This is a genomic window from Citrobacter sp. Ct235 (assembly GCF_030332305.1).
GTDB classification, from domain to species: domain Bacteria; phylum Pseudomonadota; class Gammaproteobacteria; order Enterobacterales; family Enterobacteriaceae; genus Citrobacter_A; species Citrobacter_A telavivensis.
Genome location: NZ_JAOWIC010000049.1, coordinates 1,141,976 through 1,257,318, shown reverse-complemented (window position 1 = coordinate 1,257,318; position 115,343 = coordinate 1,141,976). Strand labels below are relative to the sequence as shown.

Below are 115,343 nucleotides of genomic sequence, written 5' to 3'. Positions count from 1 at the left end.
TCACCATATTGAAACTGTCGGCCAGACCGACGCCCGCCATCGCCTCCTTCCCCAACCAACTGACCAGAAACGTACTGAGTACGCCCATCAGCAAAACACAGGTATTTTCCAGAAATATAGGCACGGCAAGCGGGGTAATTTCGCGCCAGAAAAGGACCTTATAACTCTTGCGTTTGGCATACCAGGGCGTGCGGGCGACGGCCTGGCGTAGGGCTGCGGAGACGTTCAAAATGGACCTTAGAGAAGAAAGTTGAAACCTCATTTCAAATGATGAGGGAGAAACGGAAAAGCTGCAAAGTTTTTTCCCGATAAAATCACTGCAATTGCAACAAATTGTTGAGAGAAGCGCCAATTAATCGCCAATGTCGGAAATGGGGTTTGACAAAAGATTTTTCGCCGCTAAGATAAGCCTCCACAACGATTCCTCTGTAGTTCAGTCGGTAGAACGGCGGACTGTTAATCCGTATGTCACTGGTTCGAGTCCAGTCAGAGGAGCCAAATTCTTGTTTTCATGCCACTTTGCTAATCACTATGTGATTCAGATTCAATAAGTTAGCGTGAAAAATCTGGACGGCATAATCTCCCCTCTCGTTAAACGCCACTACCCTGCGCTTTCACTCGAACGACTACCCGAATTGTTGACCCGTATTCAGGACGACCAGCAAGGACGAGACTTAACCCGCCTGGCAGTCTCACTCACCCTGCACCTGTTTATCCGTTCCAGCGAACTACGTTTCGCCCGTTGGTCTGAGATCGATTCCAGAAACAAACTCTGGGCGATTCCTGCTACCCGAGAAGCCATACCCGATGTCCGCTATTCAGAGCGTGGTGCGAAAATGCGCCTCATGGCTTCATAACGATGCGGCCAAGCGGTTTCGCTGTCTCAGCGAATTCGTGGGCCGCGGCAGCGTTAGCCAGGGGGAAGATGCGGTCAATGACAACCCTGATGCGCCCTGCTGCTACAGCCTGCAACATGTTGTCCACACTTGTCCGAACGCCGGGCCTTTCAAAAAGGGGGCCCATGAAAACCCCCATGAGCGTCTGGTTAGACTGCATTGGCGGCCACAAATCGACAGTCAGACTGCCACCGCCCGCATTACCGACGAAGACGAGACGTCCTTGCGGAGCGAGTGCAGAAAGCGAAGCAGGCAACGTCGTCCCCACCGGATCGATGACGAGGTCAACACCGGTGCCATGGGTGTACTGTCGGACACTGTCCACGACGTTATTCTCTGCGCGATCCACGACATGAGCAGCACCAAGTTCAAGCAGCCGGTTTCTTCGCTGCGTTCCGCTTGTCACAGCGATGACTGTTGCGCCTGCTTGTGAGGCAAGCTGAACGGCCGCGACCCCTAGGCCACCAGCAGCGGCCTGAATAAGGACGGTTTCTCCGTGCCGGAGCATGCCTCGTGTGAAAAGGCAATGATGCGCGGTTCCAAAAGAAATCGGCAACACCGCCGCTTCTGTCATATCCACCCCATCTGGTATAAGCCAGGTTCGTTCCGCGGGTACAGCCCAACGTTCCGCATGCGATCCCTGCATGTGAAAAGCAGCGACTCTGTCCCCAACCGCACGGCTACGGACTTTCGAGCCGACGGCAACAACGGTGCCCGCGGCCGCGTAGCCGACAATCCATGAAGGAAGAGGCGGCGGAGTTGAACGGCGATTGATCAGATCTCCACCTTCAATCGAGATAGCCTCGACAGAAATCAGGATGTCATCAGGCCCTGTGACTGGTTCCGGAATATCGACATATTTCAGGACGCCTGGAGCGCCTTCCACGTCATAAACCGCTGCTTTCATAAATTTTCCTCTGTCTCATCAGTAAATCCAGACCAATCTGGCAAACTATCCCGATCCGGCATATACCTCGCCAGGCAGCGCGGGCTGCCTTCTTGAATTTTCGATTGGCGGAAAGACCTGTAACGGTTAGGGCAGCCTGGCAATCACCTTAATCTCAAACTTGAAGCCGTAAAGCCACGTCACGCCGATCCCAGTCAACGTAGGGTAAGGCGCTTCCCCCCAATATTCTGGCAGGATACTCCAGATAGCGTCGAGGTTTGACTCGGGATCAACGACAAAGAGGGTAACGTCAACCACATCACCGAACGTGCAGCCCGCAGCTGCGAGAACAGCATTAAGATTATTGAATGCCAGCCTGACCTGCGCTTTTAGATCGTGCTCAGGCGAACCATCCTCGCGGCTACCAACCTGCCCCGAAACGAACAAGAAACCGTTGGATTTGATGGCTGGTGAATAGCGATTACGCTCATAGAGCGCCTGCCGACCGAAGGGAAAAACTGCTTCACGTGCTGTCATGTTTATACCTTTGCAATGGGGCGAAATCAGCCCGGTGAACATAAAGACACTTTACAGGTGCTGGATCGGGTGGATAAACAAGCGACTTTGTCCATCATTGTTTGTAAAATCCAAACAATCGGTGAAAAGAGAGGATAAGGAATGGATCGTTTCGATGCGATGCGCGCCTTTGCTCGCGTGGTGGAGGCAGGTAGCTTCACAAAGGCTGCCCAAACGCTTCATATGAGCAAAACCACGGTGACGCAACTCATTCAGCAACTGGAAGCGCGCCTGCGCGTCAAGTTGCTCCATCGCACCACCCGCAAGCTCGGCGTGACTCCCGATGGCGCGATCTACTACGAACGCGTCATCCGCCTGCTGGCAGACATGGAGGATGCTGAAAACAGCCTGTCCAGTGCGGCGATTACGCCCAGGGGTCGGCTACGGGTGGATGTGCCCAGTCCACTGGCCCGCTTCATTCTGATACCGGCACTACCGGCTTTTCACGCACGCTACCCAGATATCCAGTTCGACATGGGCGTGAGCGACAGGATAGTGGATCTGATCGGCGACAACGTGGATTGCGTCCTGCGCGGTGGTGAAATCAACGACCAGTCCCTAATCGCACGCCATGTCGGAGATTTGCAAATCGGCGTCTACGTCGCCCCCGGTTATGTGGAACGCCTTGGCGCCCCTGCGCACCCGCGAGAGCTGGAAAATACTGACCATCGCATCGTGGGATTCTTGTCCTCACGCACGGGTAAGATTGATCCTCTGATACTGCGCAATGAGAATGAACATATTGAAATCACGGGCAGCTATGTACTTGCCGTGGATGATGGCAATGCTTACCTGGAAGCTGGGTTAGCCGGGTTAGGAGTGATTGTGCTGCCAGTCTATATGGCGGCACCACATCAGGCTGTTGGCTCTTTGATTCCGTTATTTGCGCAGTGGCGTATCAGTCCAATGCCCCTGCACCTGGCGTTTCCGCCGAACCGCCATGTCAACGCTAAACTACGCGTTTTTATTGATTGGATCGTTGAATTGATGCAGCAGCATGTCCCCAATTCCAACAATAAGTAACGACATCCCAGCCCCCTGATTCGCTCATCAGCGTCGATTGGTCGTCATCCTGGTGGTCTTGCAGGATGAGAATTGAGAGTTAGTCAGCTTTCTTATTAGCCAGTTACTGGCTAAGGCGATCCCTGTCAGAGGCGTCAAATTTTGAAAAGCCCGCTTTTTAGCGGGCTTTTTGCTTTTCCGAACACCATACTCGCTTAATTTCCCTGTTCTGCTCTCGTCGGATTAAAAATCGTTTTCTCTTCCTGTCTGTCGCGGTAGTCTCATAGCAGCCGCTTATAGGTTGGCCGCAATGTGTGTGACTCTCATTCCCATACTAATAATAAAATCAGTACAGACAGGATTACTATGGATTCCACCCTCATCTCCACGCCCTCCTCAGAGGAAACCCCATCGCTTAATCGCGCTCGACGCGCCGCGCTGGGCAGCTTTGCCGGAGCCGTCGTCGACTGGTACGATTTTCTGCTTTATGGCATTACCGCAGCCCTGGTATTCAACCGCGAGTTTTTCCCACAGGTTAGTCCGGCAATGGGCACGCTTGCCGCATTTGCAACCTTTGGTGTGGGTTTCTTGTTCCGTCCGCTGGGCGGCGTGATCTTCGGCCACTTCGGCGATCGCTTAGGCCGTAAGCGGATGCTGATGCTCACCGTCTGGATGATGGGGATTGCCACAGCATTGATCGGCATTCTTCCTTCATTCGCCGCTATCGGCTGGTGGGCACCGGTGTTGTTGGTACTGCTGCGCGCCATTCAGGGATTTGCCGTCGGCGGTGAGTGGGGCGGTGCCGCGTTACTCTCCGTAGAAAGTGCGCCAGAAAACAAAAAAGCGTTCTATAGCAGCGGAGTACAGGTGGGTTACGGCGTCGGTTTGCTTCTTTCCACAGGCCTTGTGTCAGTGATCAGTTATTTGACCACCGACGAACAGTTTCTGAGCTGGGGCTGGCGCATTCCGTTCCTGTTCAGCATCGTCCTGGTGCTCGGCGCGCTGTGGGTGAGAAACGGGATGGAAGAGTCCGCTGAATTTGAACAGCAAAAGCAGCAACCCTCTGAAGAGAAAAAACGCCTGCCGGTGATGGAAGCGCTCGCCCGCCATCCGGGAGCATTTTTAAAGATTATTGCGCTTCGCCTGTGCGAACTGCTGACCATGTATATCGTTACCGCTTTCGCCCTGAACTACTCGACGCAAAATCTCGGTCTGCCGCGTGAGCTCTTTTTGAATATCGGCCTGCTGGTTGGTGGGCTGAGCTGTCTGACTATCCCCTGCTTTGCCTGGTTAGCAGATCGTTTTGGCCGCCGCCGCGTTTATATTACCGGCGCGTTGATTGGCACGCTGAGCGCATTTCCGTTCTTTATGGCGCTCGAATCACAGTCGATCTTCTGGATTGTCTTCTTCTCGATAATGCTCGCCAATATAGCCCATGACATGGTGGTCTGCGTACAGCAACCCATGTTCACCGGCATGTTTGGCGCGGGATATCGCTACAGCGGGGCTGGCGTGGGTTATCAGGTCGCCAGCGTGGTGGGCGGCGGATTTACCCCCTTCATCGCTGCGGCGTTGGTCACCTTCTCTGGCGGCGACTGGCACAGTGTGGCTATCTATCTACTGGCCGGCTGCCTGATCTCGGCCGCTACCGCATTGTTGATGAAAGATAAGCAACACGCCTGAGTACTCTGCGAGGGCCATTCGGCTCTCGCTTCTTCTCTAAAACTCTGCCTTTTGTTTCACATTCTGGTGACATACTATCAGGTGAGCAGTACACCTGTAGAACAAGGAGACACAGATGAAGAGTAAGGGCTCCAGCCTGACACCTGCACAAGCGCTGGAAAAACTTGACGCACTCTACGAGCAGTCAGTTCAGGCGCTACGCAGTGCCATTGGCAAGTACATTGAAACGGGGGAACTTCCCGATATCATCGCCCGGAGTAAAGGTCTTTTTGTTTACCCATCGCTTTCTGTTACCTGGGATGGCAATGCCACCAATCCCCCCAAAACCCGCGCGTATGGACGCTTTACCCATGCGGGTTGCTATACCACCACCATCACCCGGCCAGGACTGTTTCGTCCCTATCTGGAAGAGCAACTCACGCTGCTGTATCAGGATTACGACGCCCAGATAACCGTGGAGCCTTCGCAGCATGAAATCCCCTATCCCTACGTGATTGATGGTTCCGAACTCACACTTGATCGCTCCATGAGTGCCGGGTTAACCCGCCATTTCCCAACCACCGAGCTGGCGCAAATTGGCGATGAAACCGCAGATGGCATCTATCATCCGGTCGAGTATTCTCCCCTGTCGCACTTTGACGCGCGCCGGGTCGATTTCTCTCTTGCACGTTTGCGCCACTATACCGGGACGCCAGTGGAACATTTTCAGCCGTTCGTGTTGTTCACCAACTACACCCGCTATGTGGATGAGTTTGTACGCTGGGGATGCAGCCAGATTCTGGATCCGGACAGCCCGTATATTGCCCTCTCCTGCGCCGGAGGGATCTGGATCACGGCTGAAACGGAAGCACCCGAAGAAGCGATTTCCGATCTGGCATGGAAGAAACATCAGATGCCAGCATGGCATCTGATCACTTCCGACGGTCAGGGGATCACGCTGGTGAATATTGGTGTAGGCCCGTCCAACGCCAAAACGATCTGCGACCACCTGGCGGTACTGCGCCCGGATGTCTGGTTGATGATTGGTCACTGCGGCGGTCTACGTGAAAGCCAGGCAATTGGCGACTACGTGCTTGCTCATGCCTACCTGCGTGACGATCAGGTGCTCGATGCGGTACTGCCGCCAGATATCCCGATTCCAAGTATCGCTGAGGTACAGCGCGCCCTGTATGACGCAACGAAGATGGTCAGCGGCATGCCCGGTGAAGAGGTTAAACAGCGTCTGCGTACCGGAACCGTGGTGACCACTTCCGATCGCAACTGGGAACTGCGCTACTCCGCCTCGGCGCTACGCTTTAACCTGAGCCGTGCCGTGGCGATTGACATGGAAAGCGCCACTATTGCCGCGCAGGGTTACCGTTTCCGTGTGCCATATGGCACCTTGCTGTGCGTCTCTGATAAGCCACTGCATGGCGAGATCAAACTGCCCGGTCAGGCAAACCGTTTCTACGAGGGGGCAATTTCCGAACACCTGCAGATTGGTATTCGCGCTATTGACCTGCTGCGTGCTGAAGGCGACCGTCTACACTCCCGTAAACTGCGTACCTTCAACGAGCCGCCGTTCCGTTAAGCTGATCTGAAGACGGAAAAGCAAAAAGCCCGCTAAAAAGCGGGCTTCTTAAATTTGGCTCCTCTGACTGGACTCGAACCAGTGACATACGGATTAACAGTCCGCCGTTCTACCGACTGAACTACAGAGGAATCGTGTGAACGAGGCGCATATTAACGACGACAATTGGGGTTGTCAAAGGGGGAAATGCGATTGTGCGTCTGTTTGCTGACAAAACCAGCAAAGCGGCGAACTTTCGATCTCCAGCCGGTTTTGCCCCATTCTGGTGCGAGCCTACCCCGGATGGGGCAGATCGGAAAACGTTGACTGAAATCGATATTACCGATAACAATCATAAATGCTTATTTTACGGGTGGTTAACGCGAATTTTTGATCTTATCCGAAACTGGCAAGCATCTTGCAATTCTCTCCTGACATCACTGCCAGCACAGGTTCTGGCATTCCGGACAGGAGGCAAAATGAACTTCAGACGATTGAAATATTTCGTGAAAATTGTCGATATTGGTAGCCTGACGCAGGCCGCTGAAGTATTGCACATCGCACAACCCGCGCTGAGTCAGCAGGTTGCCACACTGGAAGGTGAGCTCAATCAGCAACTGTTAATTCGCACCAAACGAGGTGTGACGCCCACTGAAGCAGGAAAAATTCTCTACACGCATGCGCGGACGATCCTTCGTCAGTGCGAACAGGCACAGTTAGCCGTCTATAACGTTGGACAGACCTTAACGGGGCAGGTGTCGATTGGTCTTGCGCCGGGGACGGCTGCGTCGTCGGTTACCATGCCGCTCTTGCAGGCGGTGCGAGCAGAATTGCCCGAAGTGCTGGTGTATCTGCATGAAAACAGCGGTGCCGTACTGAACGATAAACTGCTGAATGGTCAACTGGATATGGCGGTGCTCTATGAGCGTTCCCCGCTGGCAGGTATTACCAGTCAACCTCTGTTAAAAGAAGACCTCTTCCTTGTCGGTACCCGTGACTGCCCTGGACAGAGCGTGGATCTTACCGCTGTCGCACAGATGAATCTTTTTCTCCCTCGCGACTACAGCGCAGTCCGTTTGCGGGTCGATGAAGCCTTCTCGCTGCGTCGTTTAACGGCGAAAGTCATTGGCGAAATTGAGTCGATAGCCACGCTGACCGCGGCGATTGCCAGCGGCATGGGCGTGACGGTGTTGCCGGAATCCGCCGCGCGTTCCCTGTGTGGCGCGGCGAATGGCTGGATGGCGCGCATTACCTCGCCGTCGATGAGTCTGTCGCTGTCGCTGAATATGTCGGCTAGGGGGAGTTTGTCGCCACAGGCACAGGCGGTGAAAGAGATCCTGATGTCGCTGGTCAGCAGCCCAGCGTTGGATAACCGCGAGTTGCAGTTGGTCAGCTAAGCGTTATTCCATGATGGAATAAGATACGGGTTTTTATTATTTGTTATGCCGGACATCAGACTCTAACAATAGCAGCATGTCTGATGTATCCGGAGCAACGAGTGAATTTCCAGCAGCTTAAAATTATCCGTGAGGCAGCACGTCAGGATTACAACCTGACGGAAGTCGCCAATATGCTCTTTACCTCGCAGTCAGGGGTAAGTCGGCATATTCGTGAGTTAGAAGATGAGCTTGGGATCGAGATATTTATCCGTCGGGGTAAGCGTCTGCTTGGAATGACTGAACCAGGTAAGGCGTTGCTGGTCATTGCCGAGCGCATTCTCAATGAAGCCAGCAACGTACGGCGACTGGCGGATTTGTTCACCAATGACACCTCTGGCGTGTTAACCATCGCCACGACGCACACGCAGGCACGCTACAGCCTGCCGGGTGTGATTAAAGCCTTCCGCGAATTGTTCCCGGAAGTCCGTCTGGAATTAATCCAGGGGACGCCGCAGGAAATAGAGACGCTATTGCAAAATGGCGGGGCGGATATTGGTATCGCCAGTGAACGCCTGAGCAACGATCCTCTGTTGGTCGCATTCCCCTGGTTCCGCTGGCATCATAGCCTGTTAGTGCCGCACAATCATCCGTTGAGCCAGGTTTCGCCGGTGACGCTGGAGTCGATAGCCCACTGGCCGTTGATCACCTATCGACAAGGGATCACAGGACGTTCCCGCATTGATGAAGCCTTTGCCCGCAAGGGGCTGCTGCCTGATATTGTTCTCAGCGCGCAGGATTCTGATGTGATTAAAACCTATGTCGCGTTAGGACTGGGGATTGGTCTGGTGGCGGAGCAATCCAGCGGTGAACAGGAAGAGGGGACGCTGATGCGTCTGGATACCCGGCATCTGTTTGACGCTAACACCGTCTGGCTGGGACTGAAACGTGGGCAACTCCAGCGCAACTATGTCTGGCGGTTTATCGAACTCTGCAATGCGGGACTGTCCGTGGAGGATATAAAGCGACAGGTGATGGAGCCTGATGACGTCGCGATTGATTATCAGATATAAGCAAAAAGCCCGCTAAAAAGCGGGCTTCTTTAAATTTGGCTCCTCTGACTGGACTCGAACCAGTGACATACGGATTAACAGTCCGCCGTTCTACCGACTGAACTACAGAGGAATCGTGTGAACGAGGCGCATGATACTGACCTCACTACGGCGTGTCAACAGTAAAATTAGCACGCCTTTTCAAGTGGTTAATTAATCCTCAATGCGAGGGATCAGTGAACCTGCGCGGGGTTATACGAGTCATCGTCTTCGCTATCACGAAGGCGTTGCAGGGGATCCTGCTGATAAAACTGGCAGAAGCGTTGCCACAGCGCGGGGAACCGTGGCGCAAAGAGCTCCGGGGCGCTGAAGAAATACTCCGACAGGACGGCAAAACATTCCGCCGGATCGCTTGCCGCATAGGCGTCAATACTCGACGCGGTTTCACCGACCAGATCAATTTCATCCTGAATATTGTTCATAGCAGCGTGTAGGTCATGTTCCCAACTGGCCACTTCCCGCAGAGGAATCAGCGGGATGCCGCTGGCGCGATCGCCATTGCGCATGTCCAGTTTATGGGCAACTTCATGAATAATCAGGTTAAATCCTGAGGCGTCAAAAGAGTCCTGAATATCCAGCCAGTTCAGGATGATCGGCCCTTGCTGCCAGCTTTGTCCGGACTGAACGACGCGCTGGTTATGGACCAGGCCAATATCATCTTCCCATTCGTCATCGACAACAAAGGGAGCAGGGTAGATCAGCACTTCATGAAAACCATCCAGCCATTCGATACCCAGTTCCAGAACCGGTAGACAGAAAAGCAGAGCGATGCGCGCGCTTTTCAGCGAGTCGAGTTCGAAACCCTGAAGGGCGACCAGCCTTTTTTGTTGCAGGAATCGCTCTGCCAGCGCAATGAGTCTGGCTTGTTCTTGCGCAGTCAAGGTCACAAGCAGGGGGATCGCAAGGGCTTCCTCCCACTGGGCAGATTCATTTTGCGCGGAGTCTTGTGCTTTCCAGGGCCACTTAATCATCGTTTTGCTCGCAAACTCGTCACTTGAACAAAATTGAAGGGACAGGGTCTGTTAAAATGCCAAATTACCTGGCATGATGGCAACCATCAAAACGGAGAGATGCCGGAGCGGCTGAACGGACCGGTCTCGAAAACCGGAGTAGGGGCAACTCTACCGGGGGTTCAAATCCCCCTCTCTCCGCCAATCATTCAACAAAATCAATCACTTACAAAGCGTTTTTGATTTTGTCATGCATAAATCCCTGCATTAAAATTCCTTTCTCTCGCTCAATTTTTCTTACTACTGATGCTGTTTTTTACCATTTTGCCGCGCGTCGGGCATCCACTTTTATGCTCTCGAGTTCACACTCTTAACAACAACTTAGCCATTCCCCCGTCTCTGATGACAAAACAGTTGAACTTCAATTGTTCCAAACGGATCCTGTGAAGATATATCAAAGGAAATGGATTGTTGGAGGATGGATGAAAAGAAGTGAAATCAGGAAAGCACTGGAAGCATGGTTTGATGTTGAACGCTATGAGGCGATAGAGAAACTCACCTTACAGCAGTTTTATGTTGAGGTTGAGCGGCGCATCTTGGCTTACAGAATGTTGTTGAGCCGGAACACCATACCTACCTTTAACCGATTAATGCTGGATGATTACCGCAACAAGATCCTCAGCGGTGAAATCTTTTTCAGTGGTGATACTGCCATCATTGGACATGAGCTTGCCAGAACCTATGCGGTAAACCCTACGACACGAAGCCATGCGCAATTTTATGCGAAAACGCTGGCATTAACCGAAGCCACATCTGAACTCTCTGGGTTAAGCCAGTCTGAATTTCTGTCCGAGTATCTAAAAGAGACATCCCTTAATAATCTTTCACGTATTACTGTCGATATTCATCTGGAAGAAGCATCAACCGAAGAGATCATTGAACATCTGAAAGTGTTGATCCCCCAATGGAAGAGACAGCTTAAGATGACGTCTCCAGTTCCAAGAGAGTATCGTTTCGGCAAAAGCACGTTCAGAAAAATTATTGAATATCGTCTTATCCCGATGATGGACCTGATCTTCTGGGGAGAAGATAACGGCATTAAAATCCCGCTTTCACTGATTTCCTCGTTGCTTCATGAGGACAGCGACAACGATCGTGATGAAGGAATGCTCAAGGCTACAGATTACCCGTTAGCAATGGCTTTTCTGACGGATACGAGCTATCTGAAATCGCTTGAAGATTACATGATGGAAAACAACCACTTGAAAGACTCCCCTGTTGAAAAGCATGTGGAGGACGACAGGAATAAGAAAAAATAAGCCAAGTAAAAAGGGTTACGTTCGCTTAGTGCGAACGTGATCGCATTCAGCATTAACCGTTATCTTTCCATCCGTGCCCCTTCGAATTTTTCAAAAAAAACTTCTTTGAACGTCCCTAAATTGTCATAAGCAAAATCGCTATCATTGTTCACGTCGAAACAACATAGAGAAAAGCGAAATCTCATAGAGATTACTTACAATAATAGAGGACAGACAATGAAAGAAAATATTGAAACCAGCGTTAAACGATTTATCCGCGTTCCTGATGTTTTAAATCGGGTGGGATTTAGTCGCACGACTTTATATGAACGTATTAAGGAAGGAAACTTTCCAGACAGAGTAAAAATAGGTCCGAGGTGTGTCGCTTTTGTTGAAAGTGAGATTGATGAATGGATTGACGCGACTATTCGAAACTCACGCCAGAACACTGCATAAAAAAGAAACAAGATCTCGTGTCGAACAGATAACTGTTCACACAGGGAATCTTATTATCCTAAACAATAATGGAGAATATTATGAAGATAGAACTTATTACGACAAAACAGTTTATTGAACAAGCCGAATATTATTTCAGGAGCTATATGGACGGATTGCATAGGAATGCACCAGATGATTTTTATTATTTTATCAACAATAAATATAATATGAATGACATTATGGAAAGTATCATTAAAAAAACGAGATATCATTTTTATGATGACACCGAAGAAGGCAAAAGGAATCGGATCTATGGAGAGGTAAGCCACAGTAAGGTAAAGCAACACCTTCGTCAGCTTTGGATTGTCTATAAATGTGTATACCGCTAATACTACAGCATTTCATTTTTAATATTAACCAAAAGGAAAAATCAATGAATACATTTAAAAATAAAACTACTGAAATCTTTTATGTTGTGTCCTTGCATATCTATGCGGAGCTTTTTAACTCAAAGGATAAAACGACCAGCAATATGATTATAACGCATGTAATGGATCATGAGTTTGTCTGTAGGCTAATCGATTTGGCGATGAGAAATGCTGAGAAGCATCTTCTGAAAAAAGCATGGAAAAAGAACGCTGCTGAAAAACTGTCTGAGGTGGATTTTAAAGGGGTTAAGCAGGCATTAGCCAAAATGCATTACACTGTTCTGGCAGAATCAATATGTTGATATGTTCTGAGGTCTATCGGCCCCTTCTTGGGGCTGATAACAAACCTGATTCGAGAACTAAAAATGATAGTAAAAAAACTCTATCCAAGGAGTCAAAAATGATTGATGAATTTCATGTGATGTATATGTATAAAAAAATCCAAGCTGAAGCCGCAACTACCGACATCAAAACATTGGAACAGCTTTTGAAGAAGTTCAGGAGAGTGGTCAACGAACGTCGTGAAGAATACTATCAGGAAATTGGTGAGAAAAAGGCACATAAGATCAAAATGAAAAGAGTACGAAGATTGCTTGATAAAATGGCATGTGATCGGGTTTCACCAGAAGATCTCATTGACTGATAAGAGTTCTGTATAATAATGTATCTACATCAAAAACATGGAGGTGGTTATGGGCTGGGAGCTTCACATAGTAAGAACAGAATGTTGGTTTGACAGCGCAAGTGATCCAATAAGCCGTGAAGAATGGCTCCAGCTTGTTAATGACGACGAAGAACTAACAGTAGATAACGTTAACGGTGATTCTTATGCTATATGGAGCGCTCAGAGTGAACATGATGAGCCTTGGCTTGGCTGGGATGATGGAAGGATTTCAACAAAGCATCCTGACGAAGCCCTTTACTGTAAAATGTTGCAAGTAGCTGAGAAGCTAAATGCTGTTGTCGTTGATGATGATGATCATAAATATTTATTACCAAGTGATCTTATGAATCCATCATGGGCGAAATCATCACTGACGAATAAAAACAATCTTTATGGGAAAAATTAATTTCAAAAGTAAAGAAATAGTGTTGCTTTTAAATAGTTATAGTCACAAGCTAATGCGTAGCTATGTAAAATGGTTCTTGCGGTTGGGTGTATGCAAGAAGCCGATCTTCTTACATGGCTTTATGATAAATGTGCATATCTATAAAAACGTATAATACGTAATACACTATATGGTTATATCTATTAAGGGGGGAGGATGTTAGTAAAATACTATGGTTTAGTTTTTAATAAAGAAACCAATGGTTTTTCACCAAGAACCGAGTTTATATCCAACGGCTTATTTAGAATGACTCAGCCTAAATATCTCAACGATAAAGGTAGTGAAGCCAGACTATGGCCATATTTCAATCGCTTCTCTCCCGCAGATTATTCTTGGGCAAAGAGAGAACATGATAAAATACAACTAAATCCGTCATATACTCCCTCAAATGAAGAGTTAGAAAACTTCTTTTTAAAACCCTGCGGTTCTAGATATGGTGACAGTTTTCCGCATATGGTACATCGAGAAGGTTTTAAATCAATGGATGAATATGACCTGACTCAATTAACTAAAGTCGCAGAGAAAGTTAATGCATTTTTGGTTGAAGCATTAAGCTGTCACTTAGGGATTCTATCTCTTTCAAAATCTGACACAAACGAACTTATGTGGACACATTATGCTAGTGAAGGTCAGGGGTTGGCTATAACATTCAATGAAAACCATCCTTTTTTTAATCAGTTACCACCTAAAGATGTCAGTTACACTGCAGACAAAAGGGCTTCTCTCACATACTATAAAGGTATGATGAGAATAAATGGCACCCCTTTAAAAAAATTTGATAATATTGATTCTGATAATCCGCTAAATATTATGCAATCACTCTATGGAAGTGATATTGATGTATTTGATTTATCAGACCGATTACTATATTCGAAAGCCGAAAAATGGTCTTCCGAAGATGAAAGTAGAATCGTATGCCCTTTGACATTCTGTGAAAAGAAAATAGGACCATTAGTTCAACCAGACTTTGGAGATGATTTTCCATTTGAACAATCTAGCATTTTCAAGGAATACTCTGAGATTAACCTAAAAAAAATACCATTTGATGCTTTTGAATCTATCGTTTTTGGTTACAGTATGAGTGAATCAGATATGGCAACCATTATTAGATTAGTTAACGAAAATGATGAGCTTTCTCATTTAAAATTACGTGTGGCTAAACATAATATTTATGGAAACGTTGAGGTCTCTGATTTAGTTGAAAAATGAAATCCTACGGCAATTTATAACTAGCAACTTACTACTTATGCGTAAAATTTTCTTGCAACTACATTACGAAATTAAGGGGGATATCCGCTTTCGCCCTCGATTGCTGCTTGTTAATTACTGATAGTGGTTCAATACCACGAAAAATCATATTAATGATTGGCAAGGGGTATCAATAAAGCTTATGCTCGCTATTGTTTCTGGCAAGTAATCAGGGAATAGCAATGGCACGTCGAATTGAACTTCATGGAATAGTTAACGCTATCAATGGGAGCTTTGTTAGTCGAAACAACGACTTCAGAGGATACTGGGCTATTGGGCAGTTAAAAGCATTGGCTATCGATACCGGCGTTACTTCGATGAGGTTTTCTCTCATACCTAAGACCGACACCATCTCTAGTTTGCAACGTTATATTGTGTATCATTACACTGGTATGCTCGAAGATCTGCTAAGAAAACAGCAAATTCCTGACTTCTGGGTTAATGAAGCCAGCATCATGCTCGATTTCGGCGCTAATGTGGAAAATACTTGGCTGCATGAATGTTCAACATCCGGTGAACCTTTCCAATGCTGTTGCCAGATAACTGATGATACTGGTCGCAGCTACTCTTCTATTATTGGTGGTCGATGTCTACCACACTCTGCTATGAAAGAGCTAAAATCAACCCGAAAGTCCACTCTGTAAACCATCTGCCATGGTGTATGCAGTGTGGATGCTTCTTGTCTTGAAGTAGCCCGTAGTATTTTCTTTGAGAAAGAGCAAAACCGCCAAATTAGGTTGACGGTTTTATTGTGATCAGAGCGCGAAGTCTTCCAGCGTTTTACCAGCTTCGATAGCAGCAGCGATCGCTTTAGGAGTGCGGCCTTGACCTGTCCAAGTCTGCTCGTTGCCGTTTTCATCTGTATATTTGTATTTAGCAGGGCGAGGAGCGCGTGTCGATTTGGCTTTAGGCTGAGATGAGCTAACAACAGCAAGGAGTTCTGATGGATCAATACCATCTTCTAACAGTTTCTGGCGGAAAGCTTCAAGCTTAGCCTGACGTTCTTCTTGTTCTATACGGACGGCACTTTCTTCCTCACGACGATCTTCAACGATTGCAGAGAGTTTTTCCAGCATCTCTTCCAGAGTTGCCAGATCTGTTTCACGAGCATGTGCGCGAAGTGTACGAATATTGTTCAGTGCCTTGAGAGCTTCACTCATAGTATGTTGTCCGGTGTTTTAAAAAGGGCGATTAAATAAGGTTAATGTATATAATGCTGTTGAACAGTCAAAAGCATACCTGTCAGTAAATAATATAGTAAATATTGTCGGTTAAGCAATCTTAAAACATCCTATTTGACATGGATAACATAAGATAGTTCTTTAAAGAGACATTTTTCTGCGCTTTTGGCTTGATGGTTCGAACTCTGATGAGATGTGAGAAAGTTGCTCAAGACTTTGTTCTATGGAACGCTGGAACTCAATAGCGGCTTCTGTACGCTGTTTTATGACTAAGGCAATTATTTCTTCATCACTCTTTTCTGAAAAGGCCTTACGGTATAATACACGTTCGTTAAATAAATCAAGATTACCCGATGATTTCGCTGATGTGTTAGCTTTTGAACTGCTGATGGGATTTAATTTATCAATAAAGCATTCAATAAGAGATTCTCTCTGTTTATCCAGCCTGCGAAGTTCGGTATGGGCAGATTTGAATTTTTGAGCCTTAACCAATGGAACATCATCAGAACGTAGTATTCGATATTCTTTTCGGTATTCTTCAATCGGAATATATTTTTTTAGTTCTTTGATTGTATCTAAATATTCGATTAAATCACTGTTGTCTGTTTTTACTTTTCTCATATAAAACCTCGTCAATAAAATAGTGGATGTATTTATATTACGAGGTGTAGTGTAAGTGTCAAATTATAGCGAAATATTCAATATAATATTTTTGATAAAATAGCGATTATTCTGTCTTTTCAAATAGACATTCAGGTATCTTCTCCGGGAACTGTAGTTTCAAATCATCATTGTCGGTGGACGGTTTACTATTATTGTCCATCTTATTACTTTCATCAGTCTCTGTTCGAAAAGTATAAACGTTTTCAAATCGCTCTTTTCATCAACAACAAATCCCTGCGCCTTTTTGACATTAGGGCGTTGTTTGGCATTGATAGAGTGCGCTTGTCCCTTAAGAAATATGTTGGAGTTCATAAAGAGATCACCATCTTTATCAATAATGATCCCTTTCTTTTTGAGCTTTTTAAAAACAAGAGACATATTTGATTTCTTAATGTCTAAATCGCGGCATAACTTTGCTTGTGAGATATGAAAGCAGTTTCCAAACTCCATGATATTTAAGATCCTTGCGATAACTTTCAGTTCATTCTTTGAAATATCAAGTTCTGCGAGTTGCTGAAAGTTTTTTGTAAACATATGGACATAATCAACATCCTTTTTGATAGATTTAATGTTTTCTTTTCTTGAATAGATGTTGGTAATATCTTTATGTGTGCTGTAATAATGTTCGAATATCTTTACTTGCTGTTCAGAGGTGAAATGGTGATCATCAATATACTGCTTTAGCTCAAAAGGTGATAAGTTGTTAAGAGATTTGAAATCTATCTGTGTCATTGTATTTTTTTCCTTTTATTGTTGTTTTTATTAATACATAACAGATTAAACACTATCGTCAATAACAAAGTCAAAAATAAGTGGAAAAAGTTTTAAAATAGTGGAGGGCTATCCATTGAGTATGATGGATAAAAATTTTATTACTTTCTGGTTGGAATAAGTTTACTGAGCGTGGAATGTCCGCCAGTTATTAAATAATAGTTTCAGTACGGAACTATAGTTATAGATTTTGCTAACCATGGTTATAGAAAACCATAACCCGAGTTATAGATATCGATAACCACAGTTATAGGAATCTATAACCTTTTTTCTGTAATTTATTGTTTTATATAAAAAATAACGGCTGTAATATAGTAATAAGTTTAATATAGTAAAAGGGAATGTGTGCCTGTTGAATGGCACCTGCTGTTTTATGAATGGCGTTGGAAGTTTTCAGTAATGAAAATGAGTGGCATTAAAACTTTTCTTAATTGTTATGTTCAGAAACATTTTGCGATGGAGTTTATTTATGCCTTATGAAAATAGCACCAGTGGTGTAATCTGTTTATTTTTCTTATTATGTTATTACAGCGGAGTGATTGTTTTCTACAATCACGAATCACTGCTTTTATTGTGAGAGATTAATTAATTTGCCTTTTACTTTGTGTGCGTCTTCGACGCGATCTTTTTTGGATAAATCCAATATTAACAGGGGCAAGCCCTGTTCAGCAGTGTGATTGTTGCGAACAATCACGAAGTGCTGCTACCAAGGATATAGTTTTCCTATACGTTTAAGAGTAAATGCTATATGTCTAAAGGGAAAAACTATGTTTAAACATAGGATCTTAATTCTAACCTAATAGTGAAAGTAGATTCAATAATGATCAGATAGATTATTTTAAAATACTACAATCTCGAAGTTAATGAATAAATGCCAGTATCAGGGCGTAGCCGTGCGTCAGCACAGAGATAAAGATTTTTTCAAAAAGTAGTTTAAAAATAAGAAGAAAAATCATGGTTAAAACATAAATATATTTGATTTTCACGATCGTGATGTAGTATTAAGTAATAATAAATAAAAAAGGAAAAAACAAATGAACAATATTAAAATGATAACACTCTTTCATCCCCATGAGAAAACACCATTTATGATCTGTATTGTAAACAAAGTAGAAGATACTGGACATAGAATAAAACTCACTCTTGAAAACGGTAATGATATTTGTGTCAATAATTATAGCTATTATCTATTATCAGAGTCTGTAAGTCTCTGTGATAAAGACAGGTTGAAGAATGTTTATATTCGCTTGATTTCAGAACTCACACAGATGAGTGAAGAAACTATAAAATCACAGATGTTATAACATGAGTTATTAGTTCCAATATCTTACAGGCATTATATATGTTTCTCAAACCTGCTGTATGGTATTAAATAGTCAATGATGTTAGATATTGGTATGTTATTGATGGGGCAATATCTCCCCTGAATCTATATCCAGAGTTATCAATGAACATGCATCAGGTTAAAGTCGAATGCGGTAAGTGGCAGTGTTCTGGTAAAATGCTTTGTCTGATAAAGTCAGGAGGCGGTGAGCGATGGAAGGTAAATTAATTTTTTGTTCCGATGCAATACTGCGGTTTCAGTCCGATTACGATGAAACCTCGGCGGTTCCATTGCTATCCATCCAGAACACGATAGCCAATACCGATCCCTTTTTTCTTCTTCGCTTCTTCCATCATACGACTCTGATTGAAGAAGGAACAACACTGGCAAGTATCTTCTTGGCAATAGAACCGTGGAAAGCACTGTTAGCGGCTTATCTGAACAGAGATGTTGGGGCCTACATAGATGAGGTAAGAAAACCGTCCGGGCCAACGACATGGGATATTGAATGGATCGGAATTGACCATCGAAGCTCGGTTTATCGCGCTTACAAGCGTCAGGATATGGAAGAAGGGGAGGATTTTTCGACCTATTTTAATCGCGAGCGGTTCCCGACTGATGAGTTTGACATAGAAAGTAGCTGTGATGCTTCCGGCTTTATCAAAGGAGATAAAGAACGCTGGAGTATCAGTGGTGATGTTCATGAGATAAAGAATCTGCCTGTAATCCTCTATAGCAAACAGACATTGATGACTTCGTCGAAGGACGGATTGTTGAAGAAGAACGTATCAGGGGTGAAGAGTTCCAAGCATGGCTGCTTTGTTTATGGCGATACCTCGTTTTCTTTCAGTGAGGTAATGGAAGCTATCTTCATCAGTGGGCTGTTCTTCAATGCGCCAAGAGATGCCGCCAGTAGTCTTGATGAACTGAAAGACAGTTTGGCTGGGTTGGAAGAAGAACTGGCTGAAAAACCAAATGCGGACTCGACTGACAATGAAACAGATAAAGAACCTAGCATAGTCGTAGCTGAAGGTGCTTTTGATTCGCTCGCTGATCACATGGAGTCAGAAGCTAAGGAGTGGCAATCCATTAAGAAGCTGTGCCAGCGAGAAGGCAAGCTACCCATACGTATTGGTAACATTAAAACTGCTACGCCTCCAGTGTTGTAGTTTTTTAAGAAAACAAATGTTGTAAATATGTATCTGTATTTTTTTGTAATGTAAAATTGCTGGACGAAATATCACCCCTATGAATGTGATGAGGTGAATAATTTCTATATGTAATTTTATCTATGCCATTTGGAATTGTTTTAGTTGTCGACAGCTGTTTTTATATCCAGTATAATTTTATACGTATTCAGCAAAATGTTTTTAGATGCTGTTTCATGAACTCCGGTTGAAAGGTTTATTCTCTGCTTTTGGGAATAATAGATAAAATGGAGATAAGTGTAATGACGTTTAGTAATGAAATTGAAGTTTTCATAAAAGATTTTGTTAAAGATCTTGAAAATGATTGTGCTGCCATTTTTTCTGGCGCAGGGATGTCTAAAAGTCAAGGTTATGTCGATTGGAAAGAATTACTTAGCGATATAGCAGAAGAGCTTAGTTTAGACATTAATAAAGAAGACGATCTAATATCGCTTGCTCAATTTCATGTTAATGAAAAGAAAGGGGCTACAAAACTCACGAGGAAGATAATTGAAGAGTTTTCTGAGCAAGCCGAACCATCAGAAGTTCATAATATAATTGCTCGTTTACCAATTAAGACATTTTGGACAACAAACTATGACACTTTAATTGAAGATAGTCTACGGAAAGTTTACAAGATTGCAGATATAAAAAGAAATATAGATGATTTAAATACAACCCGACCTAAGCGAGATGCGATAGTATATAAAATGCATGGTGATATTTCGTCTCCTTCCAAGGCTATTTTATATAAAGAGCAGTATGAAAAATACTACAGAACACACGCCTCATTTATTACCGCACTTAGCGGGGATTTAATATCAAAAACTTTTCTATTTATAGGGTTTAGTTTTACCGATCCAAATCTGGATTATATTTTGAGTCGTTTGTATACTCATTCTGGGGATAAGAGAACACATTATTGTTTTATGAAGAATGAGGCTAATAATTCGCTAGATGATGAAGAAACAGTAACGTACAAGATCAGAAAACAAAAGCTGCGAATTGATGATCTCAAGAGATTTGGCATACAAGTATTATTAATAGATGAATATTCTGACATCCCTATAATTCTAGCTAAAATAGAACAATCATTTAAAAAGAAAACGATATTTATTTCAGGTAGTGCAGAAAAATATGGGGATCTTGAAAGGTCGAAAGCATTAGACTTTATTCATACATTATCATATGAGATTATAAAGAATAATTATAGGATAGTGAATGGATTTGGATGGGGCGTCGGAAGTTCTGTGATTAATGGTGCGTTGGATGCCATTTATAGTAGGCCAGATAAATTATCAGAAGAACAGCTTATAGTTAGACCATTTCCTCAAACTGTTAGTAAGGGGAAAGATATTCAAGAACTTTGGGAGGAGTATAGACAGAGAATGATTCCTCTTGGTGGTATTGCATTGTTTATTTTTGGAAATAAACAAGAGAATAATAATGATATAGTAAATGCTAGGGGAGTATTTAGAGAGTTTGAGATTGCTGTTCAACATGGTCTTGTACCAATTCCTTTACCCAATACCGGGTATATGTCTGAATATATATTTGAACAAATATCACAAGATCCTAAGAAATATTATGGAAGTAATGAATGGATATATAATGATTTGTCTGAGCTTACTGAAAAAGATTTTTCGGTAAAAAAAACAATAGAAGCTGTAATAAAAATCATAAACAAACTGAACAAATAATATATTAGGTGAAGCTATGGCTCATGAAACATTCATATCATATAAATATAGTGAAGCACAGGATTTAAGAGACAAAATTGTCAAGGCATTAGGTGATGACGCTGTTTACTATAAAGGGGAGACATCGGAGTCTCCTGATATTAGTAATACAACAGTAGATAATATAAAGAACAATCTTAAAAATATGATTTTCGGGACATCTGTTTTGATTGTAATTATTTCTCCGAATATGATTAAAAGTAAATGGATTGACTGGGAAATTGAATATTCATTGAAAGAATACAAGAGAGGTGGAACTACCTCCCGAACTAATGGCATTGTTGGTGTGATAATGAAGGTTAATAATAGTTATGATTGGTTAGTATCTTCTTCAATCAATCCTGATGGATGTTCATCAAGAACTATTGATACAACTAAATTATATGACATTATTAATAATAATAGATTTAATCTGACTTCAGAAGATAAATATTGTTGCCCTGAGTGTAAATCATATGATCAATTGACAGGCTCATATATTTCATTGATAGAAGAAGACCGGTTTTTGGCAGATCTATCTTCATACATTGAAAATGCTTATGACAAATCTAAAAAATTAAGTTCCTACAATTTATCTAAACAAAAATAGATAATAATGAAAAGGGCCACAGATATTTGTGGCCTATATACATATTAATTAATCAAGTAGGCCGTGTGAAGTCTTACTGGCTGTCTGACTAAAATTATAACGCTTTACAACTCCCCCCTTAAACCAGATATCAAGCGATTTAATGTGTGCAGTACTGCTACTGGTCAGTAGAGCAAGTCCGGGAATATAGTTAGATAACTGGCTTTCTCCCGTCATACTGGAGTAGCTCCACATCTCTTGTCCATCATTTGTGGCGCGTGTATGTGGTTCTCCAAACGCGGTAAGGATCTCTTGTTCAGTTGTTTTCCCCTTGACGATCTTTAGCTTTACCGTCTGATGATTTTCATCTGTGAGGGATTTATTGCCATGTACTGTGCAGCCGGTAAGTGGAAGAATAATCAATACAGCAATAAGCATTTTTTTCATTTTAGTCCCATAGGTAGATAATAAATAAAGAAAACGGATTAAAAAACATATCGTTTAAAAACAAGAAGCCAGCGTTCGCAAAGTTCTTGGTTTGAAGTGGTTTTATTCTTCAAGGGAACATTAACTTTCCACATGGGATTTTTAATATCATCGGTTAAAATATTTATGCCAGACCGTTTATTCGCTGAAAGTTGTTCTCTCCAGTTAGCAATAGCCGCATTATTCATACCTCGTAATGTTCCATTGCCGTAAAACTTACCCCCCTCTGAAAGCGTATAATTTATTTCTCGAATTTGATCAAAAGTATATGTGCTGTCTTTATCTTTATTGTAAATACGGACAGTATGTTTTTGAGTATCAATTACAATACCTGTCTGCTGGCATTCATACGAAAGAATGTCGCCGTCCAGAACTTCCGTAAAGCTGTTGTAGTGCTTTTTCTTCTGTATATCTGCTGCGGTCATGATAATGACGAAGAGCACCACTAAAAACATGATACCTACTGCTTCCACTCTTACTTCCTCCATGTAAATGAGTTAAAGAGACTGAACCCGCTCACAGAGCTTTGCTTCGTTTTATACGTCCTACAGCACCAAACTCATGGCGTCGGTCTCGGCGTTGCAAGGCTATCAGAACTTGAAATTATGATCGATATAAAAGATCGATAATGAGTTATTGATAGATTATAGCGATTTAAAGTGCGATATCGATCGGTTATTAATTGTTATTGACGATCGAAAATCTATTTATGATAGTTGAAATCTATCATATGGTTGTTTTTGATCGTTTTAAACGATATGACGAGACGCTAAAAGAATTGAATCCTATCAATTGGTTAAGCGGTGGTTTTGCCATGTGATATCAGCCGGATCCCGCAACAACTCTAGCCCTGACCGGATTAGGTCAAAAATTTAGGCACTTTGATTATCAGGATGGATAAGCAGATGAAGAAGATTTTACTCGTTGCTGGCGCGGCTCTGGCGCTGGCGGGATGTGGTGAGAAAGGTGATTTTGAGAAAGCGATCAATGCCAAGATTGGGCAGACCAGATACGGCTTCTCGCTGGATAACAATAACACCAGCTTCCCCATCCGTCTTGCCAAGCCACTACTTGATTCGACTGGCACAGGGACGAATTCAGTGATCCTCGATGGCTTTGTTGAGCAGGGCCTGATGGTTTTTGAACAGGGTTATGACTCGAACGTATTAGGGATAACAGAGGAAGGCAAAAAAGCCAAAGTCTGGAGCACAGCAGACGGTGCCTGTGTTGGTCGTCGTGCTGTTGACGAGATTAAGGAATGGACTGAGCCGGGAAATGGTAATCAGAAAGTAGTTCGCGTGTCTTATACGTGGAAACTGGTTAATGTCCCGGGATGGATTGACAAAAAAGCCTTCGCCAGCGTTAAAGGAATGAATGAACCTGCTGATGGTGCAATGAATTTAGTTAAGACCAGTAATGGTTGGAAAGCCAACTAAAGGAATGACGGATCGTTAGATGCCCCTGTTGCTCTGCGGAAGGTAGATCAGGGGCATATTTGACAGGCTGCTTAGCTACAGTTTTATACTACGCCAAGGCTATATTGATTAATGTTATAGATCATCATTGATCTGTGAAGAGTAGAAAATTTTACTTATCAATTCGTTGTTGACCTTGAGACCGTTCTTATCAAGATTTTTAATAAATGAACTTAATTGGCTTTTGTCTTTTAGTATTATATATTTGATATCGTTTATCCCAAAGTCAAGATGAATATTTCTTATTTTATCATTATATTTATTCTTTTCTTCAGTACTGTTTATTTTACTGAGCAATGCTATTGGTATTATCCCCTCTTGGTGGGTAGGAACAAATCGCCACTCCATTTCATCTGCAAAACAATAGTCAATTTCTTTTTTACCTTCTCTCGTTAGTGGTCCTGTATGATTCTTCATATAACGGAGTATATTTATCAAAGACTGATAATCATTATTTTTGGAATATTCATTCGCAATATCTTTATCATTCTTGAATTTTCTAATCTGCTGATCAAGTAATGTGAACACATCCGAATATCTACTCATGTATAATACAGGGTTTAAATTGTTTTTTGAGGCCCAGTCGTCATTAAGACCAATTCCATAATGTCCATACTTCTTTGTATGTTCGGATAACAGAGATAGCCTGATATTACAAAAGGAAACCATCGGTATTCCAAAGCGTCGGGCCATACCATCTTTATTATATATAGTCTCTCTGGCATATGAGGGTCTAAAATATCCATTAGTTAAAATTGATTCCAACTTGGATTTTTTATCCGTAAAATGTAAAAATGTTTTTGGATATAGACTTTTAGTCAATTTCATGAGCCTCGTCAATTAGTAATATGAATTATTATATATCAAAACAGTTGCTAAAGGAACTTATGACTTTGTTAATGATAATACATCACTTTCCCACAGGGCATTATGGTATCCTTGTGTTCCCATAGTTATTTAAATCTTGAATTTGGCTGTTTTGATTTTAGTGATTGTTCACAACTATGTTCAAACGGCATTAATGGTGTCACTTCTATATTGCTATCGGTAGAATTCTCTCCCTTACGAGGACGACTTGGGAAACGAACGGTCTTGTCGTTATCCGATTCGTTTCCACAGAACTCTGCTTTTGGTGATGTCTGGTCATTGTTAAACTTAGCGCGTCTTTCAAACTCCGAGCGTGGAACATTGACACCCAGCACTTCATCATAGACATAGTTCTCTGCGATACGCTTATCATGGTCAGCATCAGTGGTATCTGCTTTCCTTTTGGCCCAGATAAATTTCTCTCTTATATATCCTACTATCAGTAGTGTGAAACGCTTGAACAAACCATTCTGGCGGGGCTTGGTCTGTTTCCTACTCCTCACAGGAGCACGGTTCATCGCTCTGGTGTTTTGAAGAGATGGGGTTTTCAATTTAGTGGATGCAGTTGGTTCAGGAACAACCAGAACAGGGGATTTCTTCCCTGAAACATTTACTTTACTGACCTTATTGGGATTACGGTAAGATTTTGCTGCTGGTCTTCTGTATGGTTCTGACTCTGCATGAGTCGGTTGCTGCTTTGTTGTTGCCGGGTAGTCAGGGAGAACGATCTCTTCCGGTTCAGGAAGCTGGTAAACAGAGTAAGAGCGAACATCAACCACGATCTCCAGTGGTAGCTCACTGAATGTGGTGTAGACCTTCTTTGCTTCCTCAATTTGATGATCGCGTTGAGCTTGTTCAGCAGCTCGTTGTTCCTGAGACTCGGTGTTATTCCATTTAGCACGATGAACACGTTGCATTGCTGGACGGTTAGTTTCTGTTGCTTTGGCAAGCCAGAATGCTTTCTCTTCAGCGCTGAATGCTTCTTCTGCCTGAGCAAGGGCATCGGCACATTGCGTCCTGAGAGAACGGTGATCTATACGTTCTTCACTGCCTGCGGCTTCAAGGTAGCTGTTTGACATGGTGGCCCACGACTCACGCCATTGGATCATTATCTTCTTATCATTCCAGCTTCTGTCTTTTTTACCGAAGCCCTCTGGACCAATGGTTTTCAGGGTTAACATGACGTGAGCATGGGGATTCTTACTGTCCAAGTCATGGAATGCGATATCAGCAATCATTCCTTTATCAACAAAGTTCTTCTGGCAGTATTCGGCAACCAATTTTTTCTTGTCATCATTGCTGAGTTCTACGGGGATAGCGACATCAAAATAACGGGCTGTTTGACCATTTTGTTGACGCTCGACTCTTTCAACTTCATTCCAGAGTGCTGAGGAGCTTTCAACAATGTGAGAGGGTGCGGAAACAGGGGCTAATATAATATGACCATGAAGATCTGTTCTGTGGCTGAAATCAAATGTTTCGCCAATGCGATCATCTGTTATACGTGTACGGGCATGGTAGGCAGCTTTCGCAACGGAAGTCATGCCCTCGCTTCGTTTCACAATTTTAAAATCCAGATGAAAAATCGCCATTAAAAACATTACCTCAAATATATAAGTTGCTGTTAGTTTTACGTAAGAAAAACTTCGGGGTTGACGTTGACCTTGGTTTTGCTTTTAGCCTGCGGCAGCAACCGTCGGTAGACCCCACACACTGCGTAGCAGTGTATAGGTGGGCATTGTCTTTAATAAAATAAGCCAATGTAAAATGCCCCTCTTTTTAATTAATACGAAATATATGTATGGTTGTAAAACAATATGCCGGAATAAGCGGCGCAAACTGGATTAAAGGTGTAGGTTTCACGTCCACAGGACAAAAGAGTAAAGAAAAGGCCCGTAAGGGCAAAAGAAGTATTAATTATTCCCGCCGTAAGGCGGGATAGCTAAATTTGATGGAAAAAACGAATAAAACAGACAGTGTTATGTGTTGCACAATTCACAGGTTGAGGTTGGAAAATAGAGTTAAAAATTGGCAGGTGAAAATAAAAGCACGAATGCGCAAAAATAAGTAACGCGGAGAGTGCGGGGTATTTTAAGTTAGTAATTACTATCAAATGTGTTGCACAATTTTATTTTAAATCTTCCTGATTAATAAAAGTCGTCATTTTAGCCACGAGTGTTTTTGATGCAATACTTTTATATCTGCGAAGTTTAACTCAATCTTCCAGAGATACTATTGGTTGTAGATAATATTAAAATGAACAATTCACATAATACTATAACATCTTATAAATTTGACGTCATTTATCTTTGTGATAATTAAAATAAGATATAACAATCGAAGGAGGTAGTATGGATAATGAAAGTAAAAGTTCAAGAACAGAAAAGACATTAAAACAAAAGGTGGCATTTGCTCAGCTTGAACTAAACCGCCTTAAGTCTCTGGAAAAATTAGAACGAAAGAAAGTTGAAACAAGGCTAAAGATTATACTTGGTGCGGAAGTGGCTAAAGCTATGCATTGCGATATCGAACAGGTGGATAAAGAACTCGTTATGGGGATTTTGCTTTCAGCACCTGACCTGAATGACATTGAGAGAATAACGTATATAAAAGCAGGCAGGAAGTTTCTCGCTCAAATGGGTGGAAGACAAAAATAAAAATATTTACGTCATTATTACTTTTTTATCAGATATGATAAATATCCCATGGAGAAGTAATAATGACAGTAGTAGTGATAACAAATGTTGTTTTTAAATCTCCCGGATAATCCATCCGTCTGTCAGATAGAGTTAAATATATCTTGTTATTTAACATACATGCCAAAAATAATGGTAGAAATATGACATGTATGTTAATTTACAAAAGAAGCATGCTAATTACATTCTGGATTTAGTTCTTTTTATTAACAATGTTTCAGTTTGCGTACCTAAAAGTGTTGACTTTATTTTATCGATGTTTTTCGAGCTAATATCATTTGAATTTAACACGCTAGAGATTATTTTAAAAAAGGCAAAGCCAAATGGGATATATGGATTGTCATCGTAAACACCTATTGTTGATGCTATAAGTCCGCATAAGTCTAATGAAGAAAGTTTACTTTCTTTATTTTCTATTTTTTTTATTTCTTTGTTTAGTTCGTAAATTTTTATATCAAGCTCTTCACTTGATAAGTTAGACAACGATCTTGAAAAATCCCTTATCCTCGGAATATCACCTTTAAGTATTGCATCGTCTAATTCTAAGGCTGACATGTCATTATCGATTGATAGTATTCTTGTTGCTATTTCACCGATTTTAGATGTTACAATAGCCTCTTCATTTATTCTAAAACCATTATATCCATATAAACAACATGCAGAAGCATTATATTGTGAATGCTCATTGCTGTGGTATGGATAAAAATCAGCATTTAATGCCATCGCCCACTCCAATGGCATAGCAGAAAATAATAGTTCAAGAAGAAGGTCTCGTCCTTGCCTATTGAATAACTCTGACATGACGGGGGCTATGCCAATGTTTGAAACACCCATGGCTCCACGCTCATGGATATTCATCTCCATTGAGTGCCAATTTTGAGATAGAGTCGTGATAAATAAGTTGAATATTTTGCCATCCAGTGCCCTCAATGTTTTGAGAATATTTAATTTTTCTTCGAAAGAAAATGTTGTAGCAAGAAAACCTGTTTTATTTCTGATGTCAATAATTGAGGATGATGCCAATCGTCTGGACAGAATAATGCATTCAGGATTAGTGTTTAGGCATTCTTCAAGAAATGATAAGTTATATCTTATTATGTTTTGTGGTAATGCAAATTGAATTCTACCTCTCGATATTAACTCTAGTAAATGTTGTTTCGGTATTTTCAAATGGTCTAAGAAGTCATTGTCTTGTCCGATGAGTGGATATGATATCACTACTCGTTCATAAACTGATAAATAGTTTCTTATATTATCTGGTTTAAAAATTTGTGCATCAACGAAACAACAACTATTTTTTTTGTTAAAACTTGTTGGAAGGGCACTACTTTTTTCGAAGTCATATGAAGTGAGAATTAAACTTCTGTTATCAAGCCAGAAATCCTCATCTTCTTCATGCTGGTTTCTTACTCTTGTTGGGACACTTTTAGGTAATGCTTTATTGGGTATTAACGCTAATGCATCAGAGTGTCTTTTTTCAGATAGATCAAAGTTTAATAATGAATCATCTATTAAATAATCAATTACATATTTAATACCGACGCTGTATAATGTTGTTCCTATTTCTGACTTTTCATCATCACTCAATTTTCTTGGGAATGACAAAACCAGATGAAGAGATGGTAATTTAAGTGTGTATTTAAATGGATGAAATTTTTTATTTATATATTGATAAAGTATATTTTCTAACTCTGAATCTGTGTATGGTGCGCCAAAAGAAAGAGCAACTTCGTAGTTTTCTCTTCCTACGATTTTTATTGCATTATTAGGGAGTGTTTGTGTTAGTAATAATTTAGGGCTACCAATAATACGATGCTCTTCTTGTATCTTTTCAAATTCCTTTAAGTCATCCTCAGTGAGTATTCCATCCTTTTCAATCAACACATAATATTTTGAATCACAATGCCATAATCCCTTTATATCTATTTCGGGATGAGCTAATGCAAGCGATTCAAAACCATATCGTGAGTAGTTTATATCATGTTCATCTATATAATTCATATTGTATGTCCTTAAATTATAAATCTTTAATCAAATATGATTAGAAATTTATTGTATATGAATACCTGTCCGTATAGTAAAGGAAGTTGAGCTTTTGTCATCCGCAAGTATGTCTAAGAAATACAATACCCCGCCCAATCATCCATCAGCGCCACCCGCTTAGGCCATAACGTCCCACGTTGATACGCAGCCTCTGCCTTATCTGCCAACTGGTGAGCTAACGCATGTTCAATTACTTCACGCGGGTAGTTGGTCGTTTCACCAGCCCAATCACGGAATGTCGATCTAAAACCATGCTGCGTTAAATCGGTGTATCCCATTCGTTTTAGGACTGCCAGTAAAGCCGTATCCGAGAGTTGTCCCTTCCGAGTGGCAGGGAATACAAAATTTATACCCTTAAAGCGTGGTAAAGCTTTTAAAAGAGCAACAGCAGCATCAGACAGAGGAACTCGATGCTCCTTCGCTGCTTTCATTCGACTGGCGGGTATGGTCCACGTTTTACCTTCAAGATCGATCTCTGGCCACTCGGCACCACGAATTTCATCTGAGCGTGCTGCGGTCAGTATGGCAAACTCAAGCGCACGAGGAGAAACGCCGCTTCGTTCACGCAACTCTTTCATAAAGGTGCCGATCTGGTTATAGGGAAGAGCGGCATGGTGTTTGGTGACCTGAACTTTACTTGGCTGAGGCAGGAGAGGTTTCAGCATACCTTTCCATGCTGCAGGATTATCACCTTCAAAGTATTCTTTGGCCTTGGCATAATCAATTACTGTTTCAATACGTCCACGTAGACGGCTAGCAGTTTCATTCTTGGTTAACCAGATAGGTTCCAGTATTGCCAGAAGATCAACTTTGGTGATTTCACTAACGGCCTTTTTGCCAATGAAAGGGTAGGCATAGGTCTCCAGTGTGGAACGCCATTGAGCGAGATGCTTTTTGTTCTTCATCTCACTGTTTTTGACTTCCAGCACTTCTTCACAACATTCGGCAAAGGTCTTTTTCTTCCGGGCCAGTATTTCCTGCCGGGCTTTTTGCTCGTGTTTTTCCTGAAGGGGATTAATACCATTACGGATTTGTTTACGTAGCTCACGCGCTTTGTCACGCGCTTCTGCTAAGGATACTTCCGGGTAGGGGCCAAGCCCCATATTCAAACGTCTTGGAACTGTTCTACCGAGATTATTGATTCGGGTCCCCATAGCCACGCAAAGAACCCATGCACGGGACTGATTCCGGATGCGAAGGTATAAACCATCCACACCACCTACGGCATACATACCTTCGGATTTTAATCGTGATACGACGAGTCCTGAGAGTTCCTTGGCCTTCTTTGGCATAGCAAAATCCTGTCATACAACCCGCCATACATACGGTACTGCATAAAATAGCTGATTATTTGCACAGTAGCAATACACTACCGAACAAAAAAATAATGACAATATTTTGTTTTTAAAGGAAAAATAGCACTTAGGTGGGCGTTATCGAACACTAAAAATTTAGACCCTCTCTCCGCCACTATTCAAGCAGTTAGCTACGTTCCTTTCAACGACGCCCGTCACACTTGGTATTGTGTTGGTATACCCATCCGGTGTTTTTCGCGCCATCATCATCTTCCGATTTACCCAAAACAGGAAGATACAGGGCTGTGAATATTCTGACTTTGCGATCCTGAACATGAACCTGATGTTTCATTTTGTGGTCTGCGTCCGCTTTCACCCATAATGTGCAAACTGGCGAGACCTGGTCGCAGTTGTGCCCGCCAGGGCGCTTTTAAGCGTGCCTGTGAAACGGTGTTGCATCAACTGCATTGCGGTGGAAGATGCAGAGGTGTTGGCGCACCTTCGCATTCTGTTGATTGTTTTGAAATTGATATATTTCAAATAATGATGACACTTTCTGGCGCTTTTTAGCTCGTGTTAAGGACAATGTTTTATCCACCCATCCCGGCTTCACTACCCGCATCGCGCTTAAAAGCTGAAGCGATATCCGCCGTTGACTTGCTTCTGATCAAAAGCATTTCCCTGCGTGTAATCGGCTTCGAGGTAGAGCGTGTGCTGCTTGTTGAACTGTGCACTCACACCCACGCCGTTGTTCCAGCCATTACCTTTGAAGCTGTGTTTCTCCCGGGAGCGGTTCAGCCGATACTCTGTATCCCCTGAAAACTCGCGGATACCACCGGTCTTCACATACATATTCAACCGGTTGTTACCTGCGGTGACGTCATACCCCAGTACCATGCTGGCACGCCCCAGCATCGAATCGTAGTGGCTCAGATGGATATTGAGGCCATTACTCGCCTTCATATCCATGTCATTCTGGTCGCTGTAAGTGAACTGGGCCTGTGGTTCAATATAGAACCCATGACATGGTTGGTTCAGGCTGAATTTCTGCCCGGCTTCCAGAGAGACGCTGAATCCGTTGGTGCTACCGCTGGCGCTAACGCCGTTGTTCTGGCTGTCCAGTACATGAAAGCTATTTTTCTGGCGTGACGCTTTTACAACCAGATCGCTGTAAAATCCGCTTTGTGCCATGTAGCTGGCGTACATCCCCATGTAGTCTGAACGTGCAGTACCATCGCCTTCGCGATAGTCTGGCGACGCGCGCGTCGAACCAATAAACAGACCCACATACAACGGCGTTGCATCAGAGAGACGTTTATCTCCGCCAAACTGTATACCGCTGTAACCCATGTCAAAGCCGCTCAGTTTGCCACTGGCGAAAGAGTCCAGGCTTCCCCCGTAACCGCGAAGCCAGATATTACCTTCCTTGCTCTGATTTCTCAGGTCGCCCATCCGTTGCATCAGCGTGCGGTTTTCGACATAGTTCATCAGATAACCGACGTTGAGATAATTGCCGCCAGCATCTGCGGTCGTGGTTGGCTTAGGCGCGGGAGAGGGTTTTTCGATGGGAGGCTGAGCCGGATCTGGTGTTGGATCAGGAACCGGCTCCGGAGCTGTCCCGGAAGCGTAAAGTTCCCAGTTGGTCCCATTTTTACGCACATCATACAGATATCCCCCCAGCTCAACCTGAGAAGAGGCGGTGAATGAGGCCGCACCGTCGGGGGTTTGGACAACGGTCAGGACTTCATTTCCCGTTGTCGCCTCGCTGCCCTGGTTGCGGATGGTCAATACGTGATTACCGGCACTGCTTCCGCTGACATTCAGTAAATCTCCTGCGTTATTAACGCCATCCCCCTCGCCAACGACATCGGCACGCATAACAAAAGTGCTGCTACCGCTCAGGTTCGCGACGTTTAACGTGGTAAATGCGCTGGCGGTTGAGGCGTGGCTGGCAAAATCGACGGTTGAATGAGTCAGCGCCAGCGTATCGAGGTTGGAATGACTCGTCACGTTCCAGACGCTATTATCCATTGCGACGTCCAGTGTCCCGCCATTGACATTGTCGCTGAAGGAGGAACCCGTCCAGACAGATCCGGAATGCATGTCCAGATTGATCACCCCACCTCTGGAAAGTACGCTGCCATTGATCAGCATATGTCCCGAGGCGTTGATTCGACTGGCAGCATAGCCATCGTTATGTTGAGTCGCGATGGCCATCTGGTCGGGCGTGCTCATATCAATGACCAAATCGTTTGTCAGATCGATCTGGCTGTTAGTCATGGCGTAAACCCCCCGGGTTCCCGCCGCGCCAGTGATGCTCAGATTATCACCGGTTATTTTACCGCCGCCAAGTGTCCACAAACCCAGCGCCAGGCTGCCATTGCGATCCACCGTAATGTCGGTGTTTTGCAAGTTGATAACGGCCGTTGCGCTCTGGGCAGAGGCACCGTAAGAACCGCCAGAGAGTATGCTGTTCCGTTGCGCTGTCGAACCGGAAAAATTGATCGTTGCGCCTGTGCCGCTGGTCACGAGCCCACCCCCCAGGGCGGAAGAAATGTGGCTGCCTTCACCAATAGTGGTCGTTCCACCACGCACTTCAATTCCATTGGCGTCAGTACCATTCACATCCACTGTGAGTCCACTCGCATTAACCTGCCCAAAGCTCCAGATGCCGTGCGCATAGCTGCCATTGGTTTTAATGATGCTGTTTGTTCCCAGGTCGACAACAGAGTTTCTCTGTACGTTTATGCCTAAGGCGCTGTTACCCTGAACATCGATCGTCAGATCTGTCGCGGTAAAACGTGCAACACCGTTGGCTGAATTACCGTTGAGACCACCGATATAAACCCCTGAGCCACCCTCGGTTTTGATTTGGCTTCCGCTACCAAGATCGGCACTGCTGCCATAGTCGTTGATGCTTAAGCCTGTTCCGTTCGCGTTTTCAATGGAGAGTTGGCTGGCTAATAGCGTAGAGCTATGGCCAACAATGACGCCGTTACCGTTACTTTTAATGGTGCTGCCCGTACCTAAGTCAGCATGCGTATAGTTACCATTTAAGGTAATGCCGACGGCAGCGGTCTGACCGACAACGTTTACTGTCAGTTGGTTAGCTGTCAGGGTGCTGTTGTCACCCTGAAGAATGATCCCCTTTGCATATCCGGAGGGGTCGTTGACATTGACGGTAACATTATTACCCAGGTTGATGTTGCCAGGAGTATTGCCTGTAGGGGTCATTACGCCATAGATGCTCCCGTTAGGATCGACGTTATCTCCTGTAATTCTGTCACCATCATTAACTGTAATATTGGTACCATTTTGACTGCCTAAATCAGCAGCAACCACTAATGGCGAAAAGACAATGGCATTCAAACCAATAGCGCCGATCGTCGCCAGTTGAATTGAGGCAGAACGTATTTTAAATTCAGTGAGGCGATCGGCCCCAGTATTTTCATTGTGTTGTTTGATGCTCATACTACTCCTGTATAGTACCGCAGACTGCGGGTACTATGAACCCTGTCATTTTGCATACGTGGGGCAATAATGTTTTCTCCCATCATCACCGGGTTATTTATATGATGCGGTTAAGACGAGAGGCCGGAGAATAGTTCTCTATTGCCGGGTGTCATCAGAAAGGCTGAAAATTAAGGGGTTTTTAGCTTCCCTCTTGCGAGAGTGCGTTAAGAATAAACTGTTCTCATGCCTGCCGTCGTACTTTATTCCATGCAGTGACTATAAATAGGTCAAAAAATGTTGTCAAAAAGTTCGGCAATATCATTGGATAAATATTTTGGTAAAAGTCTTATTTGTTTGTCGAATTTTCTAATTTATTGTTTTATTTTAAACCGGAGCAATAAAGTGTTGGCTGTTTTTACATTCTTAATAATAAGAAAATGCAAAAATATCAGCAGTCTCTTTTGGTGAGTGAATTTCTACGCGGGAGTTTTACCAAACCATGCTCAGATGCGGTTTCGCGTACGGTCAAAGCGGGAATTCTGCCGTGGAATGAGTATAAGAGGTACAAAAAAGCCCGCCGGAAGCGGGCCTGACATCATTCTGGAAATTAGAACTGATACACTAAGCCCAGCGCAACGATGTCATCAGTCGCGATGCCGTTGTCTGCATAGAAGTGGTCATCATTGTCCAGCAGGTTAATTTTGTAATCAACGTAGGTAGACATGTTTTTGTTGAAGTAGTAGGTCATACCTACATCAACATATTTCACCAGATCTTTGTCGGTGTAACGCGCGTTACCATCACCATCGTGATCCTGACCACCCAGTTCCTTACCTTTAGATACAAGGTAGGCGATGGATGGGCGCAGACCGAAATCGAACTGATATTGCGCGACCGCTTCAAAGTTTTTAGTCTGGTTAGCGATACCGCCAGTTGCTTCACCTTTGCCACCGCCGTAGTAAGTCATGTTGCGGGTTTCAGCATACATCGTGGCCAGATAGATATTGTTCGCGTCGTATTTCGCACCCAGGGTCCAGGCTTCTGCTGTTTCACCGCCAGCATAGTTGTTGGCATGGGAACGATCGCCGTAACCACGCGTAACCTGATTATCGGTACGATCGGAATTGGCGTAAGCCGCGCCCAGGCTCAGACCAAAGTCAAAGTCGTAGGAGGTGGATATACCGAAACCGTCGCCGTTTTCTTGAGCCAGCTTACGGTTGGTGCTGTTACCAGAACCTTCTTGCCCAGCGAATCCGCCTGAACCTTCATTGTTACCCTGATATTGCAGCGCAAAGTTCAGGCCATCAACCTGACCGAAGAAATCTTTGTTACGGTAGGTGGCAACACCGTTAGTACGACCCAGCATATACACATCGGTCTGAGTGTAGCTGTCGCCACCAAATTCTGGCAGCATATCGGTCCAGGCTTCTACGTCGTAAACCACGCCGTAGTTACGACCATAGTCAAAGGTACCATTCTGGCCGAAACCTAAACCGGCAAAGGCCAGACGAGTTGCGGAATCGCCTTTGTCGCCTTCGGTACCATTGGCCTGGATGTTGTATTCCCACTGACCGTAGCCGGTCAGCTGGTCCATGATCTGGGTTTCGCCTTTGAAGCCAAGACGGGCGTAGGACATGTCGCCATCGCTGCCAGCATCTTCAGAGAAGTAATGCAGACCATCCACTTTTCCGTAGAGATCTACTTTATTGCCATCTTTATTATAGACTTCAGCTGCATGTGCCGCGCCAGCAATAAGTAATGCAGGAACAAGCATTGCCAATACTTTTCTTTTCATTATGTTTTCCCTTATGATGATAATTCGCGTGAATATATTCCCCTTTCCAGAAGAACACGTTGGATACTATTCTATAGAGTTCATTTTATTTTAAAAATAACATGTAACAATTGTATTTTAAATATTTCCAAATATTTCATTTTAGTTTATTATAATTAATTTTATATGGTTTATTTAAAAATCATTCACATTTATTATGGTGTTATATCAAATGCTTATGATTCTATTTGATAGCATCAATCATTTGAATAATTACTGAATAAGCGTATATCAATCAGTCTGGGGTAATAATAAAGAAACTGGCATAGGAGCTGGTTATAAAAACAAGTTAATTTAACGATAAAAAGGCTAATGACTCGTTCATAATGATATGGATAATATAAAAAAGAAAACAGGATGATGGGGTGAATGTTTTGCTTGTTTGCCGTATGAGAAAATAAACGGAAAGCTGGGGGATTATTAATATCAGGGGGAGTAGCAGAGGATTTTGGTGACATAACTAAAATTGCCCTGGATCAATACATATGCAAAATCAATGACTGGCGGTGGTGTTGTGGCACACATAACATAAAAATGTGATTATAATCACAAAAATGAGCAATGATCTTTTTTGAGTCACATTACAAAAATGGAGTTTCCTTTGAGCAGTATGGAAGAAAGAGCAACACGGAGTCTGGGCGGAAAACTGGCATTGTGGGTGTTTTACGCTTTCTGCGTTTACTTTGTCTGGGCCATGCTTCGCTACGTGTGGGTGATCAGCCACATCGAGTCGATTCAGGTTGCTGGATTCGAAAGCTCACTTGGCTCAACCAGTGGGAGATGGATGGGCGCTCTGCTGGGTTTTCTGGTCCTCGGGCTGGTGGGATTGATCCTCGGCGGCATCGCCTGGTATACGCGTCCGCGCCGTCAGCCAACGTGAAGACACGGGAGAAACTTGCTACTGTAGCGTTTCTTAACGTACAGGAGGCAATGTGGATCTTCAGCACTGGCAATCACAATTTGAAGCGTGGCTAGGTAACCATCACACCCGGCAGGATACCGCGCATGATATCTTTCATTTTCGCCGCGTCTGGGCAACATCCCGGAAACTGATGGAAGGACAGGACGTAGATGGGCTGGTCGTGCTGACAGCCTGTTATTTCCATGACATTGTCAGTCTTGCCAAAAATCATCCTAATCGCCATCGCTCGTCGGTTCTGGCGGCTGCTGAAACTCGCCGTATCCTCATCCAGGATTTTCCGACCTTCCCCGAACCGCGACTGGCGTCGGTTTGCCATGCGATCGAGGCCCACAGTTTTAGCGCGAACATTGTCCCGCTTACTCTGGAAGCAAAAATCGTTCAGGATGCTGACAGGCTTGAGGCGCTGGGCGCGATAGGGCTGGCACGGGTCTTTGCGGTTTCAGGCGCGTTAGGCGTGGCGCTTTTTGATGGTGAAGATCCCTTTGCAGAGCGGCGTGCGCTTAACGATAAACAGTTTGCCCTCGATCACTTCCAGACCAAACTACTGGCGTTGCCCGGTACCATGCAAACCGAGCGTGGACGTGAACTGGCCCGGCATAATGCGGCGTTCCTGGTAAACTACATGGCAAAACTGAGTGCTGAGCTAAAAGGGGAGTATGAGTCTGTCGATCCTGTGGTGATCCACGCATTTCGCCCCGGCCACTCGTAAAGCCAATTTTATGTTAACCTGACGACACTCTTTTTTGGCCGGTTGACGATATGCAGCAAAATCTTTCAGTAACAGGTTCGCTGGTTCCCGCGACAGACAGCAATGCAGAAACTGTGCAGGCGCTGTTGGCGAAATTGTTGGAAATTTATGATGTTAAAACGCTGGTGGCTCACCTGAATGGAATCGGCGAGAACCACTGGAGTCCGGCTATTTTAAAACGCGTGGTGGCGAATGCCTCGGCATGGCATCGATTAAGCGAACGAGAGTCGGCGTTTTTACGCTCTCTGTTGCCCACGCCGCCTGCGCACCATCCTCACTATGCCTTTCGGTTTATTGATCTCTTTGCTGGCATTGGCGGTATTCGTCGCGGATTTGAAGCGATAGGCGGGCAGTGCGTGTTTACCAGCGAGTGGAACAAACATGCGGTGCGCACCTATAAAGCCAACTATTACTGCGACCCGGCGAGCCACCATTTTAATGAAGACATTCGCGATATCACGCTCAGCCATCACGAAGGCGTTAGCGACAGTCAGGCGGCAGAACATATTCGCCAGCATGTGCCTCAGCACGATGTCCTGTTGGCAGGCTTCCCGTGTCAGCCATTTTCGCTTGCCGGCGTGTCGAAGAAAAATGCGCTGGGACGAGCCCATGGCTTTGCCTGCGATACCCAGGGAACACTATTCTTTGACGTCGTGCGCATCATTGACGCCTGCCGTCCGCCGATTTTCGTTCTGGAAAATGTGAAGAACCTGAAGAGTCACGATCGGGGCAAAACGTTCCGCATCATTATGCAAACGCTGGATGAGCTGGGCTACGACGTCGCTGATGCAGAGGATAACGGCCCGGACGATCCGAAAATTATCGATGGCAAACATTTCTTGCCACAGCACCGGGAACGTATTGTGCTGGTTGGATTTCGTCGCGATCTGAATCTGAAGCGCGATTTTACCCTGCGTGATATCAGGACGCGTTATCCTCAGCGGCGCACTACTCTGGCGGAGCTGTTAGAACCGGTAGTCGAAGCCAAATATGTACTGACGCCCGTGCTGTGGAAATATCTCTACCGCTACGCGAAAAAGCATCAGGCGAAAGGCAACGGTTTTGGCTACGGCATGGTCTATCCCGCGAATCCGAATAGTGTGACGCGCACGCTTTCCGCGCGCTATTACAAAGATGGTGCAGAAATCCTGATCGACCGTGGCTGGGATTTTGCTGCCGGGGAAGTAAACTTCGACGATCCGCAAAACCAGCAGCATCGTCCACGTCGCTTAACCCCGAGAGAGTGCGCGCGGCTGATGGGTTTTGAATCGCCGCAGGGATACCAGTTCCGTATCCCCGTTTCTGACACCCAGGCCTATCGCCAGTTTGGTAACTCCGTCGTGGTGCCCGCATTCGCCGCCGTGGCGACGTTGCTGGAAGAGAAAATTAAAGCGGCTGTCGCGTTACGCCAGCAAGAGAACGTGCATGGCGGACGTTCACGATAAGGCAACGCGCAGTAAAAATATGCGGGCCATCGCGACCCGCGATACTGCCATCGAAAAACGGCTGGCGGGACTGCTGGCGGAGCAGGGACTCGACTATCGCGTTCAGGATGCATCGCTGCCTGGGCGTCCTGATTTTGTACTGGATGAATACCGCTGCGTGATTTTTACCCACGGCTGTTTCTGGCATCACCATCATTGCTACCTGTTTAAAGTGCCGGCTACGCGCACAGACTTCTGGCTGGATAAGATCGGTAAAAACGTGGAGCGCGATCGCCGTGATATCCAGCGTTTGCAGGTACTGGGCTGGCGGGTGCTGATCGTCTGGGAATGTGCATTACGAGGGCGGGAGAAGCTCGCTGACGTTGCGCTGTCTGAACGTCTTGAAGAATGGATCTGCGGCGGAGGCGCGCCCGCGCAGATCGACACTCAGGGGATGCATTTACTGTGACGTTTTTTCGTTTTCCACCGCGTCAAGCGTCGGTTTGGCAGGGAAAAGATATTTCCCCAGCGTCACCAGAACCACCGCAAAAACGATAACCCCCAACGCCAGCCATTCAATCAGTGCCAGACGTTCACCTCCCAGTCCCGTCCCCAGTAACACCGCAACGACCGGGTTCACGTAGGCGTAGCTGGTTGCCAGTGCGGGGCTGACGTTACGGATCAAATACATATAGGCGTTGATGGCGATGATGGATCCAAACACCGCCAGATAGCCGACCGCCAGAAAGCCTGACAGTGACGGTAGCGCGGTCAGTTTTTCACCGCTGATAAGCGAAGCACACATCAGCACGATCCCGGCGGCGAGCATCTCAATGGCGCCCGCCATCATTCCTGTCGGCAGTGTAATGCGGGAACCGTAGACGGAACCAAACGCCCAACTGATTGAACCAATCAGAATCAATATCGCCCCCCACGGATTGCCGCTCAGGTTGCCACCGCTATTGAGCATCACGATCCCCGCCAGGCCAATGGCAATCCCCATCCACTCCAGCTTGCGGGTTTTGATGCCAAAGAAATGGCTGAAGCACAGGGTGAACAGTGGGACTGTTGCCACCACGACCGCCGCGATGCCGGAGGGGACGTCCTGATGCTCTGCCACCGTGACCAGGCCGTTGCCGACGGCCAGCAGTAAAATGCCAATCAGCGCTGCGTTAAGCAGCGGGCGAAGCGGCGGAAGTTTATGACCGCGCAACAGTAAAAAGGCGGTTAACACTCCCCCGGCGGCGAGAAAACGGACGCCAGCCATCATCAGCGGCGGCCAACTCTCCACACCGATACGGATGACGAAATAGGTGGAACCCCAGATGATATACAGCGCGAACAGTGCGCTGAAAAGCGGTAACAACTGCCTGAAACGCATAATCCCTCACGTGAGAAACGCTAACAAGCGACATAGTAAACGCGAAAACTATCGGACTGGCGAGCGATATAATTCACGCATCTTGTTAGAAAAATGTTGACGAATGATGCCAGTTTCAGGCTTATGCGTTTTACTCCATACTTAACGCTTCAAGAAGAAAAAAATGAGGGAATAATTTTGGCAGGAAGTAGCTTACTGACCTTACTCGATGATATCGCCACGCTGTTGGATGACATCTCGATGATGGGCAAACTGGCCGCGAAGAAAACCGCTGGCGTTCTGGGGGATGACCTGTCGCTTAACGCGCAGCAGGTGACGGGGGTTAGAGCGAATCGTGAGCTGCCGGTGGTCTGGAGCGTGGCGAAAGGCTCGCTCGTCAATAAAGTGATCCTTGTGCCGCTGGCGTTGCTCATCAGTGCCTTTATTCCCTGGGCTATTACCCCGTTGTTAATGATTGGCGGCGCCTTCCTCTGTTTTGAAGGGGTGGAGAAAGTTCTGCATACCCTCGAATCGCGAAAACACAAAGAAGATCCGGCTGAACGACAACGGCGGCTGGAAGCGCTGGCGGCGCAGGATCCGCTGGCGTTTGAAAAAGATAAAATCAAAGGCGCGGTGCGAACCGACTTTATTCTCTCTGCGGAGATTGTGGCGATCACGCTGGGGATTGTGGCCGAGGCGCCGTTGCTCAATCAGGTGCTGGTCCTGTCGGGGATCGCGCTGGTGGTGACAATTGGCGTTTATGGCCTGGTCGGACTGATTGTTAAGCTGGATGACATGGGCTACTGGCTGGCGGAAAAAACCAGCGTGCTGGCGCAGGCGTTAGGTAAAGGTTTGCTGGTTGTCGCGCCGTGGCTGATGAAATCATTGTCGGTGGTTGGCACGCTGGCGATGTTCCTGGTGGGCGGCGGGATTGTGGTGCACGGCGTTGCGCCGTTACATCATGTCATTGAACAGTTCGCCCAACAGCAAAGCGCCGTGGTGGCATTGATTTTGCCGACGCTTCTTAATCTGGTGCTGGGCTTTATCATCGGCGCGATCGTCGTGCTGCTGGTAAAAGCCGTGGCCAGAGTGCGCGGGGTGGCGCACTAAAAGTCTTCCCCACAATGAGGCAAAACCAGACATCCTCGTCTAAGGTGAAAACGTTCACTGTATACAGGAGGTAACATGGTTTTTTCGGTCAGTGAGGAAGTGACTGTGAAAGAGGGCGGTCCACGCATGATTGTCACCGGCTATTCCAGCGGTATGGTGGAGTGTCGGTGGTATGATGGGTTTGGCGTCAAGCGAGAAGCATTCCATGAGAATGAGCTCGTTTCCGGTGATGCCAGACAACGGTGTGAATGAGCCTGATGCCTAAACGCCCGGCGACTGTCGGGCGTTTTCTTAAATTCAAAAAATACGTGACGGCCATAATACGTAACGTACTGAGTTATGCCAGGATTAGGAAAGCAATCGCGAGTAGGGAGTGGTCAGAGTGCCGCACGAAACAACGATGGAAAACTGGGGCTGGCTGAAAACGCTGGCGCGGCGACTCGGCCCTGGCCATGTCGTGAATCTCTGTTTTCTGATCGTCATGCTCTTTTCAACCCTGCTGACCTGGCGGGAAGTGGTTGTCCTGGAAGACGCTTATATCTCAAGCCAGCGCAATCATCTGGAAAATGTCGCCAACGCCCTCGACAAGCAACTGCAATTCAATGTGGATAAACTGCTGTTTCTGCGTGACGGGATGCACGAGGCGCTGATCACCCCACTGGGATTTTCCGTCTTAAAAGATGCGGTTACCCATTTTGAACAGTTACGTCATTCGCGCGTCTGGCAGCTAGAACTGGATAAGCGACGAACGCTGCCGCTGAATGGCGTTTCTGATTCGTTTGTGAATCAAACACAGTTGCTCTCGCGTGACAACGAATCGCTGGATAACGAACTGACTGCCGCGCTGGAAGTCGGCTATCTGCTGCGCCTGGCGATCACCCGCGCGTCCCTGTCCCTACAGGCGATGTATGTCTCACGCGCGGGATTTTACGTCTCCACGCTGCCGACATCGCTCTCGAGCGAAATTACCACCCGCTACTACGACTACGTGATTCAACCCTGGTTTACCGAGCAGTCGCAGCGAAAAAACCGGACGCGCGGCGTGCGCTGGTTTACCTCGCCGTCACCCGAACTCAGCTATGAGCAACAGCGTGTAACCGTCAGTGTACCGTTGGATAACAACCATTACTGGCTCGGGGTGTTGGCGATGACGATCCCCGTTTCAGCGGTAGAACGGTTTATGGATGAGGCTATCGACAAGGATGTGGAAGGGGAGTACCAACTCTACGACAGTAAACTGAAACTGCTGGCAGCCTCAACGCCGGAACTGAGAAATGCAAAGACGTTTGACGAGCGCGAACTGGCGATGCTGGCGCATGATATTGAGCAGGATACTGTAGGTGGTTTGCGCATGGGGAGCCGCTATATTAGCTGGGAACGGCTGGACCATTTTGATGGTGTGCTGGTGCGGGTACATACCTTAAGCGAAGGAGTACACGGCGATTTCGGCAGCATCAGTATTGCGCTGGCGTTACTGTGGGCGCTGTTCACCGCGATGCTGATCATCTCCTGGGTGGTTATTCGCCATATGGTCAGCAATATGTTTGTGCTGCAAAGTTCACTTCAGTGGCAGGCATGGCACGATACGCTGACCCGCTTGTATAACCGCGGGGCGCTGTTTGAAAAAGCCAAACAGCTGACCCAGCGTTGTCGAACGCAAAAACAACCGCTGTCGGTTATTCAGATCGACCTGGATCACTTCAAAAGCATCAACGACCGTTTTGGCCACCAGGCCGGGGATCGGGTGTTAACGCATGCCGCAGGTTTAATCAGCGGCACATTGCGTACTTATGATGTTGCCGGCCGCGTGGGCGGGGAGGAGTTCTGTGTGGTTCTGCCAGAAACGTCTCTGGCGCAGGCGGAGCAGATAGCTGAACGTATCCGCCAGCGGCTGAATGAGAAAGAGATTCTGGTGGCGAAAAGCGCAACGCTGCGGATAAGTGCCTCACTCGGGGTGAGTGGCACCCAGGAAACCGGGGACTACGATTTTGAGCAACTCCAGTCGCTGGCGGACCGCAGACTCTACCAGGCAAAACAGGCGGGGCGTAACCGGGTTTGCGCGGCGGATCGGGGCTAAGGCGCGGTGAACAGCCAGGTCATACCCTCCTGCCAGCCCTCGGGCCCTTCATGCTGTGTGTGGTAAACCTGCACCGCGCTGTCGGAGCGTAAAACCACCCCTTCGCGATTCAGTCCTTTGACGATCACCGCGTAATCCATCGCGTCAAGCAGAGGCGCGTCGTTCGGGCCATCGCCGAAGCCAACGGTGACCGGGCGTCTCTTCCACTGGTGCTGATAGAGATCAATCAGCCCGTTCGCCGCAGAGTTTTTTCCTGATGTGATGTCCAGAACATGCCAGAAGCGGGCGCCGTGGACAAACTTCAATCCCAGATCGTTTAGTTGTCGGGCAAACTCGGCCATGCGTTCATCGCTGTCGCGCCAGATCAGGGTGACAGAGGCCTCATGCAGGCGCGTTAAGCTGGCCTGGGCAGGCGACAAGCCGGTCCATTCGGCGATCGTGGACTCATCGACATCATCAAACGTTGTGAATTTAAACGCGGAGCGGGCACGAAGTTTACTCAGTACGGCGCTAATTTCAGCATGTGAGGCGCCGACGATCTGACGCGGAAAGTCAGGATGCGTCTGCCAGCGGCTGTCCAGTTCAACCACGGCACCATTCTCAGCAATCAGCGGTAGTCCTTGTAAGCCGAGTAACTTCTGGATGTGCAGCATCTCTGCGGCGGTTTTACTGCTGCACAGGATCACGGGAATATTTTTCTCACGCAGGCGAGCGAGCCAGTCGGCAGCGGGTTGCCAGTCATAGGTATGACTGTCCAGCAGCGTGCCATCGAGATCGGTAAAAATCAGCAGTGGAGCGTCGAGTGAAAGCATTTTTATTCCCGTCACGTTAGTCGCGGTATTCTGGATAAATCCTAAAAACAGGGTATTTTGCCTGACAGGGAATTGGGATCGATCCCGTCATCATGAGCGCTGACAGCCTGTCCGCCCTAACCATTAGAAGGATTAATCATTTGTCTGAAAAATATTTACTTGTCATGCAAAAAAATTGCGGATAAGGTTTAGCGTACATCAGATTTCCTGGTGTAACGAATTTTCAAGTGCTTCTTGCATAAGCAAGTTTCATCCCGACCCGCCAGGGTCGGGATTTTTTTCGCTGCCGGTTAGCGATTAATTTCCGTGACGCTAAAGTCATGGATATCCAGCTCAAACGCCTCGGCTAATTCATGCCATGTATGATACTCGCGACCATCCACGCTGACCCTGTCCGGGTCGTTTCCGCTACGATGAATCTCGCTCTCGCTGATTTCATTAATCGCCGCCAGCAACGCGTCAACATCGACGCTGACTTCACGTTTTGCGGTATCGCTGTACTCTTTCGCGGTCTTCATTTCAACCTCGTCATTAACCGTGCCACAGACTAAGTATAGACCGTTGAGAAAACCCGCAATTGAACCGGTCAGACGCTGTCAGGCGGCGGTTTTTGTTCTACACTGGCACAAAGCCACAGGAGGATAATGATGAAGGTGAATGATCGGGTTACAGTCAAAACGGACGGCGGTTCTCGTCGCCCTGGCGTGGTACTGGCAGTGGAAGAGTTTAGTGAAGGCACAATGTACCTGGTTTCGCTGGAAGACTACCCGCTCGGCATCTGGTTCTTTAACGAATCAGGGCATCAGGATGGTATCTTTGTGGAGAAGGTTGAGTAGGATTACGACGATCGATGTAAACCCGGCTGGTGGGACATCCACCAGTCGGGACGTCTCATCGCATGTTAACAAATATACCGTTGGTCACGTTATCGGTCAGTCTGACGACATGATAGATAACCTGTTTGTTATGCGTCTTTATCTTTCGTTTTATATTCCCCTTATGGGATGACACCGTTTTCGCCTTGATGTTCATTTGATCTGAAATTTGAATTGTTCCCTGGCCTTCCATCCACATGCGCAGCATGCTGGACTCAGTACGACTTAATGATAACGTCGGTAAATTTATTACCCCGGCGGCGTCCGTCTCTTTTTTCAGAATATCGCCAAGGAGATCGTCCAGTGATTCTGGCTTTATTGATTTTGAACTGATCAATAAGTTTTTTCTGACTAATAGATATTCATCAAAATGGACATTGGCAATTGCCATAAAAACAATAAATAGCGTATTGGGATGCTGATTAATGATTTGCTTTATATGCTGACTGTTGGCTGGATCATGGATAAAACAGTCTTCATTAATAAACACCACAGAAGGTTGGTGTGTGTCACAAGCGATGTCGAGTTCGTCAACGGTTTCGATGTCGTTGATTTCCCTTTTTTTCACCCCTCTGCTTACCAGATACCCGGTCAAACCTAGCCGGGTGTAACTGCATAGATCCATAATAATCGTTGACATGGCTTACCCTCACTCAATGCGTAACGATAATTCCCCTTACCTGAATATCTCATCACAACTTAACGGAATCGAATGCTTCACCTAATGAGACGCTTATGCGGTTTTCAGGCGGACTTACTATCCCGTAAAGTTACGTATAATTTGCCTGGAATTGTCTTAAAGTAAAGTAAATGTTGCGTTATGTGAGAGAGATAAAAACAAATAAAGCGCGTGAGAGTTATCCTGGTAGATGTTTTTACTGAATGACTTTCGGATAATCCTTAGAAAAACACGATAAACATTATGGACTATTATTAACGGGTAATTCACTAACAATATCAGCTAATAAATTGAAAATTTCGCTAAATAGATGTTCGCAAAACGGCGCAATCAACGGCATTAATGCCGCGATTAAGGTGATACCCACGGTCAGGGTGAGCGGAAAGCCAATCACAAATACGGATAATTGCGGTGCCATACGGTTGAGTAATCCCAGCGCCAGGTTCAGCGTTAGCAGCATAGTGATCACCGGCAGCGCCAGCATCATGCCGTTGAGGAAGATCAGACTCCCCGCTCTGGCCAGCGCCAGGAACGCGTTGCTGTTCACCGGATTGCCGCCAATAGGCAGGGTGTGGAACGTGTCAACCAGCAGTGAAATCAGCCACAGATGACCGTCAAAGGTCAGAAACAACAGCATCGCCAGCATATCAATGATTCTGGCAAGCACCGGCATATTCAGGTGGCTGGCCGGATCGACAAAAGTGGCAAAGGAAAGCCCCATCTGCAAACCGATAATCTCACCCGCCGTACGCACCGCCGCAAAGGCAAACTGCATGGTAAAGCCCAGCGCGATGCCGATCAGGATTTGCTGCATTGCCAGCCATAACGCGTTAAACGAAAAAATCGGCACATCGTTAGGCGGCAAAGAAGGGGCAATGACGATGGTGATGATGATCCCCAGTCCCAGTTTCACCCGTTTAGGGACCGCGCGTTCACTGAGGATAGGTGCGGTGGTGATCAGCGCCAGTACGCGCAGCAGCGGCCAGAAATAGAGGCTTAGCCACTGCAGCCATTGATCGCTGGTTACCTGCAACATCCGTCGTCTTATCCGATGATGTACGGCAGATTGGTGAACAGCGTGCGCACGTAATCCAGCAGCAAATTCAGCATCCACGGCCCGGCGACGATGATAGCCGTAAACACCGCCACGATTTTCGGGATAAACGACAGCGTCATTTCGTTAATCTGCGTGGCGGCCTGCAAGATACTGATGATAAGCCCCGTCACCAGCGCGACCAACAGCAGGGGGGCGGCAAGGGCGAGGGCAACTCTCATGGCCTCGGTGCCAATCATCATGACCGATTCGGGTGTCATTTTTTGCCTCTAACTGTAGAAACTTTGTGCAAGCGAACCCACCAGCAGTTGCCAGCCATCAACCAGCACGAACAGCATCAGTTTGAACGGTAGGGCAATGGTTGCCGGAGGAACCATCATCATCCCCAGCGCCATCAGTACGCTGGCTATCACCAGGTCGATAATCAGGAAAGGGATGAATATCGTAAAGCCGATCTGAAAAGCGGTTTTCAGCTCGCTGGTCACATAGGCGGGTAGCAAAATGCGCATCGGTACGGCTTCTGGCCCCTGAAGCGGGCCGCTGTTTGCCAGACGGGCGAACAGGGCCAGATCGGCTTCGCGGGTCTGGCGTAGCATAAATTCACGCAACGGCTGTGCCCCTTTATCCAGCGCTTCCTGCATCGAGATTTTCTCTTCGCTGAATGGCTGATACGCCTCGACGTAAATCTTGTCGATGACCGGCGACATGATAAAAAAGGTCAGAAACAGCGCCAGCCCCAGCAGCACCTGGTTTGGCGGTGCAGACGGCGTACCAAGCGCATTGCGCAGCAGGCCGAAGACGATGATGATGCGGGTAAAGCTGGTCATCATCAGCAAAATGGCCGGAATAAAGGTCAGCGAGGTGATGAAAACCAGCGTCTGTACGGGAAGCGACCAGCTCTGACCGCCGCCAGGCAGGGGCTGGCTCACCAGACCGGGAAGTTGCGCCAGTGCGGCGGGGCTGATAAGCCATAAACCGGTCAGCGTAAGGGATAACAAACGGCGCATCAGGATCTCCCGGAACGCTTAAGCAAACTCTTCATCATGGCCTGAAAATCGGCAGGAGCAGACGGCGTCTCTTCTGGCACAACAGGGGCCGGGGGGAGGGTATGCAGCACACTGATGTTTGATGCCGTGACGCCAAGCACCAGTCGCGCGTCCTCAACCTCGACAATCACCACACGTTCGCGCGGACCCAGCGAGGTACTGGCGGAAACTTTCAGTCCGCGCGCATGGCTGCCTTTCGGCGCAAAGCCCAGACGTCTGATGATCCAGGCGGCCGCCAGGATCAACAGGATGATGCCCAACAGCGCGCCGCTAACCTGCATCAGGGGGGACCCCGGGACGGCGGAAGGCGGTTGAACAGTGGCCTGGGTTTTCATGACTAACGGCTCAGACGACGCATACGCTCGGACGGGGTGATGATGTCGGTAATGCGTACGCCGTATTTATCGGCAACGACCACAACTTCACCCTGGGCGATCAGATAGCCGTTGATCAGGATATCCAGCGGTTCACCCGCCAGACCGTCCAGCGCCACCACGGAGCCCTGCGTCAGGCGCAGCAGCTCTTTAATGGTCATGCGCGTGCGGCCCAATTCGACGGTCAGCTTGACCGGAATATCCATGATCAGGTCGATATCCTGCAGCGTGCCGCTGACATCGCCACCGCCAAGCTGCTGGAAAACGGCATCGGCAGCACTTTTGCTGGTGGTCGTTTTTTGCTCGTTCAACGCGTCAGCCCACAGATCGTCCAATGCACCAGTGTTCTCATCAGACGGATTATTCATGTCACTCATTTGGGCTGTTCCTCATTCAGCGAATTCAAAATCGGGTTAATCAAATGTTCCACGCGTAACGCGTACTGACCGTTAACCGTGCCGTATTGGCTGGTCAGTACAGGCACACCGTCCACATGAGCAATAATGCGGTCTGGTTTTTCAATCGGCAGCACATCGCCGGGTTGCAGTTTTAATATCTGAGAAAGGCGCAGCGGAATATCGGCAAAGTTCGCCACCAGCTCCAGCTCGGAGTGCTGAACCTGACGCACCAGATTGTCGCGCCAGTTCTGATCTTCATTACGGGAGTTTTCCAGCGGCGGGTTCACCAGCAGTTCGCGCAGCGGCTCAATCATGCTGAATGGCAGACAGATGTTGAACTCACCGGTCAGGTTGCCAATCTCGACATGGAAAGGGGTGTTAACCACGATATCGTTCGGCGACGTAGTGATGTTGGTAAATTTCACCTGCATCTCAGAACGCACGTACTCCACTTCCAGCGGATTGATGGCCTTCCACGCGTCGCTATAGCTTTCCAGCGCCAGTTTCAGCATGCGGTTGATAACGCGCTGCTCGGTGTGGGTAAACTCGCGGCCTTCCACTTTCGTCGGAAAGCGTCCGTCACCGCCAAACAGGTTATCGACGGCGATAAACACCAGGCTTGGCGAGAACACCACCAGACCCGTACCGCGCAGCGGCTTCAGGTGGATCAGGTTCAGGTTGGTCGGCACCGGCAGGTTGCGGGCAAACTCGTGATACGGCTGAATGCGGATCGCGCCCACGGTAATATCCGGGCTACGACGCAGCAGGTTAAACAGCCCCATCCGGAACTGACGGGCAAAACGTTCGTTGATGATCTCCAGCGCTTGCAGACGCTCGCGCACCACACGACGTTGGGTATTGGGATCGTACGGGCGAATTTCACTTTCGCCCGCGATACCCGGAGTCGGCTCGTCTTTCGTGTCGCTGTCACCGTTCAACAGCGCATCGATTTCAGCCTGAGAGAGAATACTGTCGCCCATGTCTTTACCGCAGAATGAAAGCTGTGTACAGCACGTCGGTAACGTCCTGTTTGGGTTGTCCGGCAACGAGCGGAGGGGAAAGCGTCTCTTTAATCGCCGCGATCAATTTTTGCTTACCTTCTTCGGTAGACAGCGCGTTGGCGTCCTGACGAGAAAACAGCAGCAGCAGACGGCTACGGACTTCCGGCAAATATTCGTTCAGGCGCGTGCGCGTGGCTTCATCCTTCAGCCGCAACGTCACGCCGATATACAGTACGCGATCCGCATCGCCCAGATTTACGGTAAACGTATCCAGGGCGAAGAACACCGGTGCAGGCGGTGGCGGTGGTTCATTCGCCGCCGGGGTGGGATGCTGCTGCATACGCCAGTAGCTATAGCCTGCGGTTGCGCAGGCGGCAAGGGTAATGATTACCAGCAGCGGGATCCAAATTGAGCGTTTGCTCTTTTTGCTAATCGCGGAATCAGTCATCTGATACGGGCTTCCTGTTTCGGTACAGCTTATCGGCTGATTATCCCGTGTCCTGACCACGGCAAAGCGTGGAAAAGACGCGGATAATCATGCTACCTCTGGCGTTAGGCGAAGATATCGACGGCGCCGTTACCGCGTGCGGCGGACTGGAGCGAAGCGGGAACGGCCAGCTCACTCTCGTCATCGGCCATGTGCAGAGCCTGTCCCTGTGTGCGAGCCGTTTGCTGCTGTTGGGAAGAGGAGTGTTGCTGGCCGGCGAAACTCTCGCTGTTGATGCTGCTTTGCCCCAACTGAATGCCGCTTTCTGCCAGCTGTGTGCGCAGCGTCGGCAGGGCGGCTTCCAGCGCCGCGCGAACGTGGCTATGGGCTGAAACCATCTGTAGCTGTGCCTGGTTATCATCAAGCTTAAGCGAGATCTGTACCTGACCGAGATCTTCCGGATGCAGACGCAGTTCCGCACTCTGCTGACCCTGGCGGGTAAATAGCGTGATGTGCTGACTCAGGGATTGTTGCCATTCATGGCTGCCCAGCGGTGCGCTCAGAACCGGTGCCGCGCTGGTGGGCGGCGGCTGCGATGCGGAATGTGTGGTGGTGGTCATGGCAATGCCCGGCGTCACGGGGGAAGGCGTGCTGTCGATCTCGGCGTTTGCGGTGGCAGCAGCCACCACAGGCGAGGTGACCACCTGGCCTTTAGCGTTTTCCGCAGCGATAACCTGCGGTGTGCTATCCACTTTGCCCTTTTTCGCGTCGTCACGGGTCAATGAACTGCCTGCGCCCTGCGCGAGCGAGCGGGGATCGGCGCTAAGCGAAGCGCTCAGTGCACTCACTTTCTCACCGACGGTTACCGGCGGTGTCGTCATTCCCGGTTGGCCCGGCAACATGGCGAAAAGGGCGCTAAGGTTGGCGAGATCGTCATCGCTCAGTGCTGAGGTGTCTTCATTGTTTTGTGCGGTCTGGCGCAGAGCTGCCAGCGCACTGTGCTTCTGCGTGGGGGTCAGCGCGGACAGCAGGGCCTGTGCGTCGCTCAACCCTTTTTGCACCTCTTCAGACTGTCCCTCTTTGGCGGCTAACAGGTCGGCCAGCTTAACGGCCTGCGAGGAGTCGCCGTCCTGCGTCAACAGGCCCTTTTGCAGCTTGCCGCCGGCGGCCTGCAAATCGGCTAACGTCAGCGGCGCGTCTTTACCCTGTGCGTCACCTGCGCCTAACGCGCCGGCCAACAGGGCCAGAAAATCCTGGGCGGAGTCCGCCGTTTTCCCGGACGACAGGCCGGTGATAAGGTCTGTGTCAGTTGTGGCCATTTGGGGCAAAGTGATCATTCTGGTTTCCTCATTGCTGCACGCTGCGCAAATTCATCCATTTTTTTCTGATCCAGGCGGTTTTCAGCCAGTAAGGCTGCCGCGTTCTGTCTGTCTTGTAAGGTCTGCCAGGCCTGAAGTCGCTGTTTTTTTTCACGCCAGCTGTTCAGCGCCACATCCACTTTTTGCGTCCACTGCGTTAACTGCTGGCGATGCTGTTCCACCGCTTTTTCCAGGGTTTGAATAAACTGCTGGTAGTTAATCCAGCGATTACTGGCAATCCCCTGACTCATATCGTTGTTGAGGTTGCTACGGTATTCATTCTGGTAGTCGAGCAGCATCGTGAGCTGCTCTTCCGCTTGCTGAAAACCGCGGCGCATTTCACCTAACAGCAACGCAGCATCGTCTACCTCTTTTTCGGCGAGATCTTTGAGCGTTGCCAGTGCACCATGTTCAGCCATGACCCTTACCCTCCTGCTTTATCACACCGTCGGGAAAATCAGATCGAGCGCCGACAGGGAATCCTCCCAGTCAGCGCGTTCGAAAATACCTTGCTGTAAAAACGCCTCCAGCTGTGGCCACAACGCGATGGCTTTATCGAGCATTGGATCGCTGCCTTTGGCATAAGCGCCGACGCTGACGAGATCGCGGTTGCGCTGGAAGCTCGACAACAGCTGCTTGAAGTGACGCACTTTGGCGTAGTGTTGTTCCGTAATCAGCGCCGTCATCGCGCGACTGATCGACGCTTCGATGTCGATTGCGGGGTAGTGCCCGGCTTCCGCCAGACGACGCGACAGCACAATGTGACCGTCAAGGATAGCGCGCGCCGAGTCGGCAATCGGGTCCTGCTGATCGTCACCTTCGGTCAGCACCGTATAAAATGCGGTGATTGAGCCGCCGCCGTGGATCCCATTCCCCGCGCGTTCAACCAGCGCCGGGAGTTTGGCGAACACCGAAGGCGGATAGCCTTTGGTGGCTGGCGGTTCACCGATCGCCAGGGCGATTTCACGCTGGGCCATGGCATAACGGGTCAGGGAATCCATGATCAGCAGTACGTGCTGACCGCGATCGCGAAAATCTTCCGCAATACGGGTGGCATAAGCGGCACCCTGCATGCGCAGTAATGGCGAAACGTCCGCCGGGGCAGCGATCACCACCGAACGCGCGCGACCGTCGGCACCGAGAATGTTCTCGATAAAATCTTTCACTTCGCGACCACGTTCGCCAATCAGTCCGACGACGATGACGTCAGCGCGGGTATAGCGCGCCATCATGCCGAGCAGTACGCTTTTCCCGACGCCGGAACCGGCGAACAGCCCCATACGCTGGCCGCGACCAACGGTTAACAGGGCGTTGATCGGGCGCACGCCGGTATCCAGCACATGCTCAATCGGCGTACGTTGCAACGGGTTAAACGGCTGGGTAATCAGCGCCCCGGTTTCCGTGGTATCAGGGGAGGGCAGACCGTCGAGCGGTTTGCCGCTGCCGTCGAGCACACGACCTAACAGCGCCGGACCCAGCGGCAGTTGTTTGCTGCTTTGCAGCCCTTCGCTGGCGATATTTTTGGCGTAGACGCGCGCGCCGGGCAGAATGCCTTCGACCTCTTCGAGCGGCATCAGAAACAGCCGCTGACCGTTAAAGCCCACCACTTCACTTTCCACTTCGCGGGTTTCGGTTCCCTCCTGGCGTTCAATCACGCAGGTCGCACCAAGCGGCAGCTGTAACCCTGTGGCCTCCAGAACCAGACCGGTGGCGCGGGTCAGTCGCCCATAGCGACGAACGGCCGGAAGCTGCACCATTTTGGCTTCGAAGTTGTCCAGCGTCGTCAACCAGCGGGTCAGGCGTGAAGTCATCAGATCACTCCCGGCGCGGCCAGACGACACAGTTCTTGCCAGCGGGTCGCGACGCTGGCGTCAAGATCGCCTTCATCTGCAGAGACTTTACAGCCGCCGTGGTGCAGGGTCGGATCGCCACGCAAACGCCAGCCGTGCAGGCTGAGGGTGGCGCCGAGCATGTCTTCTACGCGCTGCAAATCATCCGGGTGGACGCGAAGTTGCGGTTTGCCGCTGAACAAGGGCTCCTGCTGTAAGAGCTGCTGGATCTGCTTGATTAAAGCGGAATTATCCACCGCGGGCGTCTGACCAATCACCTGACGCGCGGCTTCCAGCGCCATCTGCATCAGACGCGAGGCGATCACGCTGTCCAGTGCGTCCAGCGTGTGCTGAAATTCGCTGACCAGTTGCTGCATCCGCGCATGAAGCGGTGCCTGTTGGGAGCGCGCCTGCGCCTGGCCCTGTTCCAGTCCTTGCGCCAGCCCTTCCTGATAGCCTTGTTCATGACCGGACTTCCGACCTTCCACAAGGCCCGCGTTGTAACCTTGCTCGTGGGCCTGAATTTTCAGCTGCGCTAACTGCTGCTCGAGCTGCTGTTCCGCACTGATCTCTGGCTCATCCTCTGCTGGCACGGGGTCATCGTTGTGCTCCATGGGCACAAATTCAGCCAGCGGCGGCGCGAGATCGTCCGGGGTCCAGATTTTCCACGGCAGCTCGTTAGACATAGGTATCCTCGCCGCTGCCAATCATCATCTCGCCGGTCTCCGCCAGACGACGCACAATCAACAGAATGGCCTTCTGCTCGTTTTCCACCTGCGACAAACGCACCGGACCACGGTTGGCGAGGTCGTCTCGCAGGATGTCTGCCGCACGTTGCGACATGTTGCGCAGGAACTTCTCGCGCAGCGGCTGTTCCGCGCCTTTCAGGGCGATCAGCAGCGACTCGGAATCCACTTCCTGCAGCAAACGCTGGATGCTGCGGTCGTCCACATCCACCAGGTTTTCGAACAGGAACATCTCGTCGATAATTTTTTGCGCCAGCTCGCCGTCGAATTCGCGCACCGCGGTGATAACCGCTTCTTCCTGCTGCGTTTTCATCAGGTTGATAATTTCTGCCGCCGTTCTTACGCCGCCCATTTTGCTGCGTTTGAGGTTCTGGCCGTCGAGCAGGCCGTTGAGCACTTCGGTCAGTTCCGCCAGCGCGGCGGGCTGTACGCCGCCAAAGGTGGCGATACGCAGCATGACATCGTGACGCAGACGTTCGTCGAACAGTGCCAGAATATCCGCCGCCTGACCGCGTTTGAGGTGCACGAGAATGGTGGCGATAATCTGCGGGTGTTCGTCGCGGATAAGGTCGGCGGCGCTTTGCGGTTCCATAAAGTTGAGCGTTTCAATGCCGCTGGCGGTATCGCGGGTTTCGAGAATATCTTCCAGCAGGCTGGACGCTCGCTCTTCGCCCAGCGCTTTCACCAGCACCGAACGCAGATATTCGTTGGCGTTGATGTTCAGGGCGGCAAACTGCTCGGCTTCCTGCTCAAACTCCGCCAGCACGTCGGTCAGTTGTTTGTTGGAGATCTGGCGGACGTTTGCCATTGCCGCACTCAGCGTTTGTACTTCGCGCTGGGAGAGGTGTTTGAACACCTCCGCCGCGCGATCTTCGCCAATGGTCATCAGCAGGATGACGCTTTTATCGGTACCGGAAAGAGCATTACTCATGATCGTTATTCATCCACTGGCGAATGACCAGCGCCACGACGCGCGGATCGTTATCTGACATTTCGCGAATGCGCTGGCTCATCACTTCTGCGCCCAGACGCTGATTTGCCCGGCGCTGCTGAGTCTGCTCATCTTTACTGAGGCGAACTTCAACGGCTTCTTCGGTCTCCTGACGGATCTGCTCGCGTTCCTGCAGGGCCTTCGCCTCTTCAGCACGACGTGTCAGCTGCGGACGAATCGCTTTACGCCACAGGATCCACGCCACCAACAGCACCAGCAGCCAGCGACCGGCAGAGATCAATTGTTCGATAAACAGCTGCTGTTTCCAGAACGGCAGTTCGCCCGCGTCGTCATCCGTGGCGCTGAACGGTGAGTTGACCACGTTCAGGGTGTCGCCGCGCTTGTCTGAGAAGCCCATTGCCTCGCGAGTCAAATCTTCAATCTGTTTCATTTGATCGGCGGTAAGCGGCAGCGGTTTGCCATCCGGCAACGTTTTGTAGTTCACAACCACCGCGACGGACAAACGCTGTACGTCGCCGACGTTCATTTTTGTATGGCGGATAGTGCGATCAACTTCATAGTTGCTGGTTTCGTTGCGCTGAGTATTACGCGGACCCGTACTGGCGCTGGTGGCCGTCTGCTGCTGTGCGTTCTGTCCGTTTTGTGCATTCTGCGCATTTTGTGCATTTTGCTGATTCGCTGGCGGCGTGGTGATCGGTGCCGTATTCGCCGGCGCAGGCTGGTTGGACAGCGCCCCCGGCACGCCACCCGGCAGACCTGAGCCAATTTGCTCGCTTTCGTTCAGTTGACGCGAACGCAGCACGGCCTGAGAGGCATCGCCGTTGGGGCGATACTGCTCTTCCGTCTGCTCTTTATTGGCGAAATCCAACTGCGCGGTCACCTGCGCATGGACATTCCCGTTACCGACAATCGGTGACAGGATCGATTCGATACGGCGCTGGACGCGGCCTTCCACGTCGCTGGCGTATTTCAACTGAGCATCGTTCAGATCGCGACTGCTGGTGTTTGACTGGGTGAGCAGATGACCTGCCTGATCGACCAGCGTCACGTTACCCGGTGGCAGACCCGCCACCGCGCTGGAAACCAGATGCACGACCGCGCTGATTTGCCCTTCATCCAGGGCGCGTCCCGGCTCCAGATTGACGGTAACCGAGGCTGAAGGGGATTTCTGTTCACGTACGAACAGGGACGGCTTAGGCATTGCCAGATGCACGCGCGCGCGTTTAACCGGGCCAAGCGTTTCGATAGTACGCGCCAGTTCGCCTTCCAGCGCCCGCTGGTAGTTCACCTGCTCGCTAAACTGGCTGATGCCGAACTTTTCCTGATCCAACAGTTCAAAGCCCACCGCACCGCCTTTTGGCAGTCCTTGTTGCGCCAGGCGCAGGCGCAGTTCATGGACTTTTTCTGCCGGAACTTCAATCGCACCGCTGCCTTCCGAGAAGCGGTACGGGATATTCATCTGGGTCAGTTGGGTGACGATAGCCCCGCCATCCTGATCGGATAAATTGCTGAACAACGTGCGGTAGTCAGGCGCTTTGGCCCACAGCACCATCGCCACAATAATGGCGACGGCAGCAGAGCCCGCAACAATCAGAGGAATTTTGGGATTCGCACGCAGGCGATTAAGCCACTCGAGAGGTTTAGGTTGGGTTGCAGCCGATGCAGTCGCGTTCATCTCGCACCTCGTGACTGTTCGTGGACGGCTTTATTTGCAAAGTGGAACAAGACTCACTCCCGGGTCAGCAAAATCGAAAAATTGACGGTCTCATTATTTGCGGTTTCGTTTTTTTCTATGCGGTAAAAACCGGGGTTTTATAGCGTTATTTAGCGCCTTTATCTTATTGACAAACTGGTAATCTCTGCTGCGTAGAAAACCATCCAGGGGATTATCATGTCAGCAATACAGGGGATTGAAGGGGTCATCAGCCAGCTCCAGGCCACGGCGATGAGTGCCCGGGCGCAGGAGACACTGCCGCAGCCGACCGTGAGTTTTGCCGGTCAACTGCACGCGGCGCTGGACCGCATCAGCGATACGCAAACCGCCGCCCGCACACAGGCGGAAAAATTCACGCTGGGTGAGCCGGGAATTGCGCTTAACGATGTGATGACCGATATGCAAAAAGCCTCAGTCTCTATGCAGATGGGGATCCAGGTGCGAAATAAACTGGTATCGGCCTACCAGGAAGTCATGAGTATGCAGGTGTAGGTGCTGAACTGGCCCGGTATCCAATTGACTACCGGGCAGATCTAACGTATTAAGCCTGCCATTTCACTTTGCGAGCTTTAATCTCGTCGAGAAGAGCGAGTGTTCTTGCCTCATCTTTTGTAAAGTCTTGCAGGAAATATGGGTTAATGCTTTTAAGCCAATTTGCCAGGTCGGGTTGATCCCACCACGCTAACTCAAGCAGAGACTCAATAATCTTGTCGGAAAAGCGAAAACGAATTAAACGCGCAGGATTGCCCGCATAAATACCGTAGGGCTCCGAGCGAAAATTTGGTGGAAGGACTGCTCGCGCGCCAATAATGCAGCCATTATTAATTTCGCCACCGCCCAGCATCAGCATTTCATCGCCAATCCAGACGTCATTTTTAATGACCGTATCACCGTATTGCGGCGGTGGTGGATTACTCAGTTCGGGATGAAAATATGAAAACATGGAGGTCGACATGGTTTTCATTTCATGTTGACCATTGAGGAGAAACTTTAAGCGTAAGCCTCCGGACACAAAACGGCCAACCCGTAAACTTTGCCTTCCTGCATCATATTTAACGATAGAACCGACACCAAAACCTGAACATTTACCAATATACAGAGTTCCGATATCCGAAGGCATTCCGAGCCAGTCCTGAAAGAAACCTTTAGGTAGGGTGCTAAATAGCCCGTCCTGATAGGTCAGTACGTCAAAATGTTTTGCCATTGCATGGTTTGGGTCGGCCCCCAGACAGTCTTTTTCTGTTTCAATATTCACCCGTTCACCTAATCATTTTTGTTGACGCCTTGATTCAGCGTCGTTGAGCAAAAGTGTTTCACTTTCAAGCAGTGTTTTTCGGCGTGTTTTCAACCGTTTTGCCGGTGATCCAAAATAAATACTCCACTCTTCAGTATTTTTTGTAATTAATGAATTGGCCCCGATAGCGCAACCATCGGCAATGGTTACGCCGGGCATGACGACGGATAGGGAACCTATGATGGCATGTCTACCGACAGTGACAGGCGCCTTTTTAACTCCGGTATAAATAGCTGGCACAGTCGGATTGGTCATGACCGAACCATCGTAGTTGTCGCTGGTACTGTAAATTTTTACGCCTTGCGACAAACCACTAAAATCACTTAACGCAACCCCAGCGCCAGCGAACAAAGCGCAATAACCACCAATATGCACATAGCTTCCGATATGCAAGAAACCTTGGCCAGCAGCAATCAGCGTACTGAAACCATCAATACGGACATGGTCACCGATAGTGATATTTTCCAGCCCGATAATAGTGCAGTTTTTGGCAATCAGGACGTTCGTGCCAACCGATTTAAAGCCGAACTGTTGGAGTTCATTCTCATTGTAATAACCGGGATCAAACGGATTCTGGCGCATGGTAACCCCTTATTTGAGCGATGAGAGGGTGATTACGCGAAAGTTCGCATGAATAGCATATAAGGTGGCGAGCCAGACAAACGGGGGAATAAACGACGGGGAACCGCTTTGTTCCCCGTTTTATTACTTCTGAATTAAATAACGAATCGTCGGTCCGTCCTGTTGAATATCCAGCACGGTGTAGCCGTGGTTACGGGCATCCAGCGGAATGTTGTTGATGGACTGCGGGCAGTCGCTGACCACTTCCAGTATTTCCCCTTTTTGCAGTTGTGGCATCGCTTCCAGTGTTGCCACAGCAGGGTAAGGGCAGGGTTCACCGACCATATCAAGGCGATAATCAGGAACAATTTTTTTCATGCGGATTCCTTAGCAGGGGTCAGCCCGGCGCGACGGAAGAAGCGTTTTTCCCAGCCGATGATGAACATCAAGGCTGCAAACAGCAGCAGATAGGTTACCAGCAGGCCGCCGAGCGGACCGAAGGTGTTGAGCAGATTGATTTTATCCCAGTTGGTGGCAAGCGCAGGGGCGAAGTCATCCCAGTAGTAAGCCAGAATCGTTGAGCCGATGACGTTACCAAGACCCACCCACCAGTAGTGTACCTGGCCTTCCACCGCGCGATACATCCAGCCGGTTTCACACCCGCCAGCGAGCACGATACCAAAACCAAACAGCAGTCCGCCGATCACCGCATTCGGGCCCGCCCACATGATTTTGGCTTCTACGCCCAGTTGTACGTAGCTGAAAATACCGATCGCACTGACGCCCATCCCGAAGATGATCGCCTTTGCCATATGGGTTCGTCCGGTTATCCACAGGTCACGGAAGGCGGAGGTGAAGCAAATCTGCGCACGTTCGATTAACAGACCAAAGCCAACGCCGAACAGCATCGCCAGACCCAGTTTCGGCTGGTTCATGGCGGTCAGCAGCGCCCAGCCTACCATACCGATAAACACCAGCATGCCGAGACGGAAACGACGGCGCGCCTGCTCCGGCTTTTGCGTCAGCGGCGACGCGGCGGAGACTTTCTGTATTTTAACCGGGATGCGGAACATCGGCAGCAGGGTGAATCGTGCGCCGAACCAGGAACCGATGGCCGTTGCCACGGCAAAGAACCAGGCGTGCAGGGAGAACTGAGGAATACCGGTAAAGAACGCTGCCAGGTTGCAACCCATCGCCAGACGCGCGCCGAACCCGGCGATGATCCCGCCCAACACCGCCTGCATGATGCGGATGCGGCTGCGTGGAATTCGGAGTTTGACATTGTTGGCCCACAACGCTGCCGCGAAGCAACCGCCGAACATACCGAGGATCATCATCCCGTCGATGCGGGTGAGCGGAGTGCCTTCCAGATGGATCAGCTTGTAGTAGCCCCATTCTTCCGCATGGACGCCAAACAGTTGCAGGATTTGTCCGCCCCAGCGGGTAAATTCACCCGTGACGGCCCAGAAGGTACCGGTGATGCCGAAATAGTAAGTAGAGAGAATACCTGCCGCGATGACCGCAGGGACAGGTGCCCAGAATTTAATTAACCAGGCGTGTTTGAATTGTTGCCATGACATGGGTTTTGCCTCTGAACTCAGAAGGTGTGATACAAGAATGCGGATAGTACACCACTGTGGTGATTTTGCCTGGTACTATTAAGCGGTAATTCCGAATGGATCAAAGTTCGGCGGGCACCGCGAAAGGCTGGCGACAGCAGGGCTTTAATGCCACAATCCTCTTTTCTTCGCATGCAGGATGAATGATGAAAAAATGTGCAGTCGTTGGGGCATTACTGATGCTAGCAGGATGCGCCGAGGTGGAAAATTACAATAATGTTGTCAAAACGCCAGCGCCCGCAGGGCTGGAAGGGTACTGGCAAACTGACGGACCGCAACGCAAACTGGTGAGCCCGGAAGCCATTGCCAGCCTGGTGGTAACCAAAGAGGGGGATACGCTCGACTGTCGCCAGTGGAAGAGGGTGATTGCGCTGCCGGGTAAGCTGACGATGCTGTCCGACGACGTCACCAATGTAACGGTCAAACGTGAACTTTACGAGATCGAGCGGGAAGGGAATACCCTGGAATATGACGGGATGACCTTGCGACGCGTGGATCGCCCAACGTTGGAATGTGCCGCCGCACTGGAGAAAGCGCCGCTGCCGACGCCGCTACCGTAATGTGTTGTCCCCGACAGACATCCCTGTCGGGGCGCTTCACGAGATCACCTCTTCAATTACCCATACGCTGACGCTGCCAGCGTTGCAGTAAAACGTGGCGTCACCGTTCTCATCCGTGACCACGCTTTCGCTCCGGTTGCCGAGAAAATCTCGCCACGTTTTATTGCCGTAGTTTGCGCCCAGCGCGAGCGTCTTTTCGCCGTCGTCGCCATTGGATAACACCACCACGCAACCGGGATCGTCATCCGTCCCGCTGCGGCTAAACGCAATGCAGTTGGGATGATCAAACCAGAGCGTCTGAATGCCGTGGGCGAAACGCTGGCGGGCAAGAATGAGTTCGTCGAGTTGCTCAATGACTGGCATGTCGATGGTATAGGTTTCCCCGTCGCCCCCGGTATCTTCATAATGTGCGCCATAGAGATCGGGATAGAAAACCGACGGTACGCCATTTTCCCGCAGCAGGATGAGCGCATAGGCCAGGGGTTTAAACCACGCTTCAACCGGCGCCTCCAGCGCCTGTAACGGTTGGGTGTCGTGATTGGCGACCAGCGTGACGGCGTGAAACGGATCGACTTCCACCAGCGTACCGCTGAAGATCTGGCTCATGTCGTAATCACGGCCCTGGCGCGACGCTTCATGAAAATTAAGCTGTAACGGGGCGTCGAACAGCATCGTTTTGCCTTCCACCTGTTCGATATAGGTTTGCAGCTTATCCACTTCGTGCGACCAGTATTCGGCGACGATAAACAGCGGCTTCGGCGCCACCTCCTGAACATGCTCAATCCACTCTTTATAGAACCAGGCCGGAATGTGTTTGACCGCATCGAGGCGAAAACCGTCACACTGGGTTTGTTCCATCACCCAGCGCGCCCAGTATTTAATCTCCTCAGTGACGGCGTGATTACGAAAATCGATATTTTCGCCCATCAGGTAATCGAAATTGCCCAGTTCGTCATCGACCTGGTCGTTCCAGCCCTCGCCGGTGTAGTCGTTGACTATCTTAAAGATGCCGTCTTCGTGAGGGTTTTCGATGTGGTCGATACCGCTAAAGCATTTGAAATCCCAGATGAACTGAGAGTACTGACCGCCCCGCGCCGGGAAGGTGTAACGCGTCCAGCCTTCGCATTCGATGATCTCATCAGCTATCTGCGTGCGATCCTCTTCGTTGACCCGCTGTACGCGGATGGCCTCTTTCTCGTCCGCCCCCATTTTGTGATTCACCACGACGTCGAGCAGCACCGCGATGTCGTTTTTCTTCAGCGCGTCGATAGCCGCAAGCAGCTGCGCCTTATCACCATATTTGGTCGCGAGGGTGCCTTTTTGATCGAATTCGCCGAGATCAAACAGATCGTAAGAGTCATAACCGACGGAGTAACCGCCTGACGCGCCTTTATAGGCGGGGGGCAGCCAGACCATATTGATACCGATATCATTGAGGCTATCTGCGCGCTCTGCGACTTCCTGCCAGAGTTTGCCTCCGTCAGGGTAATACCAGTGGAAGAACTGCAATAAGGTGGGGTTTTTCATCTTCCGTGCTCCAGAAGTCTTTTAGACGACCTCTGGAGTATGGAAGATTTTTGCCAACGTAGCGGGAATTATTGCGGGGCAGTGGGGGCATCGGGCACCAGCAGCATGCCAGAAAGCCGACCATAAGCATTATTGAGCGACTGCTGACGCGTTGACTGACCGATCAGACCACTGAGCTCATCGAGCCGTTGGCGCAGTAAAACTTTCAGGTGCTCTTCGTTATCCAGCGTCTGTTTGATATGGCTGGCAACGATATCCTGGATACTGCGTGTCATGCCCGGTGGAGTTTGTGTTTCAACGACCGCTTCAATACTTTGCAGATAGGAGACTTCCTGCTCCAGTAAAAGGTCCCATTCACCCCGCTGCGCAAATTCGAGCAGCGACTGACTGAGCAGCGCAATGCGCTGCCAACGGTTGATAAACTCCACGGCTGAGGTCATTAACGAGACTCCTGGGAAGATGCTTTCGGTGAGATCTGTTTCCAGGCTTCCGCAATGTTGCCGAGTAACCCTTCCACTTCTTCAATGGCTTGACTGTCATTGCGTAAATTAGCGAGTAACAAACGACGGATCATATAGTCATACAGCGAAGAGAGATGGTCAGCGATTTCGCCGCCATTCTCCTGATCCAGTCCCGCTTTCAGACCGTTATCAATGATGTTGATAGCCTTACTGAGTGCTTCCCCTTTGGCGACAATATCACCTTGCGCTAAAAACAGGCGAGCGCGCACCAGGGCACTGTTTGCGCCATCAAACAACATTTCGATCAACTGGTGTGGACTCGCACTCATCACGCCGCTTTCCACGCTGACTTGCGCATAAGCTTTGGTACCGCTCGCGGTATACATGTTTACCTCTGGTTATCAGGAACTGGTCATCGCAGTAAATTGCTGGCTTAAATAGCTACTGGTGTTATTCAACTTGCTCATCATGGTATCCAGTTGGGTGAACTGAGCCTGATACCGTGCGATTGTATCGTCAATACTGCTACTGACAGCCAAATACTGTTTGGTCAGCTTTTTCAGCGTGGCATTAATATTGTCTTGTGCACTATCTATAATGCCGTCATCAGCAAGATAGCTTTTTACCTGCTCAGCAATTTTGGTGGTGATTCCGGTTTCTTTACCATCGCCAACCAACAGCTCACGAGTGGCAGCCGTGTTTTCATCCAGTGCTTTTTTCAGCTTAGTATCATCAATTTTCAATTTACCGGTTGCGCCATCTTGGGTAATGCCGATCTCATTCAGCGTTTTGAATGTCGATGAACTGTTACCGTTCGCAAACTGTGCGCGGATGCCTGTCTGAATCGTACGTACTACGCTGTCGCCTAGCAGTGCGCCATTTGATGAATCCTGTTCTTCCGCGCCCTGATCGACCGCCGTGTATTTGGTCAGTGTGCCGAAGGTATCAATGAGGGCGTTGTAAGCATCAACCCACGCTTTAATAGCTTCAGTAGATTTATCATTGGTCTTGGTTACCGTGACTTTGGCATCGGTCACTTCTTTAGTCAGGGTTAATGTGACCCCTTGCGGCGCGTCAGTGATGGTGTTGCTCTGACGTTCAATATCAATGCCGTTGACCGTTAAATTGGCATTTTGAGCGGCAACCAGTTGCTTCATATTGCCCGTGCCAGTGGTGCTGTCATATGCCAACAGATCGCTCAACTTGCTGTCGCCGTCGACGGAAATCGTCATTTGGCTGTCCGTACCGGTTTCCGCCGTTAACACTAACTGGTAGTCACCCTCTTTGACTTTTACAATACTTGCCGAAATGCCACTGTCTGCATCATTAATGGCATCACGAATCCCTTCCAGGGACGTCTGATCGTTCGTCAGCGTAATCTCTAATGGCTTTTCGCGACCCTTTTGCTCAATTGTCAGCGTACGGGTACCGGCGGTCAGATCGCCTAATTTATCTTTTTGCGAGCTAACATCCAGATCGGTTGTCAATGACTGCGCCTGCGCCAGCTTCGTGACGCTAACGGTGTACAGACCCGGCGATGCCCCTGCGGTCGTGGCAACCCCCAGATCCGTTGAGCTACTGGTGATTTTTGTGCTTTTAAATAAGTCTGCGTTATTCAGTGCAGTATTGGCTGTTTGAAATTTTTCTAATGCACTTTTTAGCGTTCCATATGCCGTCAGGCGCGCTGTATTTGCACTTTGCTGCTGTGTAATTGGTGTTAAACGTTTTTTTTCAGCAGTGGTCAGGTTCGTCAGCAATGTATCCAGCGGTAAGTTTGAACCTACGCCTAATGATGTAAATGAAGCCATGCCTTATTCCTTGTGATTGCAAACAGTAGTTAACCGCGTTATCGGCAATCTGGAGGCAAAGTTTAATGATATTTAGAGGAAAATAATAAGTGGAATAATGACGTATAAAGAGGGTATTTCGTGGACTAAAAAAAAGATCCCGAAAACTAAAAATTTTCTAAAGATTGAATTTGAGGTGCCGATACATGGGTTACGGTGAGAAACCGTGGGCAACAGCCCAATAACATCAAGATGTAAATTGATAAGGAAAAGATCATGGCACAAGTCATCAATACAAACAGCCTGTCGCTGTTGACCCAAAACAATCTGAACAAATCTCAGGGCACCCTGAGCTCTGCTATCGAACGTCTGTCTTCCGGTCTGCGTATCAACAGCGCGAAAGATGATGCTGCTGGCCAGGCGATTGCTAACCGCTTTACGTCTAACATCAAAGGTCTGACTCAGGCTTCTCGTAACGCTAACGACGGTATCTCTGTTGCTCAGACAACGGAAGGTTCTCTGAACGAAATCAACAACAACCTGCAGCGTATCCGTGAACTGTCAGTTCAGGCTGCTAACGGTTCTAACTCTGGTTCCGACCTTTCTTCTATCCAGGACGAAATCAAACAGCGTCTGAGCGAAATCGACCGCGTATCCGGCCAGACTCAATTTAACGGCACCAAAATCCTGAGCAAAGATCAGACTCTGACCATCCAGGTGGGTGCTAACGATGGCGAAACCATCGATATCAACCTGCAGGAAATCACCTCTAAAACGCTGGGGCTGGATAGCTTCAACGTTAACGGTCCTAAAGGTGACATTGAAGCGGCAACTGCTGCAGATTTCAAAAGCTTCTACGGTGACACGACGCAGGTTGCTAACGCCTCTGTTGCAGAGAAAACGACTAATGCTCTGGCTACTCGCCTGGGTGTTGCGACCACAAGCGTTGCATTTGATGATGCTGCTGTTTACAAAGATGAAAAAGGCAACCTGTTCGCGAAAGTGACCGTGTCTGCAGGCAGTGCTGCTGAGTCCAACAACTTGAAAGCGAATGGTTTCGAAATCGCTGACGGTTCTAGCGCCAGCTTCTACGTGGCTCTGGATCCGCAGGCTGCTGATACCACTACTCCGACTAATGCTTCGTTCACCATCGATACCGATGCACTGAGCTTCAAGAGTATGACCACGGGTGCAACGTCTGGTGCGCTGGACAAAATTGACCAGGCTCTGGCTAAAGTTGACGAATTCCGTAGCTCTCTGGGCGCGATTCAGAACCGTTTCGAATCAGCCATCACCAACCTGGGTAACACCGTAAACAACCTGTCTTCTGCTCGTAGCCGTATTGAAGACGCTGATTACGCGACCGAAGTTTCTAACATGTCTCGTGCGCAGATCCTGCAGCAGGCTGGTACTTCTGTACTGGCTCAGGCTAACCAGGTTCCGCAGAACGTACTGTCTCTGCTGCGTTAATACCGCTTTGCAGTTCAAAGCCAACCTTCGGGTTGGCTTTTTTGTTTTATGCAATGATGGAAATAGCCCCTTCAGAGCCTTGTGCTTATCGTATTGATTAGGGCGTTACCTTTATATAGTTAAGCAAATTGTTCGACATAACAGGAACGGCGTATGACGACCCTCGAAGTCATTGAGACCTCACGCTCTTTGGTTACTCCTCTGAGTTTGCATCCAGATCCCCTGACAAATCCTGAACATATTGGTGCAATGGCCTCGTTATATGGATTTGAATGCGTGCCAGCCTACAAGGCGCGCGTGTTGGTTTTAGGCTGCGGGCGTGGTGATGAGCTGCTGCCGTTTGCCCTTGCCAATCCTGCCGCCCAGGTCATTGGCATTGATATCAATGATGAGAGTATTGAGCAGGGGGAAATGCTGTGTCAGATAGCCGGTGCGGACAATGCTCAGCTCGTCGCGTTGTCATTAAATCAGCTCATTGAACGGGATGTCGGGCCCCAGGATTATATTTTTGTGCAGGGAGATTTGACCTATCTGGATCAGGATAGTCGTCAGGTCATTGTGGCCTGGTGTCGCCAAAACCTTTCAGCACAAGGCGTGATTGCGATTCGCTGGCCGTGCCATCCTGGCGCGCGCCATGATGAAACGCTAAGAGACGCGATGTTGCTGCACAGTAGCCTTGCAACGACAATTGAAGAACAGGTGAGCAGCGCCCGGGCGATGGCCACATTTCTGTCTCTTGGTTCGACAGGCCCCGATAATAGCCCACTGAAATCCGCGCTGAATGCGGTAGAGACGCTCAGTGATACTCGTCTGGCGTTGCGCTATTTAAGCGGTATGAACGAGGCCAGTTACTTGGTTGATTTTAATCAGATGGTCGAGCAGAACGCACTTTGCTATCTCGGCGATGCCCAGCCCTGGACTGAGATGGCTGAATATTACGGCGATAATGTGCCGGTTATGCTCAACACTATCTGCCCGCAGGAAAACAAGGTGTTGCGTCAGCAGTATCTTGATTTTGCCACCAATCGCAGCGAACGTTTTAGCCTGCTGGTTGCCGCAGCGCACAAGACGCATGTGAAATCAGCGCCAGACCTTGATGCGCTTGAGTATTTGAACTGGGCGGGAAATTTCCGTCGCTTCTTTTCGCATGAAGAGGGCACTACCGGTCACATTACCAATGACGGTAAGCTTCTGCAAATTAGTCATCCGCTGACATTAATGGTGTTGGATCTCTTAGGCGAAGCGTGGCCCTACAGCCTCTCATTTGACGATATTGTGGCGCAGACCGCCATACCTGGAGAGGAGATTGCCCCGCATCGCCGGGCGATTATGCGCGTGATGCGTACATTGTTCATAAAGGGCATTCCAGCGCTGCACGGTTGTCAAGGTGCTGACGCCTGGCAACGCAACCGTGCTAGCACTGTGAGCGTTCATAAGAGCATTCTGGCGCTGGCGGGCTCTGAACAGTTGGCTGATACGTTATTCAATTTCTGGTATGAGACAGTGCAAATTACGCCGGAGGAGACGGCATTGCTCAGACAGCCTGTGCTTAAGGTTGATGCAGAAAACTATCGACATGTAGAGAATCTGCGTCAGAAAGGGTTGTTAATGGGATCGCCACAGGCGTGGCAAAAATACTATCAACAAACGTTACTGGTTCAGGATATTGAGGAAAGTATTGGCGTTATTGGCCCACTTCTTCTCTTCAGTGGTTCGCTTTTTGATCCGATGGGTTCCCGTCGTAATGCGTTTTCCCCGCAAGCGGGGCGTGAATACCTCGACAGCAAGCAAATGAAGAAAGTGAACGCTTTCTTTGGCCGTCATGAATATCAGCAGGCGTTGCGCTATATGCAGGAACTGCAACAGACGGATCCCGAAAATCCGGGTATCTGGTATCAACTCTCGCAGACCTATCTGGGCATGCAGGATCATGCTAAAGCGCTGGATGCGTTTATGCATGTATTTACTCTCGAGGCACGCGCGTTACCGTACTATCAGCAGTTTGTCATGCTGCTAATTAAGCTTGAGAACAACTGGCACGCTGAAAAACTGGCGTGGCGTTGCTTACGACTCGATGACAATAACTACAAACTCTGGACATTTATTGCCCGAATTACGATGGAAAAGGGCCAACTTGAACAGGCGCGCGGCTACCTTGAAAAGGCGATGACTATTGAGCCGGGTTACGTGATGGCATCCTCCTTGATGGGGAATGTATGCGCCGATCAGTCAAACCAGGATGAGGCACTGGTGTGGTTACGTAAAACCAGTGAACTTGCACCGTCCGATTTAAATTACATGACTAACTACCTGTTCGCGTTACTGCATCATCATACCAGCAGTGCCGATTATGTATTTAAAGAACATTGCCGGTACGGTCAGCGGGTGACGCAATGGGTGAAGCAACAAAATGTCACTTTTCAGTATCCGCAAACTCGCGATCCTGAGCGCAAATTACGCATTGGTTTTGTTTCCGGGGATTTGCGTAATCATCCGGTAAGTAATTTTATTTTGCCAATCTGGCTGACGTTTGATACCGGGACCTATGAATTAATTGCATATCATACCTATAGCAAAGAAGACGGTATTTCTGAACGTCTCAAAGAAAAAACGATTGTCTGGCGTTCGGTTGCTCATTTAAGCCAGGTCGAGCTTGCAAGGCAGATTAATGACGACCAAATTGATGTGCTTATCGATCTTTCTGGACACACGAATTTCAACCGTTTACAGGCATTCGGATTGCGCCCTGCACCGGTATCGATGTCATTCCTGGGCTATCCCGGAACAACGGGGCTCTCGCAGATGGATTACTATCTTGCACACAATAAGATGTCACAACCGGGTGAACTGGATAACCAGTTCACCGAAGCGCTTATTCATCTCCCCTTTAATGAACAATTTACGTTGTTCCAGAATGCCCCGGATGTCACGCCAACGCCTGCACTGATAAATGGACGGTTTACATTTGGCAGTTTTAACCGACCGAATAAGATCAATGATGACGTACTGGCCTGTTGGGCTGAAGTTTTACTGCAACACGGAAGCGCGCAGATGCTCATCGGTAATATGGTCGATGAGGCCATGATTGCTCGCTATAAACAGCGTTTCGCTGATCTGGGCGTGGAGAGCGATAAACTGATTTTCAGGAAAAGAACAGGAGTGTCTGAATACCTGCATATGCATGCTGAGGTTGATATGTTGTTGGATGCATTCCCGTATCCAGGCGGAACGACCACCAACTTTGCGCTACAAATGGGCGTGCCGAGCCTGACGATGGTGGGAGAAACCTTTGTCTCCCGGCAGGGGGCTTCTAACTTGCGTCAATTCGATCTCGATCAATTTGTTGTAACCTCGACCCACGAGTACATTACCCGTGCGTTGGAGATTGCCCACAATATTGATGGTCTCAATATGCTTCGACTGGGTATGCGTGATCGTATCCGACGCAAAAGTTTACGTGGCGGCTCTCCGGCGGTGTATTTACAACGCGCCGTCAGGGAGGCCTGGGGACGTTACTGTCGGGGTGAAACGCCTTCGTCATTCAGCGTATCAGAAGAGGTTGAACCGAATAACACCCGGAGTTTTTCAATAAATAGCGCCTAATTGCAAGGGTATTCTGGTCATTGAATCAGAAGAGGCAACGTTATGCTGAAGGGATTATTAACAGCAGAGCGTTGTCTCTCTGGGAGTGACTATGAAAGAACCGGTATTTGTTACCAGCCCATTACTTCCTCCGCTTGAAGAGTTCATTCCTTATCTCGAGGAAATATGGGCCAACAAGCAGTTGACCAACGGTGGCCCATTCCATCAACAGCTGGAACTGGCGCTCGCTGAATATCTCGGCGTTGAACATTTGTGTCTTTTTTCAAACGGCACTCTGGCATTACTCACCGCACTTCAGGCGTTAAAGATCACAGGTGAAGTGATTACAACTCCTTATTCATTCGTAGCGACATCGCATACGTTACTCTGGAATGGATTGACGCCGGTATTTGCCGATATCGATCCCGTAACCTGTAATATCGATCCTGCACAAATTGAAAAGTTGATTACCCCTGCAACGACTGCAATATTACCTGTTCACTGCTACGGTCTACCGTGTGAGGTTGAAAGAATTCAGGAGATAGCGAACGCCTGGGGGCTTAAAGTTATTTATGATGCTGCTCACGCTTTTGGTGTTAAGAAAGATGACCAAAGCATTTTGCGGTATGGCGATCTTTCCATTTTAAGTTTTCATGCGACGAAAGTGTTTAATACTTTTGAGGGCGGCGCGATTATTTGCCCTGATGCTGGAATGAAACAACGCATTGATTACCTAAAAAACTTTGGCTTTGCTGGTGAAACGACGGTGGTGGCACCCGGTATCAACGCCAAAATGAACGAGGTTCAGGCTGCGTTTGGCCTAGTACAGTTAGGGCATATCGATGATGCGTTGCAAAAAAGACGTGAAAAATACCATCGCTATTGTGCGTTATTGCAAAATGTTCCAGGGATTAACGTGTTTTCAGCTACTGAGAATGTTGACTGGAATCATGCTTATTTTCCGATCACTGTAAATACGCAATACCCAATAAGTCGTGATGCCTTATATGACACTTTAAAAGCGGCTGGTTATCACGGTAGACGTTATTTTTATCCATTGATCAGTTCGTTTTCCATGTACCGACACTTGCCTTCGGCGGCTGCACAGAACCTTCCTGCAGCAACGAAGATGTCGGAACAGATATTGTGCCTACCCATGTTCCCTGAACTTTCAGACGTTGATCAACGCAATATTGTGGAAATTATACGCAGCTACGCCTTCAGTAACGTGGAAAGTGATGTGGAAAAGATAGCGTGACTATTTGGAAAAAATTTAGCGGTCAGGCCATTTTCAAAATCTTGATAACGGCTTTAGGTTTTTTTAGCGAAAACGCAACGTTAATCGAAATTTGTGTTTAGTTATAAAACCCTATGTTATTCAAAGAGTTAAAATAAAACCCTTAAATAACAGCTGTTTTCCTACATTATTCTGCCGATAGAACGCTCTGCAGAAACGGATAATCATGCCGATAACTCATTTAACGCAGGGCTGTTTATCGTGAATTCACTGTATACCGCTGAAGGTGTAATGGATAAACACTCGCTGTGGCAGCGTTATGTACCGCTGGTGCGTCACGAAGCGTTGCGCCTGCAGGTGCGTTTGCCCGCGAGCGTAGAACTGGACGATCTGCTACAGGCGGGCGGTATCGGGTTATTGAATGCAGTTGACCGATATGACGCTCTGCAAGGAACGGCATTTACCACTTACGCAGTGCAGCGTATTCGTGGGGCGATGCTGGATGAACTACGCAGCCGTGACTGGGTGCCGCGTAGTGTCCGGCGTAATGCCCGCGAAGTGGCACAGGCGATGGGGCAACTGGAACAGGAATTAGGACGCAATGCGACGGAAACCGAGGTCGCGGAGCGACTGGCGATTCCTGTAGAAGAATATCGTCAGATGTTGCTTGATACCAACAACAGCCAACTCTTCTCCTATGACGAGTGGCGGGAAGAGCATGGCGATAGTATCGAGCTGGTGACAGAAGAGCACCAGCAGGAAAACCCGTTACAACAGCTCCTTGAGAGCAATTTGCGCCAGCGCGTGATGGATGCCATAGAAGCACTTCCGGAACGCGAACAACTGGTGCTCACGCTCTATTACCAGGAAGAACTCAATCTCAAAGAGATTGGCGCGGTTCTGGATGTCGGGGAGTCACGGGTCAGCCAGTTGCACAGTCAGGCCATAAAACGGTTACGCACGAAGCTGGGTAAGTTATAGCGAACGACGTTGTCGGCGCTGAAAAATGCCGCACAACGTATTAACTACCAGGAGTTCTCATGACGGTGCAGCAATCAAAAAGACGGCCTCTAAGCCGCTACCTCAAAGACTTTAAACACAGCCAGACGCATTGCGCCCATTGCCATAAGTTACTGGATCGCATCACGCTGGTGCGCAAAGGGCAGATAGTCAACAAAATCGCCATTTCCCGCCTCGACACGCTCATGGATGAAGCCGCCTGGCAACAGGAGCAGAAAGAGTGGGTGGCACTCTGCCGTTTCTGCGGTGATTTACACTGCAAAACGCAGAGTGATTTCTTCGACATCATTGGTTTTAAACAATTTTTATTTGAGCAAACTGAAATGAGCCACGGGACCGTGCGCGAGTATGTCGTCCGTCTGCGCCGCCTCGGTAATCATCTTAGCGAACAGAAGATTTCTCACGATCTGCTCCAGGACGGCTACCTTGATGAAAATCTGGCGCCGTGGCTGCCGGAGACCAGTACCAACAACTATCGCATCGCGCTACGTAAGTACGCGCAATATAAAGCGCATGCCCATCCCGAACAGCAACAGAAATCCTCCCTCCGGATGACTTCTGATATATATTAAAAATGAATAAGATGTAGCAGAGTGATTTATGTCGTTACCGATAAACGCTCTACACTACGGGCATTCATAACAACATTCGGGGTAAATATGAAATTAGCACTTCTGGGACGCCAGGCGCTGATGGGCGTGATGGCAGTGGCTCTTGTCGCGGGAATGAGCGCAAAAACGTTTGCAGATGAAGGTCTGCTGAAGAAGGTCAAAGATCGCGGGACGCTGCTGGTGGGGCTGGAAGGCACCTATCCTCCGTTCAGTTTCCAGGGCGATGACGGTAAATTGACCGGCTTTGAAGTGGAATTTGCCGAAGAGCTGGCAAAGCATCTGGGCGTGAAAGCGACGCTAAAACCGACCAAATGGGACGGGATGCTGGCCTCTCTGGACTCTAAACGCATCGATGTGGTTATCAATCAGGTCACCATCTCCGATGAGCGTAAGAAGAAATATGATTTCTCTACCCCTTATACCGTTTCCGGTATCCAGGCGCTGGTGAAAAAAGGCAATGAAGGCGCGATTAAAACGGCCGCCGATCTGAAAGATAAAAAAGTTGGCGTGGGTCTGGGTACCAACTATGAAGAGTGGCTGCGTCAGAACGTCCAGGGCGTTGACATTCGGACTTATGATGATGATCCGACGAAATATCAGGATCTGCGCGTAGGCCGTATCGATGCGATTCTGGTGGATCGTCTGGCGGCGCTGGATCTGGTTAAAAAGACCAAAGATACGCTGGCGGTTACCGGTGAAGCATTCTCCCGTCAGGAGTCCGGCGTTGCGCTGCGTAAAGGCAACGACGATCTGCTGAAAGCGGTGGACGCAGCCATCGCCGAAATGCAGAAGGACGGTTCGCTGAAGGCGCTTTCTGAGAAGTGGTTTGGCGCGGATGTAACGAAATAGTCCGAACAGTAAGAAAAAAAAGGCGCTTTAATCAGCGCCTTTTTTATTTCATGCGTTTGAACGTGCATAATAAAAAGAACATCACAACAACGAATACCTGGAGGCTTTATGCCACTGCACAACCTGACACGCTTTCCGCGTCTGGAATTTATCGGCGCGCCGACACCGCTTGAATACCTGCCGCGTTTTTCTGACTATCTGGGACGGGATATTTTCATCAAACGCGATGATGTGACACCGATGGCGATGGGCGGTAATAAGCTGCGCAAGCTGGAGTTCCTGGCAGCAGATGCGTTGCGCGAAGGCGCAGATACGCTGATCACGGCAGGCGCGATTCAGTCTAACCACGTGCGCCAGACGGCGGCGGTCGCGGCGAAGCTGGGACTGCACTGCGTGGCGCTGCTGGAAAACCCCATTGGCACCACGGCGGAAAACTATCTCACCAACGGTAACCGGCTGCTGCTGGACTTGTTCAACGTGCAGGTCGAAATGTGTGATGCGCTAAACCAGCCGGACGCGCAGTTGCTGGAGCTGGCCACCCGAGTCGAAGCGCAGGGTTTTCGTCCCTATATCATACCGGTTGGTGGTTCAAACGCGCTGGGGGCATTAGGTTATGTTGAAAGTGCGCTGGAGATAGCTCAGCAGTGTGAAGGCGCCGTACAACTCTCTTCGGTGGTAGTGGCCTCCGGTAGCGCGGGAACGCACGCCGGGCTGGCAATTGGTCTGGAGCAACTGATGCCGGATGTGGATCTGATTGGCGTAACGGTCTCGCGCAGCGTAGCCGAACAAAAGCCGAAAGTGGTGGTGTTGCAACAGGCTATCGCCCGCGAGCTGGAACTGACGGCGGCGGCGGAGATTTTGCTGTGGGATGACTACTATGCGCCCGGCTACGGCACGCCAAATGAAGAGGGGATGGAGGCCGTGAAGCTGCTGGCGCGTCTGGAAGGGATCCTTCTCGACCCGGTCTATACCGGAAAAGCGATGGCCGGACTGATTGACGGAATCAGCCAGAAACGCTTTAAAGACGAAGGCCCAATCCTCTTTATTCATACTGGTGGGGCGCCCGCGCTGTTTGCCTACCATCCACACGTGTAATTTTCGGATAAGCTCATGCAAGAAAGTATCCAACTGGTTATTGATTCCCTGCCGTATCTGCTCAAAGGGGCCGTGTTTACGCTGCAGCTAAGTATTGGCGGGATGTTCTTCGGCCTGCTGCTGGGTTTTATCCTCGCGCTGATGCGCCTGTCGCCGCTGCTGCCTCTGCGCTGGCTGGCGCGTTTTTATATCTCCATTTTTCGTGGTACGCCGTTGATTGCTCAACTGTTTATGATCTATTACGGTCTGCCGCAGTTTGGTATTGAGCTGGATCCCGTTCCGTCTGCGATGATTGGCCTGTCGCTCAATACGGCGGCCTATGCTGCTGAAACCCTGCGTGCGGCGATTTCCTCGATTGACAAAGGGCAGTGGGAAGCGGCTGCCAGTATCGGGATGACGCCATGGCAGACGATGCGCCGCGCCATTTTACCGCAGGCTGCCCGGGTGGCGCTGCCGCCGCTGAGTAACAGTTTTATCAGCCTGGTGAAAGACACGTCGCTTGCGGCAACTATTCAGGTGCCAGAATTGTTCCGTCAGGCGCAGTTGATCACGTCGCGTACGCTGGAAGTATTCACCATGTATCTGGCGGCATCGCTGATCTACTGGATCATGGCAACCGTACTGTCTTCGTTGCAGAACTACTTTGAAAATCAACTGAACCGCCAGGAGAGAGAGCCGAAATGAGTGCGATCGACGTAAAAAACCTGGTCAAGAAATTCCATGGTCAGACGGTGCTGCACGGCATCGACCTGCAAGTGCAGGCGGGAGAGGTCGTCGCGATCATCGGTCCCAGCGGCTCAGGAAAAACAACGCTGTTGCGCAGTATAAATCTGCTGGAACAACCGGAAGCGGGTACGATCACCGTGGGTGATATCACCATTGATACAGCGCGTTCGCTGAGTCAGCAAAGAACGCTTATTCGTCAGTTGCGTCAGCATGTCGGCTTCGTGTTCCAGAGCTTTAATCTCTTCCCCCACCGGACGGTACTGGAGAACATCATTGAAGGTCCGGTTATCGTGAAGGGTGAAGGTAAAGAGGAGGCGGTGGCGCGGGCGCGGGAACTGCTGGCGAAAGTGGGGCTGGCCGGAAAGGAGACCAGCTATCCGCGGCGCTTGTCCGGTGGGCAGCAACAGCGTGTGGCGATTGCCCGGGCGCTGGCGATGCGCCCGGAAGTGATCCTGTTCGATGAACCGACCTCTGCGCTCGATCCTGAGCTGGTGGGCGAGGTGCTGAGCACTATCCGCCAACTGGCGCAGGAAAAACGCACTATGGTGATTGTGACCCATGAAATGAGCTTTGCCCGTGATGTCGCGGACAGGGCGATATTTATGGATCAGGGGCGAATAGTGGAACAGGGCCCTGCCAAAGCGCTGTTTGCCAATCCACAGCAGCCGAGAACGCGTCAGTTTCTTGAGAAGTTTCTGCTGCAATAATCGGTTTGCTTCCACTCGCCCGGGATTATCCCATTTCGGGCGAGTGGGCATGCATAAATATTAATATCATACGCATGACTATGAGTTCATTTCCCTGGGCGAAATACGCGTATTGAAACAACACTCAAGTAATTGGCGTTATGACCGATATTTTATTCATCTACTTTATTTTATGTGATAGGTTAATTCTCACATTAAAAATGATTATCACTCTCAAGGGCGCGAATACTGAGTATGCAGGATTTAGATTTCTTTACCTGGCGACGGACGATGCTGTTACGCTTTCACGAAATGACAAGCGCAGAGGAGGTCTATAGCGAATTACAGCAGCAGACGCAATTGCTGGAATTTGATTATTACGCGCTGTGTGTCAGACATCCGGTTCCGTTTACCCGCCCTAAAATTTCCCTTCATACCACCTATCCCGATGCGTGGGTTTCACAATACCAGGCGGAAAATTATTTCGCGATTGATCCGGTCCTGAAGCCGGAAAACTTCATTCAGGGACATCTTCCCTGGAGTGACGCATTATTCAGTGACGCGCAGACGATGTGGGATGCCGCTCGTACGCACGGATTGCGCAAAGGGATCACGCAGTGTCTGATGTTACCAAACCGTGCGCTGGGCTTTCTCTCGGTCTCGCGGTCGAGTCTGCGTAATACGCCGTTTGCGGGAGATGAGGTGGAATTGAAGCTGCAGTTGCTGGTTCGCGAAAGCCTGACGGTGCTTTCCCGCCTCGAGGATGAGATGGTGATGGCGCCGGAAATGCGTTTTAGCAAACGGGAGAAAGAGATTCTGAAATGGACGGCGGAAGGGAAGACCTCTGCTGAAATCGCGATGATTCTGTCGATATCAGAAAACACGGTTAACTTTCACCAGAAGAATATGCAGAAGAAGTTCAACGCCCCTAATAAGACGCAGATTGCGTGCTATGCCGCGGCGACCGGTCTTATCTGAAATAATGAGCGTTCTGCGTGGCAGACGACAAACCGGCTGAAAGCGTTGCTCTCAGCCGGTTTTTCTTTACTGACGGTAAGCTTGTTTAATTTGCTTAACAGTGCTGGAAAATACTGCTGCCTGCGCGTCGTCTTCGACCAGCGCGATCTGTTTTTCCATTTTAAGAATCACGCGGCCTGCGTCGGCCTGGCCCATGGCTTGCAGCATCAGCGTTAACAGCGCCTTCAGGCAGGTGACTTCGTTAGCCAGTTCTTGATTATTCTCGGCAGTGGAAAAATCAGGCGTACTCATTTATTTTCCTCGTAATGTCTCAGTAAAAATGTGCGATGGTAAATGTTAAGGCCGCGGAGTATACCATAAGCTGAGGAAAAAATAGCAGTGGTTGTTTTTTGATCGGAAATCACACCAGAGGAGTTAAATTAAACAACAACATGAGAAGCCAATATTTTCTTCATCTATTGTTTATTCCGAGTATTTTACTCGTTAATTATTGTTACAAACTTGCCCGGCTATTTAGCATTTAGGCAGGGGATAGCGAGCTTTTGTCACTATTGTGAAACCTTGCTCCCGAAATAACGTGAGTAACTGGCTGTTCTTAGTGAAAGTTTCCACAAAATGTATAGGCTAATTTCCAAAAACGAGAGCAAAATCGGGAACCGGACGTTTTTTACGTTTCAAAGTTGAGATAAAACCCGCTAATATAGTGGGGATCCACTATCAGTAGCGTTATCCCTATTCTGGAGATATTCCTTTGATCAACGTTCTTCTTGTTGATGACCACGAACTGGTGCGCGCAGGGATACGACGCATTCTTGAAGATATAAAGGGCATAAAAGTTGTCGGTGAAGCCGGTTGCGGTGAGGATGCCGTGAAATGGTGTCGCGCCAACACCGTCGATGTTGTGTTGATGGACATGAACATGCCCGGTATTGGTGGCCTTGAAGCCACGCGCAAAATTGCGCGTTCGACTGCCGATATTAAAGTGATCATGTTGACCGTCCACACGGAAAACCCGTTGCCGGCAAAAGTGATGCAGGCCGGGGCCGCAGGTTACCTGAGTAAAGGGGCGGCACCTCAGGAAGTAGTGAATGCCATCCGCTCGGTTTATTCCGGGCAGCGATACATTGCTTCTGACATCGCACAGCAAATGGCATTAAGCCAGATTGAACCCGAAAAAACGGAAACGCCGTTTGCCAGTTTGTCTGAGCGTGAATTGCAGATTATGCTGATGATCACCAAAGGTCAGAAGGTTAATGAGATTTCGGAGCAGTTGAATCTCAGTCCTAAAACGGTGAACAGTTATCGCTATCGTATGTTCAGTAAACTAAACATTCATGGTGATGTTGAGCTGACTCACCTGGCAATTCGCCATGGCCTGTGTAATGCGGAGACGTTAACAAGCCAGTGAGCGATCAGTTTGACGCGAAAGCGTTTCTAAAAACCGTAACCAGTCAACCCGGCGTTTATCGCATGTATGATGCCGGTGGTACGGTTATCTATGTGGGTAAAGCGAAAGACCTGAAAAAACGGCTTTCCAGCTATTTCCGCAGCAACCTGGCTTCGCGTAAAACCGAAGCGCTGGTTGCGCTTATTCAGCAAATTGATGTGACGGTGACGCACACCGAAACGGAAGCGTTGCTGCTTGAGCACAACTACATCAAGCTGTATCAGCCGCGTTACAACGTGCTGCTGCGCGATGACAAATCCTATCCCTTTATCTTTCTCAGCGCGGATACCCATCCCCGACTGGCAATGCACCGTGGGGCGAAACATACCCGGGGTGAATACTTTGGCCCGTTCCCCAACGGCTATGCCGTCCGTGAAACGCTGGCGCTATTGCAGAAAATTTTCCCGATCCGCCAGTGTGAAAACAGCGTTTATCGCAATCGCTCACGTCCGTGTCTGCAATATCAGATCGGCCGCTGCCTCGGCCCCTGCGTCGAAGGTCTGGTGAGTGAAGAAGAGTATGCGCAGCAGGTTGACTACGTCCGGCTGTTTTTGTCCGGCAAAGATGACCAGGTTTTAACCCAACTGATCGCGCGGATGGAGAAGGCCAGTCAAAACCTGGCGTTCGAAGAGGCCGCGCGTATACGCGATCAGATCCAGGCCGTGCGGCGGGTAACGGAGAAACAGTTCGTCTCTAATGCGGGCGACGATCTGGATGTGATCGGCGTCGCGTTTGATGCCGGAATGGCCTGTGTACACGTACTCTTTATCCGCCAGGGGAAAGTGCTGGGAAGCCGCAGTTATTTCCCGAAAGTGCCGGGAGGGACTGAACTGGGCGAAGTGGTTGAGACCTTCGTCGGGCAATTTTACCTCCAGGGCAGCCAGATGCGCACATTGCCTGGCGAGATCCTGCTGGATTTCAATCTGGACGACAAAACGCTACTGGCGGATTCTCTCTCTGAACTGGCCGGGCGTCGCATTAATGTGCAGACCAAACCCCGAGGCGATCGCGCGCGTTATCTGAAACTGGCGCGCACCAATGCCGCCACGGCACTGACCACAAAACTCTCGCAGCAGTCGACCATTACCCAGCGTCTGACGGCACTGGCGACCGTGTTGAAGTTGCCGGCAGTAAAACGAATGGAATGTTTCGACATCAGCCATACGATGGGCGAGCAGACGGTGGCATCCTGCGTGGTCTTTGATGCGAACGGGCCGTTGCGTGCAGAATATCGTCGCTACAATATCACCGGCATCACGCCGGGCGATGATTATGCGGCAATGAATCAGGTACTGCGTCGCCGTTATGGTAAAGCTATCGAAGAAAGTAAGATCCCGGATGTTATCCTGATCGACGGCGGAAAAGGGCAACTGGGGCAGGCGAAGGCCGTTTTCGCTGAACTGGATGTCCCCTGGGATAAAAATCGCCCCCTGCTGTTAGGGGTTGCGAAAGGCGCTGACCGTAAAGCCGGCCTGGAAACCTTGTTCTTTGAACCGGAAGGCGAGGGATTCAGCCTGCCGCCGGATTCACCGGCGCTGCATGTGATCCAGCATATCCGCGATGAGTCACACGATCATGCCATCGGCGGCCACCGTAAAAAAAGGGCAAAGGTGAAAAACACCAGTACGCTGGAGACCATCGAAGGTGTCGGGCCGAAGCGTCGCCAAATGTTGTTGAAATATATGGGTGGTTTGCAAGGATTACGTAACGCCAGCGTTGAGGAAATTGCAAAAGTGCCGGGTATTTCTCAAGGTCTGGCAGAAAAGATCTTCTGGTCGTTGAAACATTGAGGCCGCTGTAGCAACATAGGGGTAAATTCTCTGACAACAGATAGTTACCCGTCACTATGCAATTTAATATTCCAACGTTGCTTACGCTGTTTCGCGTCATCCTTATCCCATTCTTTGTCGTGGTGTTTTATCTGCCATTCACCTGGGCGCCGTTCGTTGCTGCGCTGATTTTCTGTATCGCTGCCGTGACCGACTGGTTTGATGGTTTTCTGGCGCGTCGCTGGAATCAGAGTACGCGTTTTGGTGCGTTTCTCGACCCGGTCGCGGATAAAGTACTGGTGGCGATTGCGATGGTGCTGGTGACCGAGCACTATCACAGTTGGTGGGTGACACTGCCAGCAGCCACAATGATCGCACGTGAAATTATCATCTCTGCACTGCGTGAATGGATGGCGGAACTGGGTAAGCGCAGCAGCGTGGCGGTCTCCTGGATCGGCAAAGTCAAAACCACCTCGCAAATGGCGGCGCTGGCCTGGCTGCTGTGGCGTCCGAATATTTGGGTAGAGTACGCGGGTATTGCGCTGTTCTTCGTTGCGGCAGTCCTGACACTGTGGTCAATGTTCCAGTATCTGAACGCCGCGCGCGGGGATTTGCTTGATCAGTGATCGTTTCGCCGTAAATTTCAGCAAACGAGCTTACGTGGCGAAAAATATCGTTGACTCATTGCGTCAGGTAAGTAGAATGCAACGCATCGAACGGCAGCACAGATTGCCAGACGATAATAAAATCAAGTGATTAACGATTTGCTTGATGATGCGGGAATAGCTCAGTTGGTAGAGCACGACCTTGCCAAGGTCGGGGTCGCGAGTTCGAGTCTCGTTTCCCGCTCCAGTTTACGACATCGGCCATTGCGGGTGTCAGTCGCAGGACAAAGATTTAAGGCGCGTTAGCAAAGCGGTTATGTAGCGGATTGCAAATCCGTCTAGTCCGGTTCGACTCCGGAACGCGCCTCCACTTTCTTCCCGAGCCCGGATGGTGGAATCGGTAGACACAAGGGATTTAAAATCCCTCGGCGTTCGCGCTGTGCGGGTTCAAGTCCCGCTCCGGGTACCATGGGAAAAAACAGAATAATCAAAGCAATAAGCAGTGTCGTGAAACCACCTACGGGTGGTTTTTTTGTGCCTGCGATTCTTGTTCCTGACATTTTTCCTGACAATGACCCTGTCGCGGGATAGATACCGTCAGCTTGATAGTGGCTGTTCAATCAGAGTAAACATAATCGTTTCATCCTTGTCGTCATTCAGGACGTTCTGGTTTATCTCGATTGCCGAGTCCGTCACTTCCTTAATCGGATCTCAAAAGAAAGTCTGATAGGATGTTATCACAAGGGATGCGTCGTGCTGGAACAGAACGATTTTTCGGTATACTGCTCTCCTGTCTGTCAATTCGCAGTGAGGCGAAAAAATGTTAAGCAACGAAGCGAAGCGCAAAAGGGAAGCACTTTTCAGGGACTACGCGAGTAATGTAGATTTTGTGCTTAACACGCCTCTTCATGAACAAAGAAGAATATGGGAAGAAGGGGCAATGAATGCTCCGTTACCCGAAAATGTCAGCATTGAAACAATTGCGGAAGAGGGCATTTCAGCGGAGTGGGTAAGACATTCGCAGGCAGAAAAGCGTAAAGTCATCCTGTATCTTCATGGTGGGGGCAACGCTCTCGGATCCAGTATTACGCACAGGAAACTGGTTGGACATATTGTCCATTGTTCAAAAGTGAATGCACTCACGCTCAATTATTCGTTAGCCCCTGAAAATCCATTTCCTGCCGGTCTGATGGATGCAAAATATGCCTGGCTGTGGCTATTAAATCAGGCTTATCGGCCTGATGACATCATTCTTGGCGGCGACTCAAGCGGCGGTGGGCTGGTTTTATCTCTGCTCCTGTTACTGAAAAGCGAACATTATCCGTTGCCGCACTCCAGTTTCTTACTCTCTCCTATGCTTGATTACACCTTATCGGGTGCCACTATTTCTTCTTGTGCAGATAAGGACCCGATGATCGTTATTGAGGATTTACGGCAAACCGTCGCATACTACTGCTCTGCAACTGAAACATCGAATCCACTGGTCTCCCCCCTTTATGGCGATCTGACAGGACTACCCCCTATCCTGATACAGACAGGAAGTGACGAATTACTTCTTGATGACTCGATCCGCCTGGCGCAACAGGCAACAGAAGCAGGTGTTAACGTCCACATTGAAGTATGGAATGGCTTGTGGCACGTATTCCAGTCATCCGCAGGAAAAATACCGGAAGCAAACCGCGCGATAAGTCGAATTGCATCATTTATTCATTCGCAGCCGCTCGAAGTGCTGTAGGTGCGGCTTAATGTAAACAGAATCAATATTGTGCTTAGCAAGTATTAATTTAAGCTCAGTAAAGATATAAGAATTATCCCCGCCTTATTTAACAAGTAAAATATAAAAACAACATGGTACTTTTACAAATAAAAAGAGATATACATTCTTTATTTTTCCGACTATATTGAGCGAGAGAGATTTCTACTTCTCTTTCTTAGTGAATGGAATCATTTACTGTTTCGAACGCATTTTTACCTTTAACATATGGCCATTATTCTGAATTTTACAGTTTCAGTGGTTTTCAGTGCGCTTTATTTTATATTCTGCCGATTTTTACATGGCGCAGGACGAAAATATTTCTTTTGAAAACAAAGGGAGTTACTGCCAGGTGAAGTGATTATTTAATTAATAGGAATAATGGCGATTGGATGCCAATTATCTTAATTGGCAAAGCGGTACTCCATTTTTAATGGTTTAGTATTCGTGAAATATTACTTAATAAAAAGATGATGTAATGGTTCTGCCTGGAACCATTAGCAGGGAAACGTTTATTTCATGGGTCTCGAAAAGAATATTGCAGAGACACCAGGAAGGAACATGCTTGATCTGGAGGACTGACAAGTGACTCAAAGGAAATTGAAACAATTATTAATAGCTGCATCAGGTTGTGCCGCAATATGCGCTTTCCCTGTTGACGCTGCGGAATTAGTGGACCGTGAGTTCATCACCGGAGTATCCCCCATTAATTCCGGGAACCACACCGTAAGTGGAGACGATGACAACGTTACGTTAGATGCCAGTGGATTAACCACATCAGTTGCATACCAGCGTGCGATTATCAGCACCCTGAATGGTACGGTAAGGATTGCTATCTCTCAGGATAAAACCTTAACGGTGATAGGACACAATAATAATTCTACTGCCGAAAACAGTTCGGCGTTATATGCCTGGCAAAGAGACACATATCCCGGTAGCTCTATCATTTTTACTGGGGGCAATGTTGTTGTCAGCAATACGGTTCCTGGATCTTCCTCTGACATCTATGCCATCTACGCCGGTCCGGGCGGGAAATTGAATTTCCTCAGTGATGGAGATAACAAAATCAATCTCAAAGTGGATATGTCTGCGCAAGAGGGGGCCGGAACCCATCGCACGGGCATTGCTCTTCATAATGGTGAACTGGATTTTGATGGTGGTCGGTTTGAGGTTTACGTAGATGGTGCGCCTGGAAGTCATTCTATCGACGGACGCAACGGAATAACCATCGCTGCAGGGAGTAAGATGAATGTTAAGGCTGACAGCATTCATATTGAAACGAATCAAATGGCTATTGGGGTAACGGGGAGCACTGGCTCGAGTCGTCCGGCCGCTCCCTATGGTGTTTTAAATGAAGTGAACTTCGAGGCAGATTCCATTTATCTGAAAGGTTCTCAGGGAATTATTTCCATGTTGAACGACAACCTCGGAAGCCACACCCGTTTCACGTTCAGCGGCAGGACGGTTATAGAGGCCATCGCCAATACAGGCCCATGGGCTTTTCCCGGTGATTATGTGGGCGGGCACATTATTGCGGGCAACGCGACAGACTTTGAATTCAATGGCGACGTGACATTGACGGGGGAAGATCTGACGTCACCTGGCACAAGCCCTGGGCATGAACTCAAAGGCGTTACGCTTGTTAATAGATCAAAACTCGTCGCTAATGATGATTTCAGTCTCCAGAGCAACGGTGGTCATCAGAACACGGGTTTACGGATACTGGAAAGTCAGGCCCAGTTCAAAGGGCAAACACACATCTCCCTGTCAAATGGTATCGAATCGGCTACCGGGATCCACATTGATGGTCAACCCGGAATGACCACTCACGCTGAATTTCAGGATGACCTGACAATTTCAACTGCGGGTTCTCATGCGGCTAAAATTACCGGGATTGAAGTGCTCTCTGCGGGCACAGCAGATATCCAGAAAGGGTTGTTTATTAATGATAACCCGTCAATTGACTGGTCTCTTTTTTCAACGGGCGCCGACAGCCGGATCGATGCAAACTCATCGGGAACCGGGACCGTACAGGTTGAAGGTAATATTGGCGCGGCTGACAGCGGCACGCTGGAGATGACACTCAACAATGCAAACTCGTGGTTAAAGGCTGCCAGTTATACCGCACGTGATACGGCCAGGGTTGGCATCCTGAACATGAATATCTCCAACGGTGCGGTGTGGGAGGTGACCGGTAATTCGTACGTCACGAATCTGTTGTTGCAGGGAGGGCGCGTTAGTATGCTTGCGCCGGGCAGTTCTGGCGCGTTTAAGACATTGACCGTCGAAGGCAATTATAGCGGCGGTGGAACCCTGACAATGAACACGGCGCTCGGAAGTGATAACTCAGCGACGGACAAACTCATCGTCGAGGGAAATACTTCCGGCCATACCCTGGTGGCAATCAACAATATCGGCGGTATGGGCGCACAGACGGTTGAGGGGATTGAAATTGTCAATGTTGCAGGAACCTCCGACGGAACTTTCGAAAAAGAGAGCCGTATTGTCGCCGGGGCGTACGATTATGATGTGGTCAGGCGCGGCAGCAACTGGTATTTAAGCAGCACAGTGGATCCCGTTGACCCGGTTGACCCGAACGATCCTACTGACCCGGGTGCGCCTGCTTCGCCAGAAACCCCGCAACTACCGGTACACCCGGGAGGCCCATCACAGATTCGCCCGGAATTCGGCAGCTATCTGGCAAACAACCTGGCTGCAAATACCTTGTTCATCTCGCGACTGCACGATCGTCCTGGCGAAACGCAGTATACCGATGTGCTAACCGGTGAGAAAAAAACCACCAGCATGTGGATACGTAACGTGGGGATCCATACACGGTTTCACGACAGCAGCGAACAGTTAAAAACCCAGAGTAATAACTATGTGCTGCAGATGGGGGGCGATCTGGCGCAGTGGAGTTCGGATGGTCTGGACCGCTGGCATCTTGGGCTCATGGCGGGCTATGCCAACAGCCGTAGCCGCACCACGTCGACGTTAAATAACCATAATTCCCGTGGTAAGGTCGACGGCTACAGCGTGGGTCTGTATGGCACGTGGTATGAAAACGAGCTTGATAAATCAGGGGGTTATGTAGACACCTGGATGCTCTATAACTGGTTTGATAACACCGTCGATGGTCAGTATCAGGCAAGTGAGGCGTATAAATCCAAAGGTATCACGGCTGCGGTTGAGGCGGGTTACAGCCTGAAGGTCGGAGAAAGTCAGCAATTGACCTACTGGATCCAGCCCAAAGTGCAGGTCGTCTGGATGGATGTGCAGGCGGACGATCATCGGGAACGTTACGGTACGCAGGTGAAGGTAGATAGCACTGGTAATCTGATGACCAGTCTGGGTGCCAGAGCATACTTCAATCGTAAACCCACCGGTGAAGAAGACAGAATGGCAGGCATTCAGCCATTTGTTGAAGCGAACTGGATCCACAACTCACACAGCCCGCGAGTGACAATGGGTGAGGTGCAAAATGACGTCCAGGGAGTGAAAGACCTGGCTGAACTGAAAGTGGGTGTGGAAGGGCAACTGACTTCTCGATTGACCGTCTGGGGAAATGTCTCCGGGCAAATGGGCAGCGACAGCTATCGCAATGCGCAGGGAATGGTAGGCGTGAAATACCACTGGTAAGTGGAAGGGAGAGGGGCAGGGGAAACCTGCTCCTTATTCGTTCGGGATTGACTGGGCTCAGTTCCAGCAAATAGCAAAAGATCGGTCGTCTATCTCAGTTTCAAAGGGTATCTTTAGCGTGAGCCAGGAATTCCCTGCATCCGTTGCCATGAGAGAACGACCATGAAAAGAGAAGTTCACCAGGTTAAGCAGCACCGCTGCGTGGTACCTGATGTTGAAATCCTGTCGTTATATTCAGAGCGTGCTTTCCCGCGCCATTCACATGATCAATTCGGCATTGGGGTTTTCATCCAGGGTAGCCAACGCTCATGGAGTAATATCGGCAATGTGCACGCGGTGGCAGGGGATATCATTATGGTCAACCCCGGCGAAATTCACGACGGGATCCCAGCGTCAGGTCCCCGGGGCTGGCATATGCTCTATATCAATCCCGACGCCTTCATAAAGGAATGGAATGCTGACTTACCGGCAGACGATTTAATCCTGAAACCCGTGGTTAACGATCCTGCTCTTGGCCTGATGATTCGACAGTTTTTTAGCCAATTGGCTGCCGGCGCGCCTGACACCATGGCGATTGAAGAGGCGATCATGCGCTGTCTGATGCAGGCCGGACAGTATCACACCTTATCTGCTGCACAGCGTATTCCGTATTCTCCGACGGTACGGCTTGCCAAAGCGTTCATCGATGATGCCCCGGAAGAAAACATTACGTTGACTGGGCTCGCCAGCCTGTGTGACATCACCCGATTCCAGCTCATTCGCCGCTTTTCCCGTGAAGTGGGCATAACGCCGCATGCTTATCTTTTACAGTCCCGGGTCCGTCTGGCAAAACAACTCTTATCACAAGGCAAGAGAACGGTTGATGTTGCGATGATGGCGGGTTTTTCCGATCAGAGCCACCTCACCCGCGCGTTTCAGAAACAGACTGGTATAACGCCGGGGCAATATCGCTACGCCGTGGTTAATTAACGGTACTGCAATTTATTACAAGATCTGTAAGTCTGTCCTGATAAACACTGACTGCTCCTGTTATGTGTCTATCAGAGATAATGCTATGCAGATCGGTATCGAATTCTTATTAACCTCATTTATTGTGATTATTTCACCGGGAACGGGGGCCATTTACACTATTGCGATGGGCTTATCGCGTGGTGTGGCATTGAGTCTGTTGGCCGCCGTGGGATGTACTCTGGGGATCATTCCGCACATGTTGGCCGCTATCACGGGATTAGCCGCCATATTCTACTCCAGTGAAATGGCATTCACTGTCATCAAATATGCCGGAGTCTTGTGGTTGCTGTACATGGCGTGGAATATCATAAAGGAGAAATCGACGTTACAACCCGATGATTGCGAAGTGACTCAGTCAGGCGTGAAAGTGATCCTGCATGCGATATTCATTAATCTGTTAAATCCTAAGCTGTCTCTCTTCTTTCTGGCCTTCTTACCCCAGTTTATTCAAACTACGTCAACTGCACCTGCAACGGACATGCTGATATTGAGCCTGATATTCATGTTAATGACGCTGCTCGTGTTTATGCTTTATGGTGTTTTTTCATCCTTTATGCGTCGCAAAGTACTAAACCATCCCACGATTTTGTCAGGATTACGGATCCTGTTTTCGTGTGGCTTTGTAAGTCTGGCAGTGAATTTATTTTTAACACAGCGAGGCCTGGGATAGTAATGTCAATGGCATGCTATTTCTGCGTGAAGCTTATTCATGAGGGCCTGTTCTTACGGCGCGATCGTTTATCACGCCGTAAGAATGGTCTGTAATACGATGGGGAATATTATCGGCAAGCAATGGCGTCAAGTTGAAACAGCATTCCTGACGCCCCGCCGCGATGGGCAAACTCAGTCTGAATGGATTTTCTGGCAGGAAATTGACCGTTGAATCGTTGCTTCATGACTTTCTCCATGACCGGAATATCCCACACGTCGCGGAACAGGGCGTCAATTTTCACGACTGACTCCAGTGTCAGGCCGATAGTGCTGAGTCTTTCACTCAGATTATCAAAAGCGCCATTGATTTGTGCCTCAATGGGCTGCCCGATATTTCCGACACAGTAGCTCACAAAAACAAACCCACCAGCTTCAACCATTCCGGCAAGTGCCCAGTCTTCATTTATTTCATGTCTGGTTATTGTCGCCATCATTCACCCCTATTACCCTTTAGTTTTACGCGGTTATTCTCTGCCATCATACTATCTCCACGCATTGTAGTAATAAAGGCGTATTTCAGACCGGAGAAATAAAAAAGTAAGGCGACTCGCGCCCGTCGTTGTTATGCTTTATGCATACACCCACGCTCTCATTGACAGCGCTACCAGACTGCTGTCATTTCGCTAATCCTGACCTTACATTTCTCGGACTTTCCAGTGAATTGGAATTATTTTATTTTAGCAAGCCAGTCAAGTGTTAAGTAAAAGTAACAAATTTAAGCTTCTTATTGCCTCGGGCAATGCCTTGAATCTTATTCTGATGCAATGGCAGAAGGCATGATATCTCAGGTTTCAATACTCGGATCCTGCAATGTAACCCACGGGTTCTTTTATAGCATGTAATAATAACGATTATGTAAGCGGAGGGGGTTATGGGATTTGAAGTGAGAGAAATCGGAACGTCGAATGATACTGGTATCAGATTATTAAAACAGGGTAAATATTTATGCATTTCCTGTGTTATTGTTTTGTGTCAGATAGAGTATTTCAATGCTTTTTGTGTTAAATGTCCTCTCTGACTGGCTTAAATTAGTAATCATGAAAGCTTTTCTGTACCTTGTTTATCGTAGTTTTGTGTATTAATTACTTAATGTTACAGGTGTATATTCTTTTAAATCATGAGCTTAAAGAACTTCATTTTTTCGTGAGATTGCTGATGTTTCTCATTTAAGGTCGTTTAAGGCTATTTAAAATGACAATTTAAGATATCTACAGCAATAATCAATGTAACAAGAACAGGAAGTGTCTCTGTTGCTTGGCTTATCTATTCTCAAAATAAAATTTCATACGTGTCAGTCTATGCGAAAGGAATCGTCTATGCCTGTGAAAACGGTAATAAATAAAACGTTGTTGACGGCATCTGCAATTACTGCACTGTTCAGTCAACATACCGCAGGTGAGAGTGGCACCATTAATGTTACCGGGAATATGACAGCCAGTATCTGTGGAGACAGACCCTGCGGGCGGCTGCACGAATAGCCCGGCTACCGTGATATAGATTAACGTTAGTGTCCCAATGCTCATTGTCGCAGCAGGTACAAAAGAACGTCGTTTCGTATGATGGTGGTAAAAATGTGGTTGACGGGCGTGATATTTAACTGAAGTACAGCGGCAACCGGATCTATATTGACGAAACAACCGGAGCAGTACAGGAAGTCATGGTCAGGTATGTCATGGGCAGGGTCGATACCACTTTATACATCCATCAGCCAGGTCATGTTTACGGCGAATTATATCCAGTCCAGTCCCATCAGTTCAGATGATCATAATGATAGCGGACCGGCTTCCTGGAAGACAATATCTGGGTAACGTACAATTGATATATTTCGCATGCGCTTTTAAGCATTAAAATATCGTTATTACGAATGGGGTGATGCACGATGCATATATTTTCATATGACCAGTATTTTATTACCGGCTTGCAGCAAGTGTTGTTCTTTACCGGTCTTGATAAATCACCTGATATTGTTGTTTTTGATCCGGGAGGAGGGGCTGTGTATATTACAAACAGTGTAGAATGTCTTCGTGCGGGTTCATCAGATACGTTAACTCATTTTACACAAATACGGTGCTATTCATTGACCAAAAACGCGCCTCTGACTGAGTACTTTTACGTGCTGGATCAGGTCAAGCAGAATAAACGAATCCCGTTGCATACCCGGTCATTGTCGAACAGGGAACGGGTAATCATTGAATATTATCTGGCGGGACTTGGAAAAAGGGCAATTGCACGAACCATGCTGCTTAGCGAGGGAGCTGTCAGCAATAGCCAGTTAAGAGCACTGAGGAAAATGAACATGAAAAATATTCCATTGTTTTTGCAAGTAATGCGTAACTGGTGTGCATTCAGAGCGAAATACACCTGTGAATGCAATATCACTTTTCTGTCATAGATTTTACGCATTAACGATTATCCTGGAACCATAACCCGACATCACCAGGGCAGAATGCTCAGAGAGCGACATTGCGATGACAGCGTTGTTTGCCCAGAGAAAAGACGTGACAAAAGAGTGATGTCATGCCGCCAATCAGGAGTACCTGAGGATGAAGGCGATAAAAGCAACAAGTAAGAATACCAGGCAATTATAGACAGTAAAGTGCATGGCTATTATGGTATTCAGAACGTATCGTTGCCCTCTTGTGGCAGGATAATGTCTGATTATGCGCGTTGTCAGATCTGTCACTGGATTTGTGATCCCGCGAAGTCGGCAGATAGTGATTTATCTGAAGCAAGAAATTCGTTGAGTCTCTCTGAAGCCAGGATCGCGTGAACCATACACGTGACAAAAATCCTTTTTTGGGGATAACAGGACGCATCCAAAGGACATGGTGATGAAATTGTATTTAATAAATGGAACGGTAGAGTTCAATCCGCAGACCCGAAGCCTGAAAAATCAATTGACTGGAGATGTTGTTTATTTACAGCAGCCCGCCACGATATGTTTCCTTTATCTGATCCTGAATCAGGGTGTGGTTATCAAGCAAAAGGAACTGGTAACCGAAGGCTGGAAAGAGCGTGACGTTGTAGCCATGCCTAATACGTTTTATCAGACTATTTTAACATTGCGTAAGGCACTGGAAGAGATAGGTTTACCCAGAAACATGGTAAAAACCATTTCTCGTCAGGGATTAACCTTGTCATCAACCATTGTGATTGAACCGCTTCCTCTCCAGAATATTACCGCTTCTGATAGTCCATCAATAAAGACGGTGGTCAGCGAAAACGTAGTATGCGAAAAAACGCCAATACGAAAATCTCGCAGGTTAAGTATCGGAGTCGCATTTTTCTTTGTTGTGACGTTAATCAACGGCATGTTTATTTATCAGAATCGATTGAAAATGCCATTTCAGAATTTTGTGGCGATGCCTGTGGATAAAAAGACAGGCAACGATTGCCATGTCTATTATGAAGTGACGCAGCCAGTCACTGATAATTACGCTACGTTAATAAAAAAGCATCCGCATTTTTGCCAGAACAATAATTATATTTTTCTTACGGGCTACGCTAAAACTGGACGTACTGCGGCATTTGTCTGTAATAAAGATGTGCGGTCTGACACAGAGGCATTTTGTTCATCTCATTTTTTCTGGAACCTAAGCCAATGAATAAAAATACCGCCGTTTTGCTCCTGATCGTGTTCTTCGGTACGACAGTTATTTCCGGGGCTTTTCTGTTTTACATACTCTTCAAATCTTCATACCTGGAGTGTATTGGCGATGCCGACTGGAATGTTGATGATGCACGTTTTGTAGGTACCGTTTCCTTTCAGATGCATAAGAAGGAGGGGCTGGCTGTCATTACGGGGAAAGTTGATGGGGAGACAAGTGTTAATGTGAATCGGCTGGTCTACTTTAACTATACCCAGCAGTTCAGGACGCGGATTTTACATACGGTACGCATTGTCAAAACCTTTTCCGATACCGTTAATGATGAAACGCTCGAAAAGATATTATCCCAATTTTATCTGAGGACAGGAGGCGAATTGACCCTGGCCGTAGAGGAATATCAATCAGCGTATGTCTTTTCAAACGCCAATGTGCCGTATCTGTTTTGTAGAAAGAAGTGATACACGCTTAAGGAACGGTTGATGACACTTTCGACGAACAGGTGTACCCGCGCGTGCTGTAGTCCGAAGACGATCGCCTGACTGTGATTGTGAATTCCCTGCGACAACAATTATCTGCGGATTGGGGCATTTCGCATAAACAGACCGCGGGCGGGATTATTGGCAAACCCATCCCGGGCAGGGTTACCACCGGGGGTGGCGAAATTGTCGGATATCAGCGGATCGCCGATAAAAAATCTGGGTTTCCTGCTGTGTTTGCTAAACAGAGCGATGCCGACATCACCGCCACCATCCATGTTTATCCCCCATCCTGGCGTCGTGGCGCTGAGATCGCGTTCCATCTCGGCCTGTCTCTGAAGCGCGTTAGCGGCGACCGGAGCAGAAGAAAGGAAAAATAACGTGAAAATGACGGGACAGGCACTCGACGATCGTTTCATGATGAAAACCTGGTAAAGCATGACGAGTTAAGTATAGCCCTTGCTACCAGAAGTCAGTGTTAACGGATCCCGCGGCAATCAGTATCGGTTTCCTCGTTCGCCATGTAAGATAGCCGCTGGCGAGAGTGTTTACCGAGGACAAGCATGATGAAAACGGGACCGTTGAATGAAAGTGAACTGGAGTGGCTGGATGATGTACTGACCAAGTACAACACCGAACATGCCATTCTGGACGTGGCAGAACTGGATGGGCTGCTGACGGCTGTACTCAGTTCGCCACGTGAAATTGAGCCAGAGCAGTGGCTGGTTGCCGTATGGGGTGGGGCGCAATATGTGCCGCGCTGGTCCTCTGAAAAAGAGATGACGCGCTTTATGAATCTCGCTTTCCAGCATATGGCGGACACCGCTGACCGGCTGAATGATTTCCCGGAACAGTTTGAACCGCTGTTTGGTCTGCGCGAAATTGAAGGGCGTGAGATTACCATTGTGGAAGAGTGGTGCTTTGGCTACATGCGCGGCGTCGCGCTTTCCGACTGGTCTGCGTTACCTGACACCCTGAAACCGGCCCTGGATGCTATTGCGCTGCACGGCACAGAAGAGAATTTCGAGGTGGTTGAGAAACTGACTCCGGAAGCGTTTGAAGAGAGCGTTGACGCGATTCGCCTCGCGGCGCTGGATCTCCACGCGTACTGGATGGCGCACCCGCAGGAGACGCCGGTGCAGGTACCGGTGAAAGCGGAAGGGAAGGTGGGCCGTAACGATCCGTGTCCGTGTGGAAGCGGCAAAAAATACAAGCAGTGCTGTCTGCACTAGCACGAAGAGAAAAGGGGCATTAGCCCCTTTTCTATCCACTCGATAATATTATCCCACTTCGGGCAGTAGTCCCGCGGCTATCAAAAACTGCACGCCAATCACCCCAATGCCACACATAAACACCAGTGCTAAGGCGGGACGTCCGCCCCGCACGCGGTAGCCCGCCTGCGGATTCTGTTTGCGACTTTGCCATGCCAACAGTGAAGGAACGATCAGTGCCAGTACCGCCAGTGCGACGCCGGCATAGCCCAGCGCCATCACAAAACCTCGCGGATAGAAGAGGGCGAAGGCCAGCGGCGGCAGAAAGGTGATCGCACCCGTTTGTATCCGGCCAGACGTCGAATTACGGCGCTGAAACAGATCGGCCAGATAATCGAACAGCCCCAGCGCGACGCCGAGGAAGGAGGTCGCCAGCGCTAAGTCAGCAAAGAGATGCACCGCCAGTTCAACGTGCGGCGAGGCAACAACTTCCCGCAGCGCCTGGAGCAACCCGTTCAGACCGGCATGATTTGCCAGCAGTCCCATAAATGTTGTGGAATCGATACTGCCCAGCGTCGCCAACTGCCAGAAAATATAGGCCACTAACGGAATCGCGCTGCCGGTGATAAACACCCAACGTAGTTTGCGAATATTACCTTCCATGTAGCTCACGATGCTGGGAACGCTGCCGTGAAAGCCAAAAGAGGTAAAGATGACCGGGATAGCTGAAAGCGCCAGCCCCTGCTCAAGCGGCAGAGTCAGGAGATTGACTTTATGAATGTGCGGCATCAGCAGCGCCAGCATCACCACCAGGAAGATGATCTTGGCGCTGAACAGAAAACGGTTAAACAGATCGACCAGCGAGGTACCCACACAGACGACGCCGCCGGCAACAAAGGTGAACAGCAGGACGCCTGTGGTGGGCGACATCTGCGTCCCGCTCCAGTCGCTGATACTGGAGGCGAGCAATTCCCCCGCGCCGCTGATATAGGCTGCCGTCAGCGCGTACATCAGGAACATCATACTGAAGCCGGTTACCCACTGACCGTAGCGTCCGAGATAGCGTTTTGCCAGCGTGCCCAGTCCGGTATCCGCCGGGACGTGCTGATACACTTCAAGCAGCAACAGCGCGGTGTAGCACATCAACGCCCACAGCCCAATTAATAACGCAAAAGTGACGCCAAAACCGACCCCGGCGGCTGCCAAAGGCATCGCCAGCATCCCTGCGCCAATCGTGGTGCCCGCCACGATGAAAACACTTCCCAGAGTTCTATTCTTCACGCTTTACACTATCCCAGAGATAAATGACGGTTAGATCTGCGGCGCAGGGTAAGGCAAAACGTTATTTTCGTCAAATGACCGTTACATCGACCGTACAAAAATATTTACACTCTTGAGTGGCCGCAACCTGCGTTAGCGCAAAGCAGCGGATTCCGTATCGCCGTAGGCTACGCACTTTATTGAGGAGGAATGATGGATTCTGTACACGGTCACGAAGTGTTGAATATGATGATTGAGTCAGGCGAGCAATATTCTACGGCAAGCCTGGAAGCAGCGATTAAGACCCGGTTTGGTGAAACGGCGCGTTTTCATACCTGCTCAGCATCGGACATGACGGCGAGAGAACTGGTGGCATTTCTGGCGGCGAAAGGGAAGTTTATTGCTCAGGATGACGGTTTCTCTACGCATGAAAGCAAGATCTGCCGTCATTAAGAAAACGGTGAGGAATTTCCTCACCGTTTACGATTAATTTGCGGTATCGAGCGTCGACAGCTCTTTATCAATAAAATACAAACCTTCGCCGCTTTTCCCTGCCAGCGTTAATTTATCAATCACCGATTTAAACAATTTTTCTTCTTCATGCTGTTCGGCAACATACCATTGCAGGAAATTAAAGGTCGGATAGTCCTGGCTGGTCATGGCCGCATGCGCCAGCTCGTTAATTTTCTGGGTGATCAACTGTTCGTGTTCGTAGGTCACGCGGAATAATTCGTCCAGCGATCCATATTCGGCAAAAGGTGATGAAACGGTATTAATGCGTGGCAGGCTGCCGGTATCGGTCAGATAGTCGAACAGGCGCTGCATGTGGGTCATCTCTTCCTGGGCGTGGCGACGCAGGAACGCGGCGGCCCCTTCAAAGCTGTGGTAGCTGCACCAGGCACTCATCTGCTGATAGAGCAGGGAGGAATATAATTCCAGGTTCATTTGCTCATTCAGTTTGTCGATCATTTCTGTTTTCAGCATGACTTCGCTCCACGAAATTCATAAATATGTTGATGTGGCGTCACTATAATTTGTTATTTAAATATTTGCAAAAGGTAAAATAATAAATTTAATTATTAAAAATACGAATGGGAATAAAACGCATTTGCGCTATAAAATAATCAGCGTGCGATAAATCAGGCCAGTTAATACTGGCCCATAAATTAATAATAATGAGGCGTTGTTGGCGAAATGGCGACGCCCTGACACTGCCAGGAGAGTGTGATTTTGGTATTCATGCACAACGATCCGGCATAAACGCTACAGGTGCTTACGGGTTGACCGAAAGACCGGGCGCTGGCGTAGCCTAATTGTTGACATGCACGCGTGGCGGTACCCTGGGCGATATAGTCATCGGTATGGGCGTTTTGTAACATCGCCTGATCGTAACTCAACCGCACTACGCCGGTCGTCGTGCTGACATCACTCACCTGCGCCTGTCTGTTGATCGTACATCCCGTCAGGAGTATCAGTGAGAGGGCAATAAAAAGAGTCTTCATGGTATCGCTCTGAATGTTCGGTGATACGCTATCCTAATTCACGCATCGGCGTTTCAATGGCCTGAATAACTTATAAATCAGCAACGACTAATCCACACGACGGGAGAGACGGTTTGCGGTCAGTGGATGAAAATGTGAAACTGCTCATTATTTTTAAAACCATTTTTCACAAAATTTGAAAGTATGTTTGCTAAGTAGTACTGTGCGGTATCGTGATTGACTCAAGGCGGGACTTCCCGCATCGCATTCAGGAGAAGACAGAATGAAAATTGCACTGATGATGGAAAACAGCCAGGCGGGCAAAAACGCCATCATTCACCGTGAACTTAAAGCGGTTGCGGATGAAAAGGGCTTTCCGGTATTCAACGTCGGGATGAGCGACGAGAATGACCACCATCTGACCTACATCCATCTTGGCATCATGGCCAGCATTCTGCTGAATTCGAAAGCGGTTGATTTCGTCGTGACCGGTTGCGGTACGGGTCAGGGGGCGCTGATGTCGCTGAATATTCATCCGGGCGTGGTGTGCGGCTATTGCATCGATCCGGCGGATGCGTTCCTGTTTGCGCAAATTAACAACGGTAACGCATTGTCTCTGCCGTTTGCGAAAGGCTTTGGCTGGGGAGCGGAACTGAACGTGCGCTTTATCTTTGAAAAAGCCTTTACGGGCCGTAACGGTGAAGGTTATCCGCCAGAGCGTAAAGAACCACAGGTACGTAACGCCGGGATCCTCAATCAGGTCAAAGCGGCGGTCGTTAAAGACAACTATCTTGATACGCTGCGCGCGATCGATCCGGAGCTGGTGAAGACAGCGGTTTCCGGTCAACGTTTCCAGCAGTGCTTCTTTGAAAATGGTCAGAGTAAAGAGATTGAAGCGTTTGTTCGCGAAATCCTCGGCTGATTATTGCTGAAAAGCCGGATGGCGCAATGCGCTTCCGGCTTCACACATCACTGCCTTGCAGACACCGCGCTCCCCGCATTCTTCGTCAACCGTAAGGTATCCACCATGCCAATCAGGCAAATAAGCGCGATGGCCACAAATGCCAGACGGAAGCTGATGCCAGGAATTGCGCTCATCCCCAGCCATTCACTCACATTCGCGCCAATACGAATACCGATTGCACCCAGCGAAATCCCCAGTCCAACGGCCAGTTGTGTGGCGGTGCTGAACAAGGTATTGGCATAGCTCATCTGGGCGGAAGGAACGTCTGAAAAAGCCAGCGTGCTGATGCCGGTAAACTGAATCGAACGGAACACGCCGCCAAGATACAGCACCAGCAAAATAAGCCAGACGGGAGTGGTCGGAGTGATCAGCGCGCAGGCGAGCAGGGCCAGCACATTGAGCGCCCCGTTAATCAGCAGTAGCTTTTTAAAGCCGAGCCAGCGGATGAGCGGCGTGGTGGCGGGCTTAATAGTCAGATTGCCGACAAATACCGCCAGTACCAGCGAACCGGCCTGAAAGGCATTCATGCCAAATCCCACCTGAAACATGAGCGGCAGAAGAAAAGGCACGGCGCTGATAGAAGCCCGGAACAGCGAGCCTCCGTACATGGTGACGCGAAACGTTGGGACCTGCATGGCGTCGAGGCGAATCATTGGATAGCTGGCCCGCTTGAAATGGCGCAGAGAAAAGGCAAATGTCCCCACGCCAAGCGCCAGCAAGACTATCGTCAATCCGCCTTCGGGATGTTGTGCGCCCAGCAACTCCATCGCATAGACCAGGCTGACCATCGCAATAGCGGTGGCGATGAAACCAGGAAGATCGAAGGGACGCCGATCGTCATCGCGGATATTGGGAATAAATCGCAGCGCCAGTGCGATCGCCAGCAGGCCCAGGGGCACGTTAATAAAGAAGATCCAGCGCCAGTTGGCATAGCTGGTGATAAACCCGCCGAGCGGTGGGCCAATGATGGGGGCAACCAGTGCAGGCCAGGTTAAGGTGGCGATAGCCGTAATCAACTGATGCTTTGGCGTGGTGCGCAATACCGCTAAGCGACCAACCGGAACCATCAGTGCGCCACCCACGCCCTGCAGGATACGCATTGCCAGGAAGCCCTCCAGCGTCGTGGAAAGACCGCACAGTACTGATGCGAGGGTGAAAATGGCGAGGGCGAGCGTAAAGATTTTGCGTGCGCCAAAACGATCGGCTATCCAGCCGCTGGCCGGGATGAGAACCGCCAGGGTAATCAGATAGGCGCTGATACCAATGTTTAAATCAACCGCCGGAACACCGAAACTTTTGGCCATATCGGGCAGGGCGGTCGCGATCACCGTACCGTCAATAAACTCCATAAAAAATGCCCCTGCGATGAGCAGGGCGGCAGGGGAGATACCTCGCTTGCTTTCTATGATCCGATCTTCTTGCATGTTGTACTTGCCATTCAAAAAAAATTATAAAATTTTACCGGAACTGATAGTTACGTAGATGCTTGATTTACCAGCTAAACAGACATAAATGCAAAGGATATGTAAATTTAAAATAGTGATACTCATCACAAAACAGTTGATTTTTGTGATGGCGGTCATATTATGTGTGTATAGACGATAACACCTGCATAACAACATATCTGGAGTCATGCCATGAAACTGCGCAAAATCCTGAAAAGCATGTTTGAAAATTATTGCAAAACTTTCAAAGACGTACCGCCAGGCGCTATGTTCTGATGAAAAAACCTGCTTCGGCAGGTTTTTTTATGCCTGTCATTTGCGCGGGCAGGTCTGGCTATCGTTTTAGCGTCTGAATCGGTACTATGACGGCCTTTCAACACTATCAGGAACGCCTACTATGTCCCAACCGCTGAATGCCGATCAGGAACTGGTCTCTGACGTTGTCGCCTGTCAGCTCGTCATCAAACAAATACTCGATGTTCTCGACGTGATTGCGCCCGTCGAAGTTCGTGAAAAAATGACCAGCCAGCTGAAAAATATTGATTTTTCAACGCATCCCGCTGCTGCCGATCCCGTCACGTTACGCGCTATCCAGAAAGCGATCGCGCTGATTGAACTGAAATTCACGCCGCAGGGCGAAGCTCACTAAAATAAACCGTTGTTTTAGATTTTAGAAATACTTTTTGCGATACCTCCCCAAAGAGGGAGGCATCGGACTGAAAGGACTTTGCGAACTGGCCTGCTGGGGTGTGAAATGCAGGCCAATGACGGGGTCAATTAATGCTGTTGGTAATTGACCACGTTGAGTACGTGCTGATCGGTTTGTGCCGGGCAGAGGCCTGCGCGTTTGGCGCTACGCACTTCATCAAGAATTGTTTGCAACAACAGCCCATCTTGCTGCTGTTCTTTTTCCAGATCGTGGAGAAAATCGAGGGTTGGAGCATCATTCAGGGCTTCAGCTTCGTCAGTTAGCTGCGAAAGCGTGCTGGCGCGCTGTTCATAATCATCCATCGTTTTCTGAAACAGTTCTTCCAGCGAATGTAAATCCTCACCCGGTACGTCGATGGCCTTAACGACCGGATTTGCCCCGGCATTTTTCATGAAGTTAAACACGCGCATCATTTGGGTGACGTTACTCTGAGCCTGAGTACGTAAGAAAGTCGCAGTACCCATCAGACGGTGTTCAGAACACCACTCACTCAGATGGAGGTAGAGATTGGAAGCATAAAACTCAAGATTCATTTGATTGTTGAGTTTGTGAACCATTCCAACTGCAGCCATATCAATATCCTTATTTCCTGATAGAAGGGATGTGCAAAGCCAATATGCACAACTTACTGTTAGCAGAATAAATCCATTCTGCCGGTCCATTATGTGATCGAAGAGTCAATTTCGTTGCGAATCGAAAATAAGCATACCCTCATAAATGGAATAAGAAAATCCTTAAGTAGTATTGTTTATGTTTTTTTACATATTACTGAAGGTAATACATCAAGTAGCAGTTGGTAAACATAATGTGAAATTATATATCCCTTTGATTTTAAAGGGTCGATAATGAGTTATTGGTTTTGAAATAGTGTTTCAAGTCACAAAGCAGAATGATTTCACATGGTAATATAAGAATATTGATAATTTCGACCGTCCCTGCCGCGATAATAATCCTGAGAAACCGTTTTGGCTGAAATAACTCCGGTTTATCTCGTGCGGAAAATCAGGGCAGCGACATCATGTTTAATTATAACCGAATGATTAACTCGTCATTTTCGGTGTTATCAGTATGTAATAAATGAGGAACGGTGAATGAAAAAAGTGGCAGTCTTGCTGGCATCGGGTTTCGAAGAAGCGGAAGCGATCGTCACCATTGATATCTTGCGTCGTCTGAATATCGACGTTGACACACTGGCCTGTGCGGAATCTCGCGCCGTGGTGAGCTACCACGATGTTCCAATGGTGACCGATTACACCCTGGCGGGGAAGCGGGAGAGTTTGTATGACGCGGTGGTGCTGCCGGGTGGACCACAGGGGAGCGTGAACCTTGCGGCGAATCCACTGGTTGTCGAGTTTATCTCGCGCCATGATGCCGCCGGGAAATTAATTTGTCCCATTTGCTCAGCGGCCGCACGCGTATTAGGCGGCAACGGCTTACTGAAGGGGCGTCGTTACGTCTGTTCAGGCGATCTCTATGAAACGGTGGTCGACGGGATCTATGTCGATGCCCCTGTTGTGGAAGATGGTCATCTCCTGAGCGGTAAAGGATTAGGCCATATTTTTGATTTTGCCCTGACGCTTTCAGCCCGTTTATTAGGCGATGACAAACCGGTCCGCGATCACGCCGAGCATATCTATTATCCGTGGTAATCCGTTTGTTCCCGAATGCAGACGTATTCGGGAACAAGGATTTGTGAGCTGACCTTATGGATTAATGTGCTACCCCACTTTTCATTTGTCTGACAATTCCCCCCTTTCTTATGTCATTTCCCGCTGAATTTATGTACGCAATTACTGTAATTCTGCGGTGTGATGCCGCTCTCCTATGGAGAATCAATTTCCCGCTACAACTATTCCAGAACTGGCACTTATCACGAGTCTATTTGGTAATGCCTTGTTTTTCGTCTGAATTACACAAAGTCGTTGAATATTACCCTACATAAAATGACGCTAAAGCTGGAGTTAACCATGCACAAATTCACTAAAGCCCTGGCAGCCATCGGTCTGGCCGCCGTTATGTCACAATCCGCTATGGCAGAATCGATGAAGCTGGGTTTTCTGGTGAAACAACCGGAAGAACCCTGGTTCCAGACAGAGTGGAAATTTGCCGATAAAGCCGGGAAAGATCTGGGTTTTGAAGTCATTAAAATTGCAGTGCCGGACGGCGAGAAGACCCTGAATGCGATTGATAGCCTGGCGGCAAGTGGGGCGAAGGGGTTTGTTATTTGTACCCCGGACCCAAAACTGGGCTCCGCCATTGTTGCTAAAGCGCGCGGCTATGACATGAAAGTGATCGCCGTGGACGATCAGTTCGTTAACGCCAAAGGCAAACCGATGGATACGGTCCCGCTGGTGATGATGGCAGCGACCAAAATCGGCGAACGTCAGGGCCAGGAACTGTATAAAGAGATGCAGAAACGTGGCTGGGACGTTAAAGAGAGCGCGGTGATGGCGATTACGGCCAACGAACTGGATACCGCTCGTCGTCGTACTTCCGGCTCGATGGAAGCGCTGAAAGCCGCGGGCTTCCCGGAAAAACAGATCTACCAGGTTCCAACCAAATCTAACGATATCCCAGGCGCATTTGATGCCGCCAACTCCATGCTGGTTCAGCACCCTGAAGTGAAGCACTGGCTGATTGTCGGTATGAACGATAACACCGTGCTGGGCGGCGTGCGCGCCACCGAAGGCCAGGGCTTTAAAGCGGCGGACGTGATCGGCGTGGGTATCAACGGCGTGGATGCGGTGAGCGAACTGTCAAAAGCGCAGGCGACCGGTTTCTTCGGCTCACTGCTGCCAAGCCCGGACGTTCACGGTTATAAATCCAGTGAAATGCTCTACAACTGGGTAACCAAGGGCGCTGAGCCACCTGCATTCACCGAAGTGACTGACGTGGTGCTGATCACCCGCGACAACTTTAAAGAAGAGTTGGCGAAAAAAGGGTTAGGCGGCAAGTAATACGACAGCAAGTGAAAGGCCGGGTGGCATCGTTCATGCTGCCATCCGGCAACCGGTTAGAACGATACTGACTCACGGAGACGTTATGCAACAGTCTACCCCGTATCTCTCATTTCGCGGCATTGGTAAAACCTTCCCTGGCGTCAAAGCGCTTACGGATATCAGTTTTGACTGTTACGCCGGTCAGGTGCATGCGCTGATGGGTGAAAATGGCGCCGGGAAATCAACACTCTTAAAAATTCTCAGCGGTAACTATGCGCCAACCACGGGCTCTTTGGCGATTCGCGAGCAGGAAATGAGCTTCGCGGACACCACTGCCGCGCTGAATGCCGGCGTTGCCATTATTTATCAGGAATTGCATCTCGTGCCGGAGATGACCGTTGCCGAGAATATCTATCTCGGTCAGCTTCCGCACAAAGGCGGCATTGTGAACCGCACTCTGCTCAACTATGAAGCGGGTCTGCAACTTAAACATCTGGGGATGGATATCGACCCCGCAACCCCTCTGAAGTATCTCTCAATCGGTCAGTGGCAAATGGTGGAAATCGCCAAAGCGCTGGCGCGTAACGCCAAGATCATCGCCTTCGATGAACCAACCAGCTCGCTTTCCGCAAGGGAGATAGAGAACCTGTTCCGGGTGATCCGCGAGCTGCGTAAAGAAGGGCGGGTCATTTTGTATGTTTCGCACCGCATGGAGGAAATCTTCGCCCTCAGTGATGCGATTACCGTGTTTAAAGATGGCCGCTACGTGAAGACCTTTACCGATATGCAGCAGGTCAACCACGATGCGTTGGTGCAGGCAATGGTAGGGCGCGATCTGGGCGATATTTACGGCTGGCAGTCACGTCCCTATGGCGCAGAACGCCTGCGTCTGCATGAGGTAAAAGCGCCGGGCGTACGTACGCCCATTAGCCTCACGGTACGCAGCGGCGAAATTGTCGGGCTGTTTGGGCTGGTGGGGGCGGGTCGCAGTGAGTTGATGAAAGGCTTATTTGGCGGTACCCGCATCAGCGAAGGGCAGGTGTATATCGACGAAAAACCGATTGATATCCGCAAGCCGGCAAATGCCATCGCGGCAGGAATGATGCTGTGTCCGGAAGACCGAAAAGCGGAGGGGATCATCCCGGTGCATTCGGTTCGCGACAACATCAACATCAGCGCCCGGCGTAAGCATGTGCTGGGCGGATGCGTGATCAACAACGGATGGGAGGAGACCAATGCCGACCATCACATTCGATCGCTGAATATCAAAACCCCCGGTGCCGAACAGCTAATCATGAACCTCTCCGGCGGCAACCAGCAGAAGGCTATTCTTGGTCGCTGGCTGTCGGAAGAGATGAAGGTGATTTTGCTCGACGAACCGACGCGTGGGATTGACGTTGGCGCGAAGCACGAAATTTATAACGTTATTTATGCCCTGGCCGCGCGCGGCGTTGCCGTGCTGTTCGCCTCCAGTGACCTGCCGGAAGTCCTCGGCGTGGCTGACCGCATTGTGGTGATGCGGGAAGGCGAGATCGCCGGGGAATTACTTCACGAACAGGCGGATGAGCGCCAGGCGCTGAGCCTCGCTATGCCTAAAGTCAGCCAGGCTGTCGCCTGAGAAAGGAGAGAATGATGTCTTCCGTAACTACTTCCGGATCGGGCGCGCCAAAGTCGCCGTCACCTTTTAGCCTCGGACGTATCTGGGACCAGTACGGCATGCTGGTGGTATTTGCCGTCCTGTTCCTGGCCTGCGCCATTTTTGTGCCAAACTTCGCGACATTCATCAATATGAAAGGGCTGGGGCTGGCGATCTCCATGTCGGGCATGGTGGCCTGCGGCATGTTGTTTTGCCTGGCGTCAGGGGATTTCGACCTGTCCGTGGCGTCGGTGATTGCCTGCGCCGGGGTGACCACAGCGGTGGTCATCAATATGACCGAAAGCCTGTGGATCGGCGTGGGGGCGGGCCTGTTGCTGGGGGTGCTGTGCGGACTGGTCAACGGCTTCGTGATTGCACAACTGAAGATCAACGCCCTGATCACCACGCTGGCAACGATGCAAATCGTCCGCGGCCTGGCGTATATCATTTCTGACGGTAAAGCGGTGGGGATTGAAGACGAGCGCTTCTTTACTCTCGGTTACGCCAACTGGTTCGGCTTACCGGCCCCGATCTGGCTCACGGTGGGCTGCCTGATCATCTTTGGCTTGCTGTTAAACAAAACCACCTTCGGGCGCAACACGCTGGCAATTGGGGGCAACGAAGAAGCGGCGCGTCTGGCAGGGGTTCCGGTGGTGCGCACGAAGATCATTATTTTCGTGCTCTCCGGTCTGGTCTCTGCGGCAGCCGGGATTATCCTCGCTTCGCGTATGACAAGCGGACAGCCGATGACCTCCATTGGCTATGAGCTGATTGTCATCTCTGCCTGTGTGTTAGGCGGCGTTTCCCTGAAGGGCGGCATCGGAAAAATCTCATATGTGGTGGCGGGCGTCCTGATCCTGGGTACCGTTGAGAATGCGATGAACCTGTTGAACATTTCGCCTTTCGCCCAGTACGTCGTGCGCGGTCTGATCCTGCTGGCAGCGGTGATCTTCGACCGTTACAAACAAAAAGCGAAACGTACAATCTGATAAAAAAACGTCCAACTTTTTAGTCTAGTTCCTCTCCTTTGCCAGCCGCTACCCCGGCTGGCAATTGTCTTTCCAAATGGCGAGCATTGTCACACTGTCTATACTTATCGTTGCTTATGAGGCGCGATCCGCGCGTCTCAGACATGACAATAAGGAGGAGTACCGGGTGGCAGAACCGTTAACCGTAACCCCTGAACAGTCCGCGCACTATGCTTATTTTTTTGATCTCGATGGAACCCTTGCAGAGCTCAAGCCGCATCCAGACCAGGTGGTGATTCCTCCCACGATCCTTCAGATGCTCCATCATCTTGCAGAATGCAACGCAGGGGCTCTGGCATTGATTTCAGGGCGCTCAATGGTTGAACTTGATGCGTTGGCTAACCCATGGCGCTTTCCACTGGCAGGCGTGCATGGGGCTGAACGCCGTGACATCAATGGGAAAATGCATATCGTACATCTCCCTTCGGCAATCGAACGCGATATCAGCGTGCAGTTACATACGGCGCTGAGGCATCTGCCAGGAACGGAGATTGAGACCAAAGGAATGGCGTTTGCGCTGCATTACCGACAGGCACCCGAGCATGAGGCCGCGCTACAGGCGCTGGCGCTGCGTATCACGCAAACCTGGCCGCAGCTTGCGCTTCAGCAAGGGAAGTGTGTTGTCGAAATTAAACCGAAAGGCACCAACAAAGGTGAAGCCATAGCCGCGTTTATGCAGGAAGCACCGTTTGCCGGGCGGGTCCCTGTTTTCCTGGGGGACGATCTGACCGATGAGACGGGGTTTCGTGTGGTGAACAAGGCGGGTGGTATTTCAGTGAAGGTAGGAGAGGGGGAGACGCAGGCACAATGGCGATTAGCCGGGGTGCCAGATGTCTGGCGCTGGCTGGAGTCTGTTTACGCTGCACAACAAGAAAAAAACACGAATGACAGGAGAAATGGCAATGAGTCGTTTAGTCGTAGTATCTAATCGAATAGCGCCTCCGGATAACAAAACCAGTGCAGGCGGTCTCGCCGTTGGGATACTGGGGGCGTTGAAAGCGGCAGGGGGGCTTTGGTTCGGTTGGAGTGGCGAACTGGGTAACGAGGATGAGCCATTAAAAAAGATCGCCCGGGGCAACATCACCTGGGCGTCGTTTAACCTGAGCGAAAAGGATCACGAAGAGTATTACAACCAGTTCTCTAATGCGGTGTTATGGCCGGCCTTTCACTACCGGCTAGACCTGGTAAACTTTCAGCGTACTGCCTGGGAAGGCTACCAGCGTGTGAATGCGCAACTGGCAGACAAACTCCTGCCGCTGCTGAAAGACGATGATATCCTCTGGATCCATGATTATCACCTGCTACCGTTTGCCAGCGAACTGCGCAAGCGTGGCGTGAACAACCGGGTCGGTTTCTTCCTGCATATTCCCTTTCCCACGCCGGAGATTTTTAATGCGCTGCCGTCGTCAGAAATCCTCCTTGAGCAGATGTGCGATTTTGATCTGCTGGGTTTTCAAACTGAAAACGACCGCCAGGCTTTCCTCGACAGTCTCTCCAGTCTGACAAGAGTCAGTTCCTGCGATACGCAGAACCACACGGCATGGGGGAAACACTTTCACACGGCGGTCTATCCTATCGGTATTGAACCGAAGGAGATTGCCCGCCAGGCGTCGGGACCATTACCACCCAAACTGGCTCAGTTAAAGGCCGAGTTAAAGAACCTGAAGAATATTTTTTCCGTTGAGCGACTCGATTACTCAAAAGGGCTTCCGGAGCGTTTTCAGGCCTATGAGGCGCTGCTGGAGAAATTCCCTCAGCATCATGGAAAAATCCGTTATACGCAGATTGCGCCCACTTCACGTGGCGATGTGCAGGCATACCAGGACATCCGTCATCAGCTTGAGACGGAAGCTGGACGCATTAACGGCAAATATGGGCAATTAGGCTGGACGCCGCTGTTTTATCTTAACCAGCATTTTGAACGTAAACTGTTGATGAAAGTGTTCCGTGCGTCGGATGTGGGACTGGTCACGCCACTGCGCGACGGTATGAATCTGGTGGCGAAGGAGTTCGTTGCCGCCCAGGATCCCGCCAATCCAGGCGTTCTGGTGCTGTCGCAGTTCGCTGGCGCGGCGAATGAGCTGACCTCCGCGCTGCTCGTCAATCCTTACGATCGCGATGAAGTGGCGGCAGCGCTGGATCGCGCACTCACTATGCCGCTGGCCGAGCGTATTTCACGTCATGCTGAGATGCTGGAAGTGATTATGAAAAACGACATCAATCACTGGCAGGAGCATTTTATCCGCGATCTAAAGACTATCATCCCTCGCAGTGCTGAAACTCTTCAGTCACGCAAAGTCGCGACCTTTCCGAAGCTGGCCTGAATGACGTTTTAAGATTAATCACCTTCAAGCGGGACCAGCAGGACGTCCACCAGGCTTGAGCTCACCACACTTTTCGCCGAGCAGGACGCTCGCGAAAAGAAGCTATGGTTATGGTTGCCGCAGATGACCAGATCCACATCGTGCTTGCGGCACACGTCCAGAATATGTTCGCTTAACTCGCCGTAGGTAATGAAGGTCTGTTCTATCGGGTAACCAGCATCTTTCCCCAATTTTTCAAGAAAATCATTTGTTTCTTCATGCATCACCGCACGTAAATCTTCCAGCATAGGGGCGGCAAATTGGTTGTATAACTCAGGGTCAGAGGCGAGGGTGATAAGGCTTATCCGGGCGTTGACGGGACGGGCAATGGAGACGGCTTTTGCCAGGAGTTGTTGGCTTTCCGGGGTCACAGCCACGGCAACAAGAATGTGGGTGTAGCTCATAACTCGCTCCTTATTGCAAGAATATGAGGTGGTTCTTCAGCATTACTCCGATTCGCTTACAACTGCAATGCTTCAATATGACAATAATGTGAAGACTATCATAATTATTCATTAATATTCCTTATAAGTGGATCTAAGGAATAACCAAAAGTGTTAACCAAATCGATTGACTTAAATTAAATCACGGACTCAATCAATATTCGGTTTAACCAATTCATATTAGTGATTAATCGCAATGCAATCATAAGTACAGTATGTTGATTAAAAAATAGTAACAGTTAACGTGTTGTTTGTAAAGGATAAAAAATATTTTTCGTTCGGGTTGAGATAAATTCACCTGAATTATTTCCGTTAAGTGACTTTCACTGCCGTGATGTAATATCTTCTACCGCGTCAGACGCCCGATTTAATACTCGTGAGAATAAAAAGGAGTTTCACTGGTTAATTTACCAGCAAAATAAAAGCTCAACTGATGGATTTATGTTAACGATTAAGTTAATTTATGTGATGTGTATCACATATTTTCCAAATTCGCAGCGTGGCTTTGTTGTATGTCTCGGGTGTCACGAGTACAGTTGCGTCGAATTAGGAAAAATCTTAGGCATTTGTAAGAAATCATGTGCTCGCGTTACAACCTGGCAAGGGACCAGCGTGACGCGTGTGTTCATGTTTTAGCGCCTGAGTAAAAGGTATGTGTTTGACCTATTTGCTTTTTTTACCGGGAATTCCCGGCGACATCACGGGGTGCGGTTTTACCGCATAAAAATAAAAGTTGGTTATTCTGGATGGGAATAATGCATACATCCGAGTTGCTGAAACACATTTATGACATCAACTTGTCATATTTACTCCTTGCACAGCGTCTAATCGTTCAGGACAAAGCGTCCGCTATGTTTCGTCTCGGGATCAATGAGGAAATGGCGGTCTCACTGGGGGCGCTGACCCTTCCACAAATGGTAAAACTGGCAGAAACGAATCAGCTTGTGTGTCATTTCCGTTTCGACAGTCATCAAACCATTACTCGTCTGACTCAGGATTCCAGAGTGGACGATCTCCAGCAAATTCATACCGGTATCATGCTGTCCACTCGTCTGTTAAGTGATGTCAATCAGGCTGATGAAACCGCGCGTAAGAAAAGGGCCTGATGATGAGTGAAAAAAGCATTGTTCAGGAAGCTCGTGATATCCAGTTAGCGATGGAATTGATCACACTGGGTGCCCGTTTGCAAATGCTGGAAAGCGAAACGCAGTTAAGTCGCGGTCGCCTCATCAAGCTCTACAAAGAACTTCGTGGCAGTCCGCCGCCGAAAGGTATGCTGCCGTTTTCCACTGACTGGTTTATGACCTGGGAGCAAAATATTCATGCTTCCATGTTCTGTAATGCCTGGCAGTTCTTGCTAAAAACGGGTCTGTGCAGTGGCGTTGATGCCGTGATTAAGGCGTATCGGCTGTACCTCGAGCAGTGTCCGCAGGGTGAACAGGGACCACTGCTGGCGTTGACTCGTGCGTGGACGCTGGTGCGTTTTGTCGAAAGTGGACTGCTTCAGTTATCGAGCTGCAACTGCTGTGGCGGTAATTTCATTACCCATGCTCACCAACCTGCGGGTAGTTTTGCCTGCAGTTTATGCCAGCCGCCTTCCCGTGCGGTAAAAAGACGTAAACTTTCCCAGGATGCTGCCGATATTATTCCACAACTGCTGGATGAACAGATCGAACAGGCTGTTTAACCGATACGGTGTGGTCGGAACACTCCAGCAGCGGTAAGCAATTACCGCTGCTTTTTTTTGCCTCGCCGACGTGTTAACGCCCCGACTGTACGTCCTGTCATAGTCAACAGCGGAAGGATGATGTCGTGCTTATCTTATTAGGTTACCTGGTGGTTATTGGTACAGTTTTCGGTGGTTACATGATGACCGGCGGAAACCTGGGGGCACTCTATCAACCGGCTGAATTTGTCATCATCGGTGGCGCGGGAATAGGGGCATTTATCGTGGGCAACAACGGTAAAGCCATCAAGGGGACGCTGAAAGCGTTGCCGTTACTGTTTCGCCGTTCGAAATACACCAAAGCGATGTATATGGATCTGCTGGCGCTGCTCTATCGCCTGATGGCCAAGTCTCGTCAGCAGGGAATGTTCTCGCTTGAGCGCGATATCGAGAACCCAAAAGAGAGTGAGATTTTTGCCAGCTACCCGCGTATCCTGGCCGATTCGGTGATGCTGGAGTTCATCGTCGATTACCTGCGCCTGATCATCAGCGGCAACATGAATACCTTCGAAATTGAAGCGCTGATGGACGAAGAGATTGAAACGCATGAAAGCGAATCGGAAGTGCCGGCCAACAGCCTGGCCCTGATGGGGGATTCACTGCCGGCGTTTGGTATCGTTGCCGCGGTAATGGGTGTGGTACATGCGCTTGCGTCAGCGGACCGACCCGCCGCAGAGCTCGGTTCACTGATTGCCCACGCGATGGTAGGGACATTCCTCGGCATTCTGCTGGCCTACGGTTTTATTTCGCCGCTCGCCAGCGTCCTGCGCCAGAAGAGTGCGGAAACCAGCAAAATGATGCAGTGCGTGAAGATCACATTACTGTCGAATCTGAACGGTTACGCCCCGCCGATCGCCGTTGAGTTTGGACGTAAAACACTGTATTCCAGCGAACGTCCGTCGTTCATTGAACTGGAAGAGCATGTTCGCGCAGTGAAAAATCCGAATCCGCAACAGACGACGACTGAGGGCGCATGAAGAATCGGTCTCATCCTATCGTCGTCGTTAAACGGCGCAAACATAAGGGACATGGCGGCGGCGCACACGGATCGTGGAAGATTGCTTACGCTGACTTTATGACCGCCATGATGGCCTTTTTTCTGGTGATGTGGCTCATTTCTATCTCCAGCCCTAAAGAACTGATTCAGATTGCCGAATATTTCCGTACCCCGCTGGCAACGGCGGTGACGGGAGGGAATCGAATTTCCAACAGCCAGAGTCCGATTCCCGGCGGTGGCGACGACTTCACTCAGCAACAGGGTGAAGTGAACAAGCAGCCGAACATTGATGAACTGAAAAAACGTATGGAACAAAATCGCCTGAGCAAGCTGCGCGGCGACCTCGATCAGCTCATCGAATCGGATCCTAAACTGCGGGCGTTGCGTCCTCACCTGAAGATTGACCTGGTGCAGGAAGGGCTGCGTATTCAGATTATCGACAGCCAGAATCGCCCGATGTTTAAGACCGGCAGCGCCGAGGTTGAGCCGTACATGCGTGACATCCTGCGGGCGATCGCGCCAGTGCTGAATGGTATTCCAAACCGTATCAGCTTGTCCGGGCATACCGACGATTTCCCTTACGCGAGCGGTGAAAAGGGCTACAGCAACTGGGAACTTTCTGCCGATCGCGCCAATGCGTCGCGGCGCGAACTGGTGCAGGGCGGTCTGGATGACGGAAAAGTATTACGGGTGGTCGGCATGGCCGCCACGATGCGCATGAGCGATCGCGGTCCGGATGATGCCATCAATCGCCGAATCAGTCTGTTGGTGCTGAACAAACAGTCCGAGCAGGCCATTTTGCATGAAAACGCTGAAAGCCAGAACGAGCCGGTAAGTGTATTACAACAGCCTGAGGCCAGTCCGCAGGTAAGCGTTCCCACATCGCCACCAGCCAATCCGAGGTGATAGCGTGAGCATGGATATAAGCGATTTTTATCAGACTTTTTTTGATGAAGCTGACGAGTTGTTGGCTGACATGGAGCAACATCTGCTCGATCTGGTGCCCGAGGCGCCGGATTCCGAGCAACTGAATGCCATATTTCGTGCAGCGCACTCCATCAAAGGGGGAGCCGGCACTTTCGGCTTTACCATTTTGCAGGAAACCACCCATCTGATGGAGAACCTGCTGGATGAAGCGCGTCGCGGTGAGATGCAGCTCAATACCGCCATTATCAACCTGTTTTTGGAAACGAAAGATATTATGCAGGAACAGCTCGATGCCTATAAAAGTTCGGAAGAACCGGACGCCGCCAGCTTCGAATACATCTGCACGGCATTACGCCAGTTAGCGCTGGAAGCGAAAGGTGAAACCGCGCCGGCGGTGGTGGCAAATGCCCGACTGAGCGTGGTCGACAACACGACGCCTGAAGAGGTTGTTGCAGCCCAGGAAGAGAAGTTGCGCATTGTTCTCTCGCGCCTGAAGGCCAATGAAGTGGCGCTGCTGGAAGAAGAACTGGGCAATCTGACCACCTTATCTGATGTGGTCAAAGGCGCAGACAGCCTTGCGGCAACGCTTGACGGCGACATTGCAGAAGACGACGTTATCGCCGTGCTGTGCTTTGTGATTGAAGCCGATCAGATTGCCTTTGAGAAAGTGGTAACCGCGACGGCACCTGTGGTGCAGGCGGAAGTGGCTGACCCGGTTGCCGTCGAACAATCTGTCGTCGCGGTTCCTGCGGTGAGCGCGGTTGCGGGTGAAGCGCAAACCGGACGCGCAGAGCGGGAAAAACCGGCGCGCGCGAGTGAATCCACCAGCATTCGTGTAGCGGTGGAGAAGGTCGATCAGCTTATCAACCTGGTCGGTGAACTGGTGATCACCCAGTCAATGCTGGCTCAGCGTTCGAATGAACTCGACCCGGTGAATCACGGCGATCTCATCACCAGCATGGGTCAGTTACAACGTAACGCCCGCGATCTGCAGGAATCGGTGATGTCGATTCGCATGATGCCGATGGAGTACGTGTTCAGTCGTTTCCCGCGTCTGGTACGCGATCTGGCGGGCAAACTCGGCAAGCAGGTTGAACTGACGCTGGTCGGCAGCTCGACAGAACTCGACAAGAGCCTGATTGAACGCATCATCGATCCGTTAACACACCTGGTGCGTAACAGCCTCGACCACGGTATCGAACTGCCGGAAAAACGCATGGAATCCGGTAAGAATGTGGTGGGTAATCTGATCCTGTCGGCGGAGCATCAGGGCGGTAATATCTGCATCGAAGTGACCGATGACGGGGCCGGACTGAACCGTGAACGCATTCTGGCGAAGGCCATTTCCCAGGGGATGGCGGTCAATGAAAACATGACCGATGACGAAGTGGGAATGCTGATTTTTGCTCCTGGCTTCTCGACCGCTGAGCAGGTTACCGACGTTTCCGGACGCGGCGTGGGCATGGACGTGGTGAAACGTAACATCCAGGAGATGGGCGGCCATGTTGAAATCCAGTCGAAACAGGGAACCGGCACCACCATCCGCATTTTGCTGCCGCTGACGCTGGCTATCCTCGACGGTATGTCCGTCCGCGTGGCCGACGAAGTCTTTATTCTGCCGCTGAATGCGGTGATGGAATCCCTGCAGCCGCGTGACGATGATCTGCACCCGTTAGCCGGGGGCGAGCGCGTGCTGGAAGTGCGCGGCGAATATTTGCCGCTGGTTGAGTTGTGGAAAGTCTTCGAAGTGGAAGGGGCAAAAACCGAGGCCACCCAGGGCATCGTGGTGATCCTGCAAAGCGGCGGTCGCCGTTACGCACTGCTGGTGGATCAGTTGATTGGTCAGCACCAGGTGGTGGTAAAAAACCTGGAGAGCAATTATCGCAAAGTGCCGGGTATCTCAGCCGCCACGATTCTGGGCGATGGCAGCGTCGCGCTGATTGTGGATGTCTCCGCCCTGCAGGGTTTAAATCGCGAACAACGTATGGCGATCACCGCCGCCTGATTGAGTGAGAAAGGGTAAAATATGACCGGTATGACAAATGTAAGCAAACTGGCCGGCGAGCCGTCAGGTCAGGAATTCCTGGTGTTTACGCTGGGAGATGAAGAATACGGCATCGACATCCTGAAAGTGCAGGAGATCCGTGGTTACGATCAGGTCACGCGCATTGCCAACACGCCTTCCTTTATCAAAGGGGTAACGAACCTGCGCGGCGTGATTGTGCCGATTGTCGATTTGCGCGTGAAGTTCTGCCAGGGTGATGTCGACTATAACGATAACACCGTGGTGATTGTGCTTAATCTGGGACAGCGCGTGGTGGGGATTGTGGTGGATGGCGTGTCTGATGTGCTGTCACTGACCGCGGAGCAAATCCGCCCGGCACCGGAATTTGCCGTGACCCTGTCGACGGAATATCTGACCGGACTTGGCGCGCTGGGCGACCGGATGCTGATCCTGGTGAACATTGAGAAACTGTTGAACAGTGACGAAATGGCGCTGTTGGATATGGCCGCTTCTCACGTTGCATAAACTGACCGCCGGATGGCGCTATGCTTATCCGGCCTACAGTTTGAATGTGTTGTAGGCCGGATAAGGTGTTTACACCGCCATCCGGCAATTACCGCCTCCGTTATGCTTCGACCTTCTGCGACACTTCTTCCTCATCACGCTCTTCCAGCAAACCTTCATTTTGCGCCAGCATCGCCGTGGCAATACCGTTACCTAACACGTTAATAGCGGAACGGCCCATGTCGAGAAAATGGTCGATACCCATCAGCAGCAAAATCCCGGCGACCGGAATATTGAAGCTCGGAATCGTTGCCGCCAGCACGACCAACGCGGAGCGCGGGACGCCGGCAATGCCCTTTGACGCCAGCATCAGCGTGAGCATCAGGACGCTGATCTCGGCAAACGACAGGTGGATATTGTAGGCCTGAGCGATAAACATCGAGGCAAAAGAGCAGTAGACCATTGAGCCGACCAGGTTGAAGGAGTAGCCAATGGGGAGCACGAAAGAGACGATGTTGCGCGAGCAGCCAAACGTTGTGAGTTGCTCCAGCGTTTTCGGATAGGCCGCTTCTGAACTGCTGGTGGTAAAGGCTACCAGCACCGGATCCTTGAGCATACTGACCAGGCGAAACACCTCTTTCTTCAGTACCAGATACCCCACCGCCAGCAATACCAGACAGGTCATCAGAATGGCAACGTAATAGCCGCCAATGAACGAGGCGTAGTTGAGCAAAATACCCAACCCTTCGGTGGCGATCACCGAGGAGATGGCGGCAAAAATCGCCAGCGGCGCGACGTACATCACGTAGCCGGTCACTTTCAGCATGATGTGGGACACCACGTCCAGCGCGGCTACCAGCGGGGCATTGAATTTTTCGCCCAGCGACGCGCCGCCAATCCCGAAAAACATTGAGAACACCACAATCTGCAAAATTTCGTTATTGGCCATCGCGCCGACAATGCTGGTGGGAATAGTATGCGACAGGAAGCCTTTCAGGCTCATTCCGCCTACGGCGAGGCCGGTATCGACCGCTTCTTTCGGGATAGCCAGATTGAGTCCGCTGCCGGGTTGTTCCAGGGTAACAATAAACAGGCCCACCAGAATGGAGAGGATGGAGGAGCTAATGAACCAGATCATCGCTTTGCCGCCTACACGCCCAATGGTGGACGTTTCGCCAAGACGCATAATGCCCACGGTCAGGGTGCTGAACACCAGAGGGGCGATGACCATTTTAATCAGACGTAAGAAGATGTCGGTGAGAAGCGTGATGTTATCCGACCAGGCGACAATAACGCTTTCGGATGTATACGAGTGAATAACCGCACCTGACAGAATGCCTGCCAGCATGAAAATCACGATAAATATCGTGAGCTTATTTGCATTTGCCACTAAAAATCCCTCGGGCTGAATTTAACCATTTGTTATCAGCGATATATACGTTTTGTGTATTTAATGCCGCTGAATCATTTCTTACCTAACCTGGAGTAATCCGCCGAGGGTTACAACTATTTTTTATTATTTACTCATTTTGTTGTGTTCTAACGAGGGCGATTTTGTGAACTGGATCGCATAAGAAGGAATAT

Annotated in this window: 117 protein-coding genes, 7 tRNA genes and 2 pseudogenes (1 of these 126 cut by a window edge); 74 read left to right on the top strand and 52 right to left on the bottom strand. The window is 49.1% G+C overall.

All coding sequences use genetic code 11. The features are described from left to right. Positions 1–262, bottom strand: the 5' portion of a protein-coding gene (locus OGY35_RS23165) for an EmmdR/YeeO family multidrug/toxin efflux MATE transporter (RefSeq protein ID WP_286633564.1). Its footprint begins 1,226 nt before the window's first position; the window shows 262 of its 1,488 coding nt (coding positions 1–262); its start codon is at positions 260–262; the stop codon falls past the left edge of the window. 160 nt (positions 263–422) lie between these two features. Here OGY35_RS23165 and OGY35_RS23160 point away from each other — a divergent pair. Beyond that, a tRNA-Asn gene (locus OGY35_RS23160) sits at positions 423–498 on the top strand. Between the two features lie 65 nt (positions 499–563). After that, positions 564–842, top strand: a pseudogene (locus tag OGY35_RS23155) (integrase); the annotation flags it as partial. 1 nt (position 843) lies between these two features. Here OGY35_RS23155 and OGY35_RS23150 read toward each other — a convergent pair. After that, entirely contained in the window at positions 844–1,803 is a 960-nt protein-coding gene (locus OGY35_RS23150; protein ID WP_286633563.1) for a quinone oxidoreductase family protein, read from the bottom strand. A 126-nt stretch (positions 1,804–1,929) separates the two neighbouring features. After that, positions 1,930–2,319 (bottom strand): RidA family protein, encoded by a 390-nt coding sequence (locus tag OGY35_RS23145; RefSeq protein WP_152403857.1) that lies wholly within the window; start codon positions 2,317–2,319, stop codon positions 1,930–1,932. A gap of 141 nt (positions 2,320–2,460) precedes the next feature. On the opposite strand from OGY35_RS23145, the gene OGY35_RS23140 reads away from it, so the two are divergent. From OGY35_RS23140 to OGY35_RS23130, 3 genes are all read left to right on the top strand, one after another. After that, positions 2,461–3,381 (top strand): LysR family transcriptional regulator, encoded by a 921-nt coding sequence (locus tag OGY35_RS23140; RefSeq protein WP_286633562.1) that lies wholly within the window; start codon positions 2,461–2,463, stop codon positions 3,379–3,381. A 345-nt stretch (positions 3,382–3,726) separates the two neighbouring features. Next, positions 3,727–5,043, top strand: coding sequence for a shikimate transporter (gene shiA / locus OGY35_RS23135; RefSeq protein WP_286633561.1), 1,317 nt, complete (start codon positions 3,727–3,729; stop codon positions 5,041–5,043). A 115-nt stretch (positions 5,044–5,158) separates the two neighbouring features. Next, positions 5,159–6,613: an AMP nucleosidase gene (locus OGY35_RS23130; protein ID WP_152403851.1), complete on the top strand. Its 1,455-nt coding sequence runs from the start codon at positions 5,159–5,161 to the stop codon at positions 6,611–6,613. A gap of 55 nt (positions 6,614–6,668) precedes the next feature. Here OGY35_RS23130 and OGY35_RS23125 read toward each other — a convergent pair. Continuing rightward, positions 6,669–6,744 (bottom strand) — tRNA-Asn (locus tag OGY35_RS23125). Between the two features lie 327 nt (positions 6,745–7,071). On the opposite strand from OGY35_RS23125, the gene nac reads away from it, so the two are divergent. Beyond that, positions 7,072–7,989: a nitrogen assimilation transcriptional regulator NAC gene (gene nac, locus OGY35_RS23120; protein WP_152403889.1), complete on the top strand. Its 918-nt coding sequence runs from the start codon at positions 7,072–7,074 to the stop codon at positions 7,987–7,989. Between the two features lie 101 nt (positions 7,990–8,090). Then, positions 8,091–9,041 (top strand): HTH-type transcriptional regulator Cbl, encoded by a 951-nt coding sequence (cbl, locus tag OGY35_RS23115; RefSeq protein WP_286633560.1) that lies wholly within the window; start codon positions 8,091–8,093, stop codon positions 9,039–9,041. Positions 9,042–9,077: 36 nt separating this feature from the next. On the opposite strand, the gene OGY35_RS23110 is transcribed toward cbl, so the two are convergent. Continuing rightward, a tRNA-Asn gene (locus OGY35_RS23110) sits at positions 9,078–9,153 on the bottom strand. A gap of 100 nt (positions 9,154–9,253) precedes the next feature. Continuing rightward, positions 9,254–10,051 carry a DgsA anti-repressor MtfA gene (gene mtfA / locus OGY35_RS23105; protein WP_152403930.1) on the bottom strand — a complete coding sequence of 266 codons (798 nt, stop codon included), beginning with the start codon at positions 10,049–10,051 and terminating at the stop codon, positions 9,254–9,256. A gap of 93 nt (positions 10,052–10,144) precedes the next feature. Here mtfA and OGY35_RS23100 point away from each other — a divergent pair. From OGY35_RS23100 to OGY35_RS23060, 9 genes and pseudogenes are all read left to right on the top strand, one after another. Beyond that, positions 10,145–10,234, top strand: a tRNA-Ser gene (locus OGY35_RS23100). Between the two features lie 278 nt (positions 10,235–10,512). After that, positions 10,513–11,349: a DUF6387 family protein gene (locus OGY35_RS23095; RefSeq protein ID WP_286633559.1), complete on the top strand. Its 837-nt coding sequence runs from the start codon at positions 10,513–10,515 to the stop codon at positions 11,347–11,349. Positions 11,350–11,565: 216 nt separating this feature from the next. Beyond that, positions 11,566–11,784 carry a helix-turn-helix transcriptional regulator gene (locus OGY35_RS23090; protein ID WP_115058511.1) on the top strand — a complete coding sequence of 73 codons (219 nt, stop codon included), beginning with the start codon at positions 11,566–11,568 and terminating at the stop codon, positions 11,782–11,784. An 80-nt stretch (positions 11,785–11,864) separates the two neighbouring features. Further along, complete coding sequence (locus tag OGY35_RS23085; protein WP_286633558.1) at positions 11,865–12,155, top strand: hypothetical protein; 291 nt, start codon at positions 11,865–11,867, stop codon at positions 12,153–12,155. Positions 12,156–12,199: 44 nt separating this feature from the next. After that, a complete protein-coding gene (locus OGY35_RS23080) occupies positions 12,200–12,496 on the top strand; it encodes a hypothetical protein (RefSeq protein WP_032217203.1) in 297 nt (98 codons plus the stop codon). Positions 12,497–12,594: 98 nt separating this feature from the next. Then, positions 12,595–12,837, top strand: a complete 243-nt coding sequence (locus tag OGY35_RS23075) for an H-NS family histone-like protein (protein WP_286633557.1) — start codon at positions 12,595–12,597, stop codon at positions 12,835–12,837. A 49-nt stretch (positions 12,838–12,886) separates the two neighbouring features. After that, positions 12,887–13,284, top strand: a pseudogene (locus OGY35_RS23070) (hypothetical protein). 175 nt (positions 13,285–13,459) lie between these two features. Continuing rightward, positions 13,460–14,512, top strand: coding sequence for a DUF2971 domain-containing protein (locus OGY35_RS23065; RefSeq protein WP_286633556.1), 1,053 nt, complete (start codon positions 13,460–13,462; stop codon positions 14,510–14,512). A 221-nt stretch (positions 14,513–14,733) separates the two neighbouring features. After that, positions 14,734–15,195 (top strand): hypothetical protein, encoded by a 462-nt coding sequence (locus OGY35_RS23060; protein ID WP_286633555.1) that lies wholly within the window; start codon positions 14,734–14,736, stop codon positions 15,193–15,195. 111 nt (positions 15,196–15,306) lie between these two features. On the opposite strand, the gene OGY35_RS23055 is transcribed toward OGY35_RS23060, so the two are convergent. From OGY35_RS23055 to OGY35_RS23045, 3 genes are all read right to left on the bottom strand, one after another. After that, complete coding sequence (locus OGY35_RS23055; protein WP_286633554.1) at positions 15,307–15,711, bottom strand: H-NS family histone-like protein; 405 nt, start codon at positions 15,709–15,711, stop codon at positions 15,307–15,309. A 162-nt stretch (positions 15,712–15,873) separates the two neighbouring features. Beyond that, entirely contained in the window at positions 15,874–16,353 is a 480-nt protein-coding gene (locus OGY35_RS23050) for a DUF4756 family protein (protein ID WP_286633553.1), read from the bottom strand. Between the two features lie 159 nt (positions 16,354–16,512). Continuing rightward, positions 16,513–17,127, bottom strand: coding sequence for a DNA-binding protein (locus OGY35_RS23045; RefSeq protein WP_286633552.1), 615 nt, complete (start codon positions 17,125–17,127; stop codon positions 16,513–16,515). Positions 17,128–18,200: 1,073 nt separating this feature from the next. Between OGY35_RS23045 and OGY35_RS23040 the strand changes: the two genes are divergently transcribed. From OGY35_RS23040 to OGY35_RS23025, 4 genes are all read left to right on the top strand, one after another. Then, positions 18,201–18,470 (top strand): hypothetical protein, encoded by a 270-nt coding sequence (locus OGY35_RS23040; protein WP_286633551.1) that lies wholly within the window; start codon positions 18,201–18,203, stop codon positions 18,468–18,470. A gap of 232 nt (positions 18,471–18,702) precedes the next feature. After that, entirely contained in the window at positions 18,703–19,659 is a 957-nt protein-coding gene (locus tag OGY35_RS23035) for a hypothetical protein (RefSeq protein WP_286633550.1), read from the top strand. Between the two features lie 281 nt (positions 19,660–19,940). Then, complete coding sequence (locus tag OGY35_RS23030) at positions 19,941–21,377, top strand: SIR2 family protein (protein WP_286633549.1); 1,437 nt, start codon at positions 19,941–19,943, stop codon at positions 21,375–21,377. A 16-nt stretch (positions 21,378–21,393) separates the two neighbouring features. Next, positions 21,394–22,005, top strand: a complete 612-nt coding sequence (locus OGY35_RS23025) for a TIR domain-containing protein (protein WP_072071808.1) — start codon at positions 21,394–21,396, stop codon at positions 22,003–22,005. Positions 22,006–22,053: 48 nt separating this feature from the next. Here OGY35_RS23025 and OGY35_RS23020 read toward each other — a convergent pair whose 3' ends face one another. After that, positions 22,054–22,431 (bottom strand): SEN1984 family lipoprotein, encoded by a 378-nt coding sequence (locus OGY35_RS23020; protein ID WP_286633548.1) that lies wholly within the window; start codon positions 22,429–22,431, stop codon positions 22,054–22,056. 38 nt (positions 22,432–22,469) lie between these two features. Continuing rightward, on the bottom strand, positions 22,470–22,943 hold the full coding sequence (locus OGY35_RS23015; protein ID WP_286633547.1) for a DUF4755 domain-containing protein: 474 nt from the start codon (positions 22,941–22,943) through the stop codon (positions 22,470–22,472). 432 nt (positions 22,944–23,375) lie between these two features. Here OGY35_RS23015 and OGY35_RS23010 point away from each other — a divergent pair, with 432 nt between their 5' ends. Next, a complete protein-coding gene (locus tag OGY35_RS23010) occupies positions 23,376–23,906 on the top strand; it encodes an SEN1982 family lipoprotein (protein WP_286633546.1) in 531 nt (176 codons plus the stop codon). 114 nt (positions 23,907–24,020) lie between these two features. Here the strand turns inward: OGY35_RS23010 and OGY35_RS23005 are convergent, their stop codons facing one another. Both OGY35_RS23005 and mobQ read right to left on the bottom strand, forming a co-directional pair. Next, positions 24,021–24,773, bottom strand: a complete 753-nt coding sequence (locus tag OGY35_RS23005) for an abortive infection system antitoxin AbiGi family protein (RefSeq protein ID WP_286633545.1) — start codon at positions 24,771–24,773, stop codon at positions 24,021–24,023. 125 nt (positions 24,774–24,898) lie between these two features. Next, the gene (mobQ, locus tag OGY35_RS23000) at positions 24,899–26,404 is read right to left on the bottom strand and encodes a MobQ family relaxase (protein ID WP_286633544.1); all 1,506 of its coding nucleotides are present in this window, start codon (positions 26,402–26,404) and stop codon (positions 24,899–24,901) included. A 759-nt stretch (positions 26,405–27,163) separates the two neighbouring features. On the opposite strand from mobQ, the gene OGY35_RS22995 reads away from it, so the two are divergent. Then, positions 27,164–27,469 (top strand): conjugal transfer protein TraD, encoded by a 306-nt coding sequence (locus OGY35_RS22995; RefSeq protein ID WP_286633543.1) that lies wholly within the window; start codon positions 27,164–27,166, stop codon positions 27,467–27,469. 219 nt (positions 27,470–27,688) lie between these two features. On the opposite strand, the gene OGY35_RS22990 is transcribed toward OGY35_RS22995, so the two are convergent. From OGY35_RS22990 to ompC, 4 genes are all read right to left on the bottom strand, one after another. Further along, complete coding sequence (locus tag OGY35_RS22990; protein ID WP_286633542.1) at positions 27,689–29,509, bottom strand: hypothetical protein; 1,821 nt, start codon at positions 29,507–29,509, stop codon at positions 27,689–27,691. Positions 29,510–29,622: 113 nt separating this feature from the next. Further along, the gene (locus OGY35_RS22985; protein WP_286633541.1) at positions 29,623–30,843 is read right to left on the bottom strand and encodes a tyrosine-type recombinase/integrase; all 1,221 of its coding nucleotides are present in this window, start codon (positions 30,841–30,843) and stop codon (positions 29,623–29,625) included. 630 nt (positions 30,844–31,473) lie between these two features. After that, positions 31,474–34,317: an autotransporter outer membrane beta-barrel domain-containing protein gene (locus OGY35_RS22980; protein ID WP_286633540.1), complete on the bottom strand. Its 2,844-nt coding sequence runs from the start codon at positions 34,315–34,317 to the stop codon at positions 31,474–31,476. A 589-nt stretch (positions 34,318–34,906) separates the two neighbouring features. Further along, the gene (ompC, locus tag OGY35_RS22975; protein ID WP_286633539.1) at positions 34,907–36,094 is read right to left on the bottom strand and encodes a porin OmpC; all 1,188 of its coding nucleotides are present in this window, start codon (positions 36,092–36,094) and stop codon (positions 34,907–34,909) included. Between the two features lie 649 nt (positions 36,095–36,743). On the opposite strand from ompC, the gene drpB reads away from it, so the two are divergent. The 4 genes from drpB to OGY35_RS22955 are packed head-to-tail and all read left to right on the top strand — an operon-like array spanning position 36,744 to position 39,696. Continuing rightward, complete coding sequence (gene drpB / locus OGY35_RS22970) at positions 36,744–37,013, top strand: cell division protein DrpB (protein ID WP_286633735.1); 270 nt, start codon at positions 36,744–36,746, stop codon at positions 37,011–37,013. Between the two features lie 52 nt (positions 37,014–37,065). Further along, entirely contained in the window at positions 37,066–37,764 is a 699-nt protein-coding gene (locus OGY35_RS22965; RefSeq protein WP_286633538.1) for a phosphohydrolase, read from the top strand. A gap of 50 nt (positions 37,765–37,814) precedes the next feature. After that, entirely contained in the window at positions 37,815–39,248 is a 1,434-nt protein-coding gene (locus OGY35_RS22960; protein ID WP_286633536.1) for a DNA cytosine methyltransferase, read from the top strand. After that, entirely contained in the window at positions 39,229–39,696 is a 468-nt protein-coding gene (locus tag OGY35_RS22955; RefSeq protein ID WP_286633535.1) for a very short patch repair endonuclease, read from the top strand. The genes OGY35_RS22960 and OGY35_RS22955 overlap by 20 nt, the downstream gene beginning before the upstream one ends. Here the strand turns inward: OGY35_RS22955 and yedA are convergent. Beyond that, complete coding sequence (yedA, locus tag OGY35_RS22950; protein WP_286633534.1) at positions 39,688–40,608, bottom strand: drug/metabolite exporter YedA; 921 nt, start codon at positions 40,606–40,608, stop codon at positions 39,688–39,690. The two genes, OGY35_RS22955 and yedA, sit on opposite strands and share 9 nt — an antisense overlap. A gap of 171 nt (positions 40,609–40,779) precedes the next feature. Between yedA and OGY35_RS22945 the strand changes: the two genes are divergently transcribed. The 3 genes from OGY35_RS22945 (at position 40,780) to dgcQ (ending at position 43,774) form a co-directional block, all read left to right on the top strand. Further along, entirely contained in the window at positions 40,780–41,697 is a 918-nt protein-coding gene (locus tag OGY35_RS22945; protein ID WP_286633734.1) for a DUF808 family protein, read from the top strand. A 75-nt stretch (positions 41,698–41,772) separates the two neighbouring features. Next, positions 41,773–41,949, top strand: coding sequence for a YodC family protein (locus tag OGY35_RS22940; protein ID WP_178823915.1), 177 nt, complete (start codon positions 41,773–41,775; stop codon positions 41,947–41,949). Positions 41,950–42,079: 130 nt separating this feature from the next. Further along, entirely contained in the window at positions 42,080–43,774 is a 1,695-nt protein-coding gene (gene dgcQ / locus OGY35_RS22935) for a cellulose biosynthesis regulator diguanylate cyclase DgcQ (RefSeq protein ID WP_286633533.1), read from the top strand. Here the strand turns inward: dgcQ and OGY35_RS22930 are convergent. Together OGY35_RS22930 and yodD are read right to left on the bottom strand one after the other, a co-directional pair. Then, the gene (locus OGY35_RS22930) at positions 43,771–44,586 is read right to left on the bottom strand and encodes a mannosyl-3-phosphoglycerate phosphatase-related protein (protein WP_286633532.1); all 816 of its coding nucleotides are present in this window, start codon (positions 44,584–44,586) and stop codon (positions 43,771–43,773) included. The two genes, dgcQ and OGY35_RS22930, sit on opposite strands and share 4 nt — an antisense overlap. A 290-nt stretch (positions 44,587–44,876) precedes the next feature. Further along, positions 44,877–45,104, bottom strand: coding sequence for a YodD family peroxide/acid resistance protein (gene yodD / locus OGY35_RS22925; protein ID WP_042318260.1), 228 nt, complete (start codon positions 45,102–45,104; stop codon positions 44,877–44,879). Between the two features lie 129 nt (positions 45,105–45,233). Between yodD and dsrB the strand changes: the two genes are divergently transcribed. Beyond that, positions 45,234–45,422 carry a protein DsrB gene (dsrB, locus tag OGY35_RS22920; RefSeq protein ID WP_046481260.1) on the top strand — a complete coding sequence of 63 codons (189 nt, stop codon included), beginning with the start codon at positions 45,234–45,236 and terminating at the stop codon, positions 45,420–45,422. Positions 45,423–45,477: 55 nt separating this feature from the next. Here the strand turns inward: dsrB and rcsA are convergent, their stop codons facing one another. The 14 genes from rcsA to fliF all read right to left on the bottom strand — a co-directional run bounded on the left by rcsA (position 45,478) and on the right by fliF (position 57,000). Beyond that, positions 45,478–46,101 (bottom strand): transcriptional regulator RcsA, encoded by a 624-nt coding sequence (gene rcsA / locus OGY35_RS22915; protein WP_178823464.1) that lies wholly within the window; start codon positions 46,099–46,101, stop codon positions 45,478–45,480. Positions 46,102–46,381: 280 nt separating this feature from the next. Then, positions 46,382–47,176 carry a flagellar biosynthetic protein FliR gene (gene fliR, locus OGY35_RS22910; protein WP_152403953.1) on the bottom strand — a complete coding sequence of 265 codons (795 nt, stop codon included), beginning with the start codon at positions 47,174–47,176 and terminating at the stop codon, positions 46,382–46,384. 8 nt (positions 47,177–47,184) lie between these two features. Next, positions 47,185–47,454, bottom strand: a complete 270-nt coding sequence (fliQ, locus tag OGY35_RS22905) for a flagellar biosynthesis protein FliQ (RefSeq protein WP_042318268.1) — start codon at positions 47,452–47,454, stop codon at positions 47,185–47,187. Between the two features lie 9 nt (positions 47,455–47,463). Further along, positions 47,464–48,201 (bottom strand): flagellar type III secretion system pore protein FliP, encoded by a 738-nt coding sequence (gene fliP, locus OGY35_RS22900; RefSeq protein WP_043000284.1) that lies wholly within the window; start codon positions 48,199–48,201, stop codon positions 47,464–47,466. Beyond that, a complete protein-coding gene (fliO, locus tag OGY35_RS22895) occupies positions 48,201–48,575 on the bottom strand; it encodes a flagellar biosynthetic protein FliO (protein ID WP_286633530.1) in 375 nt (124 codons plus the stop codon). The genes fliP and fliO overlap by 1 nt, the downstream gene beginning before the upstream one ends. A gap of 2 nt (positions 48,576–48,577) precedes the next feature. Next, complete coding sequence (gene fliN / locus OGY35_RS22890; RefSeq protein ID WP_042318274.1) at positions 48,578–48,991, bottom strand: flagellar motor switch protein FliN; 414 nt, start codon at positions 48,989–48,991, stop codon at positions 48,578–48,580. Next, positions 48,988–49,992 (bottom strand): flagellar motor switch protein FliM, encoded by a 1,005-nt coding sequence (gene fliM / locus OGY35_RS22885; RefSeq protein ID WP_152403957.1) that lies wholly within the window; start codon positions 49,990–49,992, stop codon positions 48,988–48,990. Before fliM ends, fliN begins: the two co-directional genes overlap by 4 nt. A 4-nt stretch (positions 49,993–49,996) precedes the next feature. Further along, complete coding sequence (fliL, locus tag OGY35_RS22880; RefSeq protein ID WP_043000286.1) at positions 49,997–50,461, bottom strand: flagellar basal body-associated protein FliL; 465 nt, start codon at positions 50,459–50,461, stop codon at positions 49,997–49,999. Between the two features lie 104 nt (positions 50,462–50,565). Beyond that, complete coding sequence (gene fliK / locus OGY35_RS22875) at positions 50,566–51,777, bottom strand: flagellar hook length control protein FliK (protein ID WP_286633529.1); 1,212 nt, start codon at positions 51,775–51,777, stop codon at positions 50,566–50,568. After that, a complete protein-coding gene (gene fliJ, locus OGY35_RS22870) occupies positions 51,774–52,217 on the bottom strand; it encodes a flagellar export protein FliJ (RefSeq protein ID WP_042318278.1) in 444 nt (147 codons plus the stop codon). The genes fliK and fliJ overlap by 4 nt, the downstream gene beginning before the upstream one ends. A gap of 21 nt (positions 52,218–52,238) precedes the next feature. Continuing rightward, entirely contained in the window at positions 52,239–53,609 is a 1,371-nt protein-coding gene (fliI, locus tag OGY35_RS22865) for a flagellar protein export ATPase FliI (RefSeq protein ID WP_152403961.1), read from the bottom strand. Beyond that, complete coding sequence (gene fliH / locus OGY35_RS22860) at positions 53,609–54,313, bottom strand: flagellar assembly protein FliH (RefSeq protein WP_152403963.1); 705 nt, start codon at positions 54,311–54,313, stop codon at positions 53,609–53,611. The genes fliI and fliH overlap by 1 nt, the downstream gene beginning before the upstream one ends. Beyond that, positions 54,306–55,304, bottom strand: a complete 999-nt coding sequence (fliG, locus tag OGY35_RS22855) for a flagellar motor switch protein FliG (protein ID WP_042318283.1) — start codon at positions 55,302–55,304, stop codon at positions 54,306–54,308. The genes fliH and fliG overlap by 8 nt, the downstream gene beginning before the upstream one ends. Next, complete coding sequence (fliF, locus tag OGY35_RS22850) at positions 55,297–57,000, bottom strand: flagellar basal-body MS-ring/collar protein FliF (RefSeq protein WP_286633528.1); 1,704 nt, start codon at positions 56,998–57,000, stop codon at positions 55,297–55,299. Before fliF ends, fliG begins: the two co-directional genes overlap by 8 nt. A 216-nt stretch (positions 57,001–57,216) precedes the next feature. Between fliF and fliE the strand changes: the two genes are divergently transcribed. Then, positions 57,217–57,531, top strand: a complete 315-nt coding sequence (fliE, locus tag OGY35_RS22845) for a flagellar hook-basal body complex protein FliE (RefSeq protein ID WP_178824049.1) — start codon at positions 57,217–57,219, stop codon at positions 57,529–57,531. 49 nt (positions 57,532–57,580) lie between these two features. Here the strand turns inward: fliE and OGY35_RS22840 are convergent, their stop codons facing one another. From OGY35_RS22840 to yedE, 4 genes are all read right to left on the bottom strand, one after another. Next, positions 57,581–58,294, bottom strand: a complete 714-nt coding sequence (locus OGY35_RS22840; RefSeq protein ID WP_286633527.1) for a CatB-related O-acetyltransferase — start codon at positions 58,292–58,294, stop codon at positions 57,581–57,583. A 12-nt stretch (positions 58,295–58,306) separates the two neighbouring features. After that, complete coding sequence (locus OGY35_RS22835) at positions 58,307–58,915, bottom strand: acyltransferase (protein ID WP_286633526.1); 609 nt, start codon at positions 58,913–58,915, stop codon at positions 58,307–58,309. A 123-nt stretch (positions 58,916–59,038) separates the two neighbouring features. Beyond that, complete coding sequence (yedF, locus tag OGY35_RS22830; protein ID WP_178824051.1) at positions 59,039–59,272, bottom strand: sulfurtransferase-like selenium metabolism protein YedF; 234 nt, start codon at positions 59,270–59,272, stop codon at positions 59,039–59,041. After that, entirely contained in the window at positions 59,269–60,495 is a 1,227-nt protein-coding gene (gene yedE, locus OGY35_RS22825; RefSeq protein WP_353655500.1) for a selenium metabolism membrane protein YedE/FdhT, read from the bottom strand. The genes yedF and yedE overlap by 4 nt, the downstream gene beginning before the upstream one ends. Positions 60,496–60,659: 164 nt before the next feature. Between yedE and yedD the strand changes: the two genes are divergently transcribed. Beyond that, a complete protein-coding gene (yedD, locus tag OGY35_RS22820; protein ID WP_286633733.1) occupies positions 60,660–61,073 on the top strand; it encodes a lipoprotein YedD in 414 nt (137 codons plus the stop codon). Positions 61,074–61,109: 36 nt separating this feature from the next. Here the strand turns inward: yedD and amyA are convergent, their stop codons facing one another. The 4 genes from amyA to fliD all read right to left on the bottom strand — a co-directional run bounded on the left by amyA (position 61,110) and on the right by fliD (position 64,869). Next, complete coding sequence (gene amyA / locus OGY35_RS22815; RefSeq protein WP_286633524.1) at positions 61,110–62,600, bottom strand: alpha-amylase; 1,491 nt, start codon at positions 62,598–62,600, stop codon at positions 61,110–61,112. A 68-nt stretch (positions 62,601–62,668) separates the two neighbouring features. Then, positions 62,669–63,040 (bottom strand): flagella biosynthesis regulatory protein FliT, encoded by a 372-nt coding sequence (gene fliT / locus OGY35_RS22810; protein WP_042318296.1) that lies wholly within the window; start codon positions 63,038–63,040, stop codon positions 62,669–62,671. Further along, positions 63,040–63,447, bottom strand: a complete 408-nt coding sequence (gene fliS / locus OGY35_RS22805) for a flagellar export chaperone FliS (RefSeq protein ID WP_125368324.1) — start codon at positions 63,445–63,447, stop codon at positions 63,040–63,042. The genes fliT and fliS overlap by 1 nt, the downstream gene beginning before the upstream one ends. 15 nt (positions 63,448–63,462) lie before the next feature. After that, positions 63,463–64,869, bottom strand: a complete 1,407-nt coding sequence (gene fliD / locus OGY35_RS22800; protein ID WP_286633523.1) for a flagellar filament capping protein FliD — start codon at positions 64,867–64,869, stop codon at positions 63,463–63,465. A 255-nt stretch (positions 64,870–65,124) separates the two neighbouring features. Between fliD and OGY35_RS22795 the strand changes: the two genes are divergently transcribed. The 10 genes from OGY35_RS22795 (at position 65,125) to sdiA (ending at position 77,102) form a co-directional block, all read left to right on the top strand. Next, positions 65,125–66,318 (top strand): FliC/FljB family flagellin, encoded by a 1,194-nt coding sequence (locus OGY35_RS22795; RefSeq protein ID WP_286633522.1) that lies wholly within the window; start codon positions 65,125–65,127, stop codon positions 66,316–66,318. A gap of 153 nt (positions 66,319–66,471) precedes the next feature. Beyond that, positions 66,472–69,921: an O-linked N-acetylglucosamine transferase family protein gene (locus tag OGY35_RS22790; RefSeq protein ID WP_286633521.1), complete on the top strand. Its 3,450-nt coding sequence runs from the start codon at positions 66,472–66,474 to the stop codon at positions 69,919–69,921. Between the two features lie 91 nt (positions 69,922–70,012). Then, positions 70,013–71,158 (top strand): DegT/DnrJ/EryC1/StrS family aminotransferase, encoded by a 1,146-nt coding sequence (locus OGY35_RS22785; RefSeq protein ID WP_286633520.1) that lies wholly within the window; start codon positions 70,013–70,015, stop codon positions 71,156–71,158. A gap of 240 nt (positions 71,159–71,398) precedes the next feature. Next, positions 71,399–72,118 carry an RNA polymerase sigma factor FliA gene (locus OGY35_RS22780; protein ID WP_042318303.1) on the top strand — a complete coding sequence of 240 codons (720 nt, stop codon included), beginning with the start codon at positions 71,399–71,401 and terminating at the stop codon, positions 72,116–72,118. Positions 72,119–72,177: 59 nt separating this feature from the next. Then, entirely contained in the window at positions 72,178–72,729 is a 552-nt protein-coding gene (fliZ, locus tag OGY35_RS22775) for a flagella biosynthesis regulatory protein FliZ (RefSeq protein ID WP_152403980.1), read from the top strand. A gap of 87 nt (positions 72,730–72,816) precedes the next feature. Continuing rightward, positions 72,817–73,617, top strand: a complete 801-nt coding sequence (gene tcyJ, locus OGY35_RS22770) for a cystine ABC transporter substrate-binding protein (RefSeq protein ID WP_152403981.1) — start codon at positions 72,817–72,819, stop codon at positions 73,615–73,617. 108 nt (positions 73,618–73,725) lie between these two features. Further along, positions 73,726–74,712: a D-cysteine desulfhydrase gene (dcyD, locus tag OGY35_RS22765; protein WP_286633519.1), complete on the top strand. Its 987-nt coding sequence runs from the start codon at positions 73,726–73,728 to the stop codon at positions 74,710–74,712. Between the two features lie 15 nt (positions 74,713–74,727). Next, positions 74,728–75,396, top strand: coding sequence for a cystine ABC transporter permease (gene tcyL, locus OGY35_RS22760; RefSeq protein WP_042318310.1), 669 nt, complete (start codon positions 74,728–74,730; stop codon positions 75,394–75,396). After that, positions 75,393–76,145 carry an L-cystine ABC transporter ATP-binding protein TcyN gene (gene tcyN, locus OGY35_RS22755; protein WP_152403987.1) on the top strand — a complete coding sequence of 251 codons (753 nt, stop codon included), beginning with the start codon at positions 75,393–75,395 and terminating at the stop codon, positions 76,143–76,145. Before tcyL ends, tcyN begins: the two co-directional genes overlap by 4 nt. A 234-nt stretch (positions 76,146–76,379) precedes the next feature. After that, complete coding sequence (gene sdiA / locus OGY35_RS22750; RefSeq protein WP_152403989.1) at positions 76,380–77,102, top strand: quorum-sensing transcriptional regulator SdiA; 723 nt, start codon at positions 76,380–76,382, stop codon at positions 77,100–77,102. Positions 77,103–77,168: 66 nt separating this feature from the next. Here sdiA and OGY35_RS22745 read toward each other — a convergent pair whose 3' ends face one another. Together OGY35_RS22745 and OGY35_RS24620 are read right to left on the bottom strand one after the other, a co-directional pair. After that, positions 77,169–77,393 carry a DUF2594 family protein gene (locus tag OGY35_RS22745; protein WP_042318315.1) on the bottom strand — a complete coding sequence of 75 codons (225 nt, stop codon included), beginning with the start codon at positions 77,391–77,393 and terminating at the stop codon, positions 77,169–77,171. A 19-nt stretch (positions 77,394–77,412) separates the two neighbouring features. Further along, complete coding sequence (locus OGY35_RS24620) at positions 77,413–77,460, bottom strand: hypothetical protein (protein ID WP_418656714.1); 48 nt, start codon at positions 77,458–77,460, stop codon at positions 77,413–77,415. A 393-nt stretch (positions 77,461–77,853) separates the two neighbouring features. Between OGY35_RS24620 and uvrY the strand changes: the two genes are divergently transcribed. The 10 genes from uvrY to OGY35_RS22690 all read left to right on the top strand — a co-directional run bounded on the left by uvrY (position 77,854) and on the right by OGY35_RS22690 (position 87,996). Further along, positions 77,854–78,510, top strand: coding sequence for a UvrY/SirA/GacA family response regulator transcription factor (gene uvrY, locus OGY35_RS22735; RefSeq protein WP_178823572.1), 657 nt, complete (start codon positions 77,854–77,856; stop codon positions 78,508–78,510). Beyond that, positions 78,507–80,339 carry an excinuclease ABC subunit UvrC gene (gene uvrC / locus OGY35_RS22730; RefSeq protein ID WP_152403995.1) on the top strand — a complete coding sequence of 611 codons (1,833 nt, stop codon included), beginning with the start codon at positions 78,507–78,509 and terminating at the stop codon, positions 80,337–80,339. Before uvrY ends, uvrC begins: the two co-directional genes overlap by 4 nt. Before the next feature lie 56 nt (positions 80,340–80,395). Beyond that, positions 80,396–80,944 (top strand): CDP-diacylglycerol--glycerol-3-phosphate 3-phosphatidyltransferase, encoded by a 549-nt coding sequence (pgsA, locus tag OGY35_RS22725; RefSeq protein ID WP_042318323.1) that lies wholly within the window; start codon positions 80,396–80,398, stop codon positions 80,942–80,944. A 150-nt stretch (positions 80,945–81,094) separates the two neighbouring features. Further along, positions 81,095–81,170: transfer RNA gene (locus tag OGY35_RS22720), tRNA-Gly, on the top strand. A gap of 49 nt (positions 81,171–81,219) precedes the next feature. Further along, a tRNA-Cys gene (locus OGY35_RS22715) sits at positions 81,220–81,293 on the top strand. Between the two features lie 12 nt (positions 81,294–81,305). Beyond that, positions 81,306–81,392, top strand: a tRNA-Leu gene (locus tag OGY35_RS22710). Positions 81,393–81,743: 351 nt separating this feature from the next. Next, positions 81,744–82,658: an alpha/beta hydrolase gene (locus tag OGY35_RS22705; RefSeq protein ID WP_286633518.1), complete on the top strand. Its 915-nt coding sequence runs from the start codon at positions 81,744–81,746 to the stop codon at positions 82,656–82,658. A gap of 1,053 nt (positions 82,659–83,711) precedes the next feature. Next, on the top strand, positions 83,712–86,315 hold the full coding sequence (locus OGY35_RS22700) for an autotransporter outer membrane beta-barrel domain-containing protein (RefSeq protein ID WP_286633517.1): 2,604 nt from the start codon (positions 83,712–83,714) through the stop codon (positions 86,313–86,315). Positions 86,316–86,477: 162 nt separating this feature from the next. Beyond that, on the top strand, positions 86,478–87,284 hold the full coding sequence (locus tag OGY35_RS22695) for a helix-turn-helix transcriptional regulator (protein ID WP_152403999.1): 807 nt from the start codon (positions 86,478–86,480) through the stop codon (positions 87,282–87,284). 85 nt (positions 87,285–87,369) lie between these two features. After that, positions 87,370–87,996: a LysE family translocator gene (locus OGY35_RS22690; protein ID WP_286633516.1), complete on the top strand. Its 627-nt coding sequence runs from the start codon at positions 87,370–87,372 to the stop codon at positions 87,994–87,996. A 109-nt stretch (positions 87,997–88,105) separates the two neighbouring features. Here the strand turns inward: OGY35_RS22690 and OGY35_RS22685 are convergent, their stop codons facing one another. Then, on the bottom strand, positions 88,106–88,471 hold the full coding sequence (locus tag OGY35_RS22685) for a RidA family protein (RefSeq protein WP_235922406.1): 366 nt from the start codon (positions 88,469–88,471) through the stop codon (positions 88,106–88,108). Between the two features lie 1,445 nt (positions 88,472–89,916). Between OGY35_RS22685 and OGY35_RS22680 the strand changes: the two genes are divergently transcribed. From OGY35_RS22680 to OGY35_RS22660, 6 genes are all read left to right on the top strand, one after another. After that, complete coding sequence (locus OGY35_RS22680; RefSeq protein WP_286633515.1) at positions 89,917–90,429, top strand: LuxR C-terminal-related transcriptional regulator; 513 nt, start codon at positions 89,917–89,919, stop codon at positions 90,427–90,429. A gap of 258 nt (positions 90,430–90,687) precedes the next feature. Further along, positions 90,688–90,807, top strand: coding sequence for a CPCC family cysteine-rich protein (locus tag OGY35_RS24460; RefSeq protein ID WP_353655495.1), 120 nt, complete (start codon positions 90,688–90,690; stop codon positions 90,805–90,807). 61 nt (positions 90,808–90,868) lie between these two features. Next, the gene (locus OGY35_RS22675; protein ID WP_286633514.1) at positions 90,869–91,642 is read left to right on the top strand and encodes a winged helix-turn-helix domain-containing protein; all 774 of its coding nucleotides are present in this window, start codon (positions 90,869–90,871) and stop codon (positions 91,640–91,642) included. Next, on the top strand, positions 91,639–92,103 hold the full coding sequence (locus OGY35_RS22670) for a YqeJ family protein (protein WP_286633513.1): 465 nt from the start codon (positions 91,639–91,641) through the stop codon (positions 92,101–92,103). Before OGY35_RS22675 ends, OGY35_RS22670 begins: the two co-directional genes overlap by 4 nt. An 83-nt stretch (positions 92,104–92,186) precedes the next feature. Next, entirely contained in the window at positions 92,187–92,501 is a 315-nt protein-coding gene (locus OGY35_RS22665) for a hypothetical protein (RefSeq protein ID WP_286633512.1), read from the top strand. Positions 92,502–92,687: 186 nt separating this feature from the next. Continuing rightward, positions 92,688–93,353, top strand: coding sequence for a YecA/YgfB family protein (locus OGY35_RS22660; RefSeq protein ID WP_152406304.1), 666 nt, complete (start codon positions 92,688–92,690; stop codon positions 93,351–93,353). 48 nt (positions 93,354–93,401) lie between these two features. Here the strand turns inward: OGY35_RS22660 and tyrP are convergent, their stop codons facing one another. Then, positions 93,402–94,613 carry a tyrosine transporter TyrP gene (gene tyrP / locus OGY35_RS22655; RefSeq protein WP_286633511.1) on the bottom strand — a complete coding sequence of 404 codons (1,212 nt, stop codon included), beginning with the start codon at positions 94,611–94,613 and terminating at the stop codon, positions 93,402–93,404. Positions 94,614–94,805: 192 nt separating this feature from the next. Between tyrP and OGY35_RS22650 the strand changes: the two genes are divergently transcribed. Continuing rightward, complete coding sequence (locus tag OGY35_RS22650) at positions 94,806–95,045, top strand: YecH family metal-binding protein (protein ID WP_152406305.1); 240 nt, start codon at positions 94,806–94,808, stop codon at positions 95,043–95,045. 33 nt (positions 95,046–95,078) lie between these two features. On the opposite strand, the gene ftnA is transcribed toward OGY35_RS22650, so the two are convergent. Together ftnA and OGY35_RS22640 are read right to left on the bottom strand one after the other, a co-directional pair. After that, positions 95,079–95,576 carry a non-heme ferritin gene (ftnA, locus tag OGY35_RS22645; RefSeq protein WP_152404015.1) on the bottom strand — a complete coding sequence of 166 codons (498 nt, stop codon included), beginning with the start codon at positions 95,574–95,576 and terminating at the stop codon, positions 95,079–95,081. Between the two features lie 182 nt (positions 95,577–95,758). Next, positions 95,759–96,094, bottom strand: coding sequence for a YecR-like family lipoprotein (locus OGY35_RS22640; protein WP_152404017.1), 336 nt, complete (start codon positions 96,092–96,094; stop codon positions 95,759–95,761). 262 nt (positions 96,095–96,356) lie between these two features. Here OGY35_RS22640 and OGY35_RS22635 point away from each other — a divergent pair, with 262 nt between their 5' ends. Further along, a complete protein-coding gene (locus OGY35_RS22635; protein WP_043000317.1) occupies positions 96,357–96,995 on the top strand; it encodes an RpiB/LacA/LacB family sugar-phosphate isomerase in 639 nt (212 codons plus the stop codon). A 47-nt stretch (positions 96,996–97,042) separates the two neighbouring features. Here OGY35_RS22635 and OGY35_RS22630 read toward each other — a convergent pair whose 3' ends face one another. After that, positions 97,043–98,461 (bottom strand): MFS transporter, encoded by a 1,419-nt coding sequence (locus OGY35_RS22630; protein WP_286633510.1) that lies wholly within the window; start codon positions 98,459–98,461, stop codon positions 97,043–97,045. Between the two features lie 213 nt (positions 98,462–98,674). Here OGY35_RS22630 and azuC point away from each other — a divergent pair, with 213 nt between their 5' ends. Together azuC and OGY35_RS22620 are read left to right on the top strand one after the other, a co-directional pair. After that, positions 98,675–98,758: a stress response protein AzuC gene (gene azuC / locus OGY35_RS22625; RefSeq protein ID WP_014229869.1), complete on the top strand. Its 84-nt coding sequence runs from the start codon at positions 98,675–98,677 to the stop codon at positions 98,756–98,758. Between the two features lie 121 nt (positions 98,759–98,879). Further along, entirely contained in the window at positions 98,880–99,131 is a 252-nt protein-coding gene (locus OGY35_RS22620) for a DUF2766 family protein (RefSeq protein ID WP_042318348.1), read from the top strand. Between the two features lie 128 nt (positions 99,132–99,259). On the opposite strand, the gene OGY35_RS22615 is transcribed toward OGY35_RS22620, so the two are convergent. Next, positions 99,260–99,763, bottom strand: a complete 504-nt coding sequence (locus OGY35_RS22615; RefSeq protein ID WP_152404025.1) for a non-heme ferritin-like protein — start codon at positions 99,761–99,763, stop codon at positions 99,260–99,262. Between the two features lie 519 nt (positions 99,764–100,282). On the opposite strand from OGY35_RS22615, the gene OGY35_RS22610 reads away from it, so the two are divergent. The 6 genes from OGY35_RS22610 to otsA all read left to right on the top strand — a co-directional run bounded on the left by OGY35_RS22610 (position 100,283) and on the right by otsA (position 107,118). After that, positions 100,283–100,840: a DJ-1/PfpI family protein gene (locus tag OGY35_RS22610; protein ID WP_286633509.1), complete on the top strand. Its 558-nt coding sequence runs from the start codon at positions 100,283–100,285 to the stop codon at positions 100,838–100,840. Between the two features lie 318 nt (positions 100,841–101,158). Further along, positions 101,159–102,148 (top strand): arabinose ABC transporter substrate-binding protein AraF, encoded by a 990-nt coding sequence (araF, locus tag OGY35_RS22605; protein WP_046481220.1) that lies wholly within the window; start codon positions 101,159–101,161, stop codon positions 102,146–102,148. Positions 102,149–102,233: 85 nt separating this feature from the next. Continuing rightward, the gene (araG, locus tag OGY35_RS22600; protein ID WP_152404031.1) at positions 102,234–103,748 is read left to right on the top strand and encodes an arabinose ABC transporter ATP-binding protein AraG; all 1,515 of its coding nucleotides are present in this window, start codon (positions 102,234–102,236) and stop codon (positions 103,746–103,748) included. 14 nt (positions 103,749–103,762) lie between these two features. After that, a complete protein-coding gene (gene araH / locus OGY35_RS22595) occupies positions 103,763–104,755 on the top strand; it encodes an arabinose ABC transporter permease AraH (RefSeq protein ID WP_152406306.1) in 993 nt (330 codons plus the stop codon). 166 nt (positions 104,756–104,921) lie between these two features. Further along, positions 104,922–105,722 (top strand): trehalose-phosphatase, encoded by an 801-nt coding sequence (gene otsB / locus OGY35_RS22590; protein ID WP_286633508.1) that lies wholly within the window; start codon positions 104,922–104,924, stop codon positions 105,720–105,722. Continuing rightward, positions 105,697–107,118, top strand: a complete 1,422-nt coding sequence (otsA, locus tag OGY35_RS22585) for an alpha,alpha-trehalose-phosphate synthase (protein ID WP_286633507.1) — start codon at positions 105,697–105,699, stop codon at positions 107,116–107,118. Before otsB ends, otsA begins: the two co-directional genes overlap by 26 nt. A gap of 14 nt (positions 107,119–107,132) precedes the next feature. Here otsA and uspC read toward each other — a convergent pair whose 3' ends face one another. Beyond that, positions 107,133–107,561, bottom strand: coding sequence for a universal stress protein UspC (gene uspC, locus OGY35_RS22580; protein WP_152404038.1), 429 nt, complete (start codon positions 107,559–107,561; stop codon positions 107,133–107,135). 794 nt (positions 107,562–108,355) lie between these two features. Between uspC and flhD the strand changes: the two genes are divergently transcribed. From flhD to cheW, 6 genes are all read left to right on the top strand, one after another. Next, positions 108,356–108,706, top strand: a complete 351-nt coding sequence (flhD, locus tag OGY35_RS22575) for a flagellar transcriptional regulator FlhD (RefSeq protein WP_042318359.1) — start codon at positions 108,356–108,358, stop codon at positions 108,704–108,706. Positions 108,707–108,708: 2 nt separating this feature from the next. Continuing rightward, positions 108,709–109,287, top strand: a complete 579-nt coding sequence (flhC, locus tag OGY35_RS22570) for a flagellar transcriptional regulator FlhC (protein ID WP_046497981.1) — start codon at positions 108,709–108,711, stop codon at positions 109,285–109,287. 125 nt (positions 109,288–109,412) lie between these two features. Beyond that, complete coding sequence (motA, locus tag OGY35_RS22565) at positions 109,413–110,303, top strand: flagellar motor stator protein MotA (RefSeq protein ID WP_178824575.1); 891 nt, start codon at positions 109,413–109,415, stop codon at positions 110,301–110,303. After that, positions 110,300–111,229, top strand: a complete 930-nt coding sequence (gene motB, locus OGY35_RS22560; protein WP_152404042.1) for a flagellar motor protein MotB — start codon at positions 110,300–110,302, stop codon at positions 111,227–111,229. The genes motA and motB overlap by 4 nt, the downstream gene beginning before the upstream one ends. Before the next feature lie 4 nt (positions 111,230–111,233). After that, positions 111,234–113,255: a chemotaxis protein CheA gene (cheA, locus tag OGY35_RS22555; RefSeq protein ID WP_286633506.1), complete on the top strand. Its 2,022-nt coding sequence runs from the start codon at positions 111,234–111,236 to the stop codon at positions 113,253–113,255. A 21-nt stretch (positions 113,256–113,276) separates the two neighbouring features. Further along, positions 113,277–113,780 carry a chemotaxis protein CheW gene (gene cheW, locus OGY35_RS22550; RefSeq protein ID WP_152404047.1) on the top strand — a complete coding sequence of 168 codons (504 nt, stop codon included), beginning with the start codon at positions 113,277–113,279 and terminating at the stop codon, positions 113,778–113,780. Between the two features lie 100 nt (positions 113,781–113,880). On the opposite strand, the gene OGY35_RS22545 is transcribed toward cheW, so the two are convergent. Continuing rightward, a complete protein-coding gene (locus tag OGY35_RS22545; protein WP_152404049.1) occupies positions 113,881–115,149 on the bottom strand; it encodes a dicarboxylate/amino acid:cation symporter in 1,269 nt (422 codons plus the stop codon). Between the last annotated feature and the right edge of the window lie 194 nt (positions 115,150–115,343).

Bases quoted from the DNA above. Each gene is read 5' to 3' on its own strand.
- OGY35_RS23010 (WP_286633546.1), top strand. From the start codon at position 23,376: ATGAAGAAGATTTTACTCGTTGCTGGCGCGGCTCTGGCGCTGGCGGGA.
- otsA (WP_286633507.1), top strand. From the start codon at position 105,697: ATGAGTCGTTTAGTCGTAGTATCTAATCGAATAGCGCCTCCGGATAAC.
- OGY35_RS22835 (WP_286633526.1), bottom strand. From the start codon at position 58,915: ATGCGCCAGAATCCGTTTGATCCCGGTTATTACAATGAGAATGAACTC.
- fliO (WP_286633530.1), bottom strand. From the start codon at position 48,575: ATGAAAACCCAGGCCACTGTTCAACCGCCTTCCGCCGTCCCGGGGTCC.
- OGY35_RS22650 (WP_152406305.1), top strand. From the start codon at position 94,806: ATGGATTCTGTACACGGTCACGAAGTGTTGAATATGATGATTGAGTCA.
- flhC (WP_046497981.1), top strand. From the start codon at position 108,709: ATGAGTGAAAAAAGCATTGTTCAGGAAGCTCGTGATATCCAGTTAGCG.
- OGY35_RS23075 (WP_286633557.1), top strand. From the start codon at position 12,595: ATGATTGATGAATTTCATGTGATGTATATGTATAAAAAAATCCAAGCT.
- OGY35_RS23080 (WP_032217203.1), top strand. From the start codon at position 12,200: ATGAATACATTTAAAAATAAAACTACTGAAATCTTTTATGTTGTGTCC.
- ompC (WP_286633539.1), bottom strand. From the start codon at position 36,094: ATGAAAAGAAAAGTATTGGCAATGCTTGTTCCTGCATTACTTATTGCT.
- OGY35_RS22640 (WP_152404017.1), bottom strand. From the start codon at position 96,094: ATGAAGACTCTTTTTATTGCCCTCTCACTGATACTCCTGACGGGATGT.
- OGY35_RS22985 (WP_286633541.1), bottom strand. From the start codon at position 30,843: ATGCCAAAGAAGGCCAAGGAACTCTCAGGACTCGTCGTATCACGATTA.
- OGY35_RS23055 (WP_286633554.1), bottom strand. From the start codon at position 15,711: ATGAGTGAAGCTCTCAAGGCACTGAACAATATTCGTACACTTCGCGCA.
- OGY35_RS22630 (WP_286633510.1), bottom strand. From the start codon at position 98,461: ATGCAAGAAGATCGGATCATAGAAAGCAAGCGAGGTATCTCCCCTGCC.
- mobQ (WP_286633544.1), bottom strand. From the start codon at position 26,404: ATGGCGATTTTTCATCTGGATTTTAAAATTGTGAAACGAAGCGAGGGC.
- OGY35_RS22670 (WP_286633513.1), top strand. From the start codon at position 91,639: ATGAATAAAAATACCGCCGTTTTGCTCCTGATCGTGTTCTTCGGTACG.
- OGY35_RS22930 (WP_286633532.1), bottom strand. From the start codon at position 44,586: ATGCTTTCACTCGACGCTCCACTGCTGATTTTTACCGATCTCGATGGC.
- fliJ (WP_042318278.1), bottom strand. From the start codon at position 52,217: ATGGCTGAACATGGTGCACTGGCAACGCTCAAAGATCTCGCCGAAAAA.
- flhD (WP_042318359.1), top strand. From the start codon at position 108,356: ATGCATACATCCGAGTTGCTGAAACACATTTATGACATCAACTTGTCA.
- OGY35_RS22795 (WP_286633522.1), top strand. From the start codon at position 65,125: ATGGCACAAGTCATCAATACAAACAGCCTGTCGCTGTTGACCCAAAAC.
- OGY35_RS22960 (WP_286633536.1), top strand. From the start codon at position 37,815: ATGCAGCAAAATCTTTCAGTAACAGGTTCGCTGGTTCCCGCGACAGAC.
- OGY35_RS22785 (WP_286633520.1), top strand. From the start codon at position 70,013: ATGAAAGAACCGGTATTTGTTACCAGCCCATTACTTCCTCCGCTTGAA.
- fliE (WP_178824049.1), top strand. From the start codon at position 57,217: ATGTCAGCAATACAGGGGATTGAAGGGGTCATCAGCCAGCTCCAGGCC.
- fliS (WP_125368324.1), bottom strand. From the start codon at position 63,447: ATGTATACCGCGAGCGGTACCAAAGCTTATGCGCAAGTCAGCGTGGAA.
- OGY35_RS23095 (WP_286633559.1), top strand. From the start codon at position 10,513: ATGAAAAGAAGTGAAATCAGGAAAGCACTGGAAGCATGGTTTGATGTT.
- fliN (WP_042318274.1), bottom strand. From the start codon at position 48,991: ATGAGTGACATGAATAATCCGTCTGATGAGAACACTGGTGCATTGGAC.
- nac (WP_152403889.1), top strand. From the start codon at position 7,072: ATGAACTTCAGACGATTGAAATATTTCGTGAAAATTGTCGATATTGGT.
- OGY35_RS22980 (WP_286633540.1), bottom strand. From the start codon at position 34,317: ATGAGCATCAAACAACACAATGAAAATACTGGGGCCGATCGCCTCACT.
- ftnA (WP_152404015.1), bottom strand. From the start codon at position 95,576: ATGCTGAAAACAGAAATGATCGACAAACTGAATGAGCAAATGAACCTG.
- OGY35_RS23045 (WP_286633552.1), bottom strand. From the start codon at position 17,127: ATGACACAGATAGATTTCAAATCTCTTAACAACTTATCACCTTTTGAG.
- OGY35_RS22680 (WP_286633515.1), top strand. From the start codon at position 89,917: ATGCATATATTTTCATATGACCAGTATTTTATTACCGGCTTGCAGCAA.
- fliZ (WP_152403980.1), top strand. From the start codon at position 72,178: ATGACGGTGCAGCAATCAAAAAGACGGCCTCTAAGCCGCTACCTCAAA.
- OGY35_RS22990 (WP_286633542.1), bottom strand. From the start codon at position 29,509: ATGAATTATATAGATGAACATGATATAAACTACTCACGATATGGTTTT.
- araF (WP_046481220.1), top strand. From the start codon at position 101,159: ATGCACAAATTCACTAAAGCCCTGGCAGCCATCGGTCTGGCCGCCGTT.
- OGY35_RS22705 (WP_286633518.1), top strand. From the start codon at position 81,744: ATGTTAAGCAACGAAGCGAAGCGCAAAAGGGAAGCACTTTTCAGGGAC.
- OGY35_RS24460 (WP_353655495.1), top strand. From the start codon at position 90,688: ATGTCTGATTATGCGCGTTGTCAGATCTGTCACTGGATTTGTGATCCC.
- OGY35_RS22675 (WP_286633514.1), top strand. From the start codon at position 90,869: ATGAAATTGTATTTAATAAATGGAACGGTAGAGTTCAATCCGCAGACC.
- OGY35_RS23060 (WP_286633555.1), top strand. From the start codon at position 14,734: ATGGCACGTCGAATTGAACTTCATGGAATAGTTAACGCTATCAATGGG.
- fliG (WP_042318283.1), bottom strand. From the start codon at position 55,304: ATGAGTAATGCTCTTTCCGGTACCGATAAAAGCGTCATCCTGCTGATG.
- rcsA (WP_178823464.1), bottom strand. From the start codon at position 46,101: ATGTCAACGATTATTATGGATCTATGCAGTTACACCCGGCTAGGTTTG.
- OGY35_RS22615 (WP_152404025.1), bottom strand. From the start codon at position 99,763: ATGGCTGCAGTTGGAATGGTTCACAAACTCAACAATCAAATGAATCTT.
- OGY35_RS23040 (WP_286633551.1), top strand. From the start codon at position 18,201: ATGAACAATATTAAAATGATAACACTCTTTCATCCCCATGAGAAAACA.
- OGY35_RS22955 (WP_286633535.1), top strand. From the start codon at position 39,229: ATGGCGGACGTTCACGATAAGGCAACGCGCAGTAAAAATATGCGGGCC.
- OGY35_RS23090 (WP_115058511.1), top strand. From the start codon at position 11,566: ATGAAAGAAAATATTGAAACCAGCGTTAAACGATTTATCCGCGTTCCT.
- dcyD (WP_286633519.1), top strand. From the start codon at position 73,726: ATGCCACTGCACAACCTGACACGCTTTCCGCGTCTGGAATTTATCGGC.
- tcyJ (WP_152403981.1), top strand. From the start codon at position 72,817: ATGAAATTAGCACTTCTGGGACGCCAGGCGCTGATGGGCGTGATGGCA.
- araG (WP_152404031.1), top strand. From the start codon at position 102,234: ATGCAACAGTCTACCCCGTATCTCTCATTTCGCGGCATTGGTAAAACC.
- fliT (WP_042318296.1), bottom strand. From the start codon at position 63,040: ATGACCTCAGCCGTGGAGTTTATCAACCGTTGGCAGCGCATTGCGCTG.
- OGY35_RS23025 (WP_072071808.1), top strand. From the start codon at position 21,394: ATGGCTCATGAAACATTCATATCATATAAATATAGTGAAGCACAGGAT.
- OGY35_RS23130 (WP_152403851.1), top strand. From the start codon at position 5,159: ATGAAGAGTAAGGGCTCCAGCCTGACACCTGCACAAGCGCTGGAAAAA.
- pgsA (WP_042318323.1), top strand. From the start codon at position 80,396: ATGCAATTTAATATTCCAACGTTGCTTACGCTGTTTCGCGTCATCCTT.
- OGY35_RS23145 (WP_152403857.1), bottom strand. From the start codon at position 2,319: ATGACAGCACGTGAAGCAGTTTTTCCCTTCGGTCGGCAGGCGCTCTAT.
- fliQ (WP_042318268.1), bottom strand. From the start codon at position 47,454: ATGACACCCGAATCGGTCATGATGATTGGCACCGAGGCCATGAGAGTT.
- drpB (WP_286633735.1), top strand. From the start codon at position 36,744: ATGGAAGAAAGAGCAACACGGAGTCTGGGCGGAAAACTGGCATTGTGG.
- fliL (WP_043000286.1), bottom strand. From the start codon at position 50,461: ATGACTGATTCCGCGATTAGCAAAAAGAGCAAACGCTCAATTTGGATC.
- yedD (WP_286633733.1), top strand. From the start codon at position 60,660: ATGAAAAAATGTGCAGTCGTTGGGGCATTACTGATGCTAGCAGGATGC.
- OGY35_RS22690 (WP_286633516.1), top strand. From the start codon at position 87,370: ATGCAGATCGGTATCGAATTCTTATTAACCTCATTTATTGTGATTATT.
- OGY35_RS23005 (WP_286633545.1), bottom strand. From the start codon at position 24,773: ATGAAATTGACTAAAAGTCTATATCCAAAAACATTTTTACATTTTACG.
- fliP (WP_043000284.1), bottom strand. From the start codon at position 48,201: ATGCGCCGTTTGTTATCCCTTACGCTGACCGGTTTATGGCTTATCAGC.
- tcyN (WP_152403987.1), top strand. From the start codon at position 75,393: ATGAGTGCGATCGACGTAAAAAACCTGGTCAAGAAATTCCATGGTCAG.
- fliR (WP_152403953.1), bottom strand. From the start codon at position 47,176: ATGTTGCAGGTAACCAGCGATCAATGGCTGCAGTGGCTAAGCCTCTAT.
- araH (WP_152406306.1), top strand. From the start codon at position 103,763: ATGTCTTCCGTAACTACTTCCGGATCGGGCGCGCCAAAGTCGCCGTCA.
- dsrB (WP_046481260.1), top strand. From the start codon at position 45,234: ATGAAGGTGAATGATCGGGTTACAGTCAAAACGGACGGCGGTTCTCGT.
- OGY35_RS23030 (WP_286633549.1), top strand. From the start codon at position 19,941: ATGACGTTTAGTAATGAAATTGAAGTTTTCATAAAAGATTTTGTTAAA.
- OGY35_RS23140 (WP_286633562.1), top strand. From the start codon at position 2,461: ATGGATCGTTTCGATGCGATGCGCGCCTTTGCTCGCGTGGTGGAGGCA.
- OGY35_RS22940 (WP_178823915.1), top strand. From the start codon at position 41,773: ATGGTTTTTTCGGTCAGTGAGGAAGTGACTGTGAAAGAGGGCGGTCCA.
- OGY35_RS22695 (WP_152403999.1), top strand. From the start codon at position 86,478: ATGAAAAGAGAAGTTCACCAGGTTAAGCAGCACCGCTGCGTGGTACCT.
- OGY35_RS22620 (WP_042318348.1), top strand. From the start codon at position 98,880: ATGTCCCAACCGCTGAATGCCGATCAGGAACTGGTCTCTGACGTTGTC.
- OGY35_RS22685 (WP_235922406.1), bottom strand. From the start codon at position 88,471: ATGATGGCGACAATAACCAGACATGAAATAAATGAAGACTGGGCACTT.
- motB (WP_152404042.1), top strand. From the start codon at position 110,300: ATGAAGAATCGGTCTCATCCTATCGTCGTCGTTAAACGGCGCAAACAT.
- fliK (WP_286633529.1), bottom strand. From the start codon at position 51,777: ATGATCACTTTGCCCCAAATGGCCACAACTGACACAGACCTTATCACC.
- OGY35_RS22635 (WP_043000317.1), top strand. From the start codon at position 96,357: ATGAAAATTGCACTGATGATGGAAAACAGCCAGGCGGGCAAAAACGCC.
- yedA (WP_286633534.1), bottom strand. From the start codon at position 40,608: ATGCGTTTCAGGCAGTTGTTACCGCTTTTCAGCGCACTGTTCGCGCTG.
- uspC (WP_152404038.1), bottom strand. From the start codon at position 107,561: ATGAGCTACACCCACATTCTTGTTGCCGTGGCTGTGACCCCGGAAAGC.
- tcyL (WP_042318310.1), top strand. From the start codon at position 74,728: ATGCAAGAAAGTATCCAACTGGTTATTGATTCCCTGCCGTATCTGCTC.
- cheW (WP_152404047.1), top strand. From the start codon at position 113,277: ATGACCGGTATGACAAATGTAAGCAAACTGGCCGGCGAGCCGTCAGGT.
- OGY35_RS23020 (WP_286633548.1), bottom strand. From the start codon at position 22,431: ATGAAAAAAATGCTTATTGCTGTATTGATTATTCTTCCACTTACCGGC.
- yedF (WP_178824051.1), bottom strand. From the start codon at position 59,272: ATGAAAAAAATTGTTCCTGATTATCGCCTTGATATGGTCGGTGAACCC.
- OGY35_RS23035 (WP_286633550.1), top strand. From the start codon at position 18,703: ATGGAAGGTAAATTAATTTTTTGTTCCGATGCAATACTGCGGTTTCAG.
- fliD (WP_286633523.1), bottom strand. From the start codon at position 64,869: ATGGCTTCATTTACATCATTAGGCGTAGGTTCAAACTTACCGCTGGAT.
- mtfA (WP_152403930.1), bottom strand. From the start codon at position 10,051: ATGATTAAGTGGCCCTGGAAAGCACAAGACTCCGCGCAAAATGAATCT.
- fliH (WP_152403963.1), bottom strand. From the start codon at position 54,313: ATGTCTAACGAGCTGCCGTGGAAAATCTGGACCCCGGACGATCTCGCG.
- OGY35_RS23050 (WP_286633553.1), bottom strand. From the start codon at position 16,353: ATGAGAAAAGTAAAAACAGACAACAGTGATTTAATCGAATATTTAGAT.
- fliF (WP_286633528.1), bottom strand. From the start codon at position 57,000: ATGAACGCGACTGCATCGGCTGCAACCCAACCTAAACCTCTCGAGTGG.
- OGY35_RS22660 (WP_152406304.1), top strand. From the start codon at position 92,688: ATGAAAACGGGACCGTTGAATGAAAGTGAACTGGAGTGGCTGGATGAT.
- sdiA (WP_152403989.1), top strand. From the start codon at position 76,380: ATGCAGGATTTAGATTTCTTTACCTGGCGACGGACGATGCTGTTACGC.
- OGY35_RS23065 (WP_286633556.1), top strand. From the start codon at position 13,460: ATGTTAGTAAAATACTATGGTTTAGTTTTTAATAAAGAAACCAATGGT.
- OGY35_RS23085 (WP_286633558.1), top strand. From the start codon at position 11,865: ATGAAGATAGAACTTATTACGACAAAACAGTTTATTGAACAAGCCGAA.
- OGY35_RS23150 (WP_286633563.1), bottom strand. From the start codon at position 1,803: ATGAAAGCAGCGGTTTATGACGTGGAAGGCGCTCCAGGCGTCCTGAAA.
- OGY35_RS22995 (WP_286633543.1), top strand. From the start codon at position 27,164: ATGGATAATGAAAGTAAAAGTTCAAGAACAGAAAAGACATTAAAACAA.
- shiA (WP_286633561.1), top strand. From the start codon at position 3,727: ATGGATTCCACCCTCATCTCCACGCCCTCCTCAGAGGAAACCCCATCG.
- OGY35_RS22610 (WP_286633509.1), top strand. From the start codon at position 100,283: ATGAAAAAAGTGGCAGTCTTGCTGGCATCGGGTTTCGAAGAAGCGGAA.
- amyA (WP_286633524.1), bottom strand. From the start codon at position 62,600: ATGAAAAACCCCACCTTATTGCAGTTCTTCCACTGGTATTACCCTGAC.
- fliM (WP_152403957.1), bottom strand. From the start codon at position 49,992: ATGGGCGACAGTATTCTCTCTCAGGCTGAAATCGATGCGCTGTTGAAC.
- OGY35_RS22745 (WP_042318315.1), bottom strand. From the start codon at position 77,393: ATGAGTACGCCTGATTTTTCCACTGCCGAGAATAATCAAGAACTGGCT.
- yodD (WP_042318260.1), bottom strand. From the start codon at position 45,104: ATGAAGACCGCGAAAGAGTACAGCGATACCGCAAAACGTGAAGTCAGC.
- azuC (WP_014229869.1), top strand. From the start codon at position 98,675: ATGAAACTGCGCAAAATCCTGAAAAGCATGTTTGAAAATTATTGCAAA.
- OGY35_RS22790 (WP_286633521.1), top strand. From the start codon at position 66,472: ATGACGACCCTCGAAGTCATTGAGACCTCACGCTCTTTGGTTACTCCT.
- fliI (WP_152403961.1), bottom strand. From the start codon at position 53,609: ATGACTTCACGCCTGACCCGCTGGTTGACGACGCTGGACAACTTCGAA.